The 94,487-nt window shown below is 70.3% G+C and carries 78 protein-coding genes and 1 riboswitch; of the genes, 46 read left to right on the top strand and 32 right to left on the bottom strand.

The annotated features are described in order from the left end of the window. Nucleotides 1-182 precede the first annotated feature (182 nt). The gene (locus ABTZ59_RS26695; protein ID WP_351417554.1) at nucleotides 183-2,399 is read right to left on the bottom strand and encodes a DEAD/DEAH box helicase; all 2,217 of its coding nucleotides are present in this window, start codon (nucleotides 2,397-2,399) and stop codon (nucleotides 183-185) included. A gap of 203 nt (nucleotides 2,400-2,602) precedes the next feature. Here ABTZ59_RS26695 and ABTZ59_RS26690 point away from each other — a divergent pair, with 203 nt between their 5' ends. Further along, nucleotides 2,603-3,556: an alpha/beta fold hydrolase gene (locus ABTZ59_RS26690; protein WP_351417549.1), complete on the top strand. Its 954-nt coding sequence runs from the start codon at nucleotides 2,603-2,605 to the stop codon at nucleotides 3,554-3,556. A gap of 30 nt (nucleotides 3,557-3,586) precedes the next feature. Here the strand turns inward: ABTZ59_RS26690 and ABTZ59_RS26685 are convergent, their stop codons facing one another. Further along, complete coding sequence (locus ABTZ59_RS26685) at nucleotides 3,587-4,354, bottom strand: TetR/AcrR family transcriptional regulator (RefSeq protein ID WP_351417544.1); 768 nt, start codon at nucleotides 4,352-4,354, stop codon at nucleotides 3,587-3,589. A gap of 124 nt (nucleotides 4,355-4,478) precedes the next feature. Between ABTZ59_RS26685 and ABTZ59_RS26680 the strand changes: the two genes are divergently transcribed. Both ABTZ59_RS26680 and ABTZ59_RS26675 read left to right on the top strand, forming a co-directional pair. Beyond that, a complete protein-coding gene (locus ABTZ59_RS26680; RefSeq protein WP_351417541.1) occupies nucleotides 4,479-5,276 on the top strand; it encodes a VOC family protein in 798 nt (265 codons plus the stop codon). 95 nt (nucleotides 5,277-5,371) lie between these two features. Then, nucleotides 5,372-5,677: a WhiB family transcriptional regulator gene (locus ABTZ59_RS26675; RefSeq protein ID WP_351417539.1), complete on the top strand. Its 306-nt coding sequence runs from the start codon at nucleotides 5,372-5,374 to the stop codon at nucleotides 5,675-5,677. A 177-nt stretch (nucleotides 5,678-5,854) separates the two neighbouring features. Here the strand turns inward: ABTZ59_RS26675 and ABTZ59_RS26670 are convergent, their stop codons facing one another. From ABTZ59_RS26670 to ssgD, 4 genes are all read right to left on the bottom strand, one after another. Beyond that, nucleotides 5,855-6,829, bottom strand: a complete 975-nt coding sequence (locus ABTZ59_RS26670) for an acyl-ACP desaturase (RefSeq protein ID WP_351417534.1) — start codon at nucleotides 6,827-6,829, stop codon at nucleotides 5,855-5,857. Between the two features lie 341 nt (nucleotides 6,830-7,170). Further along, nucleotides 7,171-9,444: an ATP-binding cassette domain-containing protein gene (locus ABTZ59_RS26665; protein WP_351417529.1), complete on the bottom strand. Its 2,274-nt coding sequence runs from the start codon at nucleotides 9,442-9,444 to the stop codon at nucleotides 7,171-7,173. A gap of 250 nt (nucleotides 9,445-9,694) precedes the next feature. Next, complete coding sequence (locus ABTZ59_RS26660; protein WP_351417525.1) at nucleotides 9,695-11,335, bottom strand: ABC-F family ATP-binding cassette domain-containing protein; 1,641 nt, start codon at nucleotides 11,333-11,335, stop codon at nucleotides 9,695-9,697. A 325-nt stretch (nucleotides 11,336-11,660) separates the two neighbouring features. Next, nucleotides 11,661-12,077: a spore wall synthesis regulator SsgD gene (gene ssgD / locus ABTZ59_RS26655; protein ID WP_351417520.1), complete on the bottom strand. Its 417-nt coding sequence runs from the start codon at nucleotides 12,075-12,077 to the stop codon at nucleotides 11,661-11,663. A gap of 252 nt (nucleotides 12,078-12,329) precedes the next feature. On the opposite strand from ssgD, the gene ABTZ59_RS26650 reads away from it, so the two are divergent. Beyond that, complete coding sequence (locus ABTZ59_RS26650; RefSeq protein WP_351417514.1) at nucleotides 12,330-13,010, top strand: endonuclease V; 681 nt, start codon at nucleotides 12,330-12,332, stop codon at nucleotides 13,008-13,010. Nucleotides 13,011-13,194: 184 nt separating this feature from the next. Here ABTZ59_RS26650 and ABTZ59_RS26645 read toward each other — a convergent pair whose 3' ends face one another. Then, a complete protein-coding gene (locus ABTZ59_RS26645; RefSeq protein ID WP_351417511.1) occupies nucleotides 13,195-14,403 on the bottom strand; it encodes a saccharopine dehydrogenase family protein in 1,209 nt (402 codons plus the stop codon). A gap of 232 nt (nucleotides 14,404-14,635) precedes the next feature. Between ABTZ59_RS26645 and ABTZ59_RS26640 the strand changes: the two genes are divergently transcribed. From ABTZ59_RS26640 to ABTZ59_RS26630, 3 genes are all read left to right on the top strand, one after another. Next, nucleotides 14,636-15,820 carry a CaiB/BaiF CoA transferase family protein gene (locus tag ABTZ59_RS26640; protein ID WP_351417505.1) on the top strand — a complete coding sequence of 395 codons (1,185 nt, stop codon included), beginning with the start codon at nucleotides 14,636-14,638 and terminating at the stop codon, nucleotides 15,818-15,820. A 136-nt stretch (nucleotides 15,821-15,956) separates the two neighbouring features. After that, a complete protein-coding gene (locus tag ABTZ59_RS26635) occupies nucleotides 15,957-17,171 on the top strand; it encodes an acetyl-CoA C-acetyltransferase (RefSeq protein WP_351417500.1) in 1,215 nt (404 codons plus the stop codon). A 97-nt stretch (nucleotides 17,172-17,268) separates the two neighbouring features. Beyond that, a complete protein-coding gene (locus tag ABTZ59_RS26630) occupies nucleotides 17,269-19,473 on the top strand; it encodes a 3-hydroxyacyl-CoA dehydrogenase NAD-binding domain-containing protein (protein WP_351417495.1) in 2,205 nt (734 codons plus the stop codon). A gap of 131 nt (nucleotides 19,474-19,604) precedes the next feature. On the opposite strand, the gene ABTZ59_RS26625 is transcribed toward ABTZ59_RS26630, so the two are convergent. The 4 genes from ABTZ59_RS26625 to ABTZ59_RS26610 form a co-directional block, all read right to left on the bottom strand. After that, complete coding sequence (locus ABTZ59_RS26625; protein WP_351417489.1) at nucleotides 19,605-21,002, bottom strand: GH1 family beta-glucosidase; 1,398 nt, start codon at nucleotides 21,000-21,002, stop codon at nucleotides 19,605-19,607. 112 nt (nucleotides 21,003-21,114) lie between these two features. Next, nucleotides 21,115-22,020, bottom strand: coding sequence for a carbohydrate ABC transporter permease (locus tag ABTZ59_RS26620; protein ID WP_351417482.1), 906 nt, complete (start codon nucleotides 22,018-22,020; stop codon nucleotides 21,115-21,117). Beyond that, on the bottom strand, nucleotides 22,017-22,985 hold the full coding sequence (locus ABTZ59_RS26615; protein ID WP_351417478.1) for a carbohydrate ABC transporter permease: 969 nt from the start codon (nucleotides 22,983-22,985) through the stop codon (nucleotides 22,017-22,019). Before ABTZ59_RS26615 ends, ABTZ59_RS26620 begins: the two co-directional genes overlap by 4 nt. Before the next feature lie 182 nt (nucleotides 22,986-23,167). Continuing rightward, nucleotides 23,168-24,472, bottom strand: a complete 1,305-nt coding sequence (locus tag ABTZ59_RS26610) for an ABC transporter substrate-binding protein (RefSeq protein ID WP_351417469.1) — start codon at nucleotides 24,470-24,472, stop codon at nucleotides 23,168-23,170. Between the two features lie 266 nt (nucleotides 24,473-24,738). Here ABTZ59_RS26610 and ABTZ59_RS26605 point away from each other — a divergent pair, with 266 nt between their 5' ends. After that, nucleotides 24,739-26,994, top strand: coding sequence for a glycosyl hydrolase (locus ABTZ59_RS26605; protein WP_351417464.1), 2,256 nt, complete (start codon nucleotides 24,739-24,741; stop codon nucleotides 26,992-26,994). A 96-nt stretch (nucleotides 26,995-27,090) separates the two neighbouring features. Here the strand turns inward: ABTZ59_RS26605 and ABTZ59_RS26600 are convergent, their stop codons facing one another. Then, entirely contained in the window at nucleotides 27,091-28,131 is a 1,041-nt protein-coding gene (locus ABTZ59_RS26600) for a LacI family DNA-binding transcriptional regulator (protein WP_351417460.1), read from the bottom strand. A 277-nt stretch (nucleotides 28,132-28,408) separates the two neighbouring features. On the opposite strand from ABTZ59_RS26600, the gene ABTZ59_RS26595 reads away from it, so the two are divergent. Then, nucleotides 28,409-30,427, top strand: a complete 2,019-nt coding sequence (locus ABTZ59_RS26595) for a Xaa-Pro dipeptidyl-peptidase (RefSeq protein WP_351417453.1) — start codon at nucleotides 28,409-28,411, stop codon at nucleotides 30,425-30,427. Continuing rightward, the gene (locus ABTZ59_RS26590; RefSeq protein WP_351417449.1) at nucleotides 30,427-31,740 is read left to right on the top strand and encodes a M14 family metallopeptidase; all 1,314 of its coding nucleotides are present in this window, start codon (nucleotides 30,427-30,429) and stop codon (nucleotides 31,738-31,740) included. Before ABTZ59_RS26595 ends, ABTZ59_RS26590 begins: the two co-directional genes overlap by 1 nt. A gap of 69 nt (nucleotides 31,741-31,809) precedes the next feature. Here the strand turns inward: ABTZ59_RS26590 and ABTZ59_RS26585 are convergent, their stop codons facing one another. Then, the gene (locus tag ABTZ59_RS26585; protein WP_351417446.1) at nucleotides 31,810-32,781 is read right to left on the bottom strand and encodes an FAD-dependent oxidoreductase; all 972 of its coding nucleotides are present in this window, start codon (nucleotides 32,779-32,781) and stop codon (nucleotides 31,810-31,812) included. Between the two features lie 44 nt (nucleotides 32,782-32,825). Here ABTZ59_RS26585 and ABTZ59_RS26580 point away from each other — a divergent pair, with 44 nt between their 5' ends. Then, nucleotides 32,826-34,463, top strand: a complete 1,638-nt coding sequence (locus tag ABTZ59_RS26580; RefSeq protein WP_351417442.1) for an ABC-F family ATP-binding cassette domain-containing protein — start codon at nucleotides 32,826-32,828, stop codon at nucleotides 34,461-34,463. Nucleotides 34,464-34,532: 69 nt separating this feature from the next. Here the strand turns inward: ABTZ59_RS26580 and ABTZ59_RS26575 are convergent, their stop codons facing one another. Continuing rightward, nucleotides 34,533-36,905, bottom strand: coding sequence for a Tex family protein (locus tag ABTZ59_RS26575; protein WP_351417435.1), 2,373 nt, complete (start codon nucleotides 36,903-36,905; stop codon nucleotides 34,533-34,535). A 124-nt stretch (nucleotides 36,906-37,029) separates the two neighbouring features. Beyond that, nucleotides 37,030-37,893: an SCO6745 family protein gene (locus ABTZ59_RS26570; RefSeq protein WP_351417430.1), complete on the bottom strand. Its 864-nt coding sequence runs from the start codon at nucleotides 37,891-37,893 to the stop codon at nucleotides 37,030-37,032. 121 nt (nucleotides 37,894-38,014) lie between these two features. Here ABTZ59_RS26570 and ABTZ59_RS26565 point away from each other — a divergent pair, with 121 nt between their 5' ends. Both ABTZ59_RS26565 and ABTZ59_RS26560 read left to right on the top strand, forming a co-directional pair. Further along, complete coding sequence (locus ABTZ59_RS26565; protein WP_351417427.1) at nucleotides 38,015-39,043, top strand: GlxA family transcriptional regulator; 1,029 nt, start codon at nucleotides 38,015-38,017, stop codon at nucleotides 39,041-39,043. Beyond that, nucleotides 39,040-39,675 (top strand): DJ-1/PfpI family protein, encoded by a 636-nt coding sequence (locus ABTZ59_RS26560; RefSeq protein ID WP_351417420.1) that lies wholly within the window; start codon nucleotides 39,040-39,042, stop codon nucleotides 39,673-39,675. Before ABTZ59_RS26565 ends, ABTZ59_RS26560 begins: the two co-directional genes overlap by 4 nt. On the opposite strand, the gene ABTZ59_RS26555 is transcribed toward ABTZ59_RS26560, so the two are convergent. Further along, nucleotides 39,665-40,441 (bottom strand): enoyl-CoA hydratase/isomerase family protein, encoded by a 777-nt coding sequence (locus ABTZ59_RS26555; protein ID WP_351417415.1) that lies wholly within the window; start codon nucleotides 40,439-40,441, stop codon nucleotides 39,665-39,667. The genes ABTZ59_RS26560 and ABTZ59_RS26555 overlap by 11 nt on opposite strands. Nucleotides 40,442-40,660: 219 nt before the next feature. Between ABTZ59_RS26555 and ABTZ59_RS26550 the strand changes: the two genes are divergently transcribed. Further along, nucleotides 40,661-41,131, top strand: coding sequence for an ATP-binding protein (locus ABTZ59_RS26550; RefSeq protein ID WP_351417410.1), 471 nt, complete (start codon nucleotides 40,661-40,663; stop codon nucleotides 41,129-41,131). An 18-nt stretch (nucleotides 41,132-41,149) separates the two neighbouring features. Here ABTZ59_RS26550 and idi read toward each other — a convergent pair whose 3' ends face one another. The 3 genes from idi to galE all read right to left on the bottom strand — a co-directional run bounded on the left by idi (nucleotide 41,150) and on the right by galE (nucleotide 43,918). After that, entirely contained in the window at nucleotides 41,150-41,743 is a 594-nt protein-coding gene (idi, locus tag ABTZ59_RS26545; RefSeq protein ID WP_351417406.1) for an isopentenyl-diphosphate Delta-isomerase, read from the bottom strand. Nucleotides 41,744-41,854: 111 nt separating this feature from the next. Continuing rightward, nucleotides 41,855-42,793 carry a cation diffusion facilitator family transporter gene (locus tag ABTZ59_RS26540; RefSeq protein ID WP_351417401.1) on the bottom strand — a complete coding sequence of 313 codons (939 nt, stop codon included), beginning with the start codon at nucleotides 42,791-42,793 and terminating at the stop codon, nucleotides 41,855-41,857. A 141-nt stretch (nucleotides 42,794-42,934) separates the two neighbouring features. Then, nucleotides 42,935-43,918 carry a UDP-glucose 4-epimerase GalE gene (gene galE / locus ABTZ59_RS26535; RefSeq protein ID WP_351417396.1) on the bottom strand — a complete coding sequence of 328 codons (984 nt, stop codon included), beginning with the start codon at nucleotides 43,916-43,918 and terminating at the stop codon, nucleotides 42,935-42,937. A gap of 365 nt (nucleotides 43,919-44,283) precedes the next feature. Here galE and ABTZ59_RS26530 point away from each other — a divergent pair, with 365 nt between their 5' ends. From ABTZ59_RS26530 to ABTZ59_RS37430, 18 genes are all read left to right on the top strand, one after another. Beyond that, nucleotides 44,284-46,206, top strand: coding sequence for a DUF5941 domain-containing protein (locus ABTZ59_RS26530; protein WP_351417588.1), 1,923 nt, complete (start codon nucleotides 44,284-44,286; stop codon nucleotides 46,204-46,206). After that, nucleotides 46,203-46,952, top strand: coding sequence for a phosphocholine cytidylyltransferase family protein (locus ABTZ59_RS26525; RefSeq protein ID WP_351417391.1), 750 nt, complete (start codon nucleotides 46,203-46,205; stop codon nucleotides 46,950-46,952). The genes ABTZ59_RS26530 and ABTZ59_RS26525 overlap by 4 nt, the downstream gene beginning before the upstream one ends. After that, nucleotides 46,940-48,001, top strand: a complete 1,062-nt coding sequence (locus ABTZ59_RS26520; protein ID WP_351417384.1) for an iron-containing alcohol dehydrogenase family protein — start codon at nucleotides 46,940-46,942, stop codon at nucleotides 47,999-48,001. Before ABTZ59_RS26525 ends, ABTZ59_RS26520 begins: the two co-directional genes overlap by 13 nt. After that, a complete protein-coding gene (locus ABTZ59_RS26515) occupies nucleotides 47,979-48,758 on the top strand; it encodes a CDP-alcohol phosphatidyltransferase family protein (RefSeq protein WP_351417374.1) in 780 nt (259 codons plus the stop codon). Before ABTZ59_RS26520 ends, ABTZ59_RS26515 begins: the two co-directional genes overlap by 23 nt. Before the next feature lie 5 nt (nucleotides 48,759-48,763). Next, complete coding sequence (locus tag ABTZ59_RS26510; protein ID WP_351417584.1) at nucleotides 48,764-49,636, top strand: glycosyltransferase family 2 protein; 873 nt, start codon at nucleotides 48,764-48,766, stop codon at nucleotides 49,634-49,636. Nucleotides 49,637-49,802: 166 nt separating this feature from the next. Next, the gene (locus ABTZ59_RS26505; protein ID WP_351417369.1) at nucleotides 49,803-50,732 is read left to right on the top strand and encodes an ABC transporter permease; all 930 of its coding nucleotides are present in this window, start codon (nucleotides 49,803-49,805) and stop codon (nucleotides 50,730-50,732) included. Then, entirely contained in the window at nucleotides 50,725-51,510 is a 786-nt protein-coding gene (locus ABTZ59_RS26500; protein WP_351417361.1) for an ABC transporter ATP-binding protein, read from the top strand. The genes ABTZ59_RS26505 and ABTZ59_RS26500 overlap by 8 nt, the downstream gene beginning before the upstream one ends. Nucleotides 51,511-51,890: 380 nt before the next feature. Next, the gene (gene hpnC, locus ABTZ59_RS26495; protein ID WP_351417358.1) at nucleotides 51,891-52,811 is read left to right on the top strand and encodes a squalene synthase HpnC; all 921 of its coding nucleotides are present in this window, start codon (nucleotides 51,891-51,893) and stop codon (nucleotides 52,809-52,811) included. After that, complete coding sequence (gene hpnD / locus ABTZ59_RS26490; RefSeq protein WP_503003698.1) at nucleotides 52,808-53,758, top strand: presqualene diphosphate synthase HpnD; 951 nt, start codon at nucleotides 52,808-52,810, stop codon at nucleotides 53,756-53,758. The genes hpnC and hpnD overlap by 4 nt, the downstream gene beginning before the upstream one ends. 271 nt (nucleotides 53,759-54,029) lie before the next feature. Continuing rightward, nucleotides 54,030-55,415, top strand: a complete 1,386-nt coding sequence (gene hpnE / locus ABTZ59_RS26485) for a hydroxysqualene dehydroxylase HpnE (RefSeq protein ID WP_351417342.1) — start codon at nucleotides 54,030-54,032, stop codon at nucleotides 55,413-55,415. Continuing rightward, nucleotides 55,412-56,527 (top strand): polyprenyl synthetase family protein, encoded by a 1,116-nt coding sequence (locus ABTZ59_RS26480; RefSeq protein WP_351417332.1) that lies wholly within the window; start codon nucleotides 55,412-55,414, stop codon nucleotides 56,525-56,527. Before hpnE ends, ABTZ59_RS26480 begins: the two co-directional genes overlap by 4 nt. A 133-nt stretch (nucleotides 56,528-56,660) precedes the next feature. Further along, on the top strand, nucleotides 56,661-58,673 hold the full coding sequence (gene shc / locus ABTZ59_RS26475; RefSeq protein WP_351417326.1) for a squalene--hopene cyclase: 2,013 nt from the start codon (nucleotides 56,661-56,663) through the stop codon (nucleotides 58,671-58,673). Then, nucleotides 58,673-59,362 (top strand): phosphorylase family protein, encoded by a 690-nt coding sequence (locus ABTZ59_RS26470; RefSeq protein WP_351417319.1) that lies wholly within the window; start codon nucleotides 58,673-58,675, stop codon nucleotides 59,360-59,362. Before shc ends, ABTZ59_RS26470 begins: the two co-directional genes overlap by 1 nt. A gap of 5 nt (nucleotides 59,363-59,367) precedes the next feature. Beyond that, entirely contained in the window at nucleotides 59,368-60,387 is a 1,020-nt protein-coding gene (gene hpnH, locus ABTZ59_RS26465; protein WP_351417315.1) for an adenosyl-hopene transferase HpnH, read from the top strand. Nucleotides 60,388-60,436: 49 nt separating this feature from the next. After that, entirely contained in the window at nucleotides 60,437-62,425 is a 1,989-nt protein-coding gene (dxs, locus tag ABTZ59_RS26460; protein WP_351417305.1) for a 1-deoxy-D-xylulose-5-phosphate synthase, read from the top strand. Next, nucleotides 62,422-63,813, top strand: coding sequence for an aspartate aminotransferase family protein (locus ABTZ59_RS26455; RefSeq protein WP_351417292.1), 1,392 nt, complete (start codon nucleotides 62,422-62,424; stop codon nucleotides 63,811-63,813). Before dxs ends, ABTZ59_RS26455 begins: the two co-directional genes overlap by 4 nt. A 66-nt stretch (nucleotides 63,814-63,879) precedes the next feature. After that, nucleotides 63,880-64,506, top strand: coding sequence for a helix-turn-helix domain-containing protein (locus tag ABTZ59_RS26450; RefSeq protein WP_351417287.1), 627 nt, complete (start codon nucleotides 63,880-63,882; stop codon nucleotides 64,504-64,506). Between the two features lie 23 nt (nucleotides 64,507-64,529). After that, nucleotides 64,530-64,730, top strand: coding sequence for a DUF6126 family protein (locus ABTZ59_RS37430; RefSeq protein ID WP_503003694.1), 201 nt, complete (start codon nucleotides 64,530-64,532; stop codon nucleotides 64,728-64,730). Nucleotides 64,731-64,811: 81 nt separating this feature from the next. Here ABTZ59_RS37430 and ABTZ59_RS26440 read toward each other — a convergent pair whose 3' ends face one another. Then, the gene (locus tag ABTZ59_RS26440; protein WP_351417282.1) at nucleotides 64,812-65,624 is read right to left on the bottom strand and encodes a tyrosine-protein phosphatase; all 813 of its coding nucleotides are present in this window, start codon (nucleotides 65,622-65,624) and stop codon (nucleotides 64,812-64,814) included. 455 nt (nucleotides 65,625-66,079) lie between these two features. Beyond that, nucleotides 66,080-66,244, top strand: a riboswitch (cyclic di-AMP (ydaO/yuaA leader). 4 nt (nucleotides 66,245-66,248) lie between these two features. On the opposite strand from ABTZ59_RS26440, the gene ABTZ59_RS26435 reads away from it, so the two are divergent. Beyond that, nucleotides 66,249-67,412, top strand: coding sequence for a M23 family metallopeptidase (locus ABTZ59_RS26435; RefSeq protein WP_351417273.1), 1,164 nt, complete (start codon nucleotides 66,249-66,251; stop codon nucleotides 67,410-67,412). Nucleotides 67,413-67,582: 170 nt separating this feature from the next. Then, nucleotides 67,583-68,407 (top strand): SGNH/GDSL hydrolase family protein, encoded by an 825-nt coding sequence (locus tag ABTZ59_RS26430; protein ID WP_351417269.1) that lies wholly within the window; start codon nucleotides 67,583-67,585, stop codon nucleotides 68,405-68,407. On the opposite strand, the gene ABTZ59_RS26425 is transcribed toward ABTZ59_RS26430, so the two are convergent. The 5 genes from ABTZ59_RS26425 to ABTZ59_RS26405 form a co-directional block, all read right to left on the bottom strand. Beyond that, complete coding sequence (locus ABTZ59_RS26425; RefSeq protein ID WP_351417264.1) at nucleotides 68,397-69,275, bottom strand: STM4011 family radical SAM protein; 879 nt, start codon at nucleotides 69,273-69,275, stop codon at nucleotides 68,397-68,399. The two genes, ABTZ59_RS26430 and ABTZ59_RS26425, sit on opposite strands and share 11 nt — an antisense overlap. Nucleotides 69,276-69,282: 7 nt before the next feature. Then, nucleotides 69,283-70,629, bottom strand: coding sequence for an STM4012 family radical SAM protein (locus ABTZ59_RS26420; RefSeq protein WP_351417258.1), 1,347 nt, complete (start codon nucleotides 70,627-70,629; stop codon nucleotides 69,283-69,285). Next, nucleotides 70,626-71,438 (bottom strand): STM4013/SEN3800 family hydrolase, encoded by an 813-nt coding sequence (locus ABTZ59_RS26415; RefSeq protein ID WP_351417578.1) that lies wholly within the window; start codon nucleotides 71,436-71,438, stop codon nucleotides 70,626-70,628. The genes ABTZ59_RS26420 and ABTZ59_RS26415 overlap by 4 nt, the downstream gene beginning before the upstream one ends. After that, complete coding sequence (locus ABTZ59_RS26410; protein ID WP_351417574.1) at nucleotides 71,435-72,562, bottom strand: STM4014 family protein; 1,128 nt, start codon at nucleotides 72,560-72,562, stop codon at nucleotides 71,435-71,437. The genes ABTZ59_RS26415 and ABTZ59_RS26410 overlap by 4 nt, the downstream gene beginning before the upstream one ends. Nucleotides 72,563-72,637: 75 nt before the next feature. After that, entirely contained in the window at nucleotides 72,638-73,600 is a 963-nt protein-coding gene (locus ABTZ59_RS26405; RefSeq protein WP_351417254.1) for an STM4015 family protein, read from the bottom strand. Nucleotides 73,601-73,759: 159 nt separating this feature from the next. Between ABTZ59_RS26405 and ABTZ59_RS26400 the strand changes: the two genes are divergently transcribed. Both ABTZ59_RS26400 and ABTZ59_RS26395 read left to right on the top strand, forming a co-directional pair. Further along, on the top strand, nucleotides 73,760-74,098 hold the full coding sequence (locus ABTZ59_RS26400) for a DUF8820 family protein (RefSeq protein ID WP_249947420.1): 339 nt from the start codon (nucleotides 73,760-73,762) through the stop codon (nucleotides 74,096-74,098). Between the two features lie 125 nt (nucleotides 74,099-74,223). Further along, entirely contained in the window at nucleotides 74,224-75,225 is a 1,002-nt protein-coding gene (locus ABTZ59_RS26395; RefSeq protein ID WP_351417248.1) for a DUF6745 domain-containing protein, read from the top strand. A gap of 55 nt (nucleotides 75,226-75,280) precedes the next feature. Here ABTZ59_RS26395 and ABTZ59_RS26390 read toward each other — a convergent pair whose 3' ends face one another. Both ABTZ59_RS26390 and ABTZ59_RS26385 read right to left on the bottom strand, forming a co-directional pair. Further along, nucleotides 75,281-76,198 (bottom strand): carbohydrate kinase family protein, encoded by a 918-nt coding sequence (locus tag ABTZ59_RS26390; RefSeq protein ID WP_351417244.1) that lies wholly within the window; start codon nucleotides 76,196-76,198, stop codon nucleotides 75,281-75,283. Between the two features lie 97 nt (nucleotides 76,199-76,295). Then, nucleotides 76,296-76,586, bottom strand: coding sequence for a TetR family transcriptional regulator C-terminal domain-containing protein (locus ABTZ59_RS26385; protein ID WP_351417568.1), 291 nt, complete (start codon nucleotides 76,584-76,586; stop codon nucleotides 76,296-76,298). Between the two features lie 245 nt (nucleotides 76,587-76,831). On the opposite strand from ABTZ59_RS26385, the gene ABTZ59_RS26380 reads away from it, so the two are divergent. After that, complete coding sequence (locus ABTZ59_RS26380) at nucleotides 76,832-78,100, top strand: MBL fold metallo-hydrolase (protein ID WP_351417239.1); 1,269 nt, start codon at nucleotides 76,832-76,834, stop codon at nucleotides 78,098-78,100. 150 nt (nucleotides 78,101-78,250) lie between these two features. Here the strand turns inward: ABTZ59_RS26380 and ABTZ59_RS26375 are convergent, their stop codons facing one another. Further along, nucleotides 78,251-79,048: a DeoR/GlpR family DNA-binding transcription regulator gene (locus ABTZ59_RS26375; protein WP_351417235.1), complete on the bottom strand. Its 798-nt coding sequence runs from the start codon at nucleotides 79,046-79,048 to the stop codon at nucleotides 78,251-78,253. Between the two features lie 176 nt (nucleotides 79,049-79,224). On the opposite strand from ABTZ59_RS26375, the gene ABTZ59_RS26370 reads away from it, so the two are divergent. The 6 genes from ABTZ59_RS26370 to ABTZ59_RS26345 all read left to right on the top strand — a co-directional run bounded on the left by ABTZ59_RS26370 (nucleotide 79,225) and on the right by ABTZ59_RS26345 (nucleotide 84,424). Next, nucleotides 79,225-80,112 (top strand): SIS domain-containing protein, encoded by an 888-nt coding sequence (locus ABTZ59_RS26370; RefSeq protein WP_351417231.1) that lies wholly within the window; start codon nucleotides 79,225-79,227, stop codon nucleotides 80,110-80,112. 356 nt (nucleotides 80,113-80,468) lie between these two features. Continuing rightward, complete coding sequence (locus tag ABTZ59_RS26365; protein WP_351417226.1) at nucleotides 80,469-82,400, top strand: sensor histidine kinase; 1,932 nt, start codon at nucleotides 80,469-80,471, stop codon at nucleotides 82,398-82,400. Nucleotides 82,401-82,407: 7 nt separating this feature from the next. Next, nucleotides 82,408-82,845 carry a roadblock/LC7 domain-containing protein gene (locus tag ABTZ59_RS26360; protein ID WP_249947412.1) on the top strand — a complete coding sequence of 146 codons (438 nt, stop codon included), beginning with the start codon at nucleotides 82,408-82,410 and terminating at the stop codon, nucleotides 82,843-82,845. A 2-nt stretch (nucleotides 82,846-82,847) separates the two neighbouring features. Continuing rightward, the gene (locus ABTZ59_RS26355; RefSeq protein ID WP_351417217.1) at nucleotides 82,848-83,219 is read left to right on the top strand and encodes a DUF742 domain-containing protein; all 372 of its coding nucleotides are present in this window, start codon (nucleotides 82,848-82,850) and stop codon (nucleotides 83,217-83,219) included. Then, complete coding sequence (locus ABTZ59_RS26350; protein WP_351417213.1) at nucleotides 83,197-83,880, top strand: GTP-binding protein; 684 nt, start codon at nucleotides 83,197-83,199, stop codon at nucleotides 83,878-83,880. Before ABTZ59_RS26355 ends, ABTZ59_RS26350 begins: the two co-directional genes overlap by 23 nt. Before the next feature lie 13 nt (nucleotides 83,881-83,893). Continuing rightward, nucleotides 83,894-84,424 (top strand): GAF domain-containing protein, encoded by a 531-nt coding sequence (locus tag ABTZ59_RS26345; RefSeq protein ID WP_351417208.1) that lies wholly within the window; start codon nucleotides 83,894-83,896, stop codon nucleotides 84,422-84,424. A 31-nt stretch (nucleotides 84,425-84,455) separates the two neighbouring features. Here the strand turns inward: ABTZ59_RS26345 and ABTZ59_RS26340 are convergent, their stop codons facing one another. Further along, entirely contained in the window at nucleotides 84,456-85,505 is a 1,050-nt protein-coding gene (locus tag ABTZ59_RS26340) for a LacI family DNA-binding transcriptional regulator (protein ID WP_351417565.1), read from the bottom strand. A 282-nt stretch (nucleotides 85,506-85,787) separates the two neighbouring features. Between ABTZ59_RS26340 and ABTZ59_RS26335 the strand changes: the two genes are divergently transcribed. From ABTZ59_RS26335 to ABTZ59_RS26325, 3 genes are read left to right on the top strand one after another with little or no spacing between them, the layout of a single operon-like run. Beyond that, entirely contained in the window at nucleotides 85,788-86,615 is an 828-nt protein-coding gene (locus tag ABTZ59_RS26335) for an ABC transporter permease (RefSeq protein ID WP_351417559.1), read from the top strand. A 32-nt stretch (nucleotides 86,616-86,647) separates the two neighbouring features. Next, nucleotides 86,648-87,667, top strand: a complete 1,020-nt coding sequence (locus ABTZ59_RS26330) for an ABC transporter substrate-binding protein (protein ID WP_351417203.1) — start codon at nucleotides 86,648-86,650, stop codon at nucleotides 87,665-87,667. Continuing rightward, nucleotides 87,664-88,524 (top strand): ABC transporter ATP-binding protein, encoded by an 861-nt coding sequence (locus ABTZ59_RS26325; protein ID WP_351417196.1) that lies wholly within the window; start codon nucleotides 87,664-87,666, stop codon nucleotides 88,522-88,524. The genes ABTZ59_RS26330 and ABTZ59_RS26325 overlap by 4 nt, the downstream gene beginning before the upstream one ends. Before the next feature lie 189 nt (nucleotides 88,525-88,713). Here ABTZ59_RS26325 and ABTZ59_RS26320 read toward each other — a convergent pair whose 3' ends face one another. From ABTZ59_RS26320 to ABTZ59_RS26310, 3 genes are all read right to left on the bottom strand, one after another. Then, the gene (locus tag ABTZ59_RS26320; protein ID WP_351417189.1) at nucleotides 88,714-89,598 is read right to left on the bottom strand and encodes a sugar phosphate isomerase/epimerase family protein; all 885 of its coding nucleotides are present in this window, start codon (nucleotides 89,596-89,598) and stop codon (nucleotides 88,714-88,716) included. Nucleotides 89,599-89,615: 17 nt separating this feature from the next. Further along, nucleotides 89,616-93,125 (bottom strand): ThuA domain-containing protein, encoded by a 3,510-nt coding sequence (locus ABTZ59_RS26315; RefSeq protein ID WP_351417183.1) that lies wholly within the window; start codon nucleotides 93,123-93,125, stop codon nucleotides 89,616-89,618. Nucleotides 93,126-93,378: 253 nt separating this feature from the next. Next, the gene (locus ABTZ59_RS26310; protein ID WP_351417176.1) at nucleotides 93,379-94,236 is read right to left on the bottom strand and encodes an aldo/keto reductase; all 858 of its coding nucleotides are present in this window, start codon (nucleotides 94,234-94,236) and stop codon (nucleotides 93,379-93,381) included. Between the last annotated feature and the right edge of the window lie 251 nt (nucleotides 94,237-94,487).

Below are 94,487 nucleotides of genomic sequence, written 5' to 3'. Positions count from 1 at the left end.
GCGCAGCGGAATCGGCGCAGCCGACGCGACGAAGGAGCGCCCTTGACGCCCAACCCGCAACCGCGAAACTGAAACCTAGGGGCGGCCCCCACCCGCCATGACCGACCCCGGATGCCCCCGACTACCCCTCGGCACTGACCCGCACCTTCCCCTCGCACCGCCCCCCACCCCCCCCCACCCCCTCACCCCTCCGCCAGCCGCACCTGTTCCTCCTCCACGATCCTGCGCGCGATGTCGCGGTCCGAGACGTCGACCGCGTCCGGTGTCGCCTCCGCCAGGTCGCTGCGTCTCGCGTACGCGTCGAACAGACGGTTCTTGTTCGCGAGGATGTCCAGCAGGCGCTGGTCCACGCTGTCCACCGCGAGCAGTCGGTGGACCTGTACCGGACGGACCTGTCCCATGCGGTGAGCGCGGGCCACCGCCTGGTGTTCCAGGGTGGGTTTGACCTGAGGTTCGCAGAGGATGACCACCGACGCGGCCTGCATGTTGAGCCCGACGCCGCCCGCCTGGATCTGGCTCAGCAGCACCGCGTGGCCCGGGGCCGCCGTGAAGTGGTCGACGATCCCCTGGCGGCGCGCCGCCGGCACATCGCCGGCGAGCGGTCCGAATGCCCCCTCGCCCAGGGCTTCTCGGACCGTGGCGAGAACATCCTGAAAGTACGAGAAGACGACGACCTTCAGTTCGTTCTCCGCCGCCTCGGTCACCAGCTCCCGCAGCCGCCCGAGCTTCGCCGAGGTTTCCGGCCGCGCGTACGCGGCCCGGCGCATCCGCATGAAGTGCCCGGAGGCCACGGCCTCCCGGTAGGCCCCCAGATCACCGGCGCTCAGCTCCTCCCACTCGTCGACCTGTACCAGCGCGGGCAGTTCGGCGAGGACGTCCTGCTGGTTGCGGCGCAGATAGGCGGGGGCGACCGCGCGGCGGAAGGCGTGCGAGCCCGCGACCGCGTCGATTCCCTCCACCGCCGGGGCCAGTTCGGGCTGGAGGCGCTGGACCAGGCTGCGGAACTCCGCGACCCGGTTCTCCATCGGCGTACCCGTCATGAACAGGACGTGCTCGGCCTGTGCCGTCCAGCCGGAGAGGGCACGGGATCTGCGGGTGTCCGGGTTCTTCACATAGTGGGCCTCGTCGACCACCAGCATCCGGGGCTCCGGGGGCGGCGGCTTCATGGCCTCGGCCCGCGGCTCCGCGTCCCCGGCCAGGGGCAGCGTATGCAGGGAGTCGAAGGTGGTGACGGCGACGCCGCCTCGCTCGCGCCACTCCGTGAACGCCTCCCGCCGCTCCGGGCCGTGCACCGGAACCGCCCGCAGGGTGCTGCGGGCCCGGATCTCCCGGGTCCAGTTGATCAGCACGCTGTTGGGGCACACCACCATGAAGTGCGTGCCGCCGCGCGCCGCGAGATGGGCGAGCGCGGCGATGGCCTGCACCGTCTTGCCGAGCCCCATCTCGTCGCCGATGATCACCCTTCGCTGGCTCAGCGCGAAGCGCGCCCCGAACGACTGGTAGCCACGCAGCGACACCCGCAGTCTGGTGTCGTCCAGTTGCTGGGCCCGGACCCGCCCCGCGATCTCGGACGGCATGAACCCCTCGGACGCGGCGACATCGGGCGCACTGCCCGTGGTCTCCGCGAGCACGCTGTAGTACTCGGCCGAGCGCAGCTCGAAGTCGATCCAGCACTCGACGTCCGAGTCCGGCTCCCGCAGCAGATCCACCGAGAGCTGTGCGAACAGCATCGGTACGTCGGCTTCCGCGGCCTCGTCGAGTCGCTGCCGGATCCGGCCGACCGCGTCGAGAGCCCGCTCCCGCCGTTCCCGCCCCATGAGCGTCATCCGCAGCCGGCCGCGCGTGGGCTCGGCTTCCGGCAGCAGTGCGCGCAGCTCCGTGGAGAGCCGCTCGGCGGAGTCGTGTGCGCGCCGCAGCCCCGGTCCCGCCTCGACCAGCCGGTGCAGGGCGGTCACCAGCGCGGTGGTGCGCGGCTCCGGGTGGTCTATGTCGATGCGTACGGAGACGGTCTCCCCGACCGCCTCGGCGATCCGGGTGGCGGCGGCCACCGCCTGGTCGGCGGTGTGCCCGCCGACGCCGGGCAGTTGACGCAGGGCGTGCCGCCCCGCCTCGTACACCTCGCCCACCGAGGTGAAACCGGCTTGTTCGAGAGCGCCGAGCCGTAACCGCCCGGAGGTGACGTCCTTGAGCCGGGAGACCGGGATCGCGGCGAGCTCCGCGCCCGTCAGCTCCCGCTGGAGCGGACGGTGGATGTCGCGTACGGCGGTGATGGCCCGGTCGTGGTCGTCGAGCAGCCGTTGCGCGCCGTCGAGCAGCGACAGCGCCGCGTCGAGCACGGCGCCGGCCCGTCGTCCCGCGGTCACCGGAGCGTGTCCCGGCGTGGCCCCCGCACCTCTCATACGCCTCTCCACCCGATACCGGACCGAACCGCTCTGTCCGCACCTGACCGGCTCATATGCTCCCACGCCCACCGGACATACAGGCCCGTGTCCCGCTACCGCGCCCGTGCTCCGCTTCCTGGCCCCTGTTCCTGCATCAAAAACTAAACGAACGATCGTGCTAGCATCTCTCCATTCGCCGGCCGATCAAGGAGATCCGGGCCATGTCACCCATGACCGCGCTCGTCCAGAGCGTCTCTCGTACCGCCCTGCGCATCACCCTCAACACCACCTCGCTCCTCGCGCCCAGGCTGGCCGGACGCGCCGCCTTCGCCGTCTCTCTCCGGCCCGTCGGCCACAGCCGTCTCCGTCCGGGGGAGAGCGAGTTGCTCGCCGACGCCCGGACACGGCAGCTCACCGTGAACGGCAAGTCCGTCGTCACCCACCAGTGGGGCGACGGCGCGCGTCCCGTGCTGCTCGTGCACGGCTGGGAGTCACGTGCCTCGCGGCTCGGGGCATTCGTTCCGGCGCTGCGCGAACAGGGCTACAGCCCGGTCGCGTTCGACGCCCCGGCGCACGGCGCCTCCTCGGGGCGTGACACCTCGATCATCGAATACCGGGAGATCATCGGTCGATTGCACGCGGAGCACGGGCGATTCGAGGCCGTCGTCGCCCACTCGTTCGGTGTGCTCGCGACGTTCTTCGCCCTGCGTGACGGTGTGGAGGCGCGCCGGGTGGTCGGCATCGGCGGGGTCGCCGAATTCGACTGGATCATCGACGGGTTCCGTACGATGCTCGGTCTGCGGGAGCGGATAGCCCGCGACATGCGCGGCCATCTCGAACGGGTCATGGTTCCGGGGGAGCCGGACATCTGGCGGCGCCTCAGCGCCACATATCGTCCGGAGGAGATCAGCGTCCCTGTTCTGCTCATCCACGACGAGCACGACGACCGGGTGCCGCTCGACCAGTCCCGGGCCCTCGTCCGCGCGTACGGGGAGGGCGCGCGGCTGGTCGTGACCCGGGGGCTCGGCCACCGGAGGATCCTCGGCGACCCCGAAGTGGTCGCCGCCGCCGTGGACTTCGTACACCAGGAGCGGGAACACGCCGCCCCGCCGGAGCGACGGATCGAGCCGGGCGTACGGGATGCCGCCCCGCGCCCCGGATCAGCCGTCCTCTGACGCGGCCGTCCCTGACGCCCGTACGGGCGCTTACGTGGACGCCGGTGTGTCCCTGCCGAAGTCGGGGCTCCCCGGGAGGGCGGCCGGGTCGGTCGCGGCGGCGCGCAGCCGGTTCAGAATTCCCCGGGCCGCCCTCTCGTACGCGACCTCGTCGCCGTGCAGTACGGACTTGGCGTTGGCCGCTTCCATCAGCGCGATGATCTCGAACGCCAGCTGCGGCACGTCCAGTTCGGCCTCGAAGCCCCCGGCGAGTCGCGCTTTCTCGATGGTGCGCTCCACATAACCCACCCAGTCGTCCAGCGAGGTGGCGATCGCGTCGTGCACCGGACCGCTGCGCGCGTCGAATTCGGCGGCGACGGCGTAGAAGAAGCAACCGCCGGCGAAGACCCGGGTCGAGGAGTACGTCAGCCAGTTGCGGCACAGCGCCCACACGCGCCCGGCGCCCGGGGGCAACTCGCGCGTCGGGCGGACGACATGTGTGGCGTAGACATCGGTGGCCGCCCGTACCGTCGCCAGCTGAAGTTCCTCCTTCGAGCCGAAGAGGGCGAAGACACCGCTCTTGCTCAGCTTCAGTTCGGTGGCGATACGGCCGAGGGAGAGCCCTTCCAGCCCCTCGACCGACGCGATGTCCATCGTGCGGTCGAGCACCAGCCGCCGAGTCTGATTGCCACGCTCGACGCGCCCGTCGGTACTGCGCCCGTCCGTAGCGCGCCCGTCCGTAGCGCGCCTGTCGACATGGCGTCCGGTCGGGCTCCCCGTACCCATCCGCGTCGGTCCGTCGCCGCGTGTGCCGCTCATTCCCCCACTCTACTGAACGCACGATCGTGCGGCCTCCTGTCGGGCCCGGCAGCACATGCGAGGGCACCGCACGGGGAGGAGACTCGGAGGTGGACAGCTATGGGATCTCCTGAAGGAGCGCGCCATGGTCAGGACGCCGTTTGTCACTGGTTCCCCGGTCTGGATCGACCTCGGCACCCCCGATATCGAGGGCGCGGCGGCCTTCTACAAAGGTATTTTCGGCTGGGACTTCGTCTCCGCGGGCCCGGAGGCCGGCGGCTACGGCCTGTTCCAGCTGAACGGCAGGACAGCGGCCGGTGCCATGCCCGTGGAGCCCGGCCAGGCACCGCCTTCGTGGTCCCTGTACTTCCAGACGCCCAACGCCGACGCCATGGCCAAGTCCGTTCAGCAGAGCGGTGGTTCCGTTGTCTTCGAGCCGATGGACGTGATGGACCTCGGCAGAATGGCCGTCTTCACCGATCCGTCGGGCGCGGGCTTCTCGGTCTGGCAGCCGGGCAAGAACAAGGGGCTGGACGCCGTCGACGAGCCGGGCAGCCTCTGCTGGGGCGAGCTGTACACCCCGGACGAGGACGCCGCGTACCGCTTCTACAACTCGGTCTTCGGCTGGGAGACCACCAGCATGCCGATGCCCGACGGAACCGGCGCCTACCGGATGGTGAATCCGGCGGGCCAGGGCACCGAGGGGATGTTCGGCGGCTTCGTGCCGCTCGGCACCGATCCGGCGGAGGCCGACACGGGCCCGTACTGGCTCCTGTACTTTGCGGTCACGGACTGCGACGCTTCTGTGACTGCCGCGCGGAAGCTGGGCGGTACGGTCCGGGTGGCGCCGACCGATATCGAGGGCGTCGGACGGTTCGCGAAGCTCGCCGATCCCTCCGGGACGAGGTTCGCGGTGATGCAGGGCGTGGACCAGGCCGGCTGACGGCGGCGCGGGAGACGCTCGGTCCTCCGCCGCCCCGCCGAGTCGTTGACGCTTCGTCAATGACTTGTTTATCGCGGCCGGGCAGCGTGTCCGGCATGCCGATCAACATCACCGACATCACCACCAGCACGACCGACACGAAGGACGCGACCGACCGGGGTGAGCACGAACTCTCCTGGCAGGAGAGCGCGTTGTGTGCCCAGACCGGGCCGGAATTCTTCTTCCCCGCCCCCGGCTCCTCCACCCGGGAGGCGAAGCGGCTCTGCGGAGCCTGCGAGGGCAGGGTGGCCTGCCTCCAGTACGCGCTCGCCAATGACGAGCGATTCGGCGTCTGGGGTGGTCTCTCGGAGAAGGAGCGGCAGAACCTCCGGCGAGACGCGGCCGGCCTCCACAGAGGCTGAACCGGGCGCGTGAACCCAGGCGCGTGAACCGGGCGCCTCGACCCGGGCGCGTCCGAGCGGATCGTCGCCGCCGCCGAAGAACTCGACGACGGCGACGATGTGGGGTGAGGGCAGCCGCTCCACCAGCCGCTACAGAACTGGCCGACGAAATCGACCGGGCGGGATCAGCCGGCGGAATCAGCCGGCGGCGCGCGCCGCCATCCGTGCCTTGCGCGCGGCGAGCCTCTCGTCGAACTTGCTCGCCTCGCTGTTCAGGCCGCCCATGTACATCCCCAGCTCTTCCTGCGCCTTGAGTCCCTCCGGGCCCAGCCCGTCGATCTCCAGGACCTTCAGATAGCGCAGCACCGGCTGGAGCACATCGTCGTGATGGATCCGCATGTTGTAGATCTCGCCAATGGCCATCTGCGCGGCGGCGCGCTCGAAGCCGGGCATGCCGTGTCCGGGCATCCGGAAGTTCACGACGACATCGCGGACGGACCGCATGGTCAGATCCGGGGCGATCTCGAAGGCCGCGCCCAGCAGATTCCGGTAGAAGACCATGTGCAGGTTCTCGTCGGTGGCGATCCGCGCCAGCATCCGGTCACAGACCGGGTCGCCCGACTGGTGACCGGTGTTGCGGTGCGAGACCCGGGTCGCCAGCTCCTGGAAGGCGACATAGGCGACGGAGTGCAGCATGGAGTGACGGTTGTCGGACTCGAATCCGTCCGACATGTGCGCCATCCGGAACTGCTCCAGCTTGTCCGGGTCCACGGCCCGCGAGGTGAGCAGATAGTCCCGCATCACGATGCCGTGCCGGCCCTCTTCCGCGGTCCAGCGGTGCACCCAGGTGCCCCAGGCCCCGTCGCGGCCGAAGAGACTCGCGATCTCGTGGTGGTAGCTGGGGAGGTTGTCCTCGGTCAGTAGATTGACCACGAGCGCGATCTTGCCTATGTCGGTGACCTTCGACTGCTCGGGGCTCCACGCCTCGCCGTTCTCGAAGATGCCGGGGAAGTTGCGGCCGTTGGACCACGGCACGTACTCGTGCGGCATCCAGTCCTTGGCGACTTTGAGATGGCGGTTGAGCTCCTTCTCGACCACCTCTTCCAGCGCGTACAGCAGCCGGGCGTCAGTCCACGCGTCCGAACTGCCGAGGTGGGGAGAGGTGATCGACACGGGTACTCCAGGGGGGACGGGAGGTTTACCTACGGGTTCGTAGGTTACGACACCGTAGGTTAAGGCCCCGGTAAGGCGAAGGCCAAGCCCGCTGACGTCGGACATCCCTACGCTCGGTCATGCGCGCAGGTCGGAAAGGTCTTGACGGCACACAGAGAGACACGTCACGCCCCCTTCGAGTCTCTCGTACTCGCTGATATCGACCGGTACGAGCCCGCTCATCATGACCCGCCATGCCCACCGGAGCCGACCCCTGCCCGCTGGAGCCGACCCCTGCCCGTTGGACCCGGCCCCTGCCCACTGGAGCCGGCTCGCGCCCAGCGGAGCCGGCTCGCGCCCGCTCAGGCCGGGAGAGGGGCTCGCTCCTGCTCCCTGCGCAGATACTCGGCGGTGAAGGACTTGGGGTGATCGAGCAACTGCCGCGGAGTGCCCTCGAAGACGATCTCTCCGCCGTGCTTGCCGCCGTCGGGACCGAGATCGATCACCCAGTCCGCCCGCTTGACCACATCCATGTTGTGCTCGACGCAGATCACCGAGTTCCCGGCGTCGACCAGCCGGTCCAGCAGTGTCACCAGTGTGTCCACGTCCGCCATGTGCAGCCCCGTGGTCGGTTCGTCGAGTACGTACACACTGCCCGTGCGGTGCAGTTGCGTCGCCAGCTTGATGCGCTGGCGCTCGCCGCCCGAGAGCGAGCTGAGCGGCTGGCCGAGGGTGAGATAGGTCAGCCCGACGTCGTTGAGCGTACGCAGCTTCCGCAGCAGCGCCTTGTCCGTGAAGAACTCCATGGCCACCGCCGCCGTCATGTCCAGTACGTCGACGATGGAGCGGCCCCGCACCGTATGCCGCAGCACCTCGTCGTGGAAGCGCCGTCCCTCGCAGACGTGGCAGGTGGTGGTCACCGGGTCCATGAAGGCGAGATCGGTGTAGATCAGCCCGCGTCCCGAGCACTCCCCGCAAGCACCCGAGGAGTTGAAGCTGAACAGCCCCGGCGCGACCCCGTTCTCCTTGGCGAAGATCTTGCGGATGGTGTCCATGACGCCGAGATACGAGGCGGGGGTGGAGCGGGACGAGGCGGTGATGGCGCCCTGGTCGATGACGATCGCCTCCGGGTACGCCGCGGTGAACACCTCCGAGATCAGTGTCGACTTCCCGGATCCCGCCACCCCGGTCACGGCCGTGAGCACGCCGGTCGGGAACCGTACGTCGATGCCCTTGAGGTTGTGCAGCGCCGCGCCGGTCACCGGAAGCCAGTCGGCGGGGGAGCGGAACGACTCCTTGACGGGTGTACGGCGGCGCAGACAGCGGCCGGTGAGCGTATCGGCGTCCCGGAGCCGGTCCACCGGGCCCTCGTAGACGATCCGGCCGCCGTCCGTCCCGGCCTTCGGACCCATGTCGACGATATGGTCCGCGATCGCCATCACATCCGGGTCGTGCTCCACCACCAGCACCGTATTGCCCTTGTCGCGCAGCCGTACCAGCAGATCGTTCAGTCGGCCGACATCGCGCGGATGCAGTCCCACACTCGGCTCGTCGAAGATGAAGGTGAGGCCGGTCAGCGAACTCCCCAGATGGCGCACCATTTTGAGCCGCTGGCCCTCGCCGCCGGACAGCGTGGTGGTCTCCCGGTCCAGACTGAGATAGCCGAGCCCGATCCCGACCAGCCGCTCCAGCCGCTCACGGGCGGCGGCCGCGATCGGGGTCGCCACGGGATCAGCTATCCGGCCCAGCACCTCCACCAGATCGGCGACCTCCATGCGGGTGTGATCGGCGATGCTCAGCCCGTCGATACGGGAGGCGAGCGCGGCCTCGTTGAGGCGCGCCCCGCCGCACGCCTCGCACAGCCGCTCCACCGTGAAGCGCGCCGCCGCCTCCTTGCGCTTCTCGGAGAGATTGGCGGTGTCACGGTTGAGGAAGAGCCGGGTGAAGCGGGAGACGATTCCCTCGAACCGCATATCGACCGCGCCCGACTTCACTTCGATCCGGACCTTGAAGTCGCCGCCGTGCAGCAGCAGTTCGCGCTCCTCGTCGGTGTACTCGCCGAGCGGCTTCGCCCGGTCGAAGTGGCCGGACTCGGCGTACAGACTCCACTCCCAGCTGTTCACGGAGAGCCCGGGCAGCAGCAGCGCGCCCTCGTCGAGCGATTTGCTCCAGTCGATCGCCCGGTCGATGTCGAGCGCCACCACCCGGCCCACCCCGTCACAGAGCGCGCACATCCCCGACGGGTCATTGAAGGAGTACGCGGTCGCCGCCCCTGCGCTCGGCACGCCATGGCGCGAGAACAGCACCCGGATCACCGAGTAGATGTCCGTCATCGTGCCGACCGTGGAGCGGACATTGCCGCCGATCGGCTTCTGGTCGACGACGACCGCCACCGAGAGATCGTCGATCCCGTCGACCTGCGGGCGCTCGTACTTCGGCAGGAAACTTCTGATGAACGAGGTGAACGTCTCGTTCAGTTGGCGCTGCGACTCCACCGCGACGGTGTCGAAGACGATCGAGGACTTGCCCGACCCCGATACCCCGGTGAAGACGGTGATCTTGCCCTTCGGAATGGTGAGGGACACGTCCCGGAGGTTGTTCTCGCGGGCTCCCGTGATGGTGATGTTCTGAGGCATGCCCCGAAGCTAACCGGAAACCCGGACATCTTCTGTCCGGATTTCCGGTCGGTGCCCGGTGCCCGGTGCCCGGTGCCCGGCGCCCGGTGCCCGGCGCCCGGTGCCCGGCGCCGTGCCCGGTGCCCCGGCCGCCTTTCCGCTCATTCCACCATCCGCCACTCCGCCGCCACTCCGCCGCCAACCCACACCTCCGCCAATCCCTCACATCGCGAATCCACCCCTCCGCCAATCCACCACCTCGGCAGTCCACTTATCCACGCGTTCCGGCTGCCCGTACCTCCTCGGCGGTGGTGTCGCGCAGCTCCCCGTCCAGCAGCAGCCAGCGGGTGATGCCGAGCGACTCCAGGAACGGCACATCATGGCTCACCACGATCAGCGCGCCCGCGTACGACTCCAGGGCGGCCGTGAGCCGGCGCACGCCCGCCATGTCGAGGTTGTTCGTCGGCTCGTCCAGCATCAGCAGCCGCGGCGCCGGCTCCGCGAGCAGCAGCGCGGCGAGCGAGGCCCGGAAGCGCTCCCCGCCCGAGAGCGTCCCGGCCGGCTGGTCGGCACGCGCGCCCCGGAACAGGAAGCGTGCCAGCCGCGCCCGGATCATGTTGTTCGTCGCCCCGGGCGCGAACCGCGCCACGTTGTCCACCACGCTCAGCGCGTCATCGAGGACATCCAGCCGCTGAGGCAGAAAGCGCGAGGGGACATGGGTCAGCGCCTCACCGGCGACCGGCTCCAGCTCCCCGGCGACCGTACGCAGCAGTGTGGTTTTGCCCGAGCCGTTCCGGCCGACGAGCGCGATCCGCTCGGGGCCGCGGATCTCGAACTCCCCCTTGGCCTCGGCCCCGTACGGCAGTCGCAGCTCGCGCAGGGTGAGCACGGCTCGGCCGGGATGGACCGTGGTGTGCGGCAGCTCGATACGGATCTCGTCGTCGTCCCGTACCGCGTCCACCGCCTCGTCCAGGCGCTCCCTCGCCTCGGCCAGCCGCTCGGTGTGCATGACGCGGTGCTTGCCCGCGGACTCCTGGGCGGTGCGCTTGCGCATCCTCATGACGGCCCGGGGCTCCCGCTTGGTGTCGTACATCTTCTGGCCGTAGCGCACGCGCTTGGCCAACTTCTGCTGGGCTTCGGCCAGTTCGCGCTTCTGTCGCTGTACGTCGGCCTCCGCGACCCGCACCATGCGTTCGGCCGCCTCCTGTTCCTGGGCGAGCGCGTCCTCGTAGGCCGTGTAGTTGCCGCCGTACCACCGCACTTCGCCGTCCCGGAGATCCGCGATCTGGTCGACGCGTTCCAGCAGTTCGCGGTCATGGCTGACCACGACCATCACACCGGACCAGGTGTCGACCGCGTCGTACAGCCGCCGCCGCGCGTGCAGATCGAGGTTGTTGGTCGGCTCGTCGAGCAGCAGCACCGCGGGCCCGGCCAGCAGCAGCGCGGCCAGCCGGAGCAGCACGCACTCGCCGCCCGACATCTCGCCGATGGTCCGGTCGAGGCCGAGATGCCCGAGGCCGAGCTGAGCGAGGGTGGCATGGGCCCGCTCCTCGACGTCCCAGTCGTCGCCGACGATGGTGAAGTGCTCCTCGCTCGCGTCGCCCGACTCGATGGCGTGCAGCGCGCCGCGGGTCGCCGCGATACCAAGGGCCTCGTCCACCCGCAGCGCGGTGTCGAGCACCACGGTCTGCGGCAGATGACCGATCTCGCCGGCCACCTTGATCGTGCCCTCGACCGGGGTGAGTTCGCCCGCGATGAGCCGCAACAGCGTTGATTTTCCTGATCCGTTGAGGCCGATCAGGCCGGTTCTGCCGGGGCCTACGGCCAGCTGGAGATCATCGAACACACCGGTCCCGTCGGGCCAGGTGAACGAGAGGGCGGCGCAGGTGATGAACGTGGGAGTGTTGGACATGGAGGTCTCCGGTCGTCGCGGGGAAGTCAGGCGTACGGGGCAACGGATGGAGACACCGCGAGACGGAGGATCCCGGTCGGAGGACGGCTCGGCGGCCGAGGTCACACACGAGACGCACAACGGCCGGAAGAACCGGCGGAGGCTGTGCGGCAGCGGTGTCTCAGGACCTCAGACGAGCAACGTCCTACTCCAATCGGCGACAACAGGACCACGACCCACCGTAGGGAGGGTCCGGGGTGTGGTCAACGCGATTACGGCGGAGTGGGTGTGGGCGCGCCGGACGGACTCGGACGCGGACGCGGCGCGGGGACTGGGGCGGGCGGGCTCAGCAGGCGTCGCGCAGCAGCTCGGTCAGATCGTGGTCGAGATCGAGGTGGAGATGCTCGCGGCCGACCGGGACGAGATCCTCGGAACGCTCCAGGAAACGCCGCAGCTCGGCGGTGCGCAGATGGACCATCGCGGTGCCCTCGGGAGCGTGGAACTCCAGCACCGTACGGCCGTACCCGAAGGGCCGCACCCGTACGTCCCCGATCCCGACGGGCTCGGTCATGCCCTTCGCCAAGAGCTCACGGGAGAACTCCCAGGTCACCTCGGTGCCCTCCAGCGTCGCCGGGGGCGGGAACGCCATCCGTACGGCGAAGGGGTCCGCCCGGTCGTAGCGCAGGGTCGCGGGTACGGTCTCCAGCCGGGGAGCGGACGCGACCAGCCGGGCCTGTACGGCCTGTTCAATGACGAGCGTCATGGCCTGCTCCCCTTCGTCGGACCTGGATGAGGTCTTCTTCTATGGGAAAGACGGTGGAGCGCCTCGATACGTGCTCCAAAACGGGAGTGAGCTGTGTCACCGTGCCCCCGGCGGTCTCCGCCATGGCGTGATTCCGCCCCCGGACGGGCGCACTCCGGGCGGGCCCGGCAACGCCCCGAGCGCGCGCCAGGCCTCGCGGTGCCAGGCGTCGCGTGCCAGGCGGGAGGTGTCAGGGCCTACTGTGTGTTGGTCATGAAGATGATCAGAACGCCCGAGGACGAGACCGAGGCCCGTGCCATCCAGGACGAGCTGCGCGGCCTGGTCGTACGGGACGAGCCGGGGCCGCCGCCCGGGACCGGGCTGGTGACGGGGGTGGATGTGGCGTACGACGACGAGCGCGATGTCGTCGCCGCCGCGGCCGTCGTGCTCGACGCCGCCACCCTCGCCGTCGTCGAGGAGGCCACCGCCGTCGGCACGGTCGCCTTCCCGTACGTGCCCGGACTGCTCGCCTTCCGGGAGATCCCCACCGTCCTGGCCGCCCTCGAAGCGCTCACCTCGGAGCCCGGCCTCATCGTCTGCGACGGCTACGGCCTGGCCCATCCGCGGCGCTTCGGGCTCGCCGCGCATCTCGGGGTGCTCACCGGCCTCCCGGTGATCGGTGTGGCCAAGAACCCGTTCACCTTCTCGTACCAGCAGCCGGGCGGCCGGCGCGGTGACTCCTCACCGCTGCTGGCCGACGACGGCGAGGAGGTGGGGCGGGCGCTGCGCACGCGGGAGGGCGTCAAGCCGGTGTTCGTCTCGGTCGGCCACCGCGTCGGCCTCGCCAACGCCTGCGCGCACACCTTGCGGCTGACACCCCACTACCGCCTTCCCGAGTCCACCCGGCGGGCCGACGCGCTCTGCCGCCGCGCGCTGCGGGAGACAACCGACTGAGGCAGTTCCCCGGCCGCGCCGCCCCCGACGGACCGCGTCGCCCCCGGCGGACCGCGCCGCCCCCGAGGGGCCGGGCCGCCCAGCCGGACCCCAGTCCCGCCGACGGACCCCAGCCCCCCGACGCACCCCAGCCCCGGTCACGGACCCCAGCCCCGCCGACTGACCCCGACCGTCCCACCAGGGCTCAGCCGGCCGCGTCCAGCTCCCGCGCGTCCACGATCCTGAACCCCAGCCCCGCCGCCCGCAGCCGCCCCAGCAGCGCGTCGCCCATCGCCACCGCCGGGGTCACCTGGCCCGCGGTGGCCGGCAGCTCGTCCATGGCGAGCGAGAGCGCCGACTCGGCCAGCATCTTCGCCGACTCGTCATAGCCGGGGTCGCCGCCCGAGACCTCGGCGAAGACCCGGTGTCCGCCGCCCGTGCCCACCAGGCGGAGCGAGAAGGTGCTCGCTCGCCTGCGTTCGAGGTCGGGGCCGCTGCCCGACTCGAATCGTCCCGTCAACCACCTCCGGACCGAGGGCAGTTGGGCCAGGGCTACGCCCACCCCGGCCGCCGCGCTGCCGCCGAGCGCCACCGGCAGTGTCTTCACCCCGGCGAAGTGCCGGTAGCGGAAATCGGGGCCGTAGCGCGGCAGCGCCGCCGCCGAGCGCGCCACCACCTGTGCGTCGAGCGTCGGCAGCGGCAGCGCCCAGTACCCGGTCTCCCGACTGAAGTGCGGGGCGCCGAGGGACCCCCGCGCGCGGCGGTCGACCAGCCTCGGCTCGTGCAGCCGCCGCTCCCGGGCGGCGTGCAGCGACTGCCGGCCACGGCTCATGGCCGTCAGCACGCTGGCGAGTGTTCCGCCGGAGAAGAGGGCGTTGGAACGTACGAACGCGTCCACGCGCAGCGGTACGTCCTCCGGCAGGTGCTGGACGGTGAAGTACGCGCCCAGATCGCTGGGGATCGCGTCGAAGCCGCAGGCGTGCACGAGCCGTGCCCCGGTCTCCCGGGCGCGGACGTCGTAACGCAGATACATCAGGTCCAGGAACTCGGGCTCGCCGCACAGGTCGGCGTAGTCGGTCCCCGCCTCCGCGCACTCCGCCACAAGCCTCTCGCCGTACCAGATATACGGCCCGACGGTCGACGCGACGACGCGGGTGGACTCGGCGAGGGCTCGCAGCGAGTCGGGGTCCGCCGCGTCGGCCCGCAGTACGGGGAGCACGGCGCACCCCGGATTGAGCGCGGTGAGCCGTTCCCGCAGCCGCTCCAGCCGGGCCTGATCGCGCCCGGCGATGGCCCAGCGGCAGTTCTCGGGGGCGTGGGCCGCGAGATACTCCGCGGTCAGCGTCCCCACGAAGCCCGTCGCCCCGAAGAGCACGATGTCGTAGGGGCGCTCCGTCCCGTTCGTCCTGGCCATTGAGTCCTCCGCCGTTCCGCCCCGCGCCATTGCCGGTGGCCGAGGCTAGCGTGAGATCCCGGGGACGGAGTCGGGAACGCGCATCGCGGAACCGGTCGGGTCGGCATAGGCTCGACAGTGAGAACTAAGCGCTTGCTCGGCCCGAGGGGTTGTGCCGAGCGGGACGCGTTCTTGGCATCGCTGGTGTTTCACCAGGTGTGTCACCCAGTGTCGGGAGCCGGATGGGAGCCGGATGGCAGCCGCAGGAAATGGTCCGCTGACGGGCGTACGCGTGGTCGAGCTGGCCGGTATCGGCCCCGGCCCCTTCGCCGCGATGACCCTCGCCGATCTCGGCGCCGATGTCGTACGGGTCGACCGTCCGGGCGGCGCGGGCCTCGGCATCGATCCGGCGTACGACCTGACCAACCGCAACAAGCGGTCCGTGCTGATCGACCTCAAGACCGAGGACGGCGCGGCCCGTGTCCTCGATCTGGCCGAGCGCGCGGACGTACTCATCGAGGGATACCGGCCGGGGGTCGCCGAGCGCCTCGGTGTCGGCCCGCGGGAGTGCCTGGACCGCAATCCGCGGCTGGTGTACGGGCGGATGACCGGGTGGGGCCAGGACGGACCGCTCGCCGAGCGCGCCGGGCACGACATCGGGTATATCGCCGTCAGCGGAGCGCTCTCCATGATCGGCACGGCCGGGGAGCCCCCCGCGCTCCCGGCGAATCTCCTCGGCGACTACGCGGGCGGCGCGCTCTATCTGGTCATCGGGGTCCTCGCCGCGCTCCAGCACGCGCGTACGCCCGACGGCGCGGGACAGGTGGTGGACGCGGCGATCGTCGACGGCACCGCCCATCTCACCACCATGATCCACGCGATGATGGGCGCGGGTGGCTGGCAGGACCGGCGAGGCGCCAATCTGCTCGACGGGGGAAGTCCGTTCTACGGTACGTACGAGACCGCCGACGGTGAGTACATGGCGGTCGGCGCGCTGGAGCAGCGGTTCTACAACGAGTTCGTGGAACTGCTCGGCATCGCCGAAGAGCTCCCGTCGCGCAAGGACTTCGGGCGCTGGGACGAACTGCGCGAGGCGGTCGCCGCCCGGTTCAGAACGAAGACCCGGGAGGAGTGGACAGCGGTCTTCGAGGGCTCCGACGCGTGTGTCGCGCCGGTGCTCTCCCTGCGCGAGGCCCCGGCCCACCCGCATCTGGCGGCCCGCGGCACCTTCACCCACCACGCGGGACTCACCCAGCCCGCGCCCGCGCCGCGGTTCTCCGTCACTCCCGGGTCGGTGCGCCACGCGCCCGCGCGGCCCGGCGCGGACACCGCCGAGGTGGCCCGCGACTGGGATCTGCCCGCAGGTGCCACGGGGAACAGCCCAGTCACGGACAACAGCCCAGTCACGGAGAACAGGCAAGGAGGGCAGCCGAGTTGAAGCGCCAGATCTTCGCCGCCGGGCACGACGCGTCGGCGCGACCGTCCGTACCTTCCTGGCCAAGGAGATCATCGGCCGCTCGATCCTCTCCTCATCCCCATCGTTTCGCTCCTCCTCCTCCCGAAAGGCAGTCGCCGTGAGTACCGAAGCGTTCGTCTACGACGCGATCCGCACCCCGCGCGGCCGCGGCAAGGCCAATGGCGCCCTGCACGGCACGAAGCCGATCGATCTCGTCGTCGGACTGATCCATGAGTTGCGCCGCCGCTTGCCCGGACTCGATCCGGCGGCGATCGACGACATCGTCCTCGGTGTGGTGAGCCCGCTCGGCGACCAGGGCTCGGACATCGCTCGGATCGCGGCCGTCGCCGCCGGACTGCCCGACTCCGTCGCGGGCGTCCAGGAGAACCGCTTCTGCGCCTCCGGGCTGGAAGCCGTCAATCTGGCCGCCGCCAAGATCCGCTCCGGCTGGGAGGACCTGATCCTCGCGGGCGGCGTGGAGTCGATGTCGCGGGTGCCGATGGGCTCCGACGGCGGCGCCTGGGCCATGGACCCGATGACCAGCTTCCGGACGGGCTTCGCCCCGCAGGGCGTCGGCGCCGACCTGATCGCCACCCTCGGCGGCTTCAGCAGGCGCGATGTGGACGAGTTCGCCGCGCTGTCCCAGGAACGGGCGGCCACCGCGTGGAAGGAGGGCCGCTTCGAACGCTCGGTCGTGCCGGTCCTCGACCGCAACGGCCTCACTGTCCTCGACCACGACGAGCACATGCGCCCCGGCACCACCGCCGACACGCTCGCCGCGCTGAAACCGTCGTTCGCCGGAATCGGGGACAAGGGCGGCTTCGACGCCGTCGTCCTCCAGAAGTACCACTGGGTCGAGCAGATCGACCATGTCCATCACGCGGGCAACTCGTCCGGCATCGTGGACGGCGCGGCCCTGGTCGTCATCGGCTCCCGCGAGACCGGCGAACGTCAGGGACTCACGCCCCGCGCCCGGATCGTCTCCGCGGCCGTCTCCGGTTCCGAGCCGACCATCATGCTGACCGGCCCCGCTCCCGCCAGCCGCAAGGCGCTCGCCAAGGCCGGGCTGACCATCGAGGACATCGACCTCGTCGAGATCAACGAAGCCTTCGCGGCGGTCGTCCTGCGCTTCGTCGAGGAGATGGGCCTCTCGCTGGACAAGGTCAATGTCAACGGCGGCGCCATCGCGCTCGGCCATCCGCTGGGGGCCACCGGCGCGATGATCCTCGGCACTCTCGTGGACGAACTGGAGCGCCAGGACAAGCGGTACGGCCTGGCCACGCTCTGCGTCGGCGGCGGTATGGGGGTCGCCACCATCGTGGAACGGCTCTGACGGCCCGTGCCTCCGGCCAACTCCCGGACCCCGCCCGGTTCCCCCGGATTCCCCCTCCTGGACCCCCGTCCGGATTTCCCCGATACGGAGCAGCAGCATGAGCGAGTCCACCACCCCTGCCTCCCCGGCGATTCGCTGGGAGCAGGACGGGACAGGCGTCGTCACCCTCGTCCTCGACGACCCCGTCCAGTCCGCCAACACCATGAACCAGGCCTTCCGGCGGTCCATCGCGGCGATCGCCGACCGCGTGGAGGCCGAGCAGGACAGCATCCGCGGCATCATCATCACCTCCGCGAAGAAGACCTTCTTCGCGGGCGGCGACCTCAAGGACATGATCAAGCTCGGTCCCGCCGACGCCGAGCAGGTCTTCGAGGGCAGCCTGGCCGTCAAGCGCGCCCTGCGCCGTATCGAAACCCTCGGCAAGCCCGTGGTCGCGGCCCTCAACGGCGCGGCTCTGGGCGGCGGTTACGAGATCGCGCTCGCCTGCCACCATCGGATCGCCCTGGACGCGCCCGGCTCCAGGATCGGGCTGCCCGAGGTGACGCTCGGACTGCTGCCCGCGGGCGGCGGGGTCACCCGTACCGTACGGCTGATGGGCGTCGCGGACGCGCTGCTCAAGGTGCTGCTCCAGGGCACCCAGTACACCCCGGCGCGCGCCCTGGAGAACGGGCTCGTCCATGAGGTCGCCGCCACCGCCGACGACATGCTCGCCCGTGCCCGTGCCTTCATCGACACCCACCCCGAGTCGTCCCAGCCGTGGGACGTCAAGGGCTACAAGATCCCCGGCGGTACGCCGTCCAGCCCGCGCTTCGCCGCCAATCTGCCCGCGTTCCCCGCCAACCTGAAGAAGCAGACGGCGGGCGCCCCTTACCCGGCGCCGCGCAATATCCTCGCGGCGGCCGTCGAGGGCTCCCAGGTCGACTTCGAGACCGCTCAGACCATCGAGGCCCGCTACTTCACCGAACTGGTCACCGGCCAGACCGCCAAGAACATGATCCAGGCGTTCTTCTTCGACCTCCAGGCCGTCAACTCGGGCGCAAGCCGCCCCCAGGGCATCGCACCGCGCGAGATCCGCAAGGTCGCGGTCCTCGGCGCGGGGATGATGGGCGCGGGCATCGCGTACTCCTGCGCACGCGCCGGACTCGACGTCGTGCTGAAGGACGTCTCGGCGGAAGCCGCCGCGAAAGGGAAGGCGTACTCCGAGAAACTGCTCGCCAAGGCGCTCTCCCGGGGCCGTAAGACCGAGGCCGAGCGGGACGCGCTGCTCGCCCGTATCACCCCGACCGGCGACCCCGCCGACCTCGCCGGATGCGACGCGGTGATCGAGGCGGTCTTCGAGGACACCGCGCTCAAGCACAAGGTGTTCCAGGAGATCCAGGACATTGTCGAGCCCGACGCGCTGCTCTGCTCCAACACCTCCACCCTGCCCATCACCGTGCTCGCCGAGGGCGTCTCCCGGCCCGCCGACTTCATCGGGCTGCACTTCTTCTCGCCGGTCGACAAGATGCCGCTTGTGGAGATCATCAAGGGCGAGCGGACCGGGGACGAGGCGCTGGCCCGCGCGTTCGATCTGGTGCGTGCGATCAGGAAGACCCCGATCGTGGTCAATGACGCGCGCGGCTTCTTCACCTCGCGGGTGATCGGGCAGTTCATCAACGAGGGCGTGGCGCTGGTCGGCGAGGGTGTCGAACCCGCCTCGGTCGAACAGGCCGCCGCGCAGGCCGGCTACCCCGCCAAGGTGCTCTCGCTGATGGACGAGCTGACGCTCACCCTGCCCAGGAAGATCCGGAACGAGGCGCGGCGCGCGGTCGAGGAGACTGGCGGCACCTGGACCGCGCACCCGGCGGACACGGTCATCGACCGGATGGTGGACGAGTTCGGCCGGCCCGGACGCGCCGGGGGCGCGGGCTTCTACGAGTACGACGAGAACGGCAGGCGGACCCGCCTCTGGCCGGGCCTGCGCGAGCACTTCGGCACTCCGACAGGCGAGGCCCGCACGGAGGTTCCGTTCCTCGACATGAAGGAGCGGATGCTCTTCTCCGAGGCGCTGGACTCCGTCCGCTGTCTGGAGGAGAACGTCCTGACCTCGGTGGCCGACGCCAATATCGGCTCCATCATGGGCATCGGCTTCCCGGCCTGGACGGGCGGAGTGCTCCAGTACATCAACGGGTACGAGGGCGGCCTGCCCGGTTTCGTGGCCCGCGCCCGAGAGCTGGCGCGGCGGTACGGCGCCCGCTTCGAGCCGCCCGCGCTGCTGGTCGAGAAGGCGGCGAAGGGCGAGGTGTTCGCCGACCACGCCTGAGTTTCACGGCCCCGGTCCGATCGGATGCGTCCTTGGCCGGAGCGCGGGATCGGACCGGGGCAGTGCCGTTGCCGTGGCGGGCCCCTGTCCCGTCCCGCACAGCCCTTAGGTCCTGTCCGGTCGGACAGGACCTAGTCCAGAGCGCCCCGGCCGATGACCCCCGCGTACCAGCGCGCGCTGTCCTTGACCGTACGGCGCTGGGTTGCGAAGTCCACGTGGACGATGCCGAACCGTTTGCTGTAGCCGTACGCCCACTCGAAGTTGTCCAGCAGCGACCAGAGGAAATAGCCGCGCACCTTCGCGCCGTCCGCGATCGCGCGGTGGACGGCGTGGAGATGGGCCCGCAGATAGGCCACCCGCTCGGGGTCGTGCACCGCGCCGGACGGATCCGCGTAGTCGTCGTACGCCGCGCCGTTCTCGGTGACCATCAGCGGGGTGTCGGGCAGTTCGTCCCGCAGCCGCGTGAGCAGTTCGTACAGTCCGTCCGCGTCGACCGGCCAGTCCATCGCGGTACGCGGTCCCGGCGCGGGGACGAACCGTACATGCCCCTGGGCGCCCGGCCACGGTGACGGGGTGTCGCAGGAACCGGCCGCGACGACCGTGGGGGAGTAGTAGTTGATCCCCAGCGAGTCGATGGGCGTGGCGGCGACCGCCAGATCGCCGTCCCGGACGAACGCCCAGTCCGTCAGCGCGGTGGTGTCCTCGACCAGATCCGCGGGCAGCCGCCCGTGGAACACCGGATCGAGGAAGATCCGGTTCCCGACGGCATCGATCCGGCGCACCGCGTCGAGATCGGCCGCCGACTCCGTCAGCGGCCGGACGGCGTGCAGATTGAGGGTCAGCGAGATCTCGGACTTCCTGGGCAGCGCGTCGCGCAGCGCGCGGGTGGCCAGGCCATGGGCGAGATTGAAGTGGTGGGCGGCGCGCAGCGCGGCGACCGGATCCGTACGGCCCGGGGCATGGACACCGGAGCCGTACCCCAGGAACGCCGCGCACCACGGCTCGTTGAGGGTGGTCCAGGTGGCCACCCGGTCGCCCAGGGCCTCGGCGACCGTTTTCGCGTACTCCGCGAACCGCGCCGCTGTGTCGCGTTGCGGCCAGCCGCCCGCGTCCTCCAGTTCCTGGGGCAGATCCCAGTGGTAGAGCGTGGCGACCGGCCGGATGCCCGCCGCCAGCAGCGCGTCCACCAGCCGCCGGTAGAAGTCCAGGCCACGCTGTACGGCCGGGCCGCGCCCGGTCGGCTGGACGCGCGGCCAGGACACCGAGAAGCGGTAGTCCGTCACCCCCAGCTCCTTCAGCAGTGCGACGTCCTCGTCCATCCGGTGATAGTGGTCGGCGGCGATATCGCCGGTGTCACCGTTGCGGACCCGGCCGGGAGCGCGGCTGAAGGTGTCCCAGATGGACGGGGTACGGCCGTCCTCGGCGGCGGCCCCCTCGATCTGGTACGCGGCGGTGGCGGTACCCCAGCGGAAACCGGGAGGGAATCGCGACTCCGCGGTGGTCTGGGGACGTGCGTCGACAGCGGTCATATGGCAGGAACTCCCGTGAGATGAGACAGAACAAGGGGGGAGAGGCAGCGGAGAGGGGGCTCGTACGGGCGCGTGCGGACGGGGACCTCGGACAGTGCGCGACAGGCGGGGATCAGCCCTTGACGGCGCCCTGCATGATGCCGCCGACGATCTGCCGGCCGAGCAGGCCGAAGACCAGCAGCACGGGCAGCGTGCCGAGCAGGGTGCCCGCCATGATCACGGACTGGTCGTGGACATAGCCGCCGCCGAGCTGGCGCAGCGCCACCTGCACGGTCGGATTCTGCGAGGAGAGCGCGATGATCGGCCAGAAGAAGTCGTTCCAGGCGGCCATGAAGGTCAGCATGCCGAGCACCGCCATCCCCGGCCGGGCGATGGGCACCACGATCGACCAGAAGATCCGCGCGGTGGAGGCGCCGTCCACCCGGGCGGCCTCGATCAACTCGTCGGGCAGCGACTGCACCAGATACTGGCGCATGAAGAACACCCCGAAGGCGGAGACGAGTCCGGGCAGGATGACGGCCTGGAGCTGGTTCACCCACTGGAGTTCGGCGATCAGCATGAACAGCGGGATCACGCCGAGCTGCGGCGGGATCATCATCGTGCCCACGGTCACGGCGAGCAGCGCGCCCCGGCCGCGGAAGCGCAGTTTGGCGAAGGCGAATCCGGCGAGGGTGCAGCACAGCACGGTACCGACGGTGATCGAACCGGACACGATGAAGGAGTTGAGGAGGGCCTTGCCGATATCGGCCTCCTCCAGTACCGCCTCGAAGTTGCGGATGAGGTTCGGCCCCGGCAGCAGACTCGGCGGCACCTTCGCCAGCTCGGCGTTGGAGCGGCTGGCCGCGACGATCGTCCAGTAGAACGGGAACGCCGAGAAGAGCAGCGCGACGGCCAGGATCGCGTACGAGAGCCTGCCCCCGTGCATGGTGCGTCCGGCCCGGCCGCCGCGTCGTGAGGACCGCCGCGGCCGGTCCTCGGTCCCCGGCGGTGGAGTGGGGGGTGCGGCGAGCGCGGTCATCGGCCGGCCTCCTTACCGGAACGGCGGCGGGCGATCAGGGCGTTGACGCCGACCAGCAGCAGGATCAGGACGAACATCACCCAGGCGATGGCGGCGGCCCGGCCCAGATGGAAGAAGCCCCAGCCCTGCTCGTACATATAGAGGCCGAGGGTCTGGTACTGATGCGAGATACCGCCCGAGATGGACCCCTCGAAGAGCAGCGGCTCACCGAAGAGCTGAGTGGCGCCGATCGTGGAGACGATGGTGGTGAAGACGATCGTGGGGCGCAGCCCCGGCAGGGTGACATGGAGGAACTGCCGCCAGCGCGAGGCCCCGTCGACCTCGGCGGCCTCGTACAGCTCGCTGGGGATCGACTGCATGCCGGCCAGATAGATCAGCGCGTTGTAGCCGGTCCAGCGCCAGATGACGATGGTCGACACGGCGATCTGCGAGGCGACCGTACCGGTCTGCCAGTCCACCGGGTCGAAACCGACCAGCCCCAGTACGTAGTTGATCAGACCGAAGTCGCGGCCGAAGAGCTGGGCGAAGACGAGCGTCGCGGCGGCGACCGAGGTGGCGTACGGCAGCAGGATCGCCGTACGGATGAACGTCCGGCCGCGCAGCTTGTAGTTGAGCAGATGGGCCAGGCCCAGGGCCATCGCCAGCTGAGGGACGGTCGACAGCACCCCGATGGTGAAGGTGTTGCGCAGCGATGTCCAGAAGAACTCGTCGGTGAAGAGCGCGGTGTAGTTGCCCAGACCGCGCCACTCCATGTCGCCGGGTGTCTGGAGCTCCACCCGGTAGAGCGAGACGAACGCGGTGTAGAGCAGCGGGAACAGCCCGAAGGCCGCGAACAGCGTGAAGAACGGGGCGATATAGGCGTACGGGGAGAAGGCGCGCCAGGCGCGACGCACGGCGGACGGCTGGGCGGCGGCCGGCCCGGACGGCGGCGGGGACGCGGCCTTCGCGGTGGCGGTGAGGGTCATGGAACGGCCTTCGGAAGCGTGGACGAGCGACAGGGGAAGGACGGGACCGGGGACAGGCACGGAGCGGGGACGAGATGTGGAATCCGCCCGGAGCCCGCCCCCGGAGACAGCGTCGGCCGACCAGGTCCTGTCCGGTCGATCTTCGAGGGCCCGTGAAGATCGACCGGACAGGACCCAGGTGCTCAGCCGATGACGTTGTCGACGCCCTTCTTCGCCGTGGACCACGCCTTCTCGGACGAGGTGCCCTTGCGCTCCACCTCGCCCAGCGCGTTGGTGATCTGCTGGGCCACATTGGCGTCATGGACCCCGAGGACCTGTACGGGGGAGGACTTGGCCGCGTCACCGAAGATCTGGCCGATCGGCGCGTCCGAGAAGTACGGGTCCTTGGCGCCCGAGACCTTCTCGATGGCGCCGGTGGCGGACGGGAAGAGCCCCTGCTTCTGGAAGAGCTTCGCCTGCTGCTCGGGCGCGGTCAGCCACTCGATCAGCTCGTACGCCTCCTTCTTGTTCTTGGCGGCGCGCGGGACGGAGAGATACGAGCCTCCCCAGTTGCCCGCGCCGCCGGGCAGCTTGGCGATGTCCCACTTGCCCGAACCGGTCTCCCCGGCCTGGCCCTTGATATAGCTGAGCATCCACGCGGGGCACGGAATGGTGGCGAACGAGCCGGCCGCGAACGCCTGGTTCCACTGCGGCGTCCACTGGTCGAGCTTGGCGCTCAGCCCGGACTCCGCGGCCTCCACCGAGGTGTCCCAGGCGGTCTTCACGGCCGGGTTGTTCTCGTAGATCAGCTTCCCGGAGGCGTCGTAGTACCGCTCCTTCTCCTGGCCGATCATGATCGAGTAGAGGCTGCCGATACTGTCGATCCAGGCGCCCTTCGCGGGCGCCTTCTTCTTGTACTCCTTGCCGAGCGCGAGATACCCGTCCCAGGTGGACCACATCCGGCTCAGCTCGTCACGGTCCGTCGGCAGCCCCGCCTGCTTGAACAGATCCGTGCGGTAGCACATCGCCTCGGGCCCAACATCCGTGCCCAGACCCAGGATCCGGCCGTCCTCCGTCGTGGCGGCGGACCACTTGGCCTCGGCGAACTGGTCCTTGAGCTGGTCGGCGCCGTACTGCTTCAAGTCTTCGAATTTGTCGGACTGCTGCTGGGTGACCGATGCGATCCGGCCCACCTCGATGCCCTGCACATCGCCGAGCCCGCCCCCGCCGGCCAGCCGGGTCTGGAGCGACTTCCAGTAGTCGGCCTCGTCCTCGGTGTCGCTCTGTTTGATCGTGATGTCCGGGTGGAGCTTCTGGTACTCCGCGTAGAGTCCCGCCTCCTTGTAGCCGAACGACCCGAACAGGTCGACCGTCAGCGTGACCTTGCCGCCCGCGCTGTCGGAGGTTCCTCCCGAGGAACCGGATCCGCACGCGGCGAGGAGTGCCCCGGAGAGCACGACCGCACCGAGACGGACCGCGGCCCTCCTGGCGGCTCGGGCGTTGGGCATGGGAAGCCTCCCTTGGCTTCGGAATACAACGGAGTACCCGCGAGAGGCGGGTGAGAGCGCTCTCAAGAGATGGCTTGGAGCGTGCCCCGGGTCGCTACTCCTCGTCAAGACTCGAACACATAACGGCTACGGTTCGGACCCAGGGTCGGCGCGAACTGCCTTACCTGTCCGACGTATTGACACTTCTGTTTCAGGAGTTTTACGTTTCCTGCCATCTGAGAGCGCTCTCGGACGCCCTTGCCCCCCATGTCTTCGAGGTGCCGTCCATGTCCGTCTCCCGCGCCAGACCCGCCTCGGCGCTGCTTCTGGCCACCGCCCTGGCCGCCGTCGGTCTCGGCCCCGCCGCGTCCCCGGCGCTGGCCGCCAATGTGCCCGTCGGCTCAGGCAGTTACTCGGACAGCCGGCCCGCCGGCACATCCGGCCCCACCACCAACACCGGCACTCCCGTCACCCCGAAGGTGACCGAGGCCGCCCGCGACCTGCCGCTGCCCACCAACGACTGGTGGTCCTCGCTGGCCTTCCAGCGATACGGCGACAACCCGTACTCCACCCCCATGTACGGCCACCCCCTCACCTATCAGGCGACGGCCGGCGGTCTGGAGGTCGGCTATCCGACCACCCCGGCGATCGTCGGCGACGGCCGCCAGTACGAATACGCCCACAAGGCCGATCTCACCCTCGGTCTGACCGGGCTCAACTCGCCCGACACCAAGGCCGACGCCTGGTCGGACTGGACCGTCACGCCGTACTGGTCCGACGCCGCCCGGGCGCTGCGGACCACCATCGGCCACGGCCTGCCCTTCGTCTACGCCAAGGGCTCGGGCGGCGACGCGCGGATCACCACCGCCGCCACGCCCCAGGTCTTCGCCGACGACGGCAACGTCCTCGGCATCACCGTCGCGGGACACCACTACGCCCTGTTCGCACCGACCGGAAGCGACTGGGCCGTCTCCGGATCCACCGTGACGGCGGGGCTCGGCGGCGCCGACTACTTCTCGCTGGCGGTCCTGCCGTCCACGGACGCGCTCGCGACATACCGGAAGTACGCCTACAGCTTCGTCACCGGCTCGAAGGTGACCTGGAGCACCGAGGACGGCACGGTCAAGGCCACCTACAGCCTCACCACCGAGCCGCAGGAGGGCACCGAGACCGGCACCCTCCAGGCCCTCTACCGGCACCAGTGGCTGAACACCGCCGACGCGCTGACCCCGTACACCTATGTCTCACCACGTGGCACGATGAAGGTGCGAGAGTCGGCCTCCTTCACCACCTCCCAGGCGTCCTCGGGAGTGCTGCCCGCGCTGCCGACGTCCAGCGGTGTCGACCAGGCTCGGCTCAAGGGCTATCTGGACGAGGTGGCGGGCGCGGCCGACCCGTTCTCGGGCGCGACCGACACATACTGGACGGGCAAGGCGCTGGGCAGACTCGCCCAACTGGTGCCCATGGCCGACCAGATCGGTGAGAGCGCGACGCGCGACAAGCTCCTCGGGCTGCTCAAGAGCCGGCTGGAGGAGTGGTTCACGGCGGGCGGCGCGAGTGAGTTCTCGTACGACAAGGACTGGAAGACGCTGATCGGCTATCCGGCGTCCTACGGCAGTGACACGGAGCTGAACGACCACCACTTCCACTACAGCTACTACGTGTACGCGGCGGCGATCGTCGCGCAGTACGACCAGGGGTGGGCCGCCGACTCCGCCTGGGGCGGCATGGTGAAGACGCTGATCCGTGACGCGGCCAACCCCAGCCGCACCGACACCGCCTTCCCCTTCCTGCGCGGCTTCGATGTGTACGCGGGCCACAGCTGGGCCTCCGGGCACCAGGGGTTCGCCGCGGGCAACAACCAGGAGTCGTCGTCGGAGTCCACCAACCTCAGCGCCGCACTCGTCCTGTGGGGCTCCGCGACCGGCGACGCCGAACTGCGCGATCTGGGCAGCTACTTGCTCGCCACCGAGTCCGAGGCCATCGCCCAGTACTGGTTCGACGCCGACGAGCAGGTCTTCCCGTCCTCCTTCGGTCATGACACGGCGGGCATGGTGTGGGGCAGCGGCGCCGCGTACTCCACCTGGTGGACCGCCAACCCCGAAGAGATCCACGGCATCAACGTCCTTCCCGTGACCGGCGGTTCACTGCATCTGGGTCGGGAGAAGGCGGCGATCGAACGTAACCTCGCCGAGCTGGAACGGGAGAACGGCGGCCCGGCGGTCGAATGGCGCGACATCCTCTGGGAGTTCGAGGCCCTGGCCGATCCGGCGGGCGCCAAGGCCAAGTGGGACGCGGGCCACGCGGGATACACCCCCGAGGCCGGTGAGTCCAAGGCACACACCTACCACTGGATCGCCACGCTGGACGCGCTCGGCGCTCCCGACGCGACGGTGACCGGGTCCGTCCCGGCCTCGGCCGTCTTCAGCAAGGGCGGCATACGCACCTACGCGGCGCACAACTTCGAGTCGGTGGCGCGGACGGTCACCTTCTCGGACGGTACGACACTCGACGTACCGGCCCGCTCGACAGCGACGAAGTAGCCGTCGGACCGCCCGACATCCCGCGGGCGGACGCGGAACATCCCGCGGGCGGACGCGGAACGATCTCGCGGGCGGACGCGGAACGGCGGGCCCGGCTCAGGCCGAGGCCCGCCGTACCAGCGTGGTCGGGGTGATCACCGACGCCGGGGCCCGCTCGCCCTCACGCTCGCGGTCGAGCCCGCGCAGCAGCAGCCGCGCCATCAGCCGGCCCTGCCCCTCGATGTCCTGCTGGACGGTGGTCAGCGGTGGATCCGTGGCCCCGGCGACCGAGTCCATGTCGTCGAACCCCACCAGCGCCACCTCGTCGGGCACCGCGATCCCCCGCTCCTTGAGCACCCGCAGCGCGCCCGAGGCCATGAGATCGTTGGCGGCGAACACCGCGTCCAGCCCGGGACACCGCGCCAGCAGCTCGGTCATCGCCCGCGCCCCGCTCTCCTCGGTGAACGCGCCCTCGGCGATCAGCGCGGGGTCCCCGTCCAGCAGCACATCGCGGTAGCCGTCGAGCCGGTCGGTGGCCGACGTCTGGTCGCGCGGCCCCGCGATGTGCGCGATCCGCCGCCGGCCGAGGTCCCGCAGATACCGCACGGCCTCCCGGGCGCCGCCGCGGTTGTCCGCGTCCACATAGGGCACGTCCCGGTGGTCCGGTGCCTTCGTCCAGCTCGGCCGGCCGCCGTAGACCGTCGGCATCCCGGCCCGCCGGGTGATCTCGGGGATCGGATCGTCGGTGTGCAGCGAGAAGGCGAGCGCGCCGTCGACATGGCCGCCCGCGAGATAACGCGCGATCCGGTCGTAGTCGCCGGGGCCTTCGAGCAGCAGCAGGACCAACTGGTAGTCGTGCGCGGTCAGTTCCTTGCTGATACCGCGGATCTGCTGGGAGAAGAACGGGTCGGAGAAGATCCGGATCTCCGGCTCGGCGATGATCACGGCGACAGCGCCGGTGCGCCGGGTGACCAGGGTGCGGGCCGCGTGGTTCGGTACGTATCCCAGCTCCTCGACCGCTCGTCGCACCTTCTCGACCAGCGGCTGTCGCACCCCGGCACCGCCGTTGACGACCCGGGAGGCGGTGGCCCGCGAGACACCGGCGCGCGCCGCGACGGCTTCCAGAGTGGGGCGGGCCCCAGGGAACGGCTCGGTCAAGACGTGCGCTCCTCGTCGGAGGGGAAACGGACTACGCGGGCAGGGACACCGTCCAGCCTAGCCGCTCCCGACGCGATCCTGAGAGCGCTCCCAGAGGGCCCGAGCAGGGAACATGCCGAGTCGGCGGGGAAAGCGCCGTGCCGCGCCCCCTCGGGCACGGCCCGAGCGGAACGGGCGCTGAGCGGGTCCGGAACGGACGCGGAGCGGGCGCGCCGCCCCTTCCCTCCCCTTGACTGCCCTCTTTTGCGGGCGAGTTGACAGGGGTACCTTCCGCCCCATGGAGATCCGTGCGCGGGGCGCCCGATGGTCATGCAGAACGCTGGTCGTGGCGGCATCCGCCGCGCTGCTCGGGGTGCTGCTCGCCCCGGCGGGGGCACAGGCACAGACAGGGCGCGGAGCACCGAGCGCGCGGTCGGCGGCCGAGTCGCCCCCGCCCCGGAGCGAGCCCGTCTACTCCTACGAGAACGCCATCCGGGAGTCCGTCTGGGTGGACACCGGGATCGACGGCGACGCGAACGGCAGCACCGACCGGGTCGCCGTCGATGTCGTACGGCCCCGCGAGGCCGCCCTGTCGGGCCGGAAGATCCCCGTGATCATGGATGCCTCCCCGTACTACGCTTGCTGCGGACGCGGCAACGAGAGCCAGAAGAAGACCTATGACGCGAACGGCGACCCCGTCGGTTTCCCGCTGCACTACGACAACTACTTCGTACCGCGCGGCTACGCCTTCGTCGCCGTCGATCTGACCGGCACCAACCGCTCCGACGGCTGCGTCGACATCGGCGGACGCTCCGACATCCTGTCCGCCAAGGCCGTCGTCGACTGGCTGAACGGCCGCGCCCGCGCGTACGGCAGCCGCACCGGCACCGACCCCGTACGAGCCACCTGGACCAGCGGCGCCACCGGCATGATCGGCAAGAGCTGGGACGGCACCATCGCCAACGGCGTCGCCGCCACCGGCGTCAAGGGGCTCAGGACCATCGTCCCGATCGCCGCGATCAGCTCCTGGTACGACTACTACTTCGCCCAGGGCGCCCCCCTCTACGACTCGGGACCCGAATGGCTCTCGGACTATGTGGAGAGCCCCGAGGCCCGCGCCCGCTGCCAGGCCGTCCAGCAGCGGCTGATCGACGGAGCGCCGCGCACCGGTGACTGGACCCGGCTGTGGAGCGAGCGCGACTACGTACGGAACGCCGACAACGTCAGGGCCAGCGTCTTCGCCGTCCACGGCATGCAGGACCTCAACGTCCGCACGAAACACCTCGGCCAGTGGTGGGACGCGCTCGCCGACGCGGGTGTGGAGCGCAAGATCTGGCTCTCCCAGACCGGTCATGTCGACCCGTTCGACTTCCGCCGTACCGAATGGGTCGACACCCTGCACCGCTGGTTCGACCACTATCTGCTCGGTTACGACAACGGCGTCGAGCGCGAGCCCATGGCGGACATCGAGCGCGCCCCCGACCGCTGGACGACCGACACGGTGTGGCCGCCGCGCGCCACCGATGCCACGACGGTGCGGCCCGCCGCGGGCAGCGTCCCCGGCGTCGGCACACTCGGCCGTACACCCGCCCGTCCCGGTACGACCGAGACCTTCACGGACGACCCGCGTCTGAGCGAGTCCGACTGGGCCGCGGACATCGACCGGTCCACCACCGCCAAGTCCGGCTTCGTCACCCGGCCGCTCAGCCGCGATCTACGGCTCTCCGGCTCCTCCACGGTGACCGTCACCGCCACCCCCTCCACCTCGACCGCCCATCTCTCCGCGGTCCTTGTCGACCTCGGCCCCGACACCATCCGTGACTACGGGCACGCCGGTGAGGGCATCACCACCCTCACCGAGCGCACCTGCTGGGGCCCGAGCACCACCGGCGACAGCTCCTGCTACCGGGAGACCGCGGCCAGGACGGCGGACGTCGACCACACGGTCTTCAGCCGAGGCTGGGCCGATCTCGGCACCTACGCCTCGGCCGGCCACGGCCGTCCGCTCACCCCCGGCAAGCCGTACACCCTCACCCTCCAACTCGCCGCGAGCGACCATGTCGTACCCGCCGGCCACCGGCTCGCCCTGATCATCGGCGGCACGGACCAGGGCCTGATCGACCCGCCGTCCACCACCCCGACCCTCACCCTCGATCTGGCCCGCACATCCGCGAAGCTGCCACTCGTCGGCGGCGCCGAGGCGTTCACCCGCGCCACGACCGGCACCGTCCCGCCGCACAGCGCACCCCGAGAGTCCCGTCCGAACGGCGTGGCCGAGCCGCGCCGGACACCTCCGATCCCGGGAGACCGCACCTGATGACACCCCGTCTGCGCACCCTCGTCCTGGCGGCGACCGCCGCGGCCCTCGTACTGCCGATCGCGGCCCTCCCCGCGCAGGCCACCTCCGCTCGGGCCACCTCCGGTCAGGCCGCCGACACCCCGCCGCGCACGGAGTTCGAGTCCGGCCATGGCGCGAACTGGACCAGCCAGCCGCAGGAACAGCGGTTCCTGGCCGCCGTCGACCGGGGCAGCGACCGCGCCACCCTCACCACCATCGGCACCACCAAACAGGGCCGGCCGCTCCAACTCGTCGAGCTGGGCGCCCGCCGCGCGCCCGCCACCGTGCTGCTGGTGTGCAGCCAGCACGGCGACGAACCGTCGGGCCGCGAGGCGTGTCTGACCACTGTCCGCGACCTCGCCTACGCCAAGGACTCCGCCACCCGGCGCTTCCTGGACCGTACGACCGTGCTCGTCCTGCCCACCGCCAACCCGGACGGCCGGGCCGCCGACACCCGCGGCAACTCCGACGGCGTCGACATCAACCGCGACCACATCGCGCTGAAGACGGCCGAGGGCCGCGCGCTGGCCGCCGTCATCCGCGACCGCAGGCCCGACATCATCTACGACCTCCACGAGTACGGTGCCACCCCGCCGTACTACGACGAGGACCTGTTCGACCTATGGCCCCGCAACCTCAACACCGACGCGCGGGTGCACGACGAGGCGCGGACCCTGTCGGAGCGGTACGTACGCCCCGCCGCGCGCGCGGCCGGTCACTCCATCGGCACCTACGGCATCTGGACCGACCCGGTGACCGGCGACCCCATCAAGCAGACGGCGGGCGACGGCCAGGAACGCATCCTGCGCAACGCCTCGGGCGTCAAGCACTCGGTCGGCCTGCTCATCGAGAGCCGGGTCGACGCCCTCACGGACGCCGAGAAGGCCGACGAGGCGCTCAACAACCGGCGCCGAGTGAACAGCCAACTCGACTCGCTGAAGGGCCTGTTCTCCTTCACCGACGAGCGAAGGGCGCGGATCGTGACCGCCACGGCCACCGCCCGGCTGGCCGGACTCAAGGACCGCGGCCCCGTCTATCTCGGCGGCGCCGACAACGACCCCGCGGCCCCCGAGAAGATCCTCCAGGACCCGCCGTGCGGCTACCGCCTCGACGCGGCCCAGTACACGGACGTCAAGGACGAACTCGCCCTGCACGGCGTGGTGTCCCTACCGCTGCCGCTCGGCGAGGGGGCCTTCGTACCGCTCCGTCAGTCGCAGCGGAGCCTGGTGCCGCTGCTGCTCGACGAGCGGGCGGACTACCACCTGACGGCCGCGACGCCCGCCGCCTGCTGACCGTTCCTCGCTCGGGCGTGTCGTCGAAGTCCCGCCTGCTTGGCGGGCGGACGGCGCTGCTGTGAGGACCTAGGAGGCCAGCGCCAGCCGGGCGGCGGCCTCCGCGCAGCCCCAGGCCACGGTGACCCCCGCGCCGCCGTGCCCGTAGTTGTGCACCACCCGCCCGCCCCCGGGCAGCGGCACGGCCTCGGCCTCCAGCCGCACCCGGGGACGGGCGGGCCTCAGCCCCACCCTGTGCTCAAGCACTCGCGCCCCGGCCAGCTCGGGCCGGATCCGGGCGCAGCGCGCCACGATGGCCGCCGCCTCGGCCGGGTCGGGGCTCAGATCCCAGGAGTGATCGCTCGCCGTGCCGCCGAGCAGCACCCCGTACGGCTGAGGCATCAGATACGTCGTCTCGGAGGAGCCGGGGACGGCCGCCACGAACCACTCGTCGATCCCCGGGTTCTCCACGATCACCACCTGACCGCGCACCGGATACAACGACGCGTCCCCCGCCAGCTCCCGGGCACCGAGCCCGGTGCAGTCGACCACGACGGACGACTCGGCCGCGGGCTCGGCGAAGCCCGTGACCGACCGGCGCTCGACCGTGCCGCCCGCCGCGCGCAGCCGCGCCTTCAAGTACCGCAGATACACCGGCATGTCGATCAGCGGGACCGCGGCCCGCAGCCCCTGGGCGACGCCGTCGGGCAGCTCGTCCGCACGGGCCTCGCGCAGCTCGGGCACCCGCGAGGCCCAACTGCCCAGTCCCGTCAGCGGGGTGTCCGCCATCAGCCCCGGGACGATCCGCACGCCGGTCCTGTCCGGGGTCCTCGCCAGCCGCACATAGTGGCGCAGTGACTCCGCCAGCCAGGCGCCGACCTCGCGCGCGGGCTCGATGCGATAGGGCCAGACCAGCGCTCCCGCCACCGCCGAGGTGGTCCGCGCCACCGGATCGCGGGTCCACAGCCCGACGCGGTGGCCGCTCTCCGCGAGCACCACCGCCGTCGTCAGCCCTATGACTCCGCCGCCCACCACGATCACATCAGTGCTTGTGCCGCTCATGCCCGGACCGTACCGGAATCCGCCCCGGTAGGATCGGCGCTCTGATGACTGCCACGCTCGTAGCCAAAGACCTCGCCGCGGGACACGGCGACCGCTCGCTGTTCTCCGGGCTCGATCTGGTCGTCGCGCCCGGCGATGTGATCGGACTCGTGGGCGCCAACGGCGCCGGGAAATCCACCCTGCTCCGGCTGCTCGCCGGAGTGGACGCGCCCGAGAACGGACAGCTGAGGCTGTCCCCGCCCACCGCCGCCGTCGGCCACCTCCCTCAGGAACCCGACCGGCGCCCGGGGGAGACCGTACGGGCCTTCCTGGGCCGCCGTACGGGCGTCACCGCCGCGCAGACCGCCCTGGACGAGGCGACGCTGGCGCTGGTCGAGAACGCGCCCGGCGCCGATGACGCCTACGCGACCGGCCTGGAGCGCTGGCTCGCCCTCGGCGGCGCCGACCTCGACGAACGGGCCGAGGAGGTCGCCGCCTCACTGGGGCTGACCATCGGCCTCGACCAGCCCATGACCACGCTCTCCGGCGGCCAGGCCGCCCGCGCGAGTCTGGCCTCGCTGCTGCTCTCGCGGTACGACATCTTCCTGCTCGACGAGCCGACCAACGACCTCGACCTCGACGGCCTGGACCGGCTTGAGGGCTTTGTCTCGGGCCTGCGCGCCGGCACGGTCGTGGTCAGTCATGACCGCGAGTTCCTGGTACGCACCGTGACCAAGGTGCTCGAACTCGACCTGGCCCAGCAGAAGATCACGCTTTACGGCGGTGGCTACGAGGCATATCTGGAGGAGCGTGAGACCGCGCGGCGGCACGCCCGTGAGGAGTTCGAGGAGTACGCCGACAAGAAGTCCTCCCTGGAGGCGCGCGCCCACGTCCAGCGCTCCTGGATGGAGAAGGGTGTCAAGAACGCCCGGCGCAAGGCGACTGACAACGACAAGATCGGCCGGAAGTTCCGTAGCGAATCCACCGAGAAGCAGGCGGCCAAGGCGCGCCAGACGCAGCGGCTGATCGAACGCCTCGATGTGGTCGAGGAGCCCCGCAAGGAGTGGGAACTGCGGATGGAGATCGCCGCCGCTGACCGTTCGGGAGCCGTGGTGGCGACACTGCGCGCGGCCGAAGCGGCGCGCGGGGACTTCCACTTCGGACCCGTCACGCTCCAGATCGACCGGGCGGACCGGGTCGCCATCACCGGAGCCAACGGCAGCGGCAAGTCCACGCTCCTCGCCGCCCTGCTGGGCCGCCTCCCGCTGGACGAGGGCCACGCCACGCTCGGCTCCGGGGTGGTCGTCGGGGAGGTGGACCAGGCACGCGCCCTCTTCCACGGTCCCGAATCCCTGCTGGACGCCTTCCGTAAGGCGGTCCCGGACACCGAACCGGCCGATATCCGTACGCTGCTCGCGAAGTTCGGCCTCAAGTCCGGCCATCTCCTGCGCCCCGCGACCACGCTCTCACCGGGCGAGCGCACCCGCTCCGCGCTCGCGCTCCTCCAGGGCCGGGGCGTCAATCTCCTGGTCCTGGACGAGCCGACCAACCACCTCGATCTGCCGGCCATCGAACAGCTGGAGTCGGCGCTCGACTCCTACGACGGCACACTGCTGCTGGTCACCCATGACCGCAGGATGCTGGACGCCGTCCGTACGACCCGCCGTCTCGATGTGGCGGACGGCAAGGTGACCGAGATCTGAGGATCCCGGGGAACCGAGGGCGGCGCGGGCTCCCGTCCGGGGCCCCCGCGCCGCCGCGCCCAGGGCGTCTCAGCGCCGCTTGTCGCCGCCGTTCGGATCCGTCAGCCCCGCCCGCCGCAGGGCGTCCGCCATCGCGCTGTTCGCCGGCGGCGGGGCCGAGGCCTGGCGTCCACCGCCGCCACCGCGGCCACCACGCCCCCCTTGCCGCTGCTGCGGAGGCCGCCCGCCACCGCCCCCGGACCGCTCCCGGTCCTGCTTGGCCGGCTGCGCCTCGTCGTCCAGCCGCAGCGTCAGGGAGATCCGCTTGCGGGGGATGTCGACGTCCATCACCTTCACCTTGACCACATCACCCGGCTTCACCACCTCGCGCGGGTCCTTCACGAAGTTCCTGGACATGGCGGAGACATGGACCAGACCGTCCTGATGCACACCGATGTCGACGAACGCGCCGAACGCCGCGACGTTCGTCACGACCCCCTCAAGCACCATCCCGGACGCCAGATCGCCGAGCTTCTCGACGCCGTCCTTGAACGTGGCCGTCTTGAAAGCCGGTCGCGGGTCCCGCCCCGGCTTCTCCAGCTCCCGCAGGATGTCGGTGACGGTCGGCAGACCGAAGGACTCGTTCACGAAATCGCCGGGCCGCAGCGTGCGCAGCACCGAAGCGTTCCCGATCAGCGAGGCGACCTCACTGCCCGTCCGCTTCACCATCGACCGCACCACCGGATACGCCTCGGGGTGCACACTCGACGCGTCCAGCGGGTCGTCACCGCCGCGGATACGGAGGAAGCCCGCGCACTGCTCGTACGCCTTCGGCCCCAGCCGGGCCACATCCTTGAGCGCGCGCCGCGAACGGAACGGCCCGTTGGCGTCGCGGTGGGCCACGATGTTCTCCGCGAGTCCCGCCCCGATGCCCGACACGCGCGAAAGCAGTGGCGCGGAAGCGGTGTTGACGTCCACACCGACACCGTTCACACAGTCCTCGACGACCGCGTCCAGCGAACGGGACAGCTTCACCTCGGACAGATCGTGCTGGTACTGGCCGACACCGATCGACTTGGGGTCGATCTTCACCAGCTCGGCCAGCGGGTCCTGGAGCCGGCGCGCGATGGAGACCGCGCCACGGATCGACACATCCAGATCGGGCAGCTCCTGCGAGGCGAACGCCGAGGCGGAGTACACGGAGGCGCCCGCCTCCGAGACCATCACCTTCGTGAGCTTCAGCTCGGGGTGCCTGGCACAGAGGTCTCCGGCGAGCTTGTCGGTCTCCCGGGACGCCGTGCCATTGCCGATCGCGATCAGATCGACGGAGTGGTCCTTGGCGAGCCGGGCCAGCTTCGCCAGCGACTCGTCCCACTTGTTCGCGGGCACATGGGGGTAGATCGTGTCGGTGGCGACGACCTTGCCGGTCGCGTCGACCACGGCCACCTTCACGCCCGTACGGAACCCGGGGTCGAGCCCGAGCGTGGCGCGGGTGCCGGCCGGGGCCGCCAGCAGCAGATCGCGGAGGTTGGCGGCGAACACCCGTACGGCCTCGTCCTCGGCGGCGGTCCGCAACCGGAGCCTGAGGTCGATCCCGAGATGCACCAGGATGCGGGTGCGCCACGCCCAGCGCACCGTGTCGGCGAGCCACTTGTCGGCGGGACGCCCGCGGTCGGCCACGCCGAAGCGGCGCGCGACCATGTTCTCGTACATGCTCGGCCCCGGCTGCTCCGACGGCTCCTCAGGCTCCAGGACCAGATCGAGGACATCCTCCTTCTCGCCCCGGAGCATGGCGAGCACGCGGTGCGAGGGCAGTTGGGAGAAGCCCTCCGCGAAGTCGAAGTAGTCGGCGAACTTGGCGCCGGCCTCCTCCTTGCCGTCCCGCACCTTCGCCACGACGCGGCCCCGGGTCCACATCCGTTCCCGCAGCTCACCGATGAGATCGGCGTCCTCGGAGAACCGCTCCGCGAGGATGGCGCGGGCGCCCTCCAGCGCCGCCGCGGGATCGGCGACCCCCTTGTCCGTGTCCACGAACGCGGCGGCCGCGGCGAGCGGATCCACCGACGGATCGCTCAACAGCCCCTCGGCGAGCGGTTCCAGACCGGCCTCCCGGGCGATCTGCGCCTTCGTGCGCCGCTTGGGCTTGAACGGCAGATAGATGTCCTCCAGCCGCGCCTTCGTGTCGGCGGCCCGGATCCGCGCCTCCAGGGCGTCGTCGAGCTTGCCCTGATCGCGCACGGACTCCAGGATCGCTCCCCGCCGCTCTTCCAGTTCACGCAGATAACGCAGCCGCTCCTCAAGCGTGCGCAGCTGCGCGTCGTCGAGCATCTCGGTCGCTTCTTTGCGATAGCGCGCGATGAACGGCACGGTCGACCCGCCGTCGAGCAGCTCGACGGCCGCCTTCACCTGCCGCTCCCGTACGCCGAGTTCCTCGGCGATCCTGCCTTCGATGGACGTCGTCACGATCACGCTCCGCTGTTCAGTGGTCCGCCGTGTGCATTGTGGCAGGTGGCACGGACATCAGCGGGCACGACCGGCGGTGACGAGCCGGTACGGGTCGGCAGAGGTGGCGAGCCGGGAGGAGAGATCAGCGTTTTCCGATGAGATCCGCCGGGAACGCGCCGGCCGCCTGCGCCGCCCCCGCGAGGGCCCCGCCCAGCTCGGTGAGGCGGGCCACTCCCGCGGCCCCCAGATGTTCGTACGGTGCCCGGTCCAGCCGGTCGGTCTCGTCCTCCAGCTCCTTGCGCAGCTCCGTACCCGACGCGGTCAGCTCGCCGTCCGCGGCCAGCAGCCCCCGTCCGCGCAGCCGCTCCTTGGCCGCCTCCCACTCCTCCTGACTCCAGCCCCGGCTGGCCAGGACCCACTTCGGTGACATGCCCCGGCCGCTGGCGGTATGGCTGGCCAGCGCCTCCAGCGGGTCGAGACCGGCGCTCAGCAGCGTGGCCAGATGGCCGTCACCGCGGTACTCCCGCAGCAGTGTGGCCGCGTGCCAGTACGCCAGATGCGGTGCGTCGGGCACCGGCAGATCGGCGTTGGCGGCGTACAGCGGACGCGCGGGGCGCGCGCACGCCTCGACGGCCCGCAGCGCCAGCTCCGCCGCCTCGGCCAGCTCCTTCGAGGCGAGGGCCTCTTCGCCCAGCAGCCGGCGCAGGAGCGAGTCGACCGCCCTCAGCCGCGCGTCGAGCGCGTCCTCGGGGGAGAGGGAGTCCCAGGCGCTCGGGATGTGCCGGGCGACGAGGTCGTGCCGGAAGTTGTAGAAGGCCGCGGTGACGGCCCCCGCGCCGACCCGCCCCAGGGGCGCCGCGCGGGCCGCGAAGTAGGCCGCCCGCGCGTCGTCCAGACCGGCGCGCGCGAACTCGCGTCCGAGGTCGGGGGAGAAGTAGAGGACCGAGTGGAACGGATTGACGACGGCGTGACAGCGCCGCGCGGCACGCTCGGGCAGTGAGGTCATGTCCGTACGTTACCGACTGGTCGGTACGGGCGACAAGGTGGGGGAGGGAGGGGCCGGAATGGCAGGAAGGGTGGGGAATTCGTCCTTGCGGCCGTCGTGCGCCGGGCCAAGGATGAGAACCATGAAAGAGCGATCCGTACTCGTCGTCCTCTATGACGAGGTGCAGAGCCTGGACGTGACCGGACCCGTGGAGGTGTTCAACGGCGCCGGGCTCGCCATCGGCGACCGCGGCGCGTACCGGATCCGCACGGCCTCGCTCGACGGCGCTCCCGTACGGACCTCCAGCGGGCTGACCCTCGTCCCTGATATGGCGCTCACCGACGCTCCCGACCCGCACACGCTGCTCGTGCCCGGCGGAAACGGCAGCCGCGCCCCCGACCCGCTGCTGATCGCGTGGCTGCGCCGCCGGGCGCCACGCGCCGCGCGCCTCGTCTCGGTCTGTACCGGAGCCCTGCTGCTCGCCGAGGCGGGGCTGCTCGACGGACGCCGCGCGACCACCCACTGGGTGGCGGTGGACCTGCTCGCCAGGCACTACCCCGCCGTCGACGTCGACCCCGATCCGATCTATGTACGGGACGGGGAGGTCTGCACCTCCGCCGGGGTCACCTCGGGCATCGATCTCGCCCTCGCCCTCGTCGAGGAGGACCACGGCCGTGAGGCGGCGCTCAGCGTGGCCCGCCATCTCGTGGTGTTCCTGCGCCGCCCCGGCAACCAGGCGCAGTTCAGCGTGCAGCTCGCCGCGCAGACCGCCCGGCGTGAGCCGCTGCGCGACGTACAGAGCTGGATCAGCGAGCACCCGGGTGATGATCTCTCGATCGACTCTCTGGCGGCGCGGGCCCGTCTCTCGCCCCGGCACTTCGCACGCGCCTTCCGGGCGGAGACCGGTATGACGCCGGGCCGCTATGTGGAGCGCGTACGGCTCGAACACGCCAGAAGGCTGCTGGAGGAGAGCACCGACGGCGTCGAGGAGATCTCCCGGGCGTGCGGCTACGGCACGCCCGAGGCCATGCGCCGCGCCTTTGTCAGAACCCTGGGCACAGCGCCCGCCGAGTATCGCCGCCGTTTCTGCCCGAGCCCGGCTGTCGTACCTGCCCCGACCCCCGTACCTGTCGCCAACCGGTCGGCGACCCCGTCGAAAGGCCTCTTATGAAGATCGCGATCGTCCTTTTCGAAGGCTTCACCGCGCTCGACGCCATCGGCCCCTACCAGATGCTCTGTTACACCCCGGGCGCCGAGACGTTCTTCGTCGCCGAGGAGACGGGGCCCGTGGCGGACGACACCGGTGCTCTCGCGCTCGTCGCAGGCAAGACGCTCGCCGAGGTCCCCGCGCCGGACGTCCTGGTGGTGCCGGGCGGGCCCGGCCAGGAGAAGCAGATGGAGAACGAGACGCTGCTCGGCTGGCTGCGCACGGCCGACACCGCCACCACCTGGACCACCTCCGTCTGCACCGGTTCCCTGCTGCTCGCGGCCGCCGGGCTGCTGCGGGGGCGGCGGGCCACCTCCCACTGGCTGGCCGTGGACACACTGCGTACGTACGGAGCCGAGCCCACGGGCGAACGCGTCGTCACCGACGGCAAGTACGTCACGGCCGCCGGTGTCTCCTCGGGGATCGACATGGGCCTCACCCTCGCGGGCAGGCTCGTCGACGACCGGTTCGCCCAGACCGTCCAGCTCCTGACGGAGTACGACCCGCAGCCGCCCTACGACGCCGGCTCGGCCGACAAGGCGCCCGCCGATCTTGTCGCGGAGATGCGGGACGGGAGCCGGTTCCTCACTCAGTGACGGCTCGGTCCGCGTCGGCCGGCCCGAACGTCCAGTTGAAGCGCGGCTCGCGGCGTTCCAGGAAGGCGGCGACCCCCTCCGCGGGGTCGCCGCTGCCGCGCGCCTGCGCGGTCCAATGGGCGGCACGGCCGGTACGGCCCGAGGTGAACTCCTTGGCCGCCGCCTGGGTCAGCGGTGAACGCGAGACCAGCACCCGCGCGAACTCCGCCACCCGCTTGCCCAACTCGCCCTCCGGCAGCACCTCGTCGACGAGTCCGGTACGCAGTGCCCGTTCGGTCTCGATCAACTCGGCCGAGAACAACAGGTGTTTGGTCGTGGCGGGCCCCACCAGCGAGGCCAGCCGGCGGGTGGACGACTCCGGGTAGACGATCCCGAGCCGCGCCGGAGTGACCCCGAACCGCGCTCCTTCCTCGGCGAACCGCAGATCGCAGGCCGCGGCCAGCTGGCAGCCGCCGCCCACGCAGTAGCCGCGTACGGCGGCGAGCGTCGGCTTGGGGAAGGCGGCCAGCGCCTCCTCGGCGGCCACCGCGGGCGCCGTCGGATCCTGGCCGGGCTCGCGCAGACACGAGATGTCGGCGCCCGCGCAGAAGGTGGCGCCCTCACCGGTCAGGACCAGCACCCGTACGGCGGGGTCGTCCGCCAGCGCCCCGAGCAGCGGTGGCAGCTCGCGCCACATCCGCGCGGTCATCGCGTTGTGCTTGGCGGGATGATGGATCACCACGGTCGCGATGCCGTCCGCGACAGTGTGCAGCAGCTGGGGCTCCATGCGACGGATGCTATCCCCGCTCTCCCTGACACCGGCAACCGCTCAGAATTCGCCAACAGGCGGGCAGAGGCGATCGTGTCTCCCGTTGTGTCGTTCGAATGCGGTCGCGACACGCCAATTCCGGCTGACTTCTGTTCAGTACTCAGGTACAGACCGCGCCGGTCCCAAGACTCGGTACCGATGGACGACACCGTTCGACGCAAGGGTGGGTGCCGCACGATGGAGAGCCGCGGAAGAGTTCCGGCCCGGCCGCTGTCGTACGAGGGGGTCTGGCGGTTCACCGCACCCGCCATCGACAGCTCCGTACCGCAGATCAGACACACCGTACGTGACCTGCTGAGACGTCAGCGCGTACCGGTCAGGGACGGGGTCGTCCAGGGGGTGCTGCTCATCGTCTCCGAGCTGGTCACCAACGCCGTACTGCACGCGGCTCTGCTCTCGCCGGAGATCGCCGTCGAGGTCGCCATCGGCGCGGCATGGATCCGGGTGTCGGTCGAGGACAACCATCCGTACCGGCCCACGGCGCTGGAGACGGATCACGCCAGGACGGGCGGGCGCGGGCTGCTGCTCGTACAGGAGATCTCGCGTGAGGCCGGCGGGAACTGCGGTGTGGAGCACACCGCCGGCGGCGGGAAGATCGTCTGGGCGGTGCTGCCCTTCCCGTCGCCGGCCGCGCCGGACACGCCCTGAGGCCCCCGGAGGGAGGTGTCACCAGCCCCCGGCAGGTCCGGTGAGCTCCCTGATCGCCGGGCGCGCCGTGTCCAGGACGGTCATGAACCACGCGGAGAACGTGGCCTTGCCATGCCGCTCGGTCAGCTCCGCCGGGGTGACGAACACCGTTTCACAGACCTCTTCGGGGTCCGGACTCGGCGCGGCCTGCGCGAGCCCGACGAAGAGATGGTTGTACTCCTGCTCGACCAGTCCCGAGGCCGGGTCGGGGTGGTTGTAGCGCACCGTCCCCGCCTCGGCGAGCAGCGAGGGCGAGATGCCCAGCTCCTCGTACGTACGGCGGGCGGCGGCGGCGAACGGCGCCTCGCCCGGGTACGGATGCCCGCAGCAGGTGTTCGACCAGACACCGGGGGAGTGGTACTTGCCGAGCGCGCGGCGCTGGATCAGCAGCCTGCCCTGCTCGTCGAAGAGGAAGACCGAGAACGCCCGGTGCAGTTGGCCGGGGGGCTGATGGGCCAGGAGTTTCTCGGCGGTGCCGATGGTATTGCCCTGCTCGTCGACCAGCTCCAGCATGATCGTTTCTTGTGCGCCGTTCGACGAGCTGTTCGCCGCAGTGACTGGTGTGGTCGGCATAACCATCCTTCGCATCGGGCCTCGGAGCCCAAGTCTGCCGCACAAAAGCCTCGTGTCCGCACTTCGGGGGCGTGGGTATGTTCGTTCGGCCGCGGCACGCCCCAGCGGACGTCAGTGGCAGAGCTTCGCCTCGTGCTCCGCATGACCCCGGGGCTCCAGCTGGAAGGTGCAGTGCTCGACATCGAAGTGATGGCCCAGACATCCCTGGAGGTCATGGAGCATCTTCTCGTGGCCCACCGCGTCCAGCGCGTCCTGGTCCACCACCACATGCGCGGAGAGCACGGGCATCCCGGACGTGATCGTCCAGGCATGGAGATCGTGTACGTCCGCCACCCCGGGCAGCGCGAGCATATGCGCGCGTACCTCATTCATGTCGACGTTCTTGGGCGCCGCTTCCAGCAGGACGTTCAGCGTCTCCCGCAGCAGCTTCACCGTACGCGGAACGATCATGAGTCCGATCAGCAGGCCCGCGATCGGGTCGGCCGTCTGCCAGCCCGTGGTCAGGATGATGACGGCCGAGACCAGCACCGCGAGCGAGCCCAGGGTGTCCGCGAGGACTTCCAGATACGCGCCGCGCACATTGAGGCTCTCCTTCTGCCCCCGCATCAGCAGCGAGAGGGAGACCAGGTTGGCGGCCATACCCACCAGGGCGAAGATGATGGTGAGCCCGCCCCTGGTCTCGGGCGGCACGAGGAAGCGCTCGATCGCCTCGTACAGCAGGAAGCCACCTACCCCGAGCAGCAGCACACAGTTGGCCAGCGCGGCGAGGATCTCGGCCCGCGCGAAACCGAAGGTGCGGGTCGCGTCCGCGGGCCGGGCGGCGAAGTGGATGGCCAGCAGGGCCATCCCGAGGCCCACCGCGTCCGTCGCCATGTGCGCCGCGTCCGCGAACAGCGCGAGGGAGTCGGAGGCGATACCGCCGACGATCTCCACCACCATCACGGACAGGGTGATCGACAGAGCGATACGCAGCCGGCCCCGGTACGCGGCGGTCGCGGTGCCCGCGGGTGGTGCTCCGTGCGTGTGCCCGTGGTTGTGCCCTGCCCCCATGAAGATGCCTCCCGGTCGTCCGGACAAAGTGCCGACGAGGTCAGTGAACTACGGGTGGGGGGTATCCGGCAACACGGCACTGAACACCGTTGTCATATGCTCTGACCTGCGGAAATGGCCGCAGGTCAGAGCATCGCGCAGTCACCCGACAGAGGCCGTGGGATGGTGCGGCCGCCAGCCCTCCCAGGCGGACTCGACCATCTCGCGTACACCGCGGCTCGCCGTCCACCCCAGCTCCTCACCGATCAGTCCGACGGCCGCGACGGCCCGCGCGGCGTCGCCGGGACGGCGCGCCTCGACCACCGGTTCCGTACGGTCGCCGGTCACCTCCGCCACCAGATCGGCCAGTTCGCGGACCGAGACCCCCTCGCCGCGGCCGATATTGACCGTGAGGTCCCCGGGGCCCTCCTGGCGGGCCAGCCACCGCGCGGCGGCGAGATGGGCCTCGGCGAGATCGGCGACATGGATGTAGTCCCGGATACAGGTGCCGTCCGGTGTCGGATAGTCGGCGCCGAAGATCCGCGGCGCCTCGCCCCGGCTGATCCGGTCGAAGAACATCGGGATGATGTTGAACACCCCGGTGTCCGCGAGGTCGGGGTGCCCGGCGCCCGCCACATTGAAGTAGCGCAGACACCCGGTGGCGATCGAGTGCGCCTTTCCGGTCGCCCGTACCAGCCACTCACCCGTGAGCTTGGTCTCGCCGTACGGATTGATCGGCACGGTGGGCGTCCGCTCCGTGATCAACTCCACATCGGGCACGCCGTACACGGCCGCCGAGGAGGAGAAGAGGAAACGCCGCACCCGCGCCGCCACCACGGCCTCCAGCAGCACTGTGAGCCCGTGCACATTCTCCCGGTAGTACCTCAGCGGCCGCTCGACGGACTCCCCGACCTGCTTCTTCGCCGCGAGATGCACGACCCCGGTGATCCCGTGCCCGGCGAGCGTACGGTCGACGAGCCCCCTGTCCAGCAAGGAGCCCCGGACGAGCGGGATCTCCGGGGGCAGCCGGTCGGCGACGCCGGTCGACAGATCGTCGAGCACGACGACGCGCTCGCCCGCCGCCGCCATGGACCGCGCGACATGCGCCCCGATATAACCCGCTCCACCTGTGATCAGCCACGTCATGCCGTCACCCTAGTGCTGTGGAGCGCTCGGTACGGACAGTGCTGTGGAGCGCTCGGGACGGACGCTCGGCCATGCCCCCTCCGGCGCCCTCGCTCACGTTCTGTCCATGTCGCGGTCCGCTCACGTCACGACCCGTTCATGTCATGGACCCGTCCACCACACCCGCGGTTTGTGGGGCGGGCCGTCGATGAACAATGATGATCTCCACGCGGGCCGCTCCCGGCTCAGATCATGGCGACCGGGGCGTAAACGGTCGGTGAACTAAGTCTTCTGTTCATCCGATAGCCTCTGCCGACGTGCCGGGGCCCGAATCCCGGGGTGTCCGCCGCGCACCCAGCCCTGTCAGCGCCAAGGAGTGAGTTCGTCTGTCGACCGCCATCCTCACCGGTCCACCGGTACCCGGATCGTCGCTCGAAGGCGATCTGCGGTCGCTGGGTTTCGACGTGCGTACCGCACCGGGCGCGGAAGAGGCCCGGGACCTGCTCGCCGCCGCCCCCGCGACCGAGCGGGTCGCGCTGGTCGACTCCCGCTTCGTCGGTCATCTCCACACGCTGCGGCTGGCCCTGACCGACCCCCGCTTCCCGGCCGCCGCCGTGCCCGGCGCGCTCACCGCCCAGCCCGGGACCCGTGCCGCGCTGCTGCGCGCCATGACGTCCCTGCACGAGACACACGAGACAGAGGACGGGCCCCGGCAGGCCGGCGGCACGACGGAGCCGGCGCGGCCGGCCACCACCGCCGTAGCCCCGTGTGAACCGCTCGCCGACCGGGTCGCCACCGCGCTCGACGCCGCCGGCACCGCCGTCACCCACCCCGGACTCGGCTCGCTCGTCGCCGCCGTACCGGCCGACGCCACCGCCCGGGAAGAGGCCGAGGCCGCCGTCGCCGCCGTGGACGACGAGGCCGTACGGCTGCGCTCCGCCGTGAAGGCCCGCGACGGCTTCTTCACCACCTTCTGCATCAGCCCGTACTCCCGCTATCTCGCCCGCTGGTGCGCCCGGCGCGGACTGACCCCCAACCAGGTCACCACCGCCTCGCTGATCACCGCGCTGATCGCGGCGGCCTGCGCGGCCACCGGCACCCGCGGCGGCTATGTCGCCGCCGGCGCGCTGCTGCTCCTCTCCTTCGTCCTGGACTGCACCGACGGGCAGCTCGCCCGCTACTCCCTCCAGTACTCCACGATGGGCGCCTGGCTCGACGCGACCTTCGACCGGGCCAAGGAGTACGCCTACTACGCGGGTCTGGCGCTCGGCGCCGCGCGGGGCGGCGACGACGTATGGGCGCTCGCGCTCGGTGCGATGGTTCTCCAGACCTGTCGCCATGTCGTCGACTTCTCGTTCAACGAGGCGAACGTCGACGCGACCGCCGCGAACTCCTCGGGGAAGGCCGTGGTGGGCACCCCCACCGCCGCGCTCTCCAGCAGACTCGACAGCGTCGGCTGGACGGTCTGGGTGCGCCGGATGATCGTGCTGCCGATCGGCGAGCGCTGGGCGATGATCGCCGTGCTGACCGCCCTCACCACCCCCCGGATCGTCTTCTACGCGCTGCTCATCGGCTGTGCCTTCGCCGCCTGCTACACCACCGCGGGCCGCGTCCTGCGCTCGGTGACCCGTAAGGCCGTCCGTACCGACCGGGCCGCCCAGGCGCTCGCGGACCTGTCCGACTCGGGGCCGCTCGCGGAGATCGTCGCGCGGCTGCTGCGCCGCCCGGCTCGCGCGCTGCCCGGCGTGCTGCCCTTCCTGGTCGCTCTGGCCGGTGGTGTCACGGTCGTCGCCACGGCGGCCTTCGGCCCGCTGCGGGGCTCCTGGCCCGGCTACGTGCCCTTCGACAGCCCCGTGCTCATCCTCGGCGCCCTGGTGTACGTGCTGACCTCGGGGTTCGCCGTCGCCCACCGGATGGGCGGCCCCCTCGACTGGCTGATCCCCCCGGTCTTCAGGGCGGCCGAGTACAGCACGATCCTGCTGTTCGCCGCCCGCGCCGATGTGCCCGGGGCGCTGCCCGCGGCATTCGGGCTGGTCGCGGCGGTCGCCTACCATCACTACGACGCGGTCTACCGCATCCGCGGCGGCACCGGCGCCCCGCCCCGCCCGCTCGTCTGGGCGCTCGGCGGCCACGAGGGCCGCACCTTGCTGGTCACCGTCTGCGCCGCCTTCTCCACGCGCGCATTCGACTTCCCGCTGGAACTGACGGTGCTCGCCGTCGCCGTGGCGCTGGTCGCGCTCACGGAGTCCATCCGGTTCTGGGTGTCCTCCGGAGCCCCCGCCGTGCATGACGAAGGAGAACCCGCATGATCGGCCTCGTACTCGCCGCCGGTGCCGGAAGGCGTCTGCGCCCCTACACCGACACGCTGCCGAAGGCCCTCGTGCCGGTGGACCCGGCCGGGCAGGGGACCACCACGGTTCTCGACCTGACGCTCGGCAACTTCGCCGAGGTCGGTCTCACCGAGGCCGCGATCGTCGTCGGCTACCGCAAGGAGGCCGTGTACGAGCGCAAGGCCGCGCTGGAGAAGACCTACGGGCTGAAGCTCACCCTCGTCGACAACGACAAGGCCGAGGAGTGGAACAACGCCTACTCCCTCTGGTGCGCGCGCGATGTGCTGACACGAGGTGTGATCCTCGCCAACGGCGACACCGTGCACCCGGTCTCCGTGGAGAAGACCCTCCTCGCCGCCCGCGGCGAGGACCGCCGGATCATCCTGGCCCTCGATACGGTCAAGCGGCTGGCCGACGAGGAGATGAAGGTCATCACGGACGGCGCCGGGGGCGTACGCCGGATCACCAAGCTGATGGACCCGGCCACCGCCACCGGCGAGTACATCGGGGTCACCCTGATCGAGCCCGAGGCCGCCGCGGACCTCGCCGACGCGCTCAAGGCCACCTTCGAACGGGACCCCGACCTCTACTACGAGGACGGCTACCAGGAGCTGGTGAACCGCGGCTTCACCCTCGATGTGGCGCCGATCGGCGACATCCCCTGGGTCGAGATCGACAACCACGACGACCTCGCGAAGGGCCGTGAGATCGCGTGCCAGTACTGACCCGGCTCATCCCGTCCCCGGTCGTCGTCGACATCAGCCGCGGCGCCCTGGACGATCTCGCCGGCCTCCTGGCCGACCAGCGGATCTCCAGCTCGGGCCGGCTCGCCGTGGCCACAAGCGGCGGCTCGGGACAGGTGCTGCGCGAACGGCTCGCACCGGACCTGCCGGGCGCGGACTGGTTCTCCGTCGCGGACGGCACGATCGACTGCGCGGTCAGGCTCGCCGACGACATCAAGGGCAAGCGGTACGACGCCGTGGTCGGCCTCGGCGGCGGCAAGATCATCGACGTGACGAAGTACGCGGCTGCCCGGGTGGGCCTGCCGATGGTGGCCGTCGCCACCAACCTCTCGCACGACGGCCTGTGTTCACCGGTCGCGACGCTCGACAACGACAACGGCCGCGGCTCGTACGGCGTCCCCACCCCCATCGCCGTCGTCATCGACCTCGATGTGATCAGGGACGCGCCGATCCGCTTCGTACGGTCCGGCATCGGCGACGCCATCTCGAACCTCTCGGCCATCGCGGACTGGGAGCTGTCGCACCGCATCAACGGCGAGCCGGTGGACGGACTGGCCGCCGCCATGGCCCGTACCGCGGGCGAAGCCGTGCTGCGTCACCCCGGCGGGGTCGGCGACGACGAGTTTCTGACCGTCCTGGCGGAGGCGCTGGTGCTCACCGGTATCGCCATGTCGATCAGCGGGGACACCCGCCCCTCGTCCGGTGCCTGCCATGAGATCAGTCACGCCTTCGACCTGCTCTACCCCAGGCGCTCCGCGCTCCACGGAGAGCAGGTCGGCATCGGCGCCGCCTTCGCCATGCATCTGCGCGGCGCCCATGAGCAGTCGCACCTGTTCACCGAGGTGCTGCACCGGCACGGGCTGCCCGTGCTGCCCGAGGAGATCGGCTTCTCCGTGGCGGAGTTCGTCCGGGCCGTCGCCTACGCGCCGCAGACCCGTCCCGGCCGCTTCACCATCCTCGAACACCTCGACCTGTCCACCGACCACATCAGGGACGCGTACGCCGACTATGCCAAGACCATCAGTAGCTGAACTCCGCCCGGTCGTACACCCGGAGGGGGTCAAGGACCGGCGCAGCGGTGAGCACTGGGCCGGGCGCCTGTACATGCGGGAGATCTCGCTGCGCGTCGACCGGTATCTGGTGAACACGCGCGTCACGCCCAACCAGCTGACGTATGTGATGACCGTCGCCGGTGCCCTCGCCGCCCCCGCCCTCCTGGTGCCGGGGATCACGGGCGCGGTGCTCGGTGTGCTGGCGGTCCAGCTCTATCTGCTGCTGGACTGCGTCGACGGCGAGATCGCCCGCTGGAAGAAGCAGTACTCGATGACCGGGGTGTATCTGGACCGGGTCGCCGCCTATCTGTGCGACGCCGCCGTTCTGCTCGGCTTCGGGCTGCGCGGCGCCGATCTGTGGGGCACCGGACGGATCGACTGGCTGTGGGCCTTCCTCGGCACGCTCGCCGCCCTCGGCGCCATCATGGTCAAGGCCGAGACCGACCTGGTCGGCGTCGCCCGTCATCAGCAGGGCCTGGCTCCGGTCAAGGAGGCGGCCTCCGAGCCGCGCTCGTCCGGTATGGCGCTGGCCCGCAGGGCCGCCGGGGCGCTCAAGTTCCACCGGCTCATCCTCGGGATCGAGGCGTCCCTGCTGATCCTGCTCCTGGCGATCCTGGACTCGGTCAGGGGCGATCTGTTCTTCAGCCGCCTCGGGATCGCGGTCCTGGCCGCGATCGCCGTCGTACAGACCGTGTTGCACCTGGTCTCCATCCTGGCGTCCAGCAGGCTGAGGTGAGCGATATGCGGCTCGGCGCGGTGATCATCACGATGGGTGACCGCCCCGGCGAACTGCGTGCGCTGATCGATTCCGTCCGGCGCCAGAACGGCGACCCGGTCGAGATCGTCGTGGTCGGGAACGGCGCCCCCGTAGGCGCCGTTCCGGACGGCGTACGGACGGTCGAGCTGCCCGAGAACCTCGGGATCCCCGGCGGCCGCAATGTCGGGATCGAGGCGTTCGGGGCCGCCGGTTCGGACGTGGACGCCCTGCTCTTCCTGGACGACGACGGTCTGCTGCCGCACACCGACACCGCCGAACTGCTCCGCGAGGCGTTCGCGGCCGACCCCGTGCTGGGGATCGTCAGCTTCCGGATCACCGACCCGGAGACCGGTCTCACCCAGCGCCGCCATGTCCCGCGGCTGCGCGCCTCGGACCCGCTGCGGTCCTCCCGGGTGACGACCTTCCTCGGCGGCGCCAGTGCCGTACGTACGAAGGTCCTCGCGCAGGTCGGCGCGTTGCCCGGCGGTTTCTTCTACGCCCACGAGGAGACCGATCTCGCCTGGCGGGCGCTGGACGCGGGCTGGATGATCGACTACCGCGCCGACATGGTGCTGAACCACCCGACCATGCCGCCGTCCCGGCACGCGGTCTATCACCGCATGGTGGCCCGTAACCGGGTCTGGCTCGCCCGTCGCAATCTGCCCGCCCCCGTCGTCCCGTTCTATCTCGGCGTTTGGGTGCTGCTCACCCTGGTCCGGCGGCCTTCCGTGTCCGCGCTGAAGGCGTGGTTCGGCGGGTTCCGGGAGGGCTGGGCGACCCCGTGCGGGCCGCGCCGTCCGATGAAGTGGCGTACGGTATGGCGGCTGACCCGGCTGGGCCGACCGCCTGTCATCTGACAAGCTCGGTTCTGAGAGCATCGGACTAGGGTCTTTCGTTTGGATCAGCCCGGCATGATCCAAACGAGAGGCCCTAGAGGCCGCCTGCCTCTTAACCCCCCCGGGGCCGGGCCGTCCGCGCCCGCGCCCGACCGGCTGCGCATCTTGAACACGAAAGTTTCAACTTGTGAGTGACACAACCCAAGAGGGTGCGATCGCTGTGAGCGCCCCCCCGTCGCCCGACGACGGTCTGTCCGCGGCGGATCTCGCCGCCAAGTACGGTCTGTCGGTGAGCGGTGCCCGGCCAGGGCTGCGCGACTACCTCCGGCAGCTGTGGGGCCGGCGTCATTTCATCCTGGCCTTTTCCCAGGCGAAGCTCACGGCCCAGTACAGCCAGGCGAAGCTGGGCCAGCTCTGGCAGGTGGCGACCCCGCTGCTGAACGCCTTCGTCTACTACTTGATCTTCGGCCTGCTCCTGGGGACCAAGAAGGGCATCCCGCAGGATGTCTTCGTGCCCTTCCTGGTCACCGGGGTCTTCGTCTTCACCTTCACCCAGAGCTCGGTGATGGCGGGCGTCCGCGCCATCTCCGGCAATCTGGGGCTCGTGCGGGCCCTGCACTTCCCGCGGGCCTCGCTGCCGGTGTCCTTCTCCCTCCAGCAGCTTCAGCAACTGCTCTTCTCGATGATCGTGCTGGTCGCCGTCGCGGTGGCCTTCGGCAGCTACCCGGCCCTGAGCTGGCTGCTGGTCGTGCCCGCGCTGGCGCTCCAGTTCGTCTTCAACACCGGTCTCGCGCTGATCATGGCGAGGCTGGGCAGCAAGACCCCCGACCTCGCCCAGCTGATGCCGTTCGTGATGCGCACCTGGATGTACGCCTCGGGCGTGATGTTCTCGATCCCGTTGATGCTCCAGGACAAGCCCGCCTGGATCGCCGACGTACTCCAGTACAACCCGGCCGCCGTCTATATGGACCTGGTCAGGTTCGCGCTGATCGACGGGTACGGTTCCGACAACCTGCCCGCGCATGTCTGGCTGGTCGCGCTGTTGTGGGCCGTGCTGCTGGGCGTCGTCGGCTTCGTCTACTTCTGGAAGGCTGAGGAGCGCTACGGCCGTGGCTGAGGAGAACACGCAGGGGCGTATCCCCACGGTCATCGCCGACGACGTGCACATCGTGTACCGCGTCAACGGCGGTGGCGGCGGCCGCGGCAGCGCCACCGCCGCGCTCAGCCGCATACTCCGCCGCGACAAGGGGGAGTCGCGGGGCGTCCGCAAGGTCCATGCCGTCCGGGGGGTCACCTTCACCGCGTACCGCGGCGAGGCGATCGGGCTGATCGGCACCAACGGTTCCGGCAAGTCGACCCTGCTGCGTGCGATCGCCGGTCTGCTGCCGGCCGAGAGCGGCAAGGTCTACACCGACGGCCAGCCGTCCCTGCTGGGGGTCAACGCGGCCCTGATGAACGATCTGACCGGTGAGCGCAATGTCATCCTCGGCGGTCTGGCCATGGGGATGACACGGGAGCAGATCCGCGAGCGCTACCAGGAGATCGTCGACTTCTCCGGCATCAACGAGAAGGGCGACTTCATCACCCTCCCCATGCGGACGTACTCCTCCGGCATGGCGGCCAGGCTCCGGTTCTCCATCGCCGCCGCCAAGGACCACGACGTCCTCATGATCGACGAGGCACTGGCCACCGGCGACCGGAAGTTCCAGATCCGCTCCGAGCAGCGGATCCGTGAGCTGCGCAAGGAGGCGGGTACGGTCTTCCTGGTCAGCCACAGCAACAAGTCGATCAGGGACACCTGTGACCGGGTGCTGTGGCTGGAGAAGGGCGAGCTGCTGATGGACGGCCCGACCGACGAGGTCATCAAGGCGTACGAGAAGGAGACCGGCAAGTAGTCCGGTCGGACATGATCGAAGGGCCCCCGCCGGATCGCCCCGGCGGGGGCCTCCTGGTGAGTCAATCGTCAAGGATCGGTCAAGTCCGGTGGGTCGGGGGAAGGTTGGCATGTATTGCGCAGTTCTTGTAATGCGCGTAACACCCCGACGTGTTCCTCTTAGCTGTACAACGTAAGCTGTGCTGGGCTGATTCGCGGCAAGTGGGGTCATTCCCACGGAGCCCCCCGCCTGCCTGGCAGCCTTCTGTACTCGGAGGAGCGGGCGGCGTGTCCGAAATGGGATGTATTGGGTCAGCAGTGTAGAACGGGAGATGTGACGGCAATGACGGAAAATCTCCAGCTCCGCGAGGATTCCGCCGTCCCCGTACCGGGCAGCACGCGATGACGGGCCCCCCACAGGTACGCTCCGACGCCTCCGCGCGCACCACCCTGGACAAGGCCGCGGACGAGAACTTTCCCGTGGCCCCGTTCTTCCTGCCACGTGCCTGGCGAGACGATCTGATGGCCGTGTACGGCTTCGCGCGGCTCGTCGACGACATCGGTGACGGCGATCTCGCCCCCGGCGGCGGTGACGCCCGCCACCTGGGCGTGGACCCCTCCCAGGCCGATGACCGCGTGGTCATGCTGGACGCCTTCGAGGCCGATCTGCGGCGCCTCTTCGCACCGCGGGGCCCGGCTCCGGCACATCCGCTGCTGCGCGCCCTGACGTCGACCGTGCGGCGACGCTCGCTCACCCCCGAGCCGTTCCTCGGACTGATCGCGGCCAACCGTCAGGACCAGCTGGTACGCCGCTACGAGACCTATGACGACCTGCTCGCCTACTGCGAGCTGTCCGCGAACCCGGTCGGCCGTCTCGTCCTTGAGATCACCGGCACCGCGAGCCCCGAGCGCGTCCGCCGCTCCGACGCCGTCTGCACGGCGCTCCAGATCGTCGAGCACCTCCAGGACGTCACCGAGGACCTCGGCCGGGACCGTATCTATCTGCCCGCCCAGGACATGAAGAGGTTTCATGTCACCGAGGCGGACCTCGCCGCGGGCACCGCGAACGCGTCGGTGCGCGCGCTGGTGGCCTTCGAGGCCGAACGTGCCGGGCAGCTGCTGGAAGAGGGCATCCCGCTGGTGAGCAGCGTCCACGGCAGACTCCGGCTGCTGCTCGCCGGATTCGTCGCCGGAGGGCGTGCCGCCCTCGTTTCGATCGCGGCCGCCGGGCACGATGTGCTCCCCGGACCGCCCAAGCCCACCAAGCCGCGTCTGCTGCGCGAAGTGGGAGCTGTCCTGCGAAGTGCGCACAGAGAGGGGTGAGCCGGAACGTGGAGGGACAGACGCCCATGTCCGCGCCGGTACTGGCGGCCTACAGCTACTGCGAGGCCGTCACCGGGCAGCAGGCCCGTAACTTCGCCTATGGCATCAGACTGCTGCCGGCCGAGAAGCGACAGGCCATGTCCGCGCTGTACGCCCTCTCGCGGCGGGTGGACGACATCGGCGACGGCACACTCGCCCCGGAGGCCAAGCAGGCACGCCTCGACGACACCCGTGCGCTCCTTGAGCGGGTCAGAAAGGGTGCGGTGGACGAGGACGACACCGACCCCGTCGCCGTCGCGCTCACCGACGCGTCGCGCCGCTTCCCGATCCCGCTCGGCGGCCTCGACGAGCTGATCGACGGCGTGCTGATGGACGTACGCGGCGACACCTATGAGACCTGGGACGACCTCAAGGCCTACTGCCGGTGTGTCGCGGGCGCCATCGGCCGGGTGTCGCTCGGCGTGTTCGGCACCACCCCCGGCGCGCCCGGCGCCGAGCGCGCCGCCGAGTACGCCGACACGCTGGGCCTCGCCCTCCAGTTGACCAACATCCTGCGCGACGTGCGCGAGGACGCGGGCAACGGCCGTACGTACCTGCCCTCGGACGACCTCGCCAAGTTCGGCTGCTCCGCGGGCTTCCACAGCGCGACCCCGGCGGCGGGCGCCGACTTCGCAGGACTGGTGCACTTCGAGGTACGCCGCGCCCGCGCGCTCTTCGCCGAGGGCCTGCGTCTGCTGCCCATGCTCGACCGGCGCAGCGGCGCCTGCGTCGCCGCCATGGCCGGTATCTACCGCCGGCTGCTCGACCGCATCGCACGCGATCCCGGTGCCGTGCTGCGCGGGAGGGTCTCGCTGCCGGGACGCGAGAAGGCCTATGTCGCCGTGCGCGGGCTCTCGGGGCTCGACGCGCGCCAGATCTCCCGGCAGACCATCAGGAGGCGTGGCTGATGCGGCTCACCGCCAGATTCGGCCCGATCCCCACGCCCCGCGGAATCCACCGGAACACGCACACACACCCACGGTTCTCAACCCCTCGGCGCACTGACGCGTCCTTGACCGCGACGGAACCGGTGGCTGAACCGGTGGCTGAAACGCCGGCCATGGGGAAACGTCATGGAAGCGCCGTAGGGCGTGTCGTGAAAGCAGCATCGTCCGCCCGCAGGGCGGGGCCGCCGGGCGTGGCGGGCCCAGCGGGACTTCGCGGACACGGGGGGCAGGTATGACAACGGCCGAGGGCACAACCCGTCACGCGGTCGTGATCGGCGCGGGACTCGCCGGGATCACGGCCGCGCTTCAGCTCGCCGACGCCGGAGTGCGGGTGACGCTCGTCGAGGGGCGGCCCCGGCTCGGCGGTCTCGCCTTCTCCTTCCAGCGTGGCGATCTCACCATCGACAACGGCCAGCATGTGTATCTGCGCTGCTGTACGGCGTACCGCTGGTTCCTCGACCGGGTGGACGGCGCCGCGCTCGCGCCGCTCCAGGACCGGCTGGACGTACCCGTACTCGATGTCGCCCCGGCCGGGGGGCCCCGGCTGGGACGGATTCGCCGCAACGCTCTGCCCGTACCGCTGCATCTGGCCGCCGGGCTCGCGACGTATCCGCATCTCTCCCTGGCCGAGCGCGCCTCCGTCGGGCGCGCCGCGCTCGCGCTCAAGCGGCTCGACCCCGCCGACCCGGCGCTGGACGGCATCGACTTCGCCACCTGGCTCGGCCGGCACGGTCAGTCGGAGCGGACCATCGAGGCCCTGTGGGACCTGGTCGGCGTGGCGACTCTCAACGCCACCGCGCCGCACGCGTCCATGGGGCTCGCCGCGATGGTCTTCAAGACCGGGCTGCTCTCCGAGCCCGGAGCCGCCGACATCGGCTGGGCGCGTGTCCCGCTCGGTGAGCTGCACGACACGCTCGCCCGCAAGGCGCTCGACTCCGCGGGGGTACGGACCGAGACCCGTACCCGTGTCAGCTCCGTCTCCCGTGCGGAGGACGGCGGCTGGCATGTCGACATGGACGGAGAGCGGCTGCGCGCGGACGCCGTCGTCCTCGCCGTGGCCCAGCGCGAGGCCCACTCGCTGCTGCCCGGGGGCGCGCTGGCGGACTCCGACCGGCTGCTGGACATCGGCACCGCGCCGATCCTCAACCTCCATGTCGTCTACGACCGCAAGGTGCTGCGCCGGCCGTTCTTCGCCGCGCTCGGCAGCCCGGTCCAGTGGGTCTTCGACCGTACCGACGCCTCGGGACTGAAGGACGGCCAGTATCTGGCGGTGTCCCAGTCGGCCGCCCAGGACGAGATCGACACGCCCGTTTCGGAGTTGCGTGCGCGCTATCTGCCTGAACTGGAACGACTCCTTCCGGCCGCCAGGGGCGCGGAGGTGCGGGACTTCTTCGTGACACGCGAGCGCACCGCGACGTTCGCGCCCGCGCCGGGCGTGGGCAGGCTGCGGCCGGCCGCCCACACCCGTGCCCCCGGCCTCTTCCTGGCCGGCGCATGGACCGCCACCGGTTGGCCCGCGACCATGGAGGGTGCGGTGCGCAGCGGCTTCAGCGCCGCCGGCGCGGCCCTCTCCGAGCTGGGGCACCGCCATGAACACCCCTTGCGGGAGGCGGCATGAGTCCGAGCACCGCACCAACGAGTACTGGAACAAGAGGAGAGACCGTGCCGACTGTGCCCCCGGCTGATCCGGCCGTCGACACCGCGGATGTCCACGCGCTGCTTGAGCGAGGACGGAGCCTGTCAACGCCGGTGCTGCGCGCCGCTGTTGGGCGGCTTGCCGCGCCCATGGACACCGTCGCGGCCTACCACTTCGGCTGGATCGACGCCGATGGCCGGCCCGCCGACGGAGACGGCGGGAAGGCGGTGCGCCCGGCGCTCGCGCTGCTCTCCGCGGAGGCCGCCGGCGCCCCCGCCGAGACGGGCGTCCCCGGCGCGGTCGCGGTGGAGCTGGTCCACAACTTCTCGCTGCTGCACGACGATCTGATGGACGGCGACGAGCAGCGCCGGCACCGCGACACCGTATGGAAGGTGCACGGCCCCGCCCAGGCGATCCTCGTCGGCGACGCCCTCTTCGTGCTCGCCAACGAGGTGCTGCTGGAGATCGGCACGGCCGAGGCGGGCCGCGCGACACGCCGGCTGACCGCCGCGACCCGCAAACTGATCGACGGTCAGGCGCAGGACATCTCCTACGAGCACCGCGAGCGGGTCACCGTCGAGGAGTGCCTGGAGATGGAGGGCAACAAGACCGGCGCCCTGCTCGCCTGCGCCGTCTCCATCGGCGCGGTCCTCGGCGGCGCCGACGACCGTACGGCCGACACGCTGGAGGCGTACGGGTACCATCTCGGGCTCGCCTTCCAGGCCGTTGACGATCTGCTCGGCATCTGGGGCGACCCGGAGGCCACCGGCAAGCAGACCTGGAGCGATCTGCGTCAGCGCAAGAAGTCCCTGCCCGTCGTCGCCGCGCTCGCCGCGGGCGGCCCGGCCTCGCAACGGCTCGGCGAACTGCTCGCCGCCGACGCCAAGAGCAATGATTTCGAGACCTTCTCGGAGGAAGAATTCGCCACCAGGGCGGCGTTGATCGAAGAGGCGGGCGGCCGGGAGTGGACCTCGCAGGAGGCTCGCAGGCAGCACGCTGTCGCCATCGAGGCCCTGGACGGTGTCGACATGCCGGATCAGGTCCGGGCGCAGCTCATCGCGCTCGCGGACTTCGTCGTCGTACGAAAGAGATGATCACTATCCCCCAATGCCTTCCTTCCAGGGGCTGAACCCCATACCCCCAACAGTCGCCGTCCAGGGCCCGTAGGGCGTCGGACGACGGAGACCCCAGCACAGCAGAAGCACACCACTGCACGAAGGGGAAGCCATGACAGCGACGACCGACGGAAGCACCGGGGCCATGGGACCCCGCGCAGCCTCGGCCAGCAGACCGACCGAAACCACCATCCCCGCGGCGGGCGGTGACCTTCGAGTCGCCGCCGAGCGGGCCACCGCACGATCCGTCGAGCATCTGCTCGGCAGGCAGGACGCCCAGGGCTGGTGGAAGGGCGACCTGGCGACCAATGTGACGATGGACGCCGAGGATCTGCTGCTCCGCCAGTTCCTCGGAATCCAGGACGCGCGCACCACGGAGGCATCGGCCCTCTTCATCCGTGGTGAGCAGCGCGCCGACGGTACATGGGCCACCTTCTACGGAGGTCCCGGCGAACTCTCCGCCACCATCGAGGCGTATGTCGCCCTGCGGCTGGCCGGAGACAGTCCCGAGGACCCGCACATGGCGCGCGCCGCACACTGGGTGCGCGAACACGGCGGCATCGCGGGCTCCCGGGTCTTCACCCGGGTCTGGCTCGCCCTCTTCGGCTGGTGGAGGTGGGACGAACTGCCCGAACTGCCGCCCGAACTGATCTTCTTCCCCAAGTGGTTCCCGCTCAACATCTATGACTTCGGCTGCTGGGCACGGCAGACGATCGTGCCGCTCACCATCGTCTCCGCGAAGCGGCCCGTACGGCCCGCGCCCTTCGCCCTGGACGAGCTGCTCGCCGACCCCGCGCGGCCCGGCGCCGGCAAGTCCGCCGCGCCCATGACCAGTTGGGACGGCGTGTTCCAGCGCCTCGACAAGGCGCTGCGCGCCTACCACAAGATCGCGCCACGCCGGCTGCGCCGCACCGCGATGAACGCCGCCGCGCGCTGGATCATCGAACGGCAGGAGAACGACGGCTGCTGGGGCGGAATCCAGCCGCCCGCCGTCTACTCCGTGATCGCCTTGCATCTGCTCGGCTACGACCTCGACCACCCGATCATGCGCGCCGGTCTGGAATCACTCGACCGGTTCGCCGTCCGGCGCGAGGACGGCGCCCGGATGATCGAGGCCTGCCAGTCCCCGGTCTGGGACACCTGCCTCGCCACCATCGCCCTCGCCGACGCCGGTCTGGACCCGGACCATCCGGCCCTGGTCAAGGCCGCCGACTGGATGCTCGGCGAGCAGATCGTGCGCCCCGGCGACTGGTCCGTACGCCGGCCAGGACTCGACCCGGGCGGCTGGGCGTTCGAGTTCCACAACGACAACTACCCGGACATCGACGACACCGCCGAGGTCATCCTCGCGCTGCGCCGGGTCCGGCACCCGGACGGCAAGCGGCTCGACGCGGCCATCGAGCGCGGCGCCCGGTGGAATCTGGGCATGCAGTCGAGGAACGGAGCCTGGGGCGCGTTCGACGCCGACAACACCAGCCCGTTCCCCAACCGGCTGCCCTTCTGCGACTTCGGCGAGGTCATCGACCCGCCGTCCGCGGATGTCACCGCGCATGTGGTCGAGATGCTCGCCTTCGAGGGCAAGTCCCAGCACCCCCGTACCCGGCGCGGAATCGACTGGCTCCTCGCCGAACAGGAGACCAACGGCGCCTGGTTCGGCCGCTGGGGCGTCAACTACGTATACGGGACCGGCTCGGTGGTGCCCGCGCTGACCGCGGCCGGACTGCCGGTCTCCCACCCCGCGATCCGCCGCGCGGTCAGCTGGCTCGAATCCGTGCAGAACGAGGACGGCGGCTGGGGCGAGGATCTGCGCTCGTACGACGACGAGGCGTGGATCGGACGCGGTGCCACGACCGCCTCCCAGACCGCGTGGGCGCTGCTCGCGCTGCTCGCGGCCGGCGAGCGGGAGAGCAAGGCCGTCGAACGGGGAATCGCCTGGCTCGCCGCGGCTCAGCGGGAGGACGGCTCCTGGGACGAGCCGCACTTCACCGGTACCGGCTTTCCCTGGGACTTCTCCATCAACTACCACCTTTACCGGCAGGTCTTCCCGCTCACCGCGCTCGGCAGATACCTCCATGGCGAGCCCAAGCCGCTCGCGGTCCTCGCGGGCGTCCACAAGGGGAGCTGATGGAACGGTCCTGCGGCCCGTCCTCGGCTCCGTCCCCCGGTCCCTCGCCGGGGCCGGTACCCGGTCCCGCCGCGCCGCTGCTGATCGCCTGTGCGCTCGGCATCGAGCGGTTCGCCCTGCGCGCGGGGCGGGCCGGCGCGGCGGGGCCGGTGACCGTCCTGCGTACGGGCATGGGACCGAAGAACGCCCGGCGCGCCGTGACCCGCGCGCTCGGAGAGGCCCGGAACAGGGACGCGGCCGTGATCGCGTCCGGGTTCTGTGCCGGACTCGTCCCGGGGATGAACCCCGGGGATCTGATCGTCGCCGACGAGACCCGGCACCCGGACGGTGCCACGCCCTGTACGGACACCGCACTGCTGGTGGACGCGCTGGCCAGGGTCGTGCCCGGCCGTACGGTCCACACCGGCGCGCTGACCGGCTCCGACCATGTGATTCGTGGTCAGGAGCGGGCCGAACTGCGCGCCACGGGGGCGGTCGCGGTGGACATGGAGTCCGCCGCCACACTCCGGAGTGCTCTGAGCGCCGGGTGCCGCCCGGTTGCGGCCGTCCGGGTGGTCGTGGACGCTCCAGAGCATGAGCTCGTCCGTATTGGCACAGTGCGCGGTGGAATATCAGCCTTCCGTGTTCTCCGTGCCGTCCTCCCCGCTTTCCATGAATGGCACCGTTCTTTGCTGCTCCCCAGGAGGTGAGCTAGATGGCCATGCCGCTCCGTCAGACCATCAGGGTCGGGACGTACCTCTTTGAACAGAAGCTCCGCAAGCGCAAGAAGTTTCCGCTCATCGTCGAGCTGGAACCCCTCTTCGCCTGCAATCTGAAATGTGAGGGCTGCGGCAAGATCCAGCACCCGGCAGGCATCCTGAAGCAGCGTATGCCCGTTGCCCAGGCCGTCGGGGCGGTGCTGGAGTCCGGGGCGCCCATGGTCTCCATCGCCGGTGGCGAGCCGCTGATGCATCCGCAGATCGACGAGATCGTCCGGCAGCTGGTGGCGAAGAGGAAATATGTCTTCCTGTGCACCAACGCGATGCTGCTGCGCAAGAAGATCGAGAAATTCAGGCCTTCGCCGTATTTCGCCTTCGCGGTGCACATCGACGGGCTGCGTGAGCGGCACGACGAGTCCGTGGCGAAGGAAGGTGTGTTCGACGAGGCCGTGGCGGCCATCAAGGAGGCCAAGCGCCGCGGTTTCCGGGTGACCACCAACTCCACCTTCTTCAACACCGACACCCCGCAGACGATCATCGAGGTGCTCAACTATCTCAATGACGATCTGAAGGTCGACGAGATGATGATCTCGCCCGCCTTTGCCTATGAGAAGGCCCCCGATCAGGAACACTTCCTGGGAGTCGAGCAGACCCGGGAGCTGTTCAGGAAATCATTCGCCGGGGGAAACCGGGCACGCTGGCGTCTCAACCACTCCCCGCTGTTCCTGGACTTCCTCGAAGGCAAGGCCGACTTCCCGTGCACGGCGTGGGCCATCCCCAACTACTCGCTCTTCGGCTGGCAGCGCCCCTGCTATCTGATGAGCGACGGGTATGTGCCGACGTACCGGCAGCTCATCGAGGAGACGGACTGGGACAAGTACGGCCGCGGCAAGGACGCGCGCTGCGCCAACTGCATGGCGCACTGCGGCTATGAGCCGACCGCCGTCCTCGCCACCATGGGTTCACTCAAGGAGTCCCTGCGGGCGGTCCGTGAGACGGTCGCCGGGACGCGGTGACCCCGCCGTCACCGTGAGCTGAAGAAGAATTCCGAGAGGGGGCCCGAGCGTGTCAGTCTTGGAGCATATCCGGGGGCCGCGCGATCTCAAGGCGCTGAGTGAAAGCGAAATCAGTGAACTGGCCGAGGACATCAGACAGTTCCTGATTCAGGCGGTCGCCAGAACCGGCGGCCATCTCGGGCCCAATCTCGGGGTGGTGGAGCTGACCATCGCCCTGCACCGGGTCTTCGATTCGCCTGTCGACCGAATTCTGTGGGACACCGGCCATCAGAGCTATGTCCATAAACTCCTCACCGGCAGACAGGACTTCTCCAAACTCCGTGGCAAGGGCGGCCTTTCCGGTTATCCCTCCCGCGCCGAGTCCGTACACGATGTCATCGAGAACTCGCACGCCTCCACCGTGCTCGGCTGGGCCGACGGACTCGCCAAGGCCCGCGAGGTGCTGAGCGGGGAGGACCATGTCGTCGCGGTCATCGGGGACGGGGCGCTCACCGGCGGAATGGCCTGGGAGGCGCTGAACAATATCGCCGCGGCCAAGGACCGGCCCCTGATCATCGTGGTCAACGACAATGAACGGTCCTACGGTCCGACGATAGGCGGACTCGCCGACCACCTCGCCACGCTCCGTACCACCGACGGCTATGAGAGCGTCCTGGCCTGGGGCAAGGACGTACTCCAGCGCACCCCCGTGGTGGGCCGGACGCTGTACGAGTCGCTGCACGGCGCGAAGAAGGGTTTCAAGGACGCCTTCGCCCCGCAGGGAATGTTCGAGGACCTCGGTCTCAAATACGTCGGACCGGTCGACGGCCATGACACGGTCGCCCTGGAATCGGCGCTGCGGCGCGCGAAACGCTTCCACGGACCCGTACTGGTGCACTGTCTGACGGAGAAGGGGCGCGGCTACGCGCCGGCGCTGGAGGACGAGGCGGACCGCTTCCATACGGTCGGCGTGATGGATCCGCTGACCTGCGAGCCGCTGGCGCCCCCCAGCGGCCCGTCGTGGACCTCGGTGTTCCGCGACGAGATCGTGGCGATCGGCGAGGAGCGGCCCGATGTGGTGGCGATCACGGCGGCCATGCTGCACCCCGTCGGGCTGACGAAATTCGCCGAGCGATTCCCGGACCGGGTCTGGGACGTGGGGATCGCCGAGCAGCACGCGGCGGTCTCCGCGGCCGGGCTCGCCACCGGCGGGCTGCACCCGGTCGTCGCCGTCTACGCCACGTTCCTCAACCGCGCCTTCGACCAGCTGCTGATGGATGTCGCCCTGCACCGGTGCGGCGTCACGTTCGTCCTCGACCGGGCCGGGGTCACCGGGGTCGACGGGGCCTCCCACAACGGCATGTGGGACATGTCGATCCTCCAGTGCGTACCCGGACTGCGCATCGCGGCGCCACGCGACGCCGGACAGCTGAGGGCGCAGCTGCGCGAGGCGGTGGCCGTGCACGACGCGCCGACCGTGGTGCGGTTCGCCAAGGAGTCCACGGGGCCGGAGATCCCGGCCGTGGGGCGCGTGGGCGGGATGGACGTCCTGCGCCACCCGGCCGACGCCGAGGTGCTGCTCGTATCGGTGGGGGCGCTCGCGCCCGTATGCCTCCAGGCGGCACAGCTGCTCGCGGAGCGCGGTATCGGCTGCACGGTGGTCGATCCCCGATGGGTCAAGCCCGTCGACGAACAGCTCGCCCCGCTGGCCGAACGGCACCGGCTCGTCGCGGTCGTCGAGGACAACAGCCGCAGCGGAGGGGTGGGTTCGGCCGTCGGACAGTCACTGCGTGACGCCGGGGTGGACGTACGCTTGCGGACCTTCGGTATCCCCGAGGAGTTCCTGGCCCACGCCAAACGGGGTGAGGTGCTGGCCGACATCGGTCTCACTCCGGTGGAGATCGCCGGACGGATCAGCGCCGCCCTGGCGCCCAGGAAGACCCCGGCACCCCAGAAGACCTCGGAGCCCAGGAAGACGCCGCCACGCGTGGGGAAGCCGGCGCGCCAGGAGAGCCGGGCGCGCGAGCAGAGCCCGGCAGGCAAGGAGAGCACGGAATGACCGAGCCCACGGGCTTCGATCTGTCGCGGCTGCTCGCGGAGCGCGGCGCCGAGCGCTACGAGCTGTACACCAAGCACCTCAACCACCAGCTTCCGCGCATGCTGCACACCATCGGCTTCGACCGGTTCTACGAGCGGGCCGAGGGAGCCTACTTCTGGGACGAGGACGGCAACGACTATCTCGACATGCTCGCCGGCTTCGGCGTCATGGGCCTCGGCCGGCACCATCCCGTCGTACGCAAGGCGCTTCACGACGTCCTCGACGCCTCGCTCGCCGATCTCACCCGCTTCGACTGCCAGCCGCTGCCAGGACTGCTCGCCGAGAAGCTGCTCGCCCACTCCCCGCATCTGGACCGGGTGTTCTTCGGCAACAGCGGTACGGAAGCCGTGGAGACGGCGCTGAAGTTCGCCCGGTACGCGACCGGCAGGCCCAGGATCCTCTACTGCTCGCATGCCTTCCACGGGCTCACCACGGGCGCGCTGTCGGTCAACGGCGAGGACGGCTTCCGGGACGGCTTCGCACCGCTGCTGCCCGACACCGCCCTCCCGCTCGGCGATCTCGACGCGCTGGAGAGGGAGCTCGAACGCGGCGATGTGGCCGCCTTCGTCGTCGAGCCGATCCAGGGCAAGGGCGTCCACGAGACCCCGCCCGGCTATCTGCGCGCCGCCCAGGAACTGCTGCACAGGCACAAGGCGCTGCTCATCGTCGACGAGGTGCAGACCGGCCTCGGCAGGACCGGGGACTTCTACGCGTACCAGCACGAGGACGGGGTGGAGCCTGATCTCGTCTGCGTGGCCAAGGCGCTCTCCGGCGGCTATGTGCCCGTCGGTGCGACCCTCGGCAAGGACTGGATCTTCAAGAAGGTCTACTCCTCGATGGACCGGGTGCTCGTCCACTCGGCGAGCTTCGGATCCAACGCCCAGGCCATGGCCGCGGGCCTGGCCGTGCTGTCCGTGCTGGAGGACGAGAACGTCGTCGCCAACGCACGGATCACCGGGGATCTTCTCAGGTCACGCCTGGCCGCCCTCGTCGACCGCTATGAGCTGCTGTACGAGGTACGCGGCCGTGGTCTGATGATCGGGATCGAGTTCGGCCGGCCGAACTCGATCAAGCTGCGCGGTCGCTGGACCATGCTCCAGGCGGCCCGCAAGGGACTCTTCGCGCAGATGGTGGTCGTACCGCTGCTCCAGAAACACCGGATCCTCACTCAGGTCTCCGGCGACCATCTGGAGGTGATCAAGCTGATCCCGCCGCTGACCATCGGGGAGCGGGAGGTCGAGCGCTTCGTGGACGCCTTCACCGCGGTCATGGACGATGCCCATGGTGGTGGTGGACTGATGTGGGACTTCGGCAGGACCTTGGTGAAGCAGGCCGTCGCCAACCGCTAGGGCCTGGTCTTTTGCCTCTGGGGTAAGAAATTTGCCCCAGAGGAAAATTTCTGGCGCAATGGGGGTATGAGCGCACCCCCTGCCGGAGAGGCCGCCGCCGAAGGGCTGCCCGAGCAGCTGCCCGATGTCGCACCCCGCCTGCGCGAGCTGCGCCGCGGCCGACGGCTCACCCTGGAGACCGCCGCCGGGCGGGCCGGGCTCTCCCCCGCCCATCTCTCCCGGCTGGAGACCGGCCTCAGACAGCCGTCGCTCCCGATGCTGCTGAGCCTTGCCCGCATCTACGGTACGACGGTCTCCGAACTGCTCGGGGAGATGCCGCCGGAGCGTGATCCGATCGTCCGGGCCGGCCGGATGGAACCGGTCGAGGCCGACGGCTGGACCTACCACCAGGCGGGCGGCTCGGGGCGGGCCATGCAGCCGCTGCGTGTCCAGGTCCCCTACGGGGCGCAGGGCGACCTCGTCCGCGTACACCCGGGTGAGGAGTGGCTCCATGTCCTCGAAGGGCGGCTGCGGCTGACCCTCGGGGACGCCGTACATGTGCTCGACCCCGGGGACAGCGCGCACTTCGACTCGCTCACCCCGCACCGGATCGCGGCGGCCGGACCCGAGGGGACCGAGCTGCTTTTCGTCCATACCCTGCTGCAGAGCCCCGTCGCCGAGTTGTGCCTCGGTGCCGGGACCCATCGCCGCTGACCTGCTGAGAGAGGTCTGCCACCATGTCCGAGTCAGAGAACCCCGTGCCCGGCGCGGCCGACGCGCCGGAAGGCCGGCCTGTACCCGCCGCGTCCGGTCATGTCATGAAGGAAGAGGGGAAGTTCCCGCGCGGGCTGGTCATCCGGCTCTTCGCCTATCTGATCGCGGGCCATCTCTTCGCGGCCTTTCTCTATCTGCTCTTCGAGATGGGAGCGCGGGGGTAGCGGCGCCCTCTTCGAAGCCACCGCTGCCCACACGCCCGCCGCTGCCCGCGCTTCCGCCGCTGCCCTCGCTCCCGATGGCGCTCAGCTCTGGTCGAGGAGGCGGGTGCGAAGCCGCTCGCGGGTCTCGGGGGTGAGCCCGAGGCCTTCGGTCAGATAGCGGTCGGTGCCGCCCCAGGTCTTCTCGATGGTCTCGAAGGCCGTCGCGAGGTATTCGGCGCGAGCGTCGAAGAGCGGGCTGAGTAGTTCCATCACCTCCGAGGACATCCCGGTGGGGGAGTTGTCGCTGCGCCGGATCGGGTAGCGGCGGTGCGGGTCGTTCGACTTGAGGTAGTCGGCCTCGACCGCCTCGGGCTCCACCCCGACCGCGAGCAGGGTGATCGCGATGGAGAGCCCCGCCCGGTCCTTGCCCGCCGCGCAGTGCATGAGCGCGGGGACGCTGTCCGCGGCGAGGGAGTGCAGGACGCGGCTGTGCTCGGCGGTGCGTTCCGTGATGATCGTGCGGTACGAGTCGATCATCCGGGTCGCCGCTCTGCCGTCCGAGAGGAGCGAGCGCAGCTGGTCGAGATCGCCGTCCCGCACCATCCGCCAGAACTCGGCGCCGTCCGCCGGGTCGGTGAGCGGCAGATTCACATTGCGTACGCCGGGCAGCTCCACGTCCGCGCCGTCGAGCTTCAGATCGGCGGCATTGCGGAAGTCGAAGATCGTGTGCAGGCCGAGGGAGGAGAGGAAGGCGGCATCGGCCGGGGTGGCGTTGGCGAGATGTCCGCTGCGGAAGAGCCTGCCGTGGGCCACCCGCCGGCCGTCCGTGGTCGGCAGTCCACCCACATCGCGGAAGTTGCGCACGCCGGACAACTCGGGCTCTGTCGACGGGACCTGCGGCAGCTGCTGCGTCACGGCGTGCTCCTCCGTGTCTGCCGTCGGCGCGGCTCGCCGACGATGTCGACCTCTGACCCTACGACATTTGTTCCTCAGGCAACCTGTGGCAATCGGCCCGGCTCCGGAGGGGTCAGAAGCGCATTATTCGGACACCTCGCGCCGATGAATCGCGGATGAATACCACCCACATGCGCATCTGTCCGGAATGGGTGATTCCGGACAACCTGCCCCGGTCGCGGGGGAGATGGCATCCGGCCCGTGAGCAGGATCATATCCGTGACGTTGCGTGGCGGTGTCGGGAGGGGGAATTGCTGCTCCGTAAGGTAATTGGAGACCGGAATCCACGCAGGGTGACCGAATATCCCGAGCGATATCCGAAACGGGTGCCACCGCCCGAATACAGCATCTTGTTCCGGCCGTCCGGCTCGCTTACCTTCAGCCTCAATCCAAGCGGATCGCCGAATCCTGCCGCCGCTTGGAATTCGCATCCACTCATCAACGCGTGGCAGGAGCGGGGGACCCAGGTAGAACGCCGATCCGGAAGTTCGGACGGCTCGGGGTGAAGTCGCGCACCATGCGCGGCCGGGCAGCTCCAGCCCGAACCCGACAGCTCACCTCGCAGGCGCCGGAGAGGAATTCGCCATGCCCTCGAAGGGTAAGCACCGCCGTCCCAAGTCCAATTCGATCTCGCGCGGATTCATCGCCGCGGGCACGGGTGGCGCGGCAATCGCGCTTCCGCTCATCGGCGCCACCGGCGCGCACGCCGCGGAGAAGGCGGCCCCCGCCGCCGCTCCGCAGGCCGCCCCCGCCTCCGCGCTCCAAGCCGAGAATCTGTCCGGCGCCCAGCAGCGGGCCGAGACGAAGCAGACCGCCATCCAGGCCGCCACCAGGGTCGCGAGGACCTACACCGTGGTCTCCGGCGACTGTCTCTCCACGATCGCCGCCGACCACCATGTGCGGGGCGGCTGGCATCGGCTGTATCGGGACAACCGTGAGGCCGTCGGCGACAACCCGTCGCTGATCCACCCCGGCCTGGAGCTGACCCTCGGCGGGCGGGCCGCGGCGAGCGCGCCGTCCGAGGCTCCGGCGGAACCCTCCAACTCCTCGGACGACTCCGCCCCGTCCGCCGACGTCACTCCCTCGGACGACTCCTCCACTCCCTCGGACGACTCCGCCGCTCCCTCGGACGACTCCTCCGCTCCCTCGGACGACTCCTCCGCTCCCTCGGACGACTCCTCCGCTCCCTCGGACGACTCCTCCGCTCCCTCGGACGACTCCGCCGACTCCTCGTCCGCCGACTCCTCGTCCGCCGACTCTTCGTCGAGCGGTTCGACCGAGGAGCCCGCCGCCCCGGCCACCGAGGAGGCCCCCGCCGCCGACACCGCGGAGCCGAGCACCGGTTCCGGCTTCACCGCGCCGGTCGACGGACCGACCTCCACGCCGTACGGCGCCGCCGGCTCCAGCTGGTCCAGCGGCTACCACACCGGTGTCGACTTCTCGGCGTCCTCGGGCACCCCCGTGAAGGCGGTCAGCGACGGTACGGTCGTGACGGCCGGCTGGGGTGGCGCGTACGGCAACCAGATCGTCATCCAGCACAGCGACGGCATGTACTCGCAGTACGGTCACCTGTCGTCCCTGGAGGTCTCCGCCGGCGAGAGCGTCAGCGCGGGTCAGGAAATCGGACTCTCCGGTTCCACCGGCAATTCCACTGGACCGCACCTGCACTTCGAGATCCGTACCGGCCCCGAATACGGCTCGGACGTCGACCCGGTGGCCTACCTCCGGCAGAACGGCGTGAACGTCTGAATCACCGGATCACGTCAACTCAATCCGCTGCCCGGCACTTTCCGTGCCGGGCAGCGGCCGTTTCCGCCTATTCCCGCTTGGCCGAAACTTGACCGATGGCATATCTCACCCGCCGTCAACCCCTCCTTACGGTCGCGTAGGTCACATCTGCCGGTGGATGATGTGGTGCTGTGGCAGACGATTCGAGATCAAGAAGAAATGGCGTACTCGGGTCGTACGCGGCGATCGGCGACAGCTTCACGGAGGGGGTGGGAGACCCGGGCCCCGACGGGATGTATGTCGGCTGGGCGGACCGGCTCGCGGTCCTGCTCGCCGACCAACTGCCGGTCTCCGGTGCGACGGCGGACACCGTCCACGGCGATTTCCGGTACGCGAATCTCGCCGTACGCGGCCGGCTCCTCGACCAGATCGTCGATGAACAGATACCGCGCGCGAAGGAACTCGCCCCGGATCTCGTGACGTTCTGCGCCGGCGGCAATGACATCATCCGGCCCGGCACCGACCCCGACGATGTCGCCGAGCGTTTCGAGCGGGCCGTCGCCGATCTCTCCGGTGCCGTCGGCGCGGTCATGGTGACCACCGGCTTCGACACCCGGGGCGTACCCGTGCTGCGCCATCTGCGCGGCAAGATCGCCACCTACACCGCCCACGTACGGGCCATCGCGGACCGCTACGACTGTCCGGTGCTCGACCTCTGGTCGCTCAAGTCCGTACAGGACAGGCGGGCCTGGGACGGCGACCGGCTGCATCTCTCACCCGAGGGACACACGCGTGTCGCGCTGCGCGCCGCGCAGGTGCTCGGCCTCGATGTGCCCGCCGACCCGGACCAGCCGTGGCCGCCGCAGCCGCCGCGGGGGACGCTGGAGGAGCGGCGCGACGACATTCACTGGGCGCGCGAGTATCTGGTGCCGTGGATCGGGCGACGGCTGCGCGGCGAATCCTCCGGTGATCATGTCGAAGCGAAGCGTCCGGACCTCTTGCCCCTCAAACACTGACGCCCAGAGCGGATCCGGCCGGTCCGATCCCCGCCGGGATCCGTTCCAGCACCCCTCCGGCGAACACGTCGTACAACGGCAGTGTCTCCAGATGGACATAGCCGATATGGCAGTCGCACACCGCCAGCGGGCACGCCCGCGGAGCCAGCGCCCGCCGGTAGGACCCGTCGTAGAGATTGCCCAGCTCGGCGCGGACGAAGTGGCAGCGCCGCACCGTACCCTCGCCGTCCACCGAGATCACCGACTCACCCGTCCGGCAGGGCAGACCGGCCGAGCGGTGCGGGTGCCGGCTGTAGGGGAAGAGCGGATCGAGGGCCGTCCAGCGGTCGGCCTCCTCGTCCGTATAGCCCTGCCCCTCGGCCGCGTTGATCCACAGATACACCCGCTCGGGCAGGTCCGCGCGGAGCCTGCGCGCGAGCTCCAGATGGTCCGGCAGGCCGACGACGCCCACGCTGAACCGGATCGACCGGGCCGCCAGCTCATGGGTCTTCGCGAGGAAGCGGTCGTACGGCGTCTGGCCCGGGTGGTACGTACACCACAGGGCGAGCTTCGCGGGATCGGCGTCCGCCAGCCAGTCGGTGCGGCAGCTGAGATTCGTCTGGATCGCCACCCGGCCGATGTGCGGCAACAGGGACAGCTCGGTGAGGGCGCGCCGGTACCAGGAACGGACCAGCCCTTCGCCCCAGGGAGTGAACAGCACCGACAGTCTGTCCTCCCGCCGCTCCGACGCCCAGGAGGTGAAGCGCTCCAGGGCGGCCCGGTCGGCGCGCAGTTGGTCGCGGCTGTCACGGCGCTTGGCGAACGGGCAGTAGGGACAGTCGTAGTCGCAGGAGGCGAGCGGGCCGCGGTAGAGGATCGTCAGGTCCACGAGGGTCTCACTTCCTCTCGTACGCGGCCATCGAGGCCCGTACGGCGGGGGAGAAGAGCGCGGGACCCAGCGCGTCCGAGTACGCGAGCCCCTCGGGGGAGAGGCGCAGCAGGCCGGTTGGCGCGCTCTCGTCGAGCCAGCCGAGGGCCGCGAACCGGGCCAGCTCGGCGGGGAAGTCCTCACCGGGGCCGGATCCGAACCGCTCGCGGTAGCCGGCCTCCGTCATCCCCCCGGCTTGGAGGAGGGACTGGAGAAGATGGCGGCGGCGGGCCTCGTCACCGTCGATCCGGCGGCCCACCTCCGCGCGGGAGAAGTCCTCCGTCGCCGTGTAGGTGTCGATGATGGCGCGTATCTCGCGCATGTCGACCGCGTAGTCGAAGGAGTAGTGGAGAGCCGAGGTGTACGAGCGGGCCCCGCAGCCCAGACCGATCATTCCGTCGGTCTGGCAGGCGTAGTCGTCCGCGCCGGCGTCCTGGAACGGGATGTCCGGGCGGCGGAACATGCGCATCGACCGCTGTTCGTAGCCGCGCGCGAGCAGGTGGTCCCGGCCCTGCCGGTAGAGCCGCAGCCGCTGGCCGTCCCAGGCCGAGTCACCGCCCGCGCCGAGCCGGCCGAGGCCCGTGAGAGGCCGTACATACAGGGGGTAGAGATACAGCTCCTCGGGCCGCCAGGCGAGCGCGGCGTCCAGGGAGTGGCGCCAGCTCGCCTCCGTCTGGCCGTCGATGCCATAGATGAGATCGATGTTCAGGACGGGGATCCGGGCGTCCCGGACACGGCCGAGCGCGGCCTCGACCTCGGCGCGGCGCTGTGGGCGTACGGCCGCCTTCGCCTCCGCGTCGACAAAGCTCTGGACGCCGATGCTCAATCGCGTGGCGCCCCGCTCGGCGAGCACCGCCAGCCGGTCGGCCGTGGCCGTGGCGGGAGAGGTCTCCACGGAGAGCGGGACGGCTCGCAGATCGGCCCCCATCCGCTTCTCGGCGATGTCGCACAGCCGGTCCAGCTCGTCGGCGTCCAGATAGGTGGGCGTACCGCCGCCGAAGGCCGCCGCGGCGAACCGTACGGAGTCCGTCCCCGAGTCCCCCAGCGCGTCGCGGACGGCGGTCGCCTGTCGGTCGAGCGCGTCGAGATAGCGCGTCGTCAGTTCGTCGGGGGCGCCGATCCGGGTGAAGAGATTGCAGAAGCCGCAGCGGACCTCGCAGAACGGGATGTGCAGATAGAGGGAGAGCGCGTCCTTGCGCTCAGCGGCCCACAGCCCGCGCAGCGCCGGGCGGTCCTCCAGCGGGCGGTAGGCGGTCTTGTGCGGATAGGCGTAGACATAACTCTCGTACGGACGAGGTGCGAGGGTGGTGCTCATCGGGCTGCCCCGCTCTCCAGGAAGAAATGGGCGTACGGCACGGTCCAGACCACCTCGTGGCCCAGGCGGTGGCCGGTCCAGCCGTCGTCGCCATAAGCGGTGCCATGGTCGGAACAGATGATCGCGAAGCAGCGCCGGCGGCTGCTCGCGGCGGCGAAGAGCCGGCCGATATGGCGGTCGACATACTCCAGCGCGGCGGCGTGCGTGGCCCGCGAGTCGCCCGCCTCCCGGGTGGCACCCGGCAGATGGAACCAGTTGGGCTGGTGCAGCGCCGCCACATTGACGAACAGGAACAACCGCTGGTCGGGCGCCAGACCGGCGACGACCTTCTCCGCGCGCTCGATCTGCGCCTCGAACGAGGTGGCGGAGGCCACGCCGAACTCCGGCTCCCAGTGGCTCTCCTGGAACATTCCCGGCAGTACGGAGCCGAGCGCGCCCCGCTGGTTGAAGAAGCCGACCCCGCCCACGCACACCGTGCGATAGCCGGCCGCCGCGAGGCCCGAGACCAGATCCGGCGTGTCATAGACGAAGGTACGGTCGGCCGTGGTCTCGCTGCCGCCGAAGCGCGCGGCGAACAGCCGTGGGTGCGGACCCGGCACGGCGGGGGTGGGCAGAAAGCCGGCGAAGATCGCCTGATGCGAGGCGTAGGTGAAACTGCCCGGCGCGTGCCGCTTCTCCCAGCGACCGCCCGGGAGATGCCGGGCGAGATGGGGGATGCGGCCCGCGGCGGCCAGCTCCTCCGCGACATCGAAGCGCAGTGTGTCGAGGGTGACGAGCAAGAGGTCGTCCCGCCCGACGATCTCGTTCATGTCAGGGGTCCGCACACCGCTTCCTCGGTCGTCCGGCGCGTCGCACGCCTCGGCAGGGCGGCGATCTGCGCCGCGTAGGTGTCCAGGCCCTCGGCGCCGCGGCCCGGCAGTCCCGTGAGACCGGGCAGCAGATCGCCGAAGGCGTTGATCTCGCCGACGGCGTACCGCCGCCAGCTCGGCGCGGGCAGCAGATCGACACCCACGCAGTGGGTCCCGGGGAAGCGGTCGGCCGCCGCCTCACTGAGGGTGAGAGCGGTGGAGAAGCTGCCGCCGGACGCCTTGATCATGTCGCGGGCCGCGTCCAGATCCCCGCGTTTGCCGCCCAGATGGAGATTGGTCATGGGCGAGCGGCTGGTCCGTACGACCACATGCGTCGCGCGGCCCGCGACGACCACCACCCGCAGATCGGCCGACCTGCCGTCCAGGACCGCCTTCGGTATCCACTGCTCGATATGCAGTCCGTCGGGCGCGAGGGCGTCGATGATCGCGGCCACGTCGCGCTCACCGGTGTAGTCGCGAATCCGCAGGGAGTTGAAGAGGCGGCCCGCGCCGTCCCGTTCGACGGAGGTGAGAGCGCGCACCCGGCCCGGGCCCGCCCGCTCGACGGCCAGGACACCGGAGGCCGACGAGCCGTGGGCGATCTTGACGAACGCGCGCCGGAGCCCGGCCCCGGCCATCAGCGCGCGTACATCGTCCCAGCCGGACACGGCCGGCCCGGCGGGGCCCGAGGTGGGCGACACGGGAACGCGGACCCCCGCCGCGTCGAGCACGCCATGGCAGAGCCGCTTGTCGAAGAGGACCGCCAACTCCTCGGGGTCGTCGAGCAGATCGGCTCCGGCGGCGGAGGCCGCCCGGCCGAGGCTCCGGGCGAGCGCCGTGAACCGCTCGTACCAGCGGGCCGTGCCCTCGACACGGGTCGGGTCGTCCATGTCGCGCAGCAGCCTGTCCACCTCCGGGTCCTCGCCCGGGGAGTCGATCCGTACCGTCTCACCGGCCGTGAACCGAGCCCGGCCGTCCAGCACATCGCGCCAGGCCACCTCGCGGGCGGGAGACAGCCCGGCAGCCCGCACGGCGTCCTGGAACAGGGACACGCGGCGGTTGCCGGGGATCCCGACCACGACCAGGCCACGCGGGGCCGGGTCGGCGCCGCGTGGGGACGTGTCGCGCGGGGACGTGTCGCTCGGGTCCCGGGTCACCTGTTACTCCGCCACCGCGGTGTAGCGGTGCTCGACGCCGTCCGACTCACGGTCCGCCTCCGTGTTGTCCGAGAGGTCGATCTCGACACCGGCCGCGCCCAGCGTGTCGAGGAGCCGCTCGCGCATCGCCTCGCCGAGATAATTGTGGTGCAGATCGAGCTGCTTGAGATGGCTGAGCGGCTGGCCGCCGAGCAGAGCCTCCGCTCCCTCGTCGCCGAGCGTGCCCATCGAGAGGTCGAGCGTCTCCAGCCCGGCCACGACCGGGGCGCCCGACAGCGCCACGGCGATCTCGTCCTGTATCTCGCTGTTGCGCAGGGCCAGTGACCGCAGCCGGGGCAGCCGCGCACCGGCCAGGATCGGTGCCAGATCGGACACTTGAGCGTTCGCGCCGTACCACGACGTACCGAGCCAGAGATCGAGATGCTCCAGCTCGGGGAAGTCGCTCGCCCCGACGGACCGCACCACTTCGGCGTCCAGGCCGCCCGTCTCGATGGTGAGCGAGCGCAGCCGCGCATGCCGGACGGCGGGGAAACGCAGCTCCTGTCCGCCGCGGACCCCGAACTCGCGCAGCTCGGGGAAGGCGTCGAGCAGTGGGGTCACCAGCCCTTGGTTGATCCAGGAGATCTCGCACTCCATGAACGTGATGTCACCGAGGAACAGCGCGCGCAGCGCGGGCAGTCGGTCGCGGGCCGCGACGAGCGCCGAGATCACCTCGTCCGGGCCCGTGTCGTAGACATCGCTCCAGGAACCGACGATCAGCGCACGCACCTCGGTGGTGTCCACGGACTCGGCGAAGCGCGCGAACGCCGCCTCCCACTCCTCCTCGGCCTCGTACGAGTCGACCGAGATACGCCAGGCCACGGCGGCCGGTTCGGGCAGTTCCGCCTTCGATTCCGCCGTTTCCGCCGCGGGGAAGTCGAACGCGGGCAGGCCGTGGAACTCCCGCAGATGGTTCGAGATGGCCATGACGAACGCTCCAGACACCTGTGACATGTGATCGGCTGATGTGCAGCAGTTCTACCAGCGGCCACTGACAACGCCTCGTGCCGGGGCCGACTGTCAGACCCTCCCCTTAGCGTCGTTCACAGGTCGGCGCACTCGGCGCCGCCGGTCGAGGGGAGAGCCATGTTCCGGCAAGGAGACGTCCTTATCGTGCCCGTCGCGGAGGAGACGGTGCCGTCGCGTCTCGTGGACGCCGAGCACGCCCCCGGTGAGCCGAGGGACGCGCGGGGACGGCTGGTCCTGGCCCTCGGTGAGGTCACCGGCCACGCCCACGCGGTGACCGGACCCGGCAGGCTCGTCCGTGAGCCCGGCGACCAGCTCGGACCGATGTTCCTCCATCTTCCGGAAGGCGGGCGGGTCGTGCACGAGGAGCACGCGGCGATACCGCTGCCCAAGGGGTGGTTCCGGGTGGTGCGCCAGCGCGAGTACCTGCCGGGCGCGGTGCGCATGGTCGCGGACTGAGGGCGTGCGGTCAGCACGGCCCGGCGGCGGACCTCGCGGTGACAGCGGTATGGAAACGGTGCACAGGCAAGACAGGGGGACGGGCATGACAGAGGACGACAAGGACACGGGATGGGGCTTCGGGGATGAGTGACGTGGAGACATGGCGGGCGGTCGCGGCGGCGACGGGCGAGACGGACCGGGCCGCCGCCGAGCGCGGGGTGCGGCTCGCCTACCGCGGCGCGGGCCTCGCGGAGCCCGAGCGGATCATCTGGGCGGGCTCACCGCTGGCCGGCGCACGGACCGCGCGGTCGCTCGGCGACGCGGGACGGTCCGTGCGCGACGAGGTGCGCACGCACCCGTGGGCCGAGGAACGGCGCAGGGTGCACGACGCGTTGGGGCCGGCGGGCTGGGCCGAGCACTGGAACACCACCGGCGCGCGGCTCTGGGACACCACCCGGGCGCTCGCCGAGCGGATACGCACCGGAATAGTGGAAGCATGCGCAGACCGGCCCGCCGAGGCGGCCGAGATCCGCGCGGTGCTGCTCGACGCGGTGCTCGGCCAGCACGACGCGGCCTGGCTCGCCGCGTTCGACGGCCGCGGTGAACGCCTCGAAGGACTCGCGCAGGTGGCGCGGCACGCCGGCTGGTGGTGGCCGTACGAACGCGCCGTGGTGATCTGCGAGCGTCCCGTCGCGCTCCACCGCGACGAGGCGGGCCGGCTGGACCGGGGGGACGGCCCCGCGCTCGCCTATCCCGACGGCTTCGCGCTGTACGCGTGGCGTGGGATGCCCGTCCCCGCCGAATTCCTCACCGGTCTGACGTCCTTGACCCCCGAGCGCATCCGTACCGAGGCCAATGCCGAGCTGCGCCGCGTGATGCTGGAGTACTACGGCTACGACCGCTATCTGAACGAGTCGGGAGCGCGGCCCGTCCACCGCGACGAGACCGGTGTGCTGTGGCGGATCGCGCTGGATGGCGACGAGGATGTCGCGATGGTCGAGGTCGTCAACTCCACACCCGAGCCTGACGGTACGTACCGCACCTACTGGCTGCGCGTGCCGCCCTCGGTGTCCACGGCGAAGGCCGGGGTCGCCTGGACCTTCGGGGTGGAGGAGGAGATGTACGCGCCGGTGCGGCAGACCTGAACGGGGATTCGGGCGGCCGGACACACCGGTGTGGGGGCGCCGGGACCCGGGACGGTCAGACAGCGGCCGCCAGCAGTTCGTCCGGTCCGATCAGCGCCTCATTGCCCTCGCCCGTACAGGCGTAGGCACCCGCCACGGCGCCGAGCCGGGCGCACTCCTCCAGGTCGCGTCCGGCCAGCCGCCCGTACAGGAAGCCGCAGACGTACGCGTCACCCGCGCCGTTGGAGTCCACCACCGGCGCGGGCGGGACAGTCGCCCTGACCGGGCGCGGCGTACGGCTCCCCTCACGGCTCATCACATACGAGCCGCCCGCGCCCGCCGTCGCCACGACCGCCTCGGCCCGGCCCTCGCGCAGGATCTCCCGCATCACCGAGGCGATCCGCTCGCTCGCTCCGGCGGCGCTGAGGAACACCAGGTCGGAGCGGAGGGCGAAGTCCCTGTGGTGGTCGGCGAGACCGTCCCAGTCGTGCAGATCGGTCGAGACGGGGACGCCCAGCGCCTCGATGTCGTCATAGAGGAACCGGGCGAAGTTGGTGATCGACAGATGGACATGGCGGCTGCGTTCGAGATGGGGAAGATAGAAGTCGCGCGGCATCCGCAGATCGCCCGGGTCCCTGGCGTCATGGAAGGACATCCGGCGGCCCGTCTTCTCCACGAGATTGACCGCGCGCCGGGTGCCCGCGGGGGAGATCAGCGCCTCGAAGTCCACACCACCGCGGGTGAGCCGCTCCCGGACCCGTTCGCCGGTCCAGTCGTCTCCCAGGTAGTCGAGGAACTTGACGTTCAGGCCGAGATTCCGGCAGCCGAGGGCCACATTGCCGCCGGTGTGCCCGGGCCATTCGAGGATCGGCCCCACCGATACCGAATCGGCGAGTGGCACCGGCAGCGAGTCGACCCGGACGACCGTATCCACTCCGCTGCCCCCGACGACCAGCACATCATGATGGAGCTGGTCGGTCCGCTGCTGGGCCACGATCTCCCTTTCCGCCGCCTGGGGTCGGCGTCCGCCGACCTGGGTCTGTCGAGCTGTCCATCTGTCTGTCGGTTCGTCTGTCCGTTTGTCTGTCCGGCTACGTTCCGGGGCCGGACAGCCCGAAGGCCGCCCTGTCCAGCCCCAGTTCGCGTGCCAGAGCGTCGTCGGCCCACTCCAGCATTCTGGCGAGCGGCGGTGAACCCTCGTACGACGTCATCTGAACCGCGAGGCCGTCCAGCATGGCGGTCAGCCGCCAGGCCGCCGACACCGGGTCCGCGCAGTGGAAGGCGACGTCGGAGATCCGCACGGCGGCCACGCCCCGAGCCTCGATCCGACCTTCGATCCGCGCGACGGCGGCACGCAGCGGATCCTCGCGCCGTTCCGCCACACTCAGCCGCACTCTCGCCACGGCGCCACCCTATCGACGAGACCGCCCCGGGCGCCTCATCCGTACCACTCGTACCGCAGTGCGATGACGACTCGGGGGCGTACTTGGGAATCCCGGGGGCAATGACGACGTTGGACGGGCGTACGTCGGCCCGGGTGGGGCCCCGATCGATTCCGGTCGACTCGACCCGCACCGAGGTACGCACCCGGACATAATGGGACGACACCGAACCTCCAGGAGGTGCTGTGACAGGCGCTGGTTCCCCCCTTTCGTTGCGCTCCCGGCTGCGCTCGCTGCGACCCGCGGCCTTCGGGGCCGATTCGGCGGGCGAGCGGCTGGAGCGGATCCACCGCTCGCCGAACTTCGCCGACGGGGTGTTCCAGAACCCGGTGGGTGCCAGGACCAGACCGTCCGGCGCTTCGGGACTGGAGTTCGCGAAGATCTACTTCCAGAAGGAGGCGCGCGCCCGGCGCGCGCCGATCGGCACCATCCCCGTGCACTCCACCACCCTCGCGGACCTCGCCGCGCCCCCGGTCTCGGGCCTCCGGCTCACCTGGATGGGGCATTCGAGTGTTCTCGCCGAGATCGACGGCCGGCGCGTGCTCTTCGACCCCGTCTGGGGTGAGCGATGTTCGCCGTTCGCCTTCGCCGGGCCGAAGCGGCTGCACCCCGTGCCCGTGCCGCTCGCCTCCCTCGGTCCCGTCGATGTCGTCGTGATCTCCCACGACCACTACGACCACCTGGATCTGCCCTCGATCCGGGCCCTCGCCTCCACGGACACGGTCTTCGCCGTCCCGCTCGGTGTCGGCGCCCATCTGGAGCGGTGGGGCGTGGCCGCGTCCCGGCTGCGTGAGTTGGACTGGAACGAGTCCACCGAGGTCGCCGGAATCCGGCTGACCGCCACCCCGGCGCGGCACTTCTGCGGTCGGGGTCTGCGCAACCAGCAGCACACCCTCTGGGCCTCCTGGGCCGTGGAAGGTCCCGAGCACCGCGTCTACCACAGCGGGGACACCGGCTACTTCCCCGGATTCCGGGACATCGGAGCCGAGCACGGACCGTTCGACGCGACCATGATCCAGATCGGTGCGTACAGCGAGTACTGGCCCGATATCCATATGACCCCGGCCGAGGGCATGCGTGCCCATCTCGATCTCCAGGGCGGCCGTCCGTCCGGTGTGATGCTGCCGATCCACTGGGGCACGTTCAACCTCGCGCCGCACCCGTGGGCCGAGCCCGGCGAGGGCACGGTCACCGCCGCCGCCGAAGCGGGCGCCGGGATCGCGCTGCCGCGCCCCGGCCAGCCCTTCGAGCCCACCGCGGACGAGGTTCCCGATGCCCCGTGGTGGCGCTCGGTGGCCGCCGTACCGGCCGAGGGCTGGCCCGCCGTGACCGCGCCCGTGACCGCGCCCTCCGCGGCGGGTGCACCGGCGGCGAAGGCGGCGGCGGGCGACACCGCGGGCAGGGGCGACGGCGGGAAGACGGAGGAGACGGCCGAGAGCGCGTCCTCCGCGTAGGCACACGGGGGCATCGGCACACGGACACAGGGGCGTAGGCCACACGGAGCGCAAGCACGCGAGGACGGGGGCGCGGGAACGCGGGGAAGCGGGGACCGGGGCGGGGAGGCTGGGGGCGCGGGCGCGGCGAGGGCCGTCCGCTCAGACCTTTCAGACCTGGACGACGCGTACCCCGCGCTCCTCGAACCGGCGCGCCCACTCCGGTGCGCCGGAGTCCGTGATGAGCGTCCCGATGTCCTCCACCGGACAGATCCGCGCGAACGCTCGGGCCCCCAGCTTGGAGCTGTCCGCCACCACGACCAGAATCCGCGCCCGCTCGGCCAGCAGCGCGTTGATGCTCGCCTCGTGCTCGCTGTGGGCACCGGCACCCGACTCCGTGTCGACGGCGTCAACGCCGATGAACGCGATGTCGAGGCTGACCTCGCCGATGATGTGCCGGGCCAGCGGCCCGACCAGCTCGTACGACTGGGGCATCGCGACCCCGCCCGTCGTCACCACCTTGATGTGCGGGCGAACGGCCAGTTCATGGGCGATGTTGAGCGCGTTCGTGACGATCGTGAGCGCGGGCTCGTCCGCCATCCGCTCCTCGGCGGTTCCCCGCAGCTCACCGCGGGTGGCGAGCGCCCTGGCCACCTCCGAGGTGGTCGTCCCGCCGTTCAGCCCGACCACCATGCCGCGTTCGGTCATCGCCGCCGCGGCACGCGCGATGCGCTCCTTCGCCGCGGCGTGCCGTACCGCCTTGTACCGCAGCGGCAGTTCGTACGCGACGGAGTGTGCCACCGCCCCGCCCCGGGTACGTGTCACCAACTGCTGCTCCGCGAGGTGATCGAGATCACGGCGGATGGTCGCCACGGACACCCCCAGCTCCGCGGCGACGGCCTCGACCTCCAGCTGATGCCGCTCGGTCAGCAGCTCAAGCAAGGTCGTATGCCGCTCATGGCGATTCACCGTAACCCCCTCGATCCCGTGGACTCTTGATCCTATGTGCTCGTGACGTCGACGAGATTGCTTGTTTGTGATTGAAAGAGTCGTCTAACATGCGAAAACAATCATAGGGGCTCGGGATCGCGCGGCTCGAAGTCGTGCGGCTCGGAGTCGTACGACTCAGGGGAGTGGAGACGCACATGACGCATGTGGAGACGGAACTGGCCAGTCAGCCCGAGTGCTGGCGCCGGGCTGCGGCCCTGGCCGAGTCCATGCGCGACAAGCTGCCCGAGACAGGCGAGCGCACGGCTGTCATCGGCTGTGGCACCTCGCTGTTCATGGCCCGCGCCTACGCCGGGCTGCGAGAGGGGGCGGGGCTGGGCGAGACGGACGCGTTCGCCGCTTCCGAGTTCCCCGCCGGCCGCCGCTACGACCGGATCGTGGCGCTGACCCGGTCGGGGACGACCACCGAAGTGCTGTCCCTGCTCGCGGATGTCCGCGGTACCGCTCGTACGACCGCGATCACCGCGGACCCGGAGACGCCGGTACGTACAGCCGCCGACGATCTGGTCGTACTGGACTTCGCCGATGAGCGTTCCGTCGTTCAGACACGCTTCGCCACCACCGCGCTCACGCTGCTCCGCGCGCACCTCGGGCTGCACCCGGACGCGGCGGTCACGGACGCGGAGACGGCCCTCGCGCAGCCGCTGCCCGCGGGCGTGAGCGACTGCACGCAGTTCACCTTCCTCGGCCGGGGCTGGACGGTGGGGCTTGCGGAGGAGGGCGCCCTCAAGATGCGCGAGGCGGCGCTGGCGTGGACCGAGGCGTATCCGGCGATGGAATACCGCCACGGTCCCATCAGCATCACGACCCAGGGGACGGCGACATGGGCGCTCGGGCCGGCCCCCGAGGGGCTGGCGGAGCAGGTGCGGGCCACCGGCGGGCTGTGGGTGGCGGGGACGCTCGACCCACTGGCCGAACTGGTACGGATCCAGCGGCTCGCCCTCGCGCTGGCGGACCGGCGCGGTCTCGACCCGGACAACCCGCGCCATCTCAGCCGCTCCGTGATTCTGTCGCCGTCCTCCTGAGCCGCTTTCCCCCCTTCCCCCCTTCCCCTTTCTCTCCTCTCTCCCCTTTCTCCTCGCCGTCTTTCCGTCCTCGGCCCCTCTCCCGTCTCTCCAGTCCTCGTTGAGGAGTTCGGCCCGGTGCCTCGCGCCGGGCCGAACGTGCATTTCGCGCTGATGTGCGATGCCTCATACCAGAGCGGGATGCTCTGTGGGGAACTTCGTCAACTGCCCACCGCGAAGCAACGCTTGGCGACTACCGTGTGTGCTCGGTGATCAACGGAGGGCGTACGCGGCATGCGCAGGTCCCGCCGCTGCCGCCGGAACCGGAACATCCGCACGAACGCCGCTTCCTGGGGCTCCACGTACCGAGGACACTGATGTCTCAACTTCGCGCACCTGTCGCGCGGCCGGAGCGCCGCGAGGGCGGGCGGCACGGCAGGCCGGGCTCCCGCTCGTTTCCGTCCCCGGCCAGAGCGGACGCGCCGACGCCCCTCGACGCCCGCATACGGCCTCAACTCCTGCGTACCGCGGTCCTTCCCGCGATAGTCGCCGCTCTCTGCGGCGCCGCCGCCGTCGTGCTCGTCCTGCGCTCCACCGCGACGGAACCGACCACCGCGCTCTGGACGGCCCTGTTCGGTATGGCGCTGCTCGCCTTCGCCGCCATCGCGGCGGCGGCCCTCGGCGCGGAACGTACCGCGAAGTCCTTCCTGGACCGCTGTAACGCGATGCGCCGCTCCAACGCGCGCGGGCAGACCGAGCTGCGGGCGGTCGTCGAGCAGCTTCGACGGGGCGAACGGGTGCCCGTACGCCCCGCACCGGCCACGCCCGCCATGTCCGGCGGTGACGAATTCGATCTGCTGGCACAGGAACTGGGCCGCTCCCGGGACGCCGCCGTCGCCGCTGTCGTGCAGGCGTCCCGGCTGTCCAGCAGCGTCGGGGACGAACAGAAGGTGGAGGTCTTCGTCAATCTGGCACGCCGTCTCCAGTCCCTGGTCCACCGGGAGATCCAGCTCCTTGACGAACTGGAGAACGAGGTCGAGGATCCGGAGCTGCTGAAGGGCATCTTCCACGTCGACCATCTCGCGACCCGAATCCGCAGGCACGCCGAGAACCTCGCCGTCCTCGGCGGGGCGATCTCCCGGCGCCAGTGGAGCAGGCCCGTCTCCATGACGGAGGTCCTGCGCTCGGCCATCGCCGAGGTCGAGCAGTACCCGCGGATCAAGCTCGTACCGCCGATCGACGGCACTCTGCGCGGCCATGCCGTGGCCGATGTCATCCATCTGCTGGCCGAACTGGTCGAGAACGCCACGCTCTTCTCCTCCCCGCACACCCAAGTACTGCTCCGGGCACAGCATGTGACGGCGGGGCTGGCCATCGAGGTGGAGGACCGGGGCCTCGGAATGCCGTTCAATGAGCAGAAGAGGATGAACGGCCTGCTCACCGACCCCGACCAGGTCAATGTCGCGCATCTGCTCCAGGACGGGCGGATCGGGCTCTTCGTGGTATCGGCCCTGGCACGCAGGCATGGCATCGCCGTACGCCTCCAGTCCAATATCTACGGGGGGATCCAGGCCGTACTGGTCCTGCCGCAGGCGCTGCTCGGCTCCGACCGGGCGGACGAGCGGAACGGCGAACACCAGACATACGGGACTCAGCCGCAGCCGCGGATGTACGAGGCGCAGCTCCCGTCCCAGCAGCCACCCTCCCAGCAGCTCCCGTCCCAGCAGCCGCCGCCCCACGAACCGCCGCCCCAGCAGCCACCGCTCCAGCAGCCACCGCTCCAGCCCCAGCCGCCGTCCGGGCCGACGCCACCCCAGGGCGCCCCCGCCCCACTGCCCGTACGTGACACAGGCGCCGACCGTCCCACCCCCGCCGCCGCGCGACCCGGCGCCGTCCATCCCGACCGGCGCCGCCCACCCGCCGCACCGGACCCGGCCCGCCCGCGGGTCGAGCCTCTCGGCGACGGCACGATCCACGCCACCGCGAGCCGGCCCCAACTGCCCAAGCGCCGGGGCCAGGAGCACTTGGTCCCGCAATTGCGCGAGGGCCCGCCCGCGCCGCTGCCCGTCCAGGAGTCCGTGCTCCACGACCCGGGGCTGATGGCCGCCTTCCAGCGGGGTATCGGCCTCGCCGAGTCCCAGCCCGCCCGTCAGTCCGTCCCCTCGCCAGATCCGCTGACCGATCCGCTGGTCGACCAATTGACCGACCGATTGACCGACCGATTGACCGACCCGCTGACCGCCCCACTGACCGGTCCTCCGGCGGAACCGCCGGAACCGCAGCGCCACGACACCACCCCCAAGGAGTAGATGCACCATGGCGAGCGATGTACCGACCGGCCATGCCTCCGACCTCGACTGGCTGTTGAGCGGTCTGGTCCAGCGAGTCCCGTACACCCGCAGCGCGGTGCTGCTCTCCTCCGACGGCCTGGTGAGGTCCGTACACGGCCTGGACCCCGACAGCGCCGACCATATGGCGGCGCTCGCCTCCGGCCTCTACTCCCTGGGCCGCAGCGCGGGGGTACGGTTCGGTGACGGCGGGGAGGTCCGCCAGGTCGTCGTGGAACTCGACTCGACCCTGCTCTTCGTCTCCACCGCGGGCTCGGGCACCTGTCTCGCCGTGCTCGCGGGCCGGGAGGCGGACGCCGCCGTCCTCGGGTACGAGATGGCGATGCTGGTCAAGAGCGTACGGCCGTATCTGGTCACCCCGCTCAGGCACGGTGCCGGCTTCTCCCCGAGCGCCGCGGGGCACTGACGGTGCCGCTTCCGACGGACGGGCCGTGGCTCGACGACGCGGCCGGCCGGCTCATCCGCCCGTACGCCGTGAGCGGAGGCCGGACCCGGCCCACCACGGCCCTGGACCTGCTGACGCTGGTCATGTCCACGGGATCGGGACCCCAGACGCATCTCGGGCCGGAGCACGCCCACGCCATGGAGCTCTGCCAGGGCCCGACCTCGGTCGCGGAGGTCGCGGCGCATCTACGGCTCCCCGTGACGGTCACCAAGGTGCTGCTCTCCGATCTCGTGGACTGCGGGGCGATCACCGCGCGACCGCCTCACACCTTCGACCACCCCACCGATCGATTCCTGCTGGAGGCAGTCCTCGATGGTCTACGACGACAGCTCTGACGCCCCCACCGCCCCCACCGTCCCCGCTGCTCCCGTCTTCCCCGCCGCCCCTGCCGAACCCGCCGCCCTTGCCGAACCCGTTGTCCCCGAGCCCTTTCCCACCGCGCTGAAGGTCCTGGTCGCGGGCGGCTTCGGGGTCGGCAAGACGACGTTCGTGGGAGCCGTCAGCGAGATCGCCCCGCTGAGTACGGAGGAGCTGCTGACCCAGGTCAGCGCCGCGACCGACGATCTGACGGGCGTCGAGGCCAAGACATCGACGACGGTCGCCATGGACTTCGGCAGACTGACGCTCGACGAGCGCCATGTGCTGTATCTGTTCGGGACGCCGGGCCAGGAGCGGTTCTGGTTCATGTGGGACGAGCTGTCCCGCGGCGCACTCGGCGCGATCGTACTGGCCGACACCCGGCGGCTGGACCGCTCCTTCTCCGCGGTGGACTTCTTCGAGCAGCGCGGGATCGGATTCGTCGTCGCCGTCAATGAGTTCGACGGCTCGTACCGCTATGAGCCGGAGGAGGTGCGGGCCGCGATCGATCTCAGGCCGGAGGTGCCGATCGTGCTCTGCGACGCGCGCATCGCCAGTTCCGGTATCCAGACGCTGGTCACCCTCGTACAGCATCTGATCACCGCCGTCCCGGCCCCGCCCGCGGCCATCACAGAGTGACGGAGCTACGCGCATGATGTACGACCCGATCGGCCGTCTGCTGCTCACCCCCGTCGACCGGGAGGCGCCCGACCGTGTGATCCGGCTGCGCGGGCTCGGGCTGGGGGAGCACGCCGAGCCCGCCTTCGACGCCATCGCCCAGCAGCTGGCCCAGCTGACGGGCGCTCCCTACGCGATGGTCAACTTCATCGACGAGGAGCGGCAGTTCTTCGCCGGGCTGCACGCTCCGCCGGGCGCGGGGAGGGGGCGGTTCATGGCCCGTGACCACGGCTACTGCCCCTATGTGGTGGTACGGCACAAGGCGCTGGTCCTGGAGGACGTCAGGGACTTCCCCCGGTTCGCGGGGAACGCGCTCGTCGACGAGACCGGCATCCGCTCCTATCTCGGGGCGCCGCTCATCGACCGTACGGGAATGGCGCTCGGCACCGTCTGCGTGGCCGACACCGAGCCGAGGCGTTGGGGGCGGACCGGTCTGGACACCATCAAGTCCTTCGCCGCCGAACTGATGGCGCAGATCCACCGCAGGGAGGACGGACTGATCTGACCACTGCCCCCCGCGCTTCCCTGACGGCATGTCAACACGTCTCCCAGAGGGGGGTGGTGGCGGCGGACGGGGGTCCCGTACTGGCGCGCAGGACGACCTCGCCGCCGACTCGCAGCACCCGCGAGCGCGTACCACGCGGCTCGCGCAGCGCGAGCGAGATCACGCTCTCCCCCATGGCGGTGAGCGGCAGGGCGACGGTGGTGAGCGGCGGAGTCAACTCCCGTACGAGCGGGATGTCGTCGAAGCCGGCGAGCGACAGGTCCTCCGGGACCCGTACGCCCGCCTCCCGGAAAGCGGCGAGCGCGCCCACCGCCATCACGTCCGTCACCGCGAAAACGCAGGTGGGGCGGGGCCGAGCGGGCCCGTTGAGCAGTTCCCTGGCCGCCGAGTAGCCGCCGTCGCGGGTGAACGCGCCCTGTACGACCGCCCCGGGCCGTAGGGTGACCCCGGCCTCGCCGAGCCCTTCCCGGAACCCGGCCAGCCGGTCGGAGACCGTGGTGAGTTCGCGCGGCCCGCTGAGCACCCCGAACTCCCGGTGTCCGAGGGCCAGTAGAGCGCGGGCGAGCGCCGCGGCCCCGGCGCGGTTCTCGGGAAGTACGGCGTCGGCGCGCAGACTTCGATGCCGGCTCACCACGGCGACCCGCCCGCCCGCGCGGACGTAGGGTGTCACCTCGGCGGCCAGCCTCCGTTCCCAGGAAGGGTCCTGGAAGCCCGAACCGATCAGCAGAATGGCCCGGGCGCGCTGGGCGCGGAGCATCGAGACATAGGCGATCTCCCTGGCCGGCTCCCGGAACGTACTGGCGAGCATGACCAGCACGTCCTGTTCGGCCGCCGCCCGCATCACCCCGCCCGCGATCGCCGCGAAGTACGGGTCGCCCACATCGTGGCAGATGAGCCCCACCGTATTGCTGGAGGCGCTGGCGAGCGCCTGGGCATGGGCGTTGGGGATGTAGCCGAGCAGATCCGCGGCCGCTCGCACCCGCTGGCGCAACTCCTCACGGACTCGTGTCGTGCCGTTCAGCGCTCTGGAGGCCGTCGCCAGGGAGACACCCGCGCGGCGGGCGACGGCGTCCAGCGTCACATGGGCCTGTGCTTCCCGTTCACTCAACTCGACCCCCGGGTCGCGGTGGCGGCGGGGCCCGTGGTGGACCCCGAAACTTCGGGACGACCTATTGACCGTACGGACGGGCAGTCATTAGCGTGGCGATCACCTTATCAGAAAGCGCTTTCTGAAAGCGCTTGTAGGCGAACAGCGCACTTATAACTGCCCGGTTTTCCCGAGGAGTTCACAGTGAGCCAGAGCGTCGCGCCGGCCTCAGCGCCGCCGCCGGAACCCGCACCCGCGCCTTCGCCGGACAGCAAGGTGTCCGGGGTCGCCGAACGGAACGGTCCGGGGGTGGGGGAGCGACTGGCCCGTGCCGTCGAGGCCGGCTGGCGGCCCGTCGCCCTGCTGGCGGGCTGCTTCGTCATCTGGTGGATCATCGCGGCGACCGAACTGGTCGAGCCGTATCTCGTCCCCTCGCCCGGCGCGACCCTCGATGTGCTCACGGGCAAGGCCGACTACCTGTGGCAGCACACCTGGGTGACCACCTACGAGACGCTGCTCGGCTTTGTGATCGCGGTGGTGGTCGGGGTACTCGCGGCGGTCGTCATGGTCTACTCCTCGACCGTCGAGAAGACGCTCTACCCCATTCTGCTCTTCGCCCAGGTCGTACCGAAGATCGCCATCGCGCCGCTGTTCGTGGTCTGGCTCGGTTTCGGGATCACACCGAAGATCCTGATCGCCGTCCTCATCGCCTTCTTCCCCGTGGTGATCTCCATGGTCACCGGCTTGAAGGCGGTCGATCCAGAGATGCTCCAACTCTCCGCCACCATGGGCGCGAAGCCCTGGGGGACCTTCGTCAAGATCCGTTTCCCGGCCTCGCTGCCGCATCTCTTCTCCGGTCTCAAGGTCGCGGTGACCCTCGCGGTGACCGGCGCGGTCGTCGGTGAGTTCGTCGGCGCCAACGAGGGGCTCGGCTATGTGATCCTCCAGGCGAACGGCAACCTCGACACCCCGATGCTCTTCGCGGGACTGCTCGTGATGTCGCTGATCGGCGTCGTTCTCTTCGTCCTCGTCGAGATCGCCGAGAAGCTGCTACTGCCCTGGCACGCCAGCCGCCGGGACACCAACGTCACCACCTCGTACTGACCGACTCGATCCCGTTCGGGGAAGGGCCAGCCATGCATGCGCGCAGACTCCTGATCGGCCTCGTACCGCTGCTCCTGGTCGCCACGGCCTGTGGCGAGGACGGCTCGGGGACCACCACCAGCGACTCCGGCAAGAAGCTCGACAAGGTGACACTGACCCTCAACTGGTATCCGTACGGCGAACACGCGCCGTTCTACTACGGCAAGCAGCAGAAGATCTTCGAGAAGCACGGCATCGATCTGACGATCCGGGCGGGCCAGGGCTCGCAGAAGACCGTCCAGGCGACCGCCGCGGGCCAGACCGACTTCGGCTGGGCCGACACCCCCGCCGTACTCAGCGGAGTGGACCAGGGCGTGAAGGTGAAGAGCCTCGGCGTCTTCCTCCAGACCACGCCCTCCTCGGTGCAGTTCTTCGCGAGCGAGAACGTCTCGACCCCCGCCGATCTCAAGGGAAAGACCATCGCGGGTACGGCCGGTGACGCGCTCACCAAGACGTTCCCGATCTTCCTCGAAAAGAACAATCTCAAGGAGTCGGACGTCCGGATCCAGAACACCGATCCCGCGGGCAAGATCGCGGCGGTGATCTCCGGCAAGACGGACGCGCTGCTCGGTTACGCCAGCGACCAGGGCCCGACCATGCAGGACAAGGCCAAGAAGGACGTGTCGTATCTGCGCTTCTCGGAGCACGGACTCAACTTCTACTCCAACGGTCTGATCGCGGGGCAGCAGATCCTCTCGGGCAGGAGCGAGCTGGCCGGACGTATGGTGCGGGCCGTCAGTGAGGCCTGGACGGCCGCGGAGAAGGCGCCGGAGGCGGCTGTGGCGGAGATGGACGGCGCCTCGGAGCAACTGCCGCCCACGAACGTCCTCTTGGAGCAGTTCAAGACGACCGTCACACTGCTGCACACCGACGCGACGCGCGGCAAGGCCCCCGGTGTCAACACCGAGGGCGACTGGCAGCAGACCATCGACGTCTTCTCCGAGGCCGGTCTGGTGAAGAGTCCGAAGGCTGTCGCGGAGTACTGGGACAGCGGCACGGCGCTGAAGGGATGAGGATGGCCAGGGATACGACGCTCCGGAAGCCGGACCTCACCAAGGGCGGCGCCTCGGCGGGAGAGCGGAGCGCGGCGGGAGGGAAGGCGGCGGCGGTCGGCCTTGAGGACGTCGCCGTCCGGTTCCGTACGAAGAAGCGCGATGTCACGGCCCTCCAGGAGGTCTCGCTCGATATCGCGATGGGGGAGTTCGTCGCCATCGTCGGTCCCTCGGGGTGTGGCAAGTCGACTCTCCTCAAGCTGGTCGCGGGCCTCCTCAAGGCGTCCTCGGGCACCGTCAGGCTCCAGGGCGAGCGGGTCGACGGACCGCGGCACGACATCGGATATGTCTTTCAGCGTGCGGCGCTGCTGGAGTGGCGTACCGCCCGGCGCAATATCCTTCTCCAGGCGGAGATGCGCCGGATGCCCGCGGAACCGGCGCGCCGTCGCGCGGCCGAGCTGATCGAGATGACCGGTCTCAGCGGTTTCGAGGACGCGTATCCGCATGAGCTGTCGGGCGGGATGCAGCAACGAGTCGCCCTGTGCCGGGCGTTGCTGCACGAGCCGCCCGTGCTGCTGATGGACGAGCCGTTCGGCGCGCTCGACGCCCTCACCCGCGAACAGATGAACATGGAGCTGAACCGCATCTGGCGGGAGACGGGCACCACCGTGCTGCTGGTCACCCACTCGATCTCGGAGGCGGTCTATCTGGCCGACCGGGTGGTGGTGATGAGTCCGCGCCCCGGCACGATCACCGAGATCATCGACGTGGGTCTGGAGGCGGAGCGCGACTATACGGAGACGCTCGGCCGGCCCGAGTTCCGGGAGGCGACCGGACATATCCGAGGGCTGCTGGGCGCGGCCTCGGCGCAGGACTGACCGAGGCGGCGGAGGCGACCGAGGTGACCCGGGTGACCTGGGTGACCGAGGCGGTGTGTCCCGGATCCGCGATGCCTGTCCCAGATGAGTGAGAGTGATCATGTGGCTCCCGGCCTCCGCTGACGGAGGCCGGGAGCCACTACGGTCGACGAACGCCGTTGCTCAGTACGTCCGTTACGTCCGGTGCGTTCAGTACCGCAGCGCCGACAGATAGCGGTAGCTGGCCAGCGCGCTCGCGAACGGATCGGCCGGCGCGTCGTGCTCCACCAGCCACTGCCGTACGCCCCCGCTGCGCGCCGTGTCGAACATCGCCGCGAAGTCCAGGACACCCGAGCCGACGTCCTCGAAACCGCCGTCGGGGGCCATGTCCTTCACATGCAGCGCGGGGAACCGCCGACGGTCCGTCACGAACAGCCGACGCGGGTCGTCGCCACCCTTCGCGGCCCAGTACACGTCCAGCTCGAAGCCCACCAGCTCCGGGTCGGTCTCCTTGAGCAGGATGCCGTACAGGCTCTCGCCGTCGACGACGTCGTGATCACCGCCGTGATTGTGGAAGAGCACCTTGAGCCCGGACTCCCTGGCGACCCGCCCGGCGGCGTTGAACTGCCGTGCCGCCTCCCGGTATCCGGCCGGGGAGTGCATCCCCGCGGGCAGGCTCGGCACGACCACCCAGGAACCGCCCAGCGTACGGACGTCCTCGATGGCCTGCGGCAGACCACTGCCGGTCACCGTGGTGTAGGCGACATGTTCCAGGACCGCCTTGAGCCGGGTGGCGTCCAGCATCCGCCGGATCTCGGCGGCGCTGTGACCGTGCCGACCGCTGACACCGACCGTCGCGTAGCCGATCTGTGCCAGGCGCTCCAACGTCCCCCGGAAATCCGTCGCGAGCGGGGTGCGCATCGTATAGAGGTGCATACCGATCCCGGACGGCGGGATGCGCCGCCGCCGGCGACCACTGTCGGTGTGGGGGGCGGTGGGGTGGGTGGCCGCCGCCGCGGGGGTGCTCATGCCCAGCGCCGCCAGGCCGACGGCCGCGCCCGCCGTGCCGAGGAACGCTCTTCGGGTGCCGTTCATCGTCGTTCTCTCTCCTCTCAACGTACCTGGATCGGGACCGCGCCGGTCGTGGTGTCGCCCTTGTCGTCGGTGACGGTCAGATGCGCCGTGTACGCGCCCGGCCGTGCGTAGGTGTGGGCAGCGCTCGGCCCTTCCGTACCCGTGACCTTGGTGTTGTCACCGAAGTCCCAGTGGTACGAGGCGATGGTGCGCCCGGCCGCCGGCTTCACGGTGCTGGTGAGCTGGACGGCCAACGGTGTGTTCCCCTCGGCGGGTGTCGCCTTGAGCGACACCTTCGTGGCCGGTTTCTTCTCCACCCCGGGGCCGTTGAAGTGCAGCCAGTCGACCGCGAGCAGATCCGGTTTCTCCGCCGACCAGTCGGGGTTGGTGAAGACGACGTACAGCTTCACCGAGCCGCCGGGGCTCTTCAGTGTGACCGTGGGGGAGATCACATTGCCGAAGCCGCCGGTGTTGGGGATGGTCACCTTCCCCAGCAGCGGTCCGGTCGGCGAGCCGTTGCGGAACTCGATGTCTCCGCCGAGACCGCCCGACGAGGCGCCCACCGTCACCGACTGGATGCCCTTGAGATTCACCGGGTCGAAGGAGATCCAGTCACCGTCCTCGATCTCGGTCACCCGCTTGCCGCCCGAGGAGTCGGCGCGGTCGGCGATCACCGTGCCCTCGTGCGCGCCCCCGGTCGCGGTACGGTGCTCCGCCTCCCGGAAGGTCGTACGGAGCGTCAGCGATGTCGAGCCCGTCAGCGCGGGTACGCCCTCGGCGCCCTTGTCCTCGTACTGCGCGGTGATGCCGTAGTACAGATTCTGCCCGGGACCATGGCTGTCGCCGGCATCGGTGACGATCTCCCCCGCGCAGCCGGTGTAGTTGTCCAGCGGATGCAGATGGCTGTCATGGCCGAGCTGGGACTGTACGACCACCCGCGAGCAGTCGATCCGGCCGCCGGGTCCCGTCTTGCCGTCCTCCCGGTCCGTCACCTTCACGGTGAAGGGGATGGTGTCGCCGAAGCTGAACATTCCGCCGTTCGGGGGCTGTTGGATGGTGACCACCGGTCTGGTGTTGCCGACGGTGATCTCCTGGACGGAGAGTGCGGTGAGCCCGTCGGGCCCGGTGACGGTCAGGCGCGCGGTGAACCGGCCCTTGTCCTGGTAGACATGGGACGGATTCGGCTCCGTGGAGTCGGTGGTCCCGTCGCCGTCGAAGTCCCACGCGTAGGTCACCGGCTTGCCGCCCGGCAGCCCCGATCCCTCGCTGGAGAACGTCACCTTCAACGGCCCGGGGCCGCTGTCCGGGGTCGCCGTGGCCTTGGCGTCGGGCAGCCGGCCGTCGGCGACATAGTCGATACGGTAGATGCCCGAGCCCTCGTTGCTGCCGCCCCGGCCCGTACCGCTGCCGAGCCCGAAGTCGATGACATACAGTGCCCCGTCGGGTCCGAAGTCGGCGTCGAAGGGCTGGTTCCACTTCAGATCGCCGAAGACGCCGTTGATGGAGTGGAGATCGCCCGCCTTCACCGGATCGAAGCGCGGGTCGGTGAAGGTCTGATCCTCCCGCTGGAACGAGAAGGCCTTGAACCAGGTCCTGGTCAGCTCATAGTTGAGCCATTTGCCCTCGAAGTACTCCGGGAACTTCGACGGATAGGTGTTCGCGGGGTCGTAGTCGTAGACGGGACCGCTCATCGGGCCGCCACCGCCCGTGCCGAGTTCGGGGAATTCGGCGGAGGCGGAGTACGCGTACCAGACCGTCGCGGGCTTGGCCGCGGGCAGTTCCCGCAGCCCGGTGTTGTTCGGCGAGTCGTTGACCAACTTGGCGCAGTCGAATTTCGCTCCCGAGGTTCCGGTGGCGAAGTCGTAATCGTTGAACGGGGTGTTGTTGCCGGTGCAGTACGGCCAGCCGTAATTCCCCGCCTCGGTGATCCTGTTGTACTCGACCGTACCCTCGGGTCCCCGGTCGGCCACGGCCTTCCGCGCGTCCGGCCCGTAGTCCCCCATCAGGACCGCGCCGCTCAGCGGGTCGGTGGTGATACGGAACGGATTGCGCATGCCCATCGCGTAGACCTCGGGACGGGTCTTCTCCGTACCCGGGGCGAAGAGATTCCCCTCCGGGATCGAGTAGGTGCCGTCGTCCTCCGGGGTGATCCGCAGGATCTTGCCGCGCAGATCGTTCGTGTTCCCGGCCGTGCCCTGGGCGTCCCAGGCGCGGCGGCCCTCGCGCTCATCGATCGGGGAGAAGCCGTCGGAGGCGAACGGATCGGTGTTGTCGCCGGTCGCGACATACAGATCGCCGTTCTTGTCGAAGGCGATCGAACCGGCCATATGGGAATTGGCCCGGCCCTCACCGCGCAGCGTCGGAACGGTCAACAGCCGCTTCTCGGAGGCGGGATCGACGGTGTTCCCGGTGACCGTGAAACGTGACAGATTGAGCTGTTTCTCGGTCTTGTCGGAGTGGAGCAGATAGAGCCAGTAGTTCGCCGCGAAATCCGGGTCGAGCGCCAGCCCGAGAAGCCCGTCGGACTGGCTCGTCATCTCGGGGGTGTAGGCGAAGTCCAGCGCGGTCGAGACCTGGAGCGAGGTCTGGTCGATCACCTTCAGCTTGCCGGTGCGCTGGATGAAGAAGACCCTGCGGTCGGGGGCGACGGCCAGCTCGAAGGGGTCGGCGAGATCGCTGGTGGCCAGCGCGGTGCGCTGGAAGGCGCCCGTCTTGGTGGCGGTGCAGTCGCCGGGCTTGTTGCCCGCGGCCCACTGGATCCCGCCCAGCAGATGCTTACGGAACGCGTCCTCCTCGAAGGTGGACGAACTGTGCCCGCCGGCGGTGTACCAGGAGCGTCCGCCGTCGTAGTTCTGGCACCACGACCACGGCTGGTCGACGCCCTCGTCCAGCCCGTCGACGCCGTCGTTCACCTTGACCTGGGCGAGCGTGTGCACCTTGCCGGTCGGGTTGGTGCGCCAGTTGTACCACTCCTCCGTGTGTTCCCAGAGCTGAGGAAGGCCCTGGGTGGAGGGGTGGGTCTGGTCCAGTACCTTCACCCGGCCGGTCTGGATGGCGGGGTGCTTGTCGAAGATCGCGCCGACCAGCCCCTCGTACCAGTCCCAGTCGCGTTCACTGGCGGACGCGGAGTGCAGACCGACCCAGCCACCGCCCGCTCGTACGAAGCCCTGGAGGGCGGAGCGCTGGTCGGCATCGAGCAGATCGCCGCTCTCCGGGGTGGAGTTGGTGTTGTTGAAGACGATCGCCTGGAAGCGGGCGAGATTGTCCGTGGTGAAGGCCGCTGCGTCGTCGGTGGCCTCCACCTCGAATCCGTTCTCACTGCCGAGCTGCTCAATTGTCCGGATGCCGGCCGGGATCGAGTCATGCACGGAGTTGGTGGTCTTGGAGAAGACCAGAACGCGGAACGGAGCCGCGTCGGCGAGGGGTGGCGCGGCCATCCCGAGGCCGAGGACGAGCGCCAGTAGCGCGACGATGACGAGGAAGGGCGAGAGGGGGAAGTGGAACGGCGATGGGGACGGTGACGGAGATCTGACGGATGACGTTCTCATGGGCGCTCCCGGTGCTGGTGAGCCGAGCTGCGGGTTAGAAAGCGCTTTCTGGAGTACGTCGCACAGCGTAGGTTCACCTGTTACAGGGGGTCAATGGGTCGGAAGGGCCCTCTGTGATATGGGAGTTGGCGCCGCTCCTCGGCGGGTTCCGTCCGGACATACGGCCGACCCGCCCCGGCGATCGCCCGGGCGGGTCGGTGATGCGGTGATGCGGTGATGCGGTGATGCGTGGGTTCCGTGGGCGCGGGCGTCGTCAGGCCGCGTCCAGCTCCGCCACCTCGGCGGCGGTCAGTACGAGGTCGGCCGCCCCGACCGAGTCGATGATGGTCTCCGGACGGCTGGAGCCCGGGATCGGCAGCACCGTGGGCGACTTGGCCAGCATCCAGGCCAGGCACACCCGCTGCGGGCTCACGCCGTGTGCCTCCGCGATCCGGGCGAACGGCGCGTACGAGGAGCCGAGTTCACCCGCGTGCTTGATTCCGCCGAACGGGCTCCACGGCAGAAACGCGATGCCCAGCTCCGCGCAGAGTTCGAGCTCGGGCTCGCTGGAACGGAAAGCCGGGGAGAACTGGTTCTGCACCGAGGCCAGCCGCCCGCCGAGGACCTCATTGGCCGACCGGATCTGATCCGGGTCGGCGTTGGAGATACCGGCCCGCAGGATCTTGCCCTCGTCGAGCAGATCACGCAGTGCGCCGACGGACTCCTCGTAGGGAACCTTCGGGTCGGGACGGTGGAACTGGTAGAGCCCGATCGCCTCCACACCGAGCCGGCCGAGCGACGCCTCACAGGCGGCTCTGAGGTGCTCGGGGGAGCCGTCCAGCGTCCAGGAGCCGTCGCCGGGACGCACATGGCCGCCCTTGGTCGCCACCAGTACCTCGGCCCCCCGGCTGTGGGAGGCCAGCGCCTTGGCGATCAGGGACTCGTTGTGACCGGCGTCGTTGGCGTCCCGATGGTAGGCGTCCGCCGTGTCGATCAGTGTCACCCCGGCGTCCAGCGCCGCGTGGATGGTGGCGATGGAGCGGGCCTCGTCGGGCCGTCCCTCGATCGACATCGGCATACCGCCCAGACCGATCGCACTGACCTCGACGGTCCCGATGCGGCGAGTCTTCATGGTGGGGAACACCCTTCCTGCTGCGATGCCCGCCAGGCCCGGCGGACTCTCCCCAGCTTTGTCCTCGGCCCGTGAGACGTCCAATAGAAGAAACCGAACGCATTGAGTGAGGTGGCTTCTCAATCGAGCCCGCCCGCCATGCGGGCCCGTGCGATGAGGTCCTGTCCGGTCGATCTTCGCGGGCCCGCGACGCCTGGCACCGCACCTCGCCGCGTTGTCGGAGTCGCCCAAGTACGTCCAGTACATGGGCG

The sequence above is a fragment of the Streptomyces sp. NPDC094034 genome, assembly GCF_040303865.1.
In the GTDB taxonomy this organism is placed as follows: Bacteria; Actinomycetota; Actinomycetes; order Streptomycetales; family Streptomycetaceae; genus Streptomyces.
The sequence above is the reverse complement of the archived record's forward strand: the minus strand, read 5'-3'. Positions and strand labels throughout refer to the sequence as shown.

Excerpts from the sequence above, each read along its gene's own strand:
- ABTZ59_RS26695 (WP_351417554.1), bottom strand. The coding sequence starts at position 2,399 with ATGAGAGGTGCGGGGGCCACGCCGGGACACGCTCCGGTGACCGCGGGA.
- ABTZ59_RS26690 (WP_351417549.1), top strand. The coding sequence starts at position 2,603 with ATGTCACCCATGACCGCGCTCGTCCAGAGCGTCTCTCGTACCGCCCTG.
- ABTZ59_RS26685 (WP_351417544.1), bottom strand. The coding sequence starts at position 4,354 with ATGAGCGGCACACGCGGCGACGGACCGACGCGGATGGGTACGGGGAGC.
- ABTZ59_RS26680 (WP_351417541.1), top strand. The coding sequence starts at position 4,479 with ATGGTCAGGACGCCGTTTGTCACTGGTTCCCCGGTCTGGATCGACCTC.
- ABTZ59_RS26675 (WP_351417539.1), top strand. The coding sequence starts at position 5,372 with ATGCCGATCAACATCACCGACATCACCACCAGCACGACCGACACGAAG.
- ABTZ59_RS26665 (WP_351417529.1), bottom strand. The coding sequence starts at position 9,444 with ATGCCTCAGAACATCACCATCACGGGAGCCCGCGAGAACAACCTCCGG.
- ABTZ59_RS26660 (WP_351417525.1), bottom strand. The coding sequence starts at position 11,335 with ATGTCCAACACTCCCACGTTCATCACCTGCGCCGCCCTCTCGTTCACC.
- ssgD (WP_351417520.1), bottom strand. The coding sequence starts at position 12,077 with ATGACGCTCGTCATTGAACAGGCCGTACAGGCCCGGCTGGTCGCGTCC.
- ABTZ59_RS26650 (WP_351417514.1), top strand. The coding sequence starts at position 12,330 with ATGAAGATGATCAGAACGCCCGAGGACGAGACCGAGGCCCGTGCCATC.
- ABTZ59_RS26645 (WP_351417511.1), bottom strand. The coding sequence starts at position 14,403 with ATGGCCAGGACGAACGGGACGGAGCGCCCCTACGACATCGTGCTCTTC.
- ABTZ59_RS26640 (WP_351417505.1), top strand. The coding sequence starts at position 14,636 with ATGGCAGCCGCAGGAAATGGTCCGCTGACGGGCGTACGCGTGGTCGAG.
- ABTZ59_RS26630 (WP_351417495.1), top strand. The coding sequence starts at position 17,269 with ATGAGCGAGTCCACCACCCCTGCCTCCCCGGCGATTCGCTGGGAGCAG.
- ABTZ59_RS26625 (WP_351417489.1), bottom strand. The coding sequence starts at position 21,002 with ATGACCGCTGTCGACGCACGTCCCCAGACCACCGCGGAGTCGCGATTC.
- ABTZ59_RS26620 (WP_351417482.1), bottom strand. The coding sequence starts at position 22,020 with ATGACCGCGCTCGCCGCACCCCCCACTCCACCGCCGGGGACCGAGGAC.
- ABTZ59_RS26615 (WP_351417478.1), bottom strand. The coding sequence starts at position 22,985 with ATGACCCTCACCGCCACCGCGAAGGCCGCGTCCCCGCCGCCGTCCGGG.
- ABTZ59_RS26610 (WP_351417469.1), bottom strand. The coding sequence starts at position 24,472 with ATGCCCAACGCCCGAGCCGCCAGGAGGGCCGCGGTCCGTCTCGGTGCG.
- ABTZ59_RS26605 (WP_351417464.1), top strand. The coding sequence starts at position 24,739 with ATGTCCGTCTCCCGCGCCAGACCCGCCTCGGCGCTGCTTCTGGCCACC.
- ABTZ59_RS26595 (WP_351417453.1), top strand. The coding sequence starts at position 28,409 with ATGGAGATCCGTGCGCGGGGCGCCCGATGGTCATGCAGAACGCTGGTC.
- ABTZ59_RS26590 (WP_351417449.1), top strand. The coding sequence starts at position 30,427 with ATGACACCCCGTCTGCGCACCCTCGTCCTGGCGGCGACCGCCGCGGCC.
- ABTZ59_RS26585 (WP_351417446.1), bottom strand. The coding sequence starts at position 32,781 with ATGAGCGGCACAAGCACTGATGTGATCGTGGTGGGCGGCGGAGTCATA.
- ABTZ59_RS26580 (WP_351417442.1), top strand. The coding sequence starts at position 32,826 with ATGACTGCCACGCTCGTAGCCAAAGACCTCGCCGCGGGACACGGCGAC.
- ABTZ59_RS26570 (WP_351417430.1), bottom strand. The coding sequence starts at position 37,893 with ATGACCTCACTGCCCGAGCGTGCCGCGCGGCGCTGTCACGCCGTCGTC.
- ABTZ59_RS26565 (WP_351417427.1), top strand. The coding sequence starts at position 38,015 with ATGAAAGAGCGATCCGTACTCGTCGTCCTCTATGACGAGGTGCAGAGC.
- ABTZ59_RS26560 (WP_351417420.1), top strand. The coding sequence starts at position 39,040 with ATGAAGATCGCGATCGTCCTTTTCGAAGGCTTCACCGCGCTCGACGCC.
- ABTZ59_RS26555 (WP_351417415.1), bottom strand. The coding sequence starts at position 40,441 with ATGGAGCCCCAGCTGCTGCACACTGTCGCGGACGGCATCGCGACCGTG.
- ABTZ59_RS26550 (WP_351417410.1), top strand. The coding sequence starts at position 40,661 with ATGGAGAGCCGCGGAAGAGTTCCGGCCCGGCCGCTGTCGTACGAGGGG.
- idi (WP_351417406.1), bottom strand. The coding sequence starts at position 41,743 with ATGCCGACCACACCAGTCACTGCGGCGAACAGCTCGTCGAACGGCGCA.
- ABTZ59_RS26540 (WP_351417401.1), bottom strand. The coding sequence starts at position 42,793 with ATGGGGGCAGGGCACAACCACGGGCACACGCACGGAGCACCACCCGCG.
- galE (WP_351417396.1), bottom strand. The coding sequence starts at position 43,918 with ATGACGTGGCTGATCACAGGTGGAGCGGGTTATATCGGGGCGCATGTC.
- ABTZ59_RS26525 (WP_351417391.1), top strand. The coding sequence starts at position 46,203 with ATGATCGGCCTCGTACTCGCCGCCGGTGCCGGAAGGCGTCTGCGCCCC.
- ABTZ59_RS26515 (WP_351417374.1), top strand. The coding sequence starts at position 47,979 with ATGCCAAGACCATCAGTAGCTGAACTCCGCCCGGTCGTACACCCGGAG.
- ABTZ59_RS26510 (WP_351417584.1), top strand. The coding sequence starts at position 48,764 with ATGCGGCTCGGCGCGGTGATCATCACGATGGGTGACCGCCCCGGCGAA.
- hpnC (WP_351417358.1), top strand. The coding sequence starts at position 51,891 with ATGACGGGCCCCCCACAGGTACGCTCCGACGCCTCCGCGCGCACCACC.
- hpnE (WP_351417342.1), top strand. The coding sequence starts at position 54,030 with ATGACAACGGCCGAGGGCACAACCCGTCACGCGGTCGTGATCGGCGCG.
- ABTZ59_RS26480 (WP_351417332.1), top strand. The coding sequence starts at position 55,412 with ATGAGTCCGAGCACCGCACCAACGAGTACTGGAACAAGAGGAGAGACC.
- shc (WP_351417326.1), top strand. The coding sequence starts at position 56,661 with ATGACAGCGACGACCGACGGAAGCACCGGGGCCATGGGACCCCGCGCA.
- ABTZ59_RS26470 (WP_351417319.1), top strand. The coding sequence starts at position 58,673 with ATGGAACGGTCCTGCGGCCCGTCCTCGGCTCCGTCCCCCGGTCCCTCG.
- hpnH (WP_351417315.1), top strand. The coding sequence starts at position 59,368 with ATGGCCATGCCGCTCCGTCAGACCATCAGGGTCGGGACGTACCTCTTT.
- ABTZ59_RS26455 (WP_351417292.1), top strand. The coding sequence starts at position 62,422 with ATGACCGAGCCCACGGGCTTCGATCTGTCGCGGCTGCTCGCGGAGCGC.
- ABTZ59_RS26450 (WP_351417287.1), top strand. The coding sequence starts at position 63,880 with ATGAGCGCACCCCCTGCCGGAGAGGCCGCCGCCGAAGGGCTGCCCGAG.
- ABTZ59_RS37430 (WP_503003694.1), top strand. The coding sequence starts at position 64,530 with ATGTCCGAGTCAGAGAACCCCGTGCCCGGCGCGGCCGACGCGCCGGAA.
- ABTZ59_RS26435 (WP_351417273.1), top strand. The coding sequence starts at position 66,249 with ATGCCCTCGAAGGGTAAGCACCGCCGTCCCAAGTCCAATTCGATCTCG.
- ABTZ59_RS26420 (WP_351417258.1), bottom strand. The coding sequence starts at position 70,629 with ATGAGCACCACCCTCGCACCTCGTCCGTACGAGAGTTATGTCTACGCC.
- ABTZ59_RS26415 (WP_351417578.1), bottom strand. The coding sequence starts at position 71,438 with ATGAACGAGATCGTCGGGCGGGACGACCTCTTGCTCGTCACCCTCGAC.
- ABTZ59_RS26405 (WP_351417254.1), bottom strand. The coding sequence starts at position 73,600 with ATGGCCATCTCGAACCATCTGCGGGAGTTCCACGGCCTGCCCGCGTTC.
- ABTZ59_RS26400 (WP_249947420.1), top strand. The coding sequence starts at position 73,760 with ATGTTCCGGCAAGGAGACGTCCTTATCGTGCCCGTCGCGGAGGAGACG.
- ABTZ59_RS26395 (WP_351417248.1), top strand. The coding sequence starts at position 74,224 with ATGAGTGACGTGGAGACATGGCGGGCGGTCGCGGCGGCGACGGGCGAG.
- ABTZ59_RS26370 (WP_351417231.1), top strand. The coding sequence starts at position 79,225 with ATGACGCATGTGGAGACGGAACTGGCCAGTCAGCCCGAGTGCTGGCGC.
- ABTZ59_RS26365 (WP_351417226.1), top strand. The coding sequence starts at position 80,469 with ATGTCTCAACTTCGCGCACCTGTCGCGCGGCCGGAGCGCCGCGAGGGC.
- ABTZ59_RS26360 (WP_249947412.1), top strand. The coding sequence starts at position 82,408 with ATGGCGAGCGATGTACCGACCGGCCATGCCTCCGACCTCGACTGGCTG.
- ABTZ59_RS26350 (WP_351417213.1), top strand. The coding sequence starts at position 83,197 with ATGGTCTACGACGACAGCTCTGACGCCCCCACCGCCCCCACCGTCCCC.
- ABTZ59_RS26345 (WP_351417208.1), top strand. The coding sequence starts at position 83,894 with ATGATGTACGACCCGATCGGCCGTCTGCTGCTCACCCCCGTCGACCGG.
- ABTZ59_RS26330 (WP_351417203.1), top strand. The coding sequence starts at position 86,648 with ATGCATGCGCGCAGACTCCTGATCGGCCTCGTACCGCTGCTCCTGGTC.
- ABTZ59_RS26325 (WP_351417196.1), top strand. The coding sequence starts at position 87,664 with ATGAGGATGGCCAGGGATACGACGCTCCGGAAGCCGGACCTCACCAAG.
- ABTZ59_RS26320 (WP_351417189.1), bottom strand. The coding sequence starts at position 89,598 with ATGAACGGCACCCGAAGAGCGTTCCTCGGCACGGCGGGCGCGGCCGTC.
- ABTZ59_RS26315 (WP_351417183.1), bottom strand. The coding sequence starts at position 93,125 with ATGAGAACGTCATCCGTCAGATCTCCGTCACCGTCCCCATCGCCGTTC.
- ABTZ59_RS26310 (WP_351417176.1), bottom strand. The coding sequence starts at position 94,236 with ATGAAGACTCGCCGCATCGGGACCGTCGAGGTCAGTGCGATCGGTCTG.